The following is a 115,343-nucleotide window of genomic DNA, read 5'->3' as shown; positions in this document are numbered from 1 at the left end:
GGACCATATTCTATTTCATAATTTGAACCTCCTGATGGATTAAAAGCAAACAAGGCACTTGTGGTAGTATTGGCGGCTACATTTGAAAATAAATTATAGGGTCTAGAACAGGCAACCGTTTTACCTAATCGAGTTACAGGTCTGAAATTTGAAGCTGCTATTGTTGTCGGTGCTACAGTAGATGCTGCAGCAGACATAGCTCCTTTAAGCCCACCTACTAGGGTGTTATTACAATAAGCTACGTTTGCAGTTGTTGAAACAGTTCCTAAATTTTGATAATCAAAGGCAACATAAATAGCTCCTCCAGTATAAGTGAAAGCACTACCACCACTAAAATTGTAATTAATTTCTCCAGCAGAATTTGGAACTACTAAAGAAGAGTTACTTGCGGTTGTCATTCCGGTAATAGCAGTTGCCCAAGTCGTACTTTTGTTGTTTGCAGTATCTGTCGTGTTTTGTAAATAGATTACACAATTTCCAGTTGTTGCGATGTCTTGAGCCACTTGATAGGTGAATCCTAAACCAGTAATTACATCTCCATTAGTAAAACCTCCAGCAGTCATTTCTGCTGCAGTAATTAACCATACGCTTCTGCAAACGTTTCTTAATCCTTGTGGTGCTCTTCCATTTGCAGAAGTAGCTACGCCATCAACAACCGCATAATGATCAACTTGAGCTGAAAGCTCAAATATGCTCAATAATAAAACTAAAATAAGAGTAATTTTTTTCATGTTTTTTTGTTTTTTGAGATAATTGAAAGCAAATTTAGACAAATCAATTTATTTTTCTCTAACTATTGATAAATATTTATTTAAATTGATTAAAACTGGCTATTATACCTATAAAGTTGTTAATTTCTTTAATTCAGCAATGGTTTCAATTGGATTTTCCGATTTGAAAACAAAATTCCCAGCTACCAAAACATCTGCTCCAAATTGTTTTAGTTGTTTTGCGTTTTTGTTAGTTACACCACCATCAATTTCAATTAAAGTAGAAGCATTTTTTCTAATAATAAGTTCTTTTAATTTTTCAATTTTAGCATAGGTATTTTCAATAAATGATTGACCTCCAAATCCTGGATTTACACTCATTAAACATACCAAATCAATATCGTTAATTATGTCTTCGAGTAAATCAATATTAGTATGCGGATTCAAAGCTACCCCAGCTTTCATCCCTTCAGCTTTTATAGCTTGTAAAGTTCTATGCAAATGAGTGCAAGCTTCGTAGTGAACGGTTAAGATATTGGAACCTAATGCTGCAAAAGTTTTTATAAATCGGTCAGGATCGACAATCATTAAATGAACATCAATTGTTTTTTTTGCATGTTTTGTAATCGCTTCTAAAACGGGCATTCCGAAAGAAATATTCGGAACAAAAACACCATCCATAATATCAATATGAAACCAATCTGCGTCAGAGTTATTAATCATTTCAATGTCGCGTTGCAGGTTGGCAAAATCGGCTGCAAGAACAGATGGTGCAATAAGTGTATTTTTCATTGTTAGTGTTGTTTACTTCGACAGTTCGGTCAAAATGACCACGTGTGTACAAAATTAGTTTTTTAACCGCAAAGTTCGCAAGGTTTTTAAGCGAAGTTCGCAAAGAAATATAGCGTTGAATATTATTATGCTATTGCGTGAAGGATTGAGCCTTTGTTTGAGCTCTTTTTAGTTGTGTAATAACTAAAAAAGCGAGTAGCGAAAGCCTGACCCGACTCGCCGGGGCACGCCCTAATTTAAATTGATTGGAGAATCTGAAACAAGTTCTATGAGAATCTGAAACAAGTTCCATGAGAATCTGAAACAAGTTCCATGAGAATCTGAAACAAGTTCCATGAGAATCTGAAACAAGTTCCATGAGAATCTGAAACAAGTTCAGATTAAAAAAATAAAACTCCGGAAACTCGATCCGCCATGGCGGAGAACAGACTGGAGTTTTATTTGCCGTGCAAAAAATAAAACTCCGGTAATCAGCCGGAGTTTCAATCATCAATCAAAAAACGAACAGTTAATCAGACTGTTGTTATTGTGAAATCCCAATTTTTATCCTGAAACATCAGGACCAAATTCCAAAGTTGGAATTTGTTATTTTTCTATTGGAATTTTAAACTTACCCAAGGTAAGTTTTTAATATTTTACTTCTAGAAGTATGTTTTAATCTGCGGATTGCTTTTTCTTTAATTTGACGAACACGTTCACGAGTTAAATCAAAAGTCTCTCCAATTTCTTCTAATGTCATTGGATGTTGATCGCCTAAACCAAAATACAAACGAACTACGTCGGCTTCTCGTGGTGTTAAGGTTTCTAAAGAACGTTCGATTTCAGTACGAAGTGATTCGTGAATTAGTTCTCTATCCGGATTTGGAGATTCACCTGAACGTAAAACGTCATATAGGTTAGAGTCTTCTCCTTCTACAAGCGGCGCATCCATTGATAAATGACGACCGGAGTTTTTCATAGACTCTTTTACATCATTCACGGTCATGTCTAATTCTTTTGCAATTTCTTCGGCAGATGGAGGTCTTTCGTTAGATTGCTCTAACAAGGCATACATCTTATTGATTTTATTAATAGAACCAATTTTGTTTAATGGTAAACGAACAATACGAGACTGTTCTGCTAAAGCTTGAAGAATAGATTGACGAATCCACCAAACAGCATACGATATAAATTTGAAACCACGCGTTTCATCAAAACGTTGAGCGGCTTTAATCAAACCTAAATTTCCTTCGTTAATCAAATCGGGAAGTGTTAACCCTTGATTTTGATATTGTTTTGCAACAGAAACTACGAAACGTAAATTGGCTTTTGTCAATTTTTCTAGCGCTCTCTGGTCTCCAGCTTTAATCTTTTGTGCCAACTCTACTTCTTCGTCAGCTGTAATTAAGTCGACTTTTCCAATTTCTTGTAGGTACTTGTCTAGGGAAGCAGTTTCACGGTTCGTTACCTGCTTGGTGATTTTGAGCTGTCTCATGTATTTTGTCTCCTTTACTTTAAAGTGTTCAGGTGATTATACGTTGCATTTTAAGTAAAAGTTACAAAAAATAGAAAAAAGTTAAAAACCACCTCAAAAATCACTTTTTATATAACAAAAGAGTAAAAAAAAAGAGATTGTCTAAAAACCACTAATTAACATTATCATAGTAGTGAAAAAAAATATAATTAATCCTCTAAAAAATCCTCTACATTTTTACTATTCCACTGGCCTAAAAATTTATAGGGAATAAATCTTGCAAACAGCTCTTCTTTATACCATTTAAGCTCTCTTGTAAGACGAACAACCTCTTTATGTTTTTCATTTTTGTAGGCATAATCAATCATTTCGGCTTGCGTTTTCCAAATGCTTAAAGTAGCTTGTTGTATTAAAGGCCATTCGCCAACACCAATTGAAAGTACTAATCCATCGTAATCTTCTAAACTTTTACTCACTTGACCCACTTTTCTCCAAAAAGAAATCAATTTTGAAATCCGAATACTTGCCCTTGTTAAAACCATAACTGGCTTGTCTACAGCCAAAGTGGCATGAGTAATAAAAGGTTGTTTTCCATCCCATTTTCCGTGTGCTTCTGCCGCGTGTGCAAAAACGGTGAATGATTCAGCGCTTCTAGATTTATAGTTGTAAAAAAATGAATTTTTTTCAAAAAAATTGGTAGCATTTATTTCAGATTCCCAAATGCACAATAAGGCATAAGTGCCAAAATTTGGTTTTGAACTAAAACCATTTTCAGCACCTGAACCTAACAGTTTGTAGAACACTAATCCTTCAATATTTTTGAAATGAGCGTGGCCTAGTTGCATTTGCGAAAAAGCCCAAAGTTTATTGGAAAAAGATTCCAATTTAAAAAAAGTACAAGTGGTAATTTGGCTCATGAATTGGTGTTATTTATTGAATGAATTTATGATCGTAAATCAGCTTATTTTTTTTCAACCACCAAGATTTGGATACCCATTGGAAAAATTTTTTCAAATGCAAAAATAGGAGAAGTAACTACTTTTAAAAGAACAAGCATCCAAAAATGATTAGACATGCTCCCCGACCAATTAATCCCTTTTCTTTCCATTCGACCAAGCCACCATAGGGTAAACGTATCAAGGGTTCCGTATCGCAAATGTGTTGCAATTTCCCATTTGTCTTTTTGAAACAAAAGGTCAAAACTTTTTTTAGATACTAATGAAATGTGCCGTGGACTATGCCAACCTTGCCAATTTGATTTTTGAATTTTTGCACTAATGCTTTTATAATCGGGTACTTCAATAATTAATTTCCCTCCGTGTTGAAGACAATTATAGAGTGTTGCAATGGTTTGACTCGGGTTGTAATCGTGCTCTAAATAATGCCACATCGTAATTACATCAAATTGTTTATCAGTTACATAATCTTCAATCGCAACTTTTTTAAGTTCTAAGTTAGGATAGTTTTTACCCTTCCAGCCTGAATCTGAAAAATCAATTCCAGTGCAATTTACTTTTAAGTTTTGTTGCAGCGATTCTAAAAAACTTGGATTACCACATCCTACATCAAGAACAGTAATGTTAGGATTGTTTTTTTTAAGATATTTCTTTACAAAATTAACACGGTTTAAATCTAATTTTTTTTGACTGTTAGCTACAAATGAACTGTACTTTCCCCACGCTGATGGACCTTTATACGGTAAGTAATTATCAGTATAATAATGATCTAATCTTTCCTGCGTTACGGGATTTGTTAAAAATACGGCTTCGCAATTATTGCAAATGTTAAAAATATAAACCTCATTATTTGGCTCATGCATCAATGCATTTGTGGAGACGTAAAAAGAGCTATCGGTGTTTTTACAAATTGGACATTTTGCTGTATTTGTTTGTTTCATTTGATAATTTATATTTAAGAACGCTAATGAAAAACCTACACGATTAGCAAAAGTAAATACGCAAAAATAAAGTAAAGCGAAAAATAATTATTGCTGCACTTTGCAATTACGCGTAAAGATTTTTAGACTGTTTTAAAGCAGCTTGAATATATTTTTTCTTGATAATTAACATACCAAAACTTTCTCCACCTTCTTTTCCCGTGTTTTTGTGATGCATTTTGTGTGCACGACGCAACGCTAAAACATATACATTTTTTGTTTTAGTAAACACTTTAAAGCGCTGGTGAATGATGAGGTCATGTACAAAAAAATAAGCTAGACCATAAAGTAAAATACCAAAACCAACCCAAGTGTACCAAGCAAATTGGTGCATCATTCCAAACATTATGAGTAACCAACTTGGCACAGCATAAATGATAAAAAACAAATCATTTCGCTCAAACCAACTTTTGTGGTCTTTTTTGTGGTGATCAGCATGAAAATACCACATAAAGCCATGCATGATGTATTTGTGATTTGCCCAAGCAGAAAATTCGGTTAGTATAAAAGTGACTAAAACAATGCTACAATTAATTATTATTTCCATGTTAGATAAATATAAATAAAGAGGTGAAGAATATAATTTGTAAAATCAATATTATTAATGAAACAGAACGATTACCTTTTATAATTGTGGGATAAAAAAAGTAAGATGTAAAAAAAGCAACTCCAATCCAACCCAAATAATTATGTAAACTAGGTAATCCACCTTCAAATTGCCAAAAATCAAGTTTTGGTGCCACTTGTTCAATAAGTAAATCAATACCTGTAACAAGTAAAGCAGCCACAACCAACACCGTTATTTTGTTCACAAAGATACTACTTACTATTCTGATTCCAGCACAAATAAGGATTGCCCAATTGATAGAAATGATCAGTGGAACATCTATTAATTTAAGACCTAATCCATTCCCGTAAGAATATCTACCAAAAATTAACCCAGTTTTTACGCCAATTACTTCAATAAAATAAGCTAAAAAGGCGACAGAAAAAAAGGCAATTATGAATTTTTTGTCAGCTACTGGACTGTGAATTAAAAAAACAAAACAAGTAAGTAATAAAGTATAAGGTGTAAAAGGACTAAAAAAAGGTGGATTAACTACAAATCCAATTGAGCCAGAAATATATACTAGGATTAAGAAATATAAGAAATAGGATTTGTATTTTTTTATCATTTCTTTTCTCTTTCTACTATGATTTGACTGGCAATTTTTGCACTAAAAAGGCACAACGGAATACCTCCGCCAGGATGCACACTTCCTCCTACAAGAAATAAATTTTTAATGCTTGACGAAAAATTAGCATGTCGTAAAAATGCGGCAAATTTATTGTTGCTAGAGTTTCCGTAGAGTGATCCGCCAAAAGAAGAAGTTTGGTTTTCTATATCAATTGGACTTAGTGTGCTTTCTGAAATGATATGTTTTTCAATATCGGTTTTCAACATCGCATTAATTTTGTCAACAACATTCTTTCTAAGAGCTGCTGCATAATTGATACTTTCGTTTTTATTATGCGGGACATTAACCATTACAAACCAGTTTTCACAACCTTCTGGTGCATCAGCCTTACAATATTTTGAAGTAATATTAATGTAAATCGTAGGATCTTCAGTTGGAAATTGTTTTGAAAATAAATAATCAAATTCCTTTTTATAATCATCACTAAACAAAATATTGTGCAGTCCTAATGCTACAAATTCTTTGTTTATTCCCCAATAAAAAACATAAGCACTACTAGATTTTTCTTGTTGAATTAGTTTTTTGGGAGTAAAAGATTTTGGTAATAAATACTTGTAAAGTACGTGAATATCTACATCACTTGCCACAATATCAAAAGGGTAACTGATCCCATTACTTTTTATTGCGGATATGCGGTTATTAGATCCGACATCTAATGTTTCAACGACAGTATTATAGTTGATTGTCACATTGGCTTCTTCTGCTAGTTTAACCAAATGTGTTGTAATTTGATGCATGCCATTCTTAGGTAAATAAGCCCCAAGATTAAACTCTAAATGCGAAATCATATTGATTATGGCAGGAGCTTTGTAGGGATTAGAACCGTTGTAGGTTGCAAATCGATTAAATAGTTGTACCGTTTTTGGATTGGCAAAAGTTTTTTCATTTTTATTATTCATTGTACTGAATAAACCTAAGAATGGGGAAAACAATATACCTTTTACTGTTTTGAGATTTATAAAATTCCTCAGCTGATGCAGCGATTGTTTTAAAAACAAATCTTCGGTAGTTTTAAAATAAAAGGCATTGCGCTTGATGTGTTTTAAAACAGTTGCTTTTTTTTCATTTAATTTTAAGTGAACTTCCTCAGCAAAATCTTCTAAATTAGCGGATGCTTTTAGTTGCGTTCCATCTGGATAAAAATAGTTGGTTATCACGTCTAATTTCTGGTATTCAAAATTGTGAGCACTTCCTTGTAAAGTGGTTAACTCATCAATTAACGAAGGCATTGTAAATAATGATGGGCCTTTATCAAATCGAAATCCTTCCATTTTAAGTTCACTCAATTTACCGCCTGGATAACTATTTTTTTCAAAAATGGTTACCTTAAACCCTTGATTGGCTAGTCGAATTGATAATGCAAGACCTCCAATTCCAGCTCCAATTATACCAACGGTTTTTGTCATTTTTACGAATTATATTAGTGACGTAAAATTAATTTTTTATAGAAGGTTACTAGTATAACAAAAGTTAAAAAAATCCTATAAATAAAAACCAACCAAGCAAATAAAAATTAAAACTATATACTTACATTAAGTTAAAACCCCAACTCAAATTATTGAATTGGGGTTTCCATTATTATCTGCAAAAAATATTATTTTCTATCATCACGTCTTTCAGGAAGTGGGCCACGGTCTTCTCTCGCAGAAGCATTTTCATCTCTTGGAGGTCTTGGTAAAAGTGCTTTTCTTATATTATGGAAAAATATGGAATTCAATTCCACATTTTTCCATAATTATACTATATTTGCACTATGATTCAAAGAGCAGCACAACATAAATTAACACAACTAGGAGACACATTTAAAGCAATAGCAGTCATTGGCCCTAGACAATCAGGAAAAACTACTTTAGTCAAAGTAACATTTCCAGAAAAACCCTATTTATCTCTAGAAAATCCCGATACCAGAAATTTTGCGTTGGAAGACCCTAGAGGATTTTTGCAAAATCTTCCAAACGGAGCTATTTTAGACGAAGTGCAACGAACCCCATTGCTATTTTCATACTTGCAAGAAATTTTGGATAATAGTAATCAAAAAGGGTTGTTTATACTAACAGGGTCAAATAATTTTTTGTTACAAGAAAGTATTTCGCAATCACTGGCAGGAAGAGTTGGTTATTTAAACTTACTCCCTTTTTCGGTAAAGGAATTACTGTCAGAAAATTTACTACCAGAAACGGATGAGGAAGTAATGTTAAATGGTTTTTATCCGCCAATTTATGACCAAAGAATTAGTTCATTAGATTGGGTGCCAAATTATATCAAAACGTATATTGAACGAGATGTTCGTCAAATTAAAAATGTTTCAGATTTGTTGATTTTTGAGAAGTTCATGAGCGTTTTAGCAGGTAGAACAAGTCAGGAGTTGAATTTAACTTCCATTAGCAATGAAGTTGGTGTCGATTTAAAAACGGTTCAATCTTGGATCGGAATATTAGAAAGTAGTTTTATTATTTACTTATTAAAACCTCATTTTCAGAATTATAATAAGACCATAGTTAAAAGACCAAAAGTATATTTTTATGACACTGGCTTAGTTTGTTCTTTTTTAAGAATTTCAACTATTTCACAATTAGAAAATCACCCTTTGAAAGGTGCTATTTTTGAAACAATGGTTGTTATTGAAATGGTCAAAAAATATACAAATCAAGGAATAAATCCTCCTCTTTTTTACTGGAGGGATAAAACAGGTCATGAAATTGATCTTATAATAGATAAAGGAAATTTACTTACTCCGATAGAGATAAAATCGAGTAAAACAATTAATTCTGATTTTTTTAAGAATTTAAAATACTGGAATCATTTGAGCAAAATGAACAAAGCCGTTTTAATTTATTCCGGTATTCAAGAACAAAATCGCAGCGATGGAACCTTAATAACAAACTGGAAAAACATTTCAAATTTAGATTTTTAATAAATCAAAAACCCCAACTTAAATCAATTAAGTTGGGGTTTCTTTTATAATCTGCAAAAAAAATTATTTTCTGTCATCACGTCTTTCAGGACGTGGACCTCTATCTTCTCTCGCAGGAGCATTTTCATCTCTTGGAGGTCTTGGTAAAAGTGCTTTTCTTGATACTTAATTGTAAAAATAAAGTTCCTCTTCCACAAAACTTGAGTTATTGTTTAAATTAACTTGAGTTCTAATTTTGTTTGTTATGTAATTTAAGTTGTTAAAAGTGGTTTGATATGTAGTAGATGTGTTGCTATTTGTAACATTTTCGATAAGTGGATAATAATTACAATAAAAATTTATATTATTGAGAGATAGGTTTCTAAGAGTTAAATTATTCATTTCTAATATAGATTTTAAAATGTTAGCAGGCATAGGATTAGTATAAAAATTATAATTTAAATTTAAGTTGGGACTTTCTACATTTTGGAATGAAAGTGGTTTAAAATTATCAAAAGTTATGGTATGTTCATTGGTGCTATTTGGAGCAAATGTTTGTTTGAATAATAAACCATTGGGATGGTAATGAAATTTACTTAAAAAAAAAGTTGGAGAGTTTGGTTCGTTTAAAAATGTAGTTGTAACAGAAACACTGTTGTCATTTGAATTATAAGTGTACGTTTTAAAGTTGTTACTTGGTAGAATATCTCTTCTTTCAATTAATCGTCCAAGAGCATCATAAGTAACATTTTGTTGATAGGTTAATATGTTACTGTTGTCAAATGTTTGATAAGAAGTATCGTTGCCGTTGGTGGTAATAACGTTTCTACTAATCCATTGATCCAAATGATTGAATGTGGTATCTGCTATTACTTGATTATTCAGATAATATTCTATTCGCTTAGTATTATTTTCAGGAGTAAGAGAAAAGGTCTTTAAAGTAATTTTTTTTATCAAATTCGTTTGATCTTGTGTTGCATTTGAAGATGCATCTGAATCGCAGCCTATTATCAGTAAAGCAAAAGATATGATGATGAAAATTAATTTCTTTTTCATGATATAGATATTTTTGTTTGTAAAAATTAGATTAAGTTTTTTGAAAAGGTTGCGTTAAATATACAAAAAAAACCCCAATTCAAATTAATGAATCGGGGTTTCTATATAGTTAACAAATATTATTTTCTGTCATCACGTCTTTCAGGACGTGGACCTCTATCTTCTCTCGCAGGAGCATTTTCATCTCTTGGAGGTCTTGGTAAAAGTGCTTTTCTAGACACTTTTTCTTTTCTTGTTTTAGGGTCAATACCTAAATATTTCACTTGAAAAACATCGCCCATGTTAACCACATCAGTAACGTTTTCTGTTCTTTCCCAAGCCAATTCCGATACGTGCAGTAATACTTCGTTTCCTGGAGCTGAAGTATATTCTACTACCGCACCAAAATCAAGCATTTTAATTACTTTCACTTCATAAGCTTCGCCCACTTGTGGTTTGAAAATGATAGAGTCAATTTTAGCTAAAACAGCTGCAATTCCATCTGGATCAGTACCTAAGATTTCAACAACACCTTGTTCGTCAACTTCATTTATAACAATAGTGGTTCCAGTAGCTTTTTGTAATTCTTGAATTACTTTTCCTCCAGGTCCAATCAACGCACCAATGAAAGCACCCGGAATGGTTCTCATAATGATTTTAGGCGCATGAACTTTTACATCAGCTCTTGGTTGTACCAATGTTTCAGTTAATTTTCCTAAGATATGCAAACGTCCATCACGAGCTTGAGCCAAAGCTTGCTCCATGATTTCATATTTCAATCCATCGATTTTGATGTCCATTTGACAAGCCGTAATTCCTTCTGAGGTTCCGGTTACTTTAAAATCCATATCTCCTAAGTGATCTTCATCACCTAAAATATCCGAAAGAACGGCAAAACGTTCCCCATCAGTAATTAATCCCATTGCGATTCCTGAAACCGGACGAATCATTTGAACTCCGGCATCCATTAATGCTAATGTACCAGCACAAACAGTTGCCATTGAAGATGAACCGTTAGATTCTAATACTTCAGACACCACACGGATTGTATAAGGACAATCTGCAGGAATCATATTTTTCAATGCACGTTGTGCCAAGTTTCCGTGACCCACTTCTCTTCTTGAAGTTCCTCTTAACGGACGCGCTTCTCCTGTTGAAAATGGTGGGAAATTATAATGTAAATAGAATTTTTCTTCTCCTTGTTCAGATGGTGAATCAATTTGGTTAGCTTCTCTAGATGTTCCTAAAGTGGCAGTAGCCAACGCTTGAGTTTCACCACGTGTAAACAATGCTGAACCGTGAACCGATGGTAAGTAATCTACTTCACACCAAATTGGTCTGATTTCAGTGGTTTTTCTTCCGTCCAAACGGGTTCCTAAATCTAAGGTTACGTTACGAACCGCTTCTTTATTGACTTTGTAGAAATATTTCCCAACTAAATCACCATTTTCAGCTAATTCTTCTTCGGTAAACAACGCTTTTACTTCTTCTTTTACGTTGGCAAATGCTTCGCCTCTTTCTTGTTTAGCGGAACCTTTGCTTGCAATAGCGTAAATTTTATCATAAGCCGCTGCTTTTACTTTGGCATAAATAGCTTCGTCTTCTCTTTCTTGTTCGTAGGTTCTTGTTTCTTTTTTTCCAAAAGCAACTGCCAATCTTTCTTGAGCAGCAATTTGTACTTTAATATGTTCGTGAGCAAATTTAATGGCTTCTACCATTTCTTTTTCTGAAATCTCTTTCATTTCTCCTTCTACCATCGCGATAGAATCTGTTGAAGCTCCAATCATCATATCAATATCAGATAATTCTAATTGTGCGCGACTTGGATTGATAATGAATTTCCCATCAATTCTCCCCACTCTAGCTTCAGAAATTAATGTTTCAAAAGGAATATCAGATAATGCTAAAGCGGCCGAAGCGGCTAATCCTGCTAACGCATCGGGCATAACATTTTCATCGTGCGACATCAATTGTATCATCACCTGAACTTCTGCATGATAATCACTCGGGAAAAGCGGACGTAATACACGGTCAACTAGTCTCATGGTGAGCACTTCGTTGTCACTAGGACGCGCTTCTCTTTTGAAGAAACCACCAGGAAAACGTCCTGCTGCTGCAAATTTTTCGCGGTAATCTACCGTCAACGGCAGAAAGTCGATACCTGGACTTGCTTTTCTTGCGGATACTACTGTTCCTAAAATAACAGTATTTCCAATTCTAACTACTACAGATCCGTCAGCTTGTTTGGCTAATCGTCCTGTCTCGATTGTGATGTTTCTGCCATCACCTAAATCGATTTTTTCTACAAATAATTGTGGAATCATAAATTTTCCTTTTTTTAATTTTTACATTGGTTCCTGCCTGTCGACAGAGTAGTTGTGTTGTAGTAGTAGTTGTTTGTAATCCAATGAAAAACCGAAACTTTTCTTCTTTTTAACCTAAAAAAAAGAGGCGCGTGGGCACCTCTTTGTATTGATTATTTTCTAATATTCAATTCTTTGATAATCTCACGATATCTGTTAATCTCTTTTTTCTTCAAGTAATCCAAAAGACTTCTTCTTTTACCTACCAAAAGTACTAACGAACGCTCCGTATTATAATCGTGACGATTTTTTTTCAAGTGCTCTGTTAAGTGTGAAATTCTGTGTGTGAACAATGCAATTTGTCCTTCGGCAGATCCTGTATTCTCTGCTTTTCCTCCGTGTTTAGCGAAGATTTCTGCTTTAACTTCTTTAGTTAAGTACATGCTAATATTATTTTAAATGATTATTATGTATGAAATAGGTTTTTCCTAATTCGTGTGCAAAGGTAACATTTAATTTTTAAATTCCAATCTTTTTCCCGTAACTTCAGGATCAAATTCCTAATTGATTACAAGAAATTTAAATACAATGTTGTGATTTGGGATTTTGACTTTTGGAATTTGATTAGAATAATTTGGCAACTTCCTGATTTACAAATTCTAAAAAACGTTCATCGGCTTCGGTGAACGGGTCAAGCACATGGCTATCAATATCAATTTGACCAATATTTTCTCCATTAACAAAAAGCGGCACAACGATTTCTGATTTTACTGTAAAGCTACAGGCAATGTAATTATCTTGGGCTGAAACATCGGGAACCACAAAATTTTGATTGGAAACAGCCACTTGTCCGCATATTCCCTTTCCGAACGGAATTAAAGTGTGGTCAGTTTCAGCACCAACATAGGGTCCAAGATGCAACGTTTTGTTTTCGTGATTAGCAAAATAAAACCCAACCCAATTGTAATAATCCACATGGTCCGTCAAGAACTGGCAAAGCAATTTTAATTTGACATCTCGTTCTAAATTTGCTTCAGAAAGAATAGTGATGACTTGAGATTTTAAGTTTTCAAAATTCATATTCAATTTTTTTACAAAAGTAAGGACTGCACTTTTTTTATTTTATATAAATTTGTTAAAAATTAGCTCTTGAAAAATTTGCTCCTTCAATACAAACCTTTTTTACTTTTTCTCGGAAAATTTATTGCCAGCTATTTGATTTTGACCATCCTTTATCAAAACTATTTGAATACGTTTGATGCCAAGAATGCTGAAGTTGATTCATTTACTCAAATTGTTGCCAATCAATCTGCAACTGTTTTGTCTTGGTTTGATTCGCAGTCCTATACCATGCCACATCTCAAGGAACCAAGTGTGAAATTATTTTATAAAGGCAAATACATTTCGCGAATTATTGAAGGTTGTAATGCCATCAGTGTTATCATTTTATTCATTGCGTTCGTTATTGCATTTACTGGAAAATTCAAAAACACTATTTTTTTTATACTATGCGGGAGTATTCTGATTCACATTTTGAATATTGGTCGGATTGCACTTTTGTGTGTCGCGCTATACAATTTTCCACAGTATGAGCATGTACTGCATGGCGTTATTTTTCCTTTGATGATTTATGGAATTGTTTTCTTATTATGGGTTTTTTGGGTTAATAAATATTCTAATCATGCTAAAGCTACTACTAAAAAATAAAGAAAAGTTCTTTTGGTCATTGTTTTTAATTCTGCTTTTAGTTTTGATAAGAGCTTTTGAAGAAACATTATTCTACGATCCGTTTTTGAATTATTATAAAAGTGAGTATTCTCATTTACCTTTTCCACAATTCAATATTTTCAAATTGTTTTTTAGTTTGGGAATGCGGTTTTACCTTAATTCTGTGATTTCTTTGTTGCTGTTGTACGTGATTTTTAAAGATACCAAAATTATTAAATTTTCTATTTTGGTTTATATGATTTTGGGTTCGGTTTTAATGATAAGTTTCATTTTTGTCCTCACTTTTTTTGGAGAAGAGCATAAAATGACCTTATTTTATGTCAGAAGATTTATTATTCAACCTATTTTCATCCTTCTTTTCATCCCAGGTTTTTATTACCAAAAACAAATCAAAAAGTAAGCTATATTTCCTAACTTTACTAAAATTCTAGAAACGGAAACTTAATACACCTTACCATGAAAATTGTAAAACATTCAGGTAATATTGTTGATTTTAATAGAGAAAAACTCAAAAGTTCTTTGCTTAAATCAGGAGCAAATAAGAATATAGTTGACGAACTTTTACAAACTTTAGAAAATCAAATCTATGAAGGTATTTCCACAAAAAAAATTTACAAATTAGCTTTTGCTTTACTAAAAAAATCATCTAACTCACACGCAGCTCGATATAATTTGCGTGCTGCAATTCAGTTGCTTGGACCTGCAGGTTTCTTTTTCGAAAAATTCATAGCCAGATTATTTGTTTCTGAGGGTTATTTAGCTCAAACAAATCTTTTTTTGTCAGGTAAATGCGTAGGTCATGAAGTAGATGTTGTCATCAAGAAAAATGATTATATAGAAATGGTAGAATGCAAATTTCATTCAGGTAAAGATGCCAATTCTGATGTGAAAGTACCTTTGTATATCCTTTCACGATTTAATGATTTGAAAGACAGAAGCCATAAAATCTATTCTAAAAAAGATGTAATTTCAGCATGTTGGATTGTAACAAACAATCGGTTTACATCTGATGCTATTGCTTTTGCTAAATGTTCTGGTTTACAATTACTGAGCTGGGATTATCCTGAAAAGTTCAGTTTGAGAAAAAAAATTGATGACCAACAATTGTATCCAATTACATGTTTAACCACATTAACCATAGCAGAAAAAGACAAACTAATGGTGTTAGATATAATTTTGGCAAAAGAAATTCTTGAAAATTTGGAAATTCTTGAAAGGATAGGGATAAGCCCTAACCGAATAAAAAATGTTTTAAAAGAAGCTTCCGAGCTTTGTAAATTCATATAAAAAATGAAAATTAAATTTTTAGGTGGAGCAGGAACAGTTACAGGTTCAAAAACTTTGGTAGAAAGTAATGGTGTTCGAATTCTGATTGATTGCGGACAGTTTCAAGGAATTAAACCCTTGCGTGAACTCAATTGGGAACCACTTCCAATTTTACCCGATACTATTGATTTTGTTTTGTTAACTCATGGTCATTTAGACCACTGCGGTTGGTTACCACGACTGGTAAATCAAGGTTTTAAAGGTAAAATATACTGTACGAGTCCAACAGCAGCTATTACCAAACTAATTTTATTAGATAGTGCCAAAATACAAGAGGAAGAAGCCGAACGAGCAAATAAAGAACATTTTTCAAAGCATGACGTGGCAGAACCGCTTTATAATATTGAACAAGCAGAAGAAGTTTTCCCTTTATTTAGAGTAATAAAACCAGATGATGAAATTGTTTTAGATGCTGAAATTTCAGCTCGATTTTTTAATGCAGGACATATTATTGGAGCTTGTTCAATTGAATTGAAGTTAGAAAATAAGACCTTGGTTTTTTCAGGAGATATTGGTCGCGATGATGATGTGCTGATGTACTCGCTAATAAAACCCAAGAAAGCAGATTATATTTTTTTAGAAAGTACCTATGGCAATCGAATTCATCCTGATGAAGATGTGAAATTATTATTGGAAACCTATGTCAACAACACTTTTCAAATAGGTGGAACTGTTATCATTCCTAGCTTTGCAGTAGAAAGAGCACAAGTGATCATGTATTTGCTTTTGCAATTGAAAAAAGAAGATAGAATTCCAGATATTCCCTATGTTATTGATACGCCAATGGGAATAAGTGTATTGGATATTTTTATTAATAATAGAAAGTGGCATAAACTTTCTGAAAGTGATTGTATTGCAATGTGTAAGATGTTTACCATGAATTCCGATTATCAAGAAACGATAAACACCATTTTTGACAAACAACCTAAAGTAGTCATTGCCGCTAGTGGAATGATTACTGGAGGAAGAGTTTTGAGTTACTTAGAACATTATATCGGTTTGCCCGAAACAACAGTAATACTTGTTGGTTACCAAGCAGAAGGAACTCGGGGTAGAAAATTACTCGAAGGTGCAACTGAATTGAAAATTTACGGAAAGTATTATCCCGTTTTAGCAAAAATTCTTGAAATCGAAGGACTTTCTGCACATGGTGATCAAAATGATTTACTTAATTGGTTATCGGAGTTGGAAAACAAACCTAAAAAAGTATTTTTAGTGCATGGTGAAAACCAACCAGCCGATGAACTGCGAATCAAAATTCAAGAAAAATTTGGTTACGATTGTTCTGTTCCATTAATGGGACAAGAGATTGAAATCTAAAGTTTTAATACGATTTTAAGTTTTAGGTATATGAATATTAGTACCTTTGCATTATGAAAATAAAAAAGCATATTAGTATTTTAATCGCTTTACTGGTATTGGTTTCCAATTCTGGATTGGCGTTTACCATACATTATTGTGAAGGGAAAATAGCTTCAGTTTCTTCTGTTTTTTCTAAAGAAGAAGAATGCGAAACGCGTTTAGTAGAAGAAGAATCCTGCTGTGCAAAACCTCAGACCACTCATAAAGACTGTTGTTCCGATAAAAAAGTTAACCTAAAAAACAAAACCGAGAAAATAATAATAAAAACTATTTCGCTTGATTTTGAACCCGCCTTTTTCTCAGCTTATAAAAACCAAACATTAGCTGTTGTTGAAGCTCAGTGTTTTTCAAAAGAAACAACAACATTTTATTGTGAGTCCAATGCTCCACCACGATATAAACTCTACTGTCAATTTACTTTTTACTCCTGATTTAAACTGAATTTTTTTCAGTTTCTCTAACTTTTAGAGAAATTTAATTTTTAAAATTAAATTTAAATCAATTTCAATGAAACATATAATGTTATCTTTAACCTTGTTGTTTACTATTGTTACTTTTTCTCAAGAAACTCCAAAAACAGATACCTTGAAAACAGTAACAGTAGAAGGCAAACGAAAAGGACTAAAAAAGTCACTATCGGGAACTGCTAACACTACATTAGTAACTAGTAAAGAATTACTCAAAGCAGCTTGCTGTAATTTGGCCGAAAGTTTTGAAACCAATCCGTCCATCGATGTCAATTTTTCGGATGCTTTGACAGGAACCAAACAAATAAAAATGCTTGGGCTTACTAGTCCATACATCATGATTACTGAAGAAAACATACCTTCAGTTCGTGGTGCATCACAAGCTTATGGATTATCTTTTACACCGGGCACATGGGTAGAAAGTATCCAAATTACCAAAGGAGCAGGCAGTGTTGTGAATGGTTACGAAAGTATTTCGGGGCAAATAAATACGGAACTAATTAAGCCTTGTGATGACATTCCTTTTTTCTTAAATTTTTATGGCTCTACCGATAGTCGATATGAGCTAAATACCCATTTCAATAAAAAAATTTCAGACAAGTGGGCAACCAGCTTATTTGTTCATGGTAATACACGTGTTGGTAAAAACGACATGAACGACGATATGTTTTTGGATAATCCATTAGGGAAACAAATCAATATTGCAAATCGTTGGCATTATTCTAATCCTGAGACAGGTTGGGTTTCGTTTATGAATCTTCGCTATATGAACGATGAGAAGCAAACGGGCGAAATTCATTTTGATCCTGATAGAGATAAGTTAACAACTAATCATTGGGGTTCAGAAATTAATTCAGAGCGATTGGATTTTACTTCAAAAGTGGGTTATGTTTTTAAAGACATGCCGTATCAAAGTATTGGTTTTCAAAATGCTTTTACGAGTCACAATCAGCAATCGTATTTTGGGTTAAACCAATATGACATCAAGCAACAAAGTTTTTATTCGAACCTGATTTTCAATTCGATAATTAGCAACACGATGCATAAATTTGCAACAGGATTGAATTTCACTTATGATAAATATGCTGAATTTGTAAACCTTTCTGATGTTAGTCGAATTGACAATTCGGTTGGTGGTTTTTTTGAGTATACCTATGATGATTCTGATAAGTTCAGTTATATTTTAGGCGGAAGACTAGATTATCACAATAGGTTAGGGGTATTTTTTACACCAAGATTGCATGTGAAATACAATCCGTGGGAAAAATCAGTTATTCGATTTTCGGCTGGTAGAGGAAAACGTGCCGCCAATATTTTTGCCGAAAATCAAAATCTTTTTGCGAGTTCTAGAGTTTTTTCTTTTTTGGATACCAATGGAAAAATCTATGGTTTAAACCCAGAGATAGCTTGGAATTATGGAGTGAGTTTTACACAAAATTTCTTGCTATTTGGTAAAAGTGCCGATGTAGGATTTGATTTTTACCGAACCGATTTTCAAAATCAAGCTGTTGTGGATGTTATGAATTCGCCGCAACAGGTTTTGTTTTATGATTTAAAAGGAAAATCATTTGCCAATAGTTTTCAATTGGATTTCAATCTGGAAATTATCAAACATTTGAATTTGAGAACGGCTTATAAGTATTATGACATTTCGACCGATTATCTTTCGGGAAGTTTTCAGAGGCCTTTGCAAGCGAAACATCGTTTTTTTGGTAACATAGAATATGAAACTCATATTGTAGAAAAAGGTAAACAATGGAAGTTTGATTATACATTCAATTGGCTTGGAAAACAGCAGTTACCCTATACAGCAAGTAATCCAGAACAAGATAGATTGCCCGAGTTTTCACCATCATTTGCTGTAATGAATGCGCAAATTACTAGAACTTTTTCGAGTACTTTTGAAATGTATATTGGTGGTGAAAATATTGGCAACTATCGACAAGACAAAGCTATTTTAGGTGCAGATAATCCTTTTGGTTCCAATTTTGATACATCGATAATATATGCGCCCATTTTTGGACAGATGTATTATGCGGGATTGCGATTTAAAATAAAATAAGAAACAATATCAATAACAATATCAATAACAATATCAATAACAATATCAATAACAATATCAATAAAAAATAAAAAAATGAAATCAAAGATTATTACGTCCGTTCGCCAAAATGGCTCGGGTCACGAACACAAAAAAAACAATTTTAAAATTGTGAGTAAAAATTCAATTTTAGGAATGATGTTATTTTTATTCGCCTTTTCAATACAAGCTCAAGACACCCGAGGCGGAGCCGAACTGAGCGTAGCTAAAAAGAATAAAAATGCCAAATACACTTTTGAAGTAAATGGCAACTGTGACCAATGTCAAAAACGAATTCAGAAAGCGGCTTTTTCTGTTAGTGGTGTAAAATCAGCAACTTGGAATATTGAAACACACCAAATGGCTGTGATTATTAATGAAGAAAAATGTTCAGTGATGGATGTTAAAAAAGCCATTGCCAATGTAGGTCATGATACTGAAGAAGTCAAAACCACTCAAGAGATATATGACAATCTTCATGGCTGTTGTAAATATGAAAGAAAATAATTTCCTACTTACAAAATAACGTTTTAGGAGTTTTTTTATTGTTATTTTTGTCAAAAACATTCAATGAAAAAGCTGTTCCTTGCTGGTTGTCTTTTGTGTATTTCCATTTTGTATTCCCAAGATTTCAAACAAGATCAAAGAATCTGGATGGCATATACCGGTTTTTTAAAGGTGTCTAATCATTGGAGTTGTCAAGTTGAAGCTCAATTCAGGATGGATAATCAATTGCAGCAAAATCAACAAAACCTATTTAGAATTGGAGCTATATATGATATTTCTTCATCAAAACATCTTGCCACTGGTTATGCTTTGGTAAATACTTTTAACAACTCATTAGGTGATTATTTTAAAGAAAATAGACTATGGGAACAGTTTCAATATTACAAAAAATGGCATAATGAAAAAAATGTAATGTTACATCGATTCCGTTTGGAACAGCGATGGGTTGAACAACTAGCTATCGCGGATAATAATGTTATAAATAGTGACACCAATTATCAAAATAGACTGCGTTATTTGAACAGAAACTTATTCCATTTATACCATTTTAAAAGAACCGATAATGAGATGTATATAGTTTTACAAGATGAAATTTTTTTTACGTTGGGAGATAATAATATAAACAGGAACTTTATAGATCAAAACAGATTTTTTGTAGGACTTGGATTGAATTTTAATAATACTACTAGATTAGAAGTTGGCTATTTAAATCATTATGTTACTTCGTCTATCGCTAATGATTTTATGAATCATACAATTTCCTTTTCAGTACTACAAAATTTGGTTTTATAAACAATATTACTTCTTACCTAATTATCCCAAAAAATTTGATTAATTTCACGCTCGATTTTCACACAAAATATTTTTCTACATGAATGATTTTGATTGGTTGCAATTGTTAAACCCTGAGTTTTATATAACAATGTCTATTGCAGGCGTGAAAGTTGGCCTTTGGATAGTACTGTTTATAGTGTTTGCTGAAACTGGATTATTTGCAGGTTTCTTTTTGCCGGGTGATAGTTTACTTTTTTTGGCAGGAATTTATAGTCGCAGTTTGGTAGAGAATTTTACTTTTATCGAAAGCGATTTGGTTAATGTGGTTTTATTGTCAATACTAGTTGCAGTTGCTGGAATTTTAGGAAATATGGTAGGTTATTGGTTTGGAGCAAAGAGTGGTTATTATTTATATAAAAAAGAGGATAGTTTTTGGTTTAAGAAAAAATACTTAATACAATCGAAAGATTTCTTTGAAAGATTTGGTGGAAAAGCGATAATATTTGCTCGTTTTTTGCCTATTGTGAGAACATTTGCACCCATTGTTGCCGGCATTGTTACTATGGATAAAAAGAAGTTTATGTTTTATAATATAGTAAGTTCTTTTCTTTGGTCGTTTATTCTAATATTCTCAGGACATTATTTGTATGGCATGTTTTTGGAAAAATACGACATCGATTTAAAGCATCACATCGAAAAAATTGTCATCGGGATTATTTTTATTTCTACTTTCCCAGTCTTTTTGAAAATGATTAAGAAACATCCGAAAGAAGAATAAATAAACTATAATCGAGACTTTTATTTATTTTAACTCGACTATTTTTTCTTCGTGAAATAAGTTGCCTTCACCATCCATTCCTTCAATGATTATTTTGGATTTATCTTTATTGTAATCAATAACATCAAATTTAAAATCACCATTTTCATTAGATGATATTCTTGAAGACCAACCTAGAATAGCAAAGTTGTTAAATCCAATACTTTGGGGATTAAGATACTCTTCGTTTTTAAAAGTGCCATTATCTGTAAATGCTTCTTTTAGAAAAAAAGAATTTGGGTTTAGCTTGCTAAAGTATCCTTTTTTTGGTTTTTTGGTGTAAATCTTAATTATTCCTGCATTATTGTTCATACTTGCGACAATGGCTCGAGAGTCGATAAATATTTCATCGATTTCAATCATTTGCATAAATCCCAGCTCATCATAAGAGGAGAATAATTGGCGGTCGTTAATATAAACCAATGGTGTTGGATTGGGTAAGTTTAGTGAAGTTTTTTGTCTTGAACTAATACTTACTTTACCCTGATTTCGCGACACTACAAACCCATTATATTCAATAAAATTTAGCAAGCTATTTGTTGTATATTTTTCATCAATTTTATAACCTCTTAACATGGTATTGGATAGTATATTACCATAAGTAAGGTCTGATATTTTCTTGCTTTTTAAAACCACTTCTTTAAGATTAATTATTTTACCTTCCAATTTTGGAAGATCTAGGTCAGAAAGTGATTCATATTTAAGAGTTTCATTACAGTTTTCTAACATATTGCCGGTAAATAGTTTGTTGTAAGCTCTTTTTCTATTTATTATCTGCGGTATTAATTTTTGAGGAATATTTTCAAAATTTGGTAGCTTCTGCAAAGACAAATCAACTAAAGTAGAATCTGTTAAAAGTAAATTTTCAAACTGATATTCTCCTTGTTCTGAAACGTCAGAAGTTGACATTATTAGGTCTTTATTGGTTACCAATTTTACTTTGTGAAATGTTTTATTTTTAATTGAAGGGTCTATTTTACCTTTTAAATTAATTCCAATGTCAAAACTATAATTTGATTTGGGAGGATTTGACTTTAAATAATCCCAATTGTATTTTGATTTTTCTTCATTTAATAAAACCAAATCCAATTCATATAATTTCAATCTGTTTTGGGAATTTAGATAGTAAGATGCATTTTTAAGTGAATTATTTAAATAGGGATTAATGGTTATACCTGCAATGATAGAATTGTTTCCATCAATACTTTTTGTGTCTTCTGGTAAAACGGAAATACTCATAATTGAGTTTGGATATTTTGAATAGCCAATTAAACTTATTTTATCTTCATTTCTTCTGTTTTTAAGCACATTAAACTCATTTTTAGTTGGTTTGCTAATGTAAATTAATCGCTCTCCCCATTGTTTTAAATCACTGTCGATTATTCTAATCGTATTAATCCCTGTTTGTAAATCGCTATTTTTTACAATGAAAGTTTGTTCCAATTCATTAGAAATAAACGTAAAAGGGTAAACGATTAGCTTTTGATCTTGATGTATAACCAAGCTTATTTTTTTTGATTGAAAGGCATCATAACTTGTTTGGTTTGTTTTAATTTTAACTGCGACACTATTCTCTAATGAAAATGAATTTATTTCTACTGAAATCCCAATTAAATCTGGTTTAGGAAGTGTTTTCTCTATGGTTTTAGTATCATAGTTAAGTACTACTTTTATATCATTGTTTGATGGAATTATATCAAATTTACCAAAACCAAATTTATTTAATTTTATTGTTTTTATGACTTCTCCAATACTATTTTGGATACTTGCCTCTATATTTTCTGGTGAATTTCCGTTACAATCTTTAACTTGAACTCCAATTGTGTTAGAAATACCGCTAATTAAACTTTTACCTTCTGGATTTAGAAAAATTTGTAGAGATTCTGTATTTATTTCTTTATAGTTCTTTATTCCTTCGGTTGGATTTATTACTGTAACTTTTGTGATAGTGGATTCGTTTTCACTAAAATTATTCATCCAGTTGGTATACACTTGAATAAAGTAATTACCTGATGCTAATTTGGAATTCAGTTTTATTTTACCTGCGAAAGTTCCATTACTTGCATATATTAGTTTTTCTGATATCTGCTTGCCATTTTCATCTAATAACATTACAAAAACGTTGGTGGTAAAATAGGGTTTGTTAGTCTTTCTATTTATGACATACCCTTGATACCAAATGGACTCATTGTTTAGAAACGTAGTTTTGTCTAAATGAAGGTGAATGGCTTCTCTTTCTAAATCAAAAAAATTGTATAAAATAGATTCGATTTTAGCGAGATTTTCATCCGTGTCGATTTGAGAAAAAAGAGAATTAGACACTAAAATAAAAAACAAAAAGAAAAAATAATTTAGCTGTTTCATCAAAAATAAAATTTATCGAATTTATAAAAATTTAGTTACAAAACAAACAAAAAAAAGTCTCGAGAATTCGAGACGTTTTTATATTAAAATCATGGTAAATTACATCATCCCCGGCATTCCACCGCCCATCGGCATTCCGCCACCAGCGTTTTCTTCTTTTATTTCTACCAATGCACATTCGGTTGTTAAAATCATTCCTGAAACCGAAGCTGCATTTTCTAGTGCAACACGAGTTACTTTTTTAGGATCAATAATTCCGGCTTTAAGCATATCAACATATTCATCGGTTTTGGCATTGTAACCGAAATTTCCTTTTCCTTCCGATACTTTTGCTACAACCACAGAACCTTCTAAACCAGCATTTTCAACAATTGTTCTCAAAGGAGACTCTACTGCACGAGATACAATTTGAATTCCGGTGGCTTCATCTGCATTTTCTGATTTTAAGCTAGTTAATACATTTTTTGCTCTTAGAAGAGCAACTCCACCACCAGCAACAATTCCTTCTTCAACTGCAGCACGAGTAGCATGAAGCGCATCATCGACACGGTCTTTTTTCTCTTTCATTTCAACTTCAGAAGCAGCACCAACATAAAGTACGGCAACACCTCCAGCTAACTTAGCCAAACGCTCTTGCAATTTTTCTTTGTCATAGTCAGATGTGGTAGTCTCCATTTGACCTTTGATTTGGTTCACACGATTTTTAATCATATCAGCATTTCCGGCACCATTTACCAAAGTGGTGTTGTCTTTGTCAATAGTTACTTTTTCAGCAGTACCTAACATTTCTAATGTAGTGTTTTCTAGAGTATAACCGCTTTCTTCAGCTATAACAGTTCCTCCAGTTAAGATGGCTATGTCTTCTAACATTGCTTTTCTTCGGTCTCCAAAGCCAGGTGCTTTTACAGCTGCAATTTTCAACGCACCGCGTAACTTGTTTACGACTAAAGTTGACAGCGCTTCGCCATCAACATCTTCAGCAATAATTAATAATGGTTTTCCTGATTGGGCGACTGGTTCTAGTATTGGCAAAAGTTCTTTCAAAGAAGATACTTTTTTGTCATATAAAAGAATATAAGGTCTTTCTAATTCTACTTCCATTTTTTCAGGATTGGTTACGAAATAGGGAGAAAGATAACCTCTGTCGAATTGCATTCCTTCTACAACATCTACATAAGTATCAGTTCCCTTGGCTTCTTCCACAGTGATGACACCTTCTTTACCCACTTTTCCAAAAGCCGTTGCAATCAAATCACCAATAACTTCATCATTATTCGCCGAAATAGAAGCAATTTGTTTTATTTTTTCAGAATCGCTTCCAACAACTTGAGCCTGTTTTGCCAAATCGGCAACGATAGCTTCCACAGCTTTGTCAATTCCACGTTTTAAATCCATTGGATTAGCTCCAGCCGCTACGTTTTTCAAACCTTCTTTTACAATAGCCTGAGCTAAAACAGTTGCAGTCGTAGTTCCATCACCAGCTAAATCATTGGTTTTAGAAGCGACTTCTTTTACCATTTGAGCACCCATATTTTCTAGTGGGTCTTTTAATTCTATTTCTTTGGCAACCGTAACACCGTCTTTGGTAACTGTTGGGCCACCAAATGATTTTCCAATGATTACATTACGTCCTTTTGGTCCAAGGGTTACTTTTACTGCATTTGCTAATGCATCAACGCCTCGTTTTAATCCGTCACGTGCTTCAATATCAAATTTTATATCTTTTGCCATTTTAATTTTATTTTTTTTAAATTTTAGTCTTAATACTTAATTCTCAAATCTTAATACTGCTTAAATTATCGCAAGAATATCGTCTTCACGCATGATTAGATAATCTTTTCCGTTGAATTTTAAATCGGTTCCCGAATATTTTCCATAAAGAACAGTATCGCCTATTTTTACGGTTAATGGTTCGTCTTTCTTCCCATTTCCAATGGCGACAACAGTTCCTTTTTGTGGTTTTTCTTTTGCCGTATCTGGAATAATTATTCCAGAGGCTGTTTGAGTTTCTGCAGCGGCAGGCTCAATAATTACTCTGTCCGAAAGAGGTTTAATATTTAATGCCATAATAATAGAGTTAATTTTTAATTTGTTTAATTAGTGCCTTTCAGAAATTGTGCCAAGAGCTAAAACTGACATTTTTCCTAAAAAAAATGCCAGCATGTCAGTGCTGGCATTATGTTTACTGTATATAAATTATTTTTTTGGAGTCTCCATTGGTTTTGCTGGAGTAGTTGTAGTTGGTTTTGCAGGTGCTAAGGCTTCTTTCTCATCAATAATTTTAGAATCAGAGCCACCCATCATTCCAGGAAAACTCAAGCTTGATAATAAAATCAATATAATTAATATACTTGCTAATGTCCAAGTGCTTTTATCTAAAAAGTCAGTCGTTTTTTGAACGCCACCCATTTGTGTTGAACCACCTAATGTAGATGATAAACCTCCACCTTTAGGGTTTTGTACCATGATTACTATGATCAATAGGAAACAAACTATTGTTATCAGTACTAAAAAAATTGTAAAATTAGTCATTGTTATAAATTGTTATTTTGTTGCATTATTTTAATATCCGAAATTCGGTCTGCAAAGAAACTACTTTTTTCTGGATATTTCAAAATTAATATTTCATATGCTTGAATTGCTTTAGAATATTTTTTTTGTTCTAAATAAACTCGTGCTAAAGTCTCGGTCATCAAGTGGGAAGTATCTTCTGTAAAAGTTTCTATTACTGGAACTGCAGCATCTTTTGCAATTGGAGTTATTTTAGGATTGTTTTCGATGAATTTGTCAATTAAATCTAGATTTCTTTTCTTCTCCGTATCAATAGATGGTTTGATTTGCTGCGCCTGTTCGCTATCGCTCGAGTATTCTCTAATTATTGGTTTTAAACGCGATAATTGTAGCCATTCTTGAAAGGAATGTTTTTCGTTTCTAGAAAATTCCAAAGGTTTCCCTATAGCCAATTTTTCTTTTGCTTTTTGTTCTTCGGTTGTAGTTGCTTCTTTTATAGAAGTAATAATGGATTGTTCTAATGCATTTACAACAGTCTGTTTGGCTTTCACAATAAGATGTTCACTGCCAACCACATTCATGTTCATTAATTCTTCAAGCTTTTTTTCGTATAATCCTTTTTGAACAGCAACAAAGGAATCCGAAGTAATGAAATCAAATAAAACACTTCTGTCGGTAGTATAAGCAGCAGAAACTTTTAGGGCATAATTATAAGTATAACTATCCTGATTGTATAAATGTTTTAACTTTAGTACCCGCGCACTTTGAAAATAGGGGAACGCTTCTAAAACACTATCTAATGTTTCAGCATATCTATTATTAATAGCATCTGGTTTGTTAAGTAAGTATGTATAATCTGTTAGGTTCAAATTTATTTTTATTTCTGGTTTCAAGTTTTTTCAGTGACTGCTTAGTGCGACTGGCAACTTTTTTACCATTTAGCTAATGATTCATTAAAAATATCTTGAGTTATACGCTCAAATATTTCATCAATATATCCGTTAAGTGTTGATCCAACGGGTAATTCAGTACCTTGATAATCTCTAAAAAAAGAAAAACGTTTTTCAAAATTATCGGCTTCTTTATTTTTATTTGTAAATCGAACCATTACGGCTATTGTGAGTCTACTTTCTGCAGCGGTTTGCGCTGCTGTAGCTTGCATTGGTGTAATTCTATAATCTACAATTTCACCTTCGTATAACAAATCTCCATTAGAATTGGTCAAATTCAAATTGGTTTGATTTTGAATAATTTCCTGAAGCTTATTGGTAAATGTTCTTTCAATTCCGGGCTCTACTATATCAGCAGTATTTTGAAAATAATTAACTTGAAACGTCTTAGCGTCAATTTTACCAGTGCCTGTAAAATTATATACGCTGCAACCGTTAATAGTAGTGGCTAGTATTAAAAAGGAAAATAATTTTAGAAACTTCATGCAAACAATTAAAGACTGCTAAAGTAATTCTTTATTTTGAATTAAGGAAGTAGATTATTGATAGTAATAATCAGCAAAAGAGTAAAATTCAACAAAGTTATTATTGCTGTCTAAAACCTCGATGCCAACTTGTAAATGTTTACCTTCAACATCAGTAATTGCACCATGATTATAGAAAAAAGAATCAGTTGTTCCTTTGTCGTAACCGTTTGCCATGTCTTTAGAGGCTTGACAGTCAATAAAAAAGCTTGGATCTGTTAGTGATTTCACTCTTGCTACTGCTAAAACAGCATTATAAATTGGATTAGCACCAAGCATAGCATCAAATCGGAAATTTTTAACTAAATCAGTTGAGTTGTTGTTTACTTTTTCAAATGAAGTCATATTGCCATTAGAATACGTCATATGATATTGACCTGCATTTGAACCCGTACGGATAAAGTTAAGGGCTAATTTATCTGAATTTACTTGGCAACTAATAGTAAAACCGCTTCCGTAATTATAATTGTAAGTTTGAGTAGCTGCATTAAATGTATAAGGTAAACCATTAATGGTTTTAATGTTATCATCTACATTATAGGTTATTATATCAGTTTCTGATACTAAACCATTTGTATATTTTACATCTCTAACAACTCTATTTTTATTGTCATAAACAAACTCTTCAACAATGGTTCCGTCAGCTAGTGTAATAGTAGTCAATAGATTATTGTTAATATTCCAATGTTTTTCATTGGTACTATTCTTGTAAAAAACGACTTTTTCAATCTTTTTTAAAGTGGAGGAACTATCTGTATCATTACTACAAGATAGAAAAGTAATAGCAATCGTCAATAAGAAAAAAATATTTTTCATAGTTAGTAAGTTTGGGATTCTAAACGTAACAAGTCTGAACGCAATGAAAAAATTTATAGGTCATATTGCTTAATTTTTCGATAAAGTGTTCTTTCCGAGATTCCTAATTCATCTGCGGCAGCTTTTCTTTTGCCTTTATGACGTTCTAATGATTTTTTGATAAGCTCAATTTCGCGGTGTTCTAACTTTAAAGTTTCTTCTTCTTCTTCTATGGTTTCAGCCATTAAATAATTTGTATTGTCATCATCATCAAATTCCTCTTGTTCTATTTCATTTTGTTGTGAAATACTGTTTGTTCTTGATTCGTCTTCAAAGTTAGAGACCGACTCTTCCTTTTGACCAAAAACTTTTTGAATTAAATTTTTGTTCATTTCCTGTACTTTTGAGCTTCCGTTTTGCATTAATTCTAACGTCAATTTTTTCAAATCATGCAAATCACTTTTCATGTCAAAAAGTACTTTGTAAAGAATGTCCCTTTCGGTAGAAAAATCATTTTCAGATTTCTTTCCACTAATTACTGATGGTAAGTTGGAGCCTTCAGTAGGGAGATAGGATTGAACTGTCGCTAACGATATATCGCGATTAGTTTCTAAAACAGATATTTGTTCGGCAAAATTTCTAAGTTGACGAATATTGCCACTCCAGCGGTATTTTTGGATAAATTGAACGGCTTCATCGCTTAATTTAACAGCAGGCATTTTATATTTATGAGCAAAATCAGACGCAAATTTTCTGAATAATAAATGGATGTCATCTTTTCTATCGCGTAATGATGGTAATGGAATATCAACGGTACTCAATCGATAATACAAATCTTCACGGAACTTTCCTTTTTCGATAGCATCAAACATATTTACATTAGTGGCCGCAACAATTCGAACATTCGTTTTTTGAACCTGAGAAGAACCTACTTTTAAAAACTCACCATTTTCTAAAACTCGAAGTAAGCGTACTTGAGTTGTTAAAGGTAATTCGCCCACTTCATCCAAGAAAATTGTTCCTCCATCAGCCACTTCAAAATACCCTTGGCGCTCAGCATTAGCTCCGGTAAAGGAACCTTTTTCATGTCCGAAAAGCTCACTGTCAATAGTTCCTTCTGGAATAGCGCCACAGTTTACGGCAATATATTTTCCATGTTTTCTATGGGAAAGCGCATGGATAATTCTTGGAATACTTTCTTTACCAACGCCACTTTCGCCCACGACCAATACTGAAATATCAGTAGGAGCAACCTGCATCGCTTTTTCTATCGCTCGATTGAGCTTTGAATCATTTCCAATAATCTCGAAACGTTGTTTTATACTTTGAACGGTTTCCATTTAAAAAAGTTTAAAGTTTAAGGTTTAAAGTTTAAGGTTTAAAAGTTTCTCCGATCTCGATATCATTGCTTCGCCAGCCTGCCTGTCGGCAGAAAGGTTCGAGCATAGCTCTCGTGTTTGATAAAGGAAGAATCTCACAAACCATTATTTTAAACTCTTTTTTATATTTATTGAATTAAATAATTCTTTTATTTCGTTGTATTGATTGTCTTTTAAGTCGGTTTTAATTATCGGAAGAGCTGTGTTCTTTTTTTGATAAATTAAAAACCATTTTTTTGTTTCCTTAATTTGATATGTTTCATTCCAAAAATTCTCAATTTTAAAAGTTTCGCCTTCCTGAATATAGGATTTTGTGTTGAATGTAATGGTTTGTAATTTAAAATTTTTTTGTTTGAAAGAATATTTTTCTTCATTGTTGAAAGTTTTCTGAAAAAAATAATTATCCATAAAGAAATAATTACAAACAAAGCAAAAAAATCACCCAAATCGTATTTTTCTTCAATTGTCGCTGTGTTTACTAATGTAGTAAGCTTGGTCATTAAAATTAAAATAATGAAAGCTAAAGGAAAATATTTAACAAAGGGTAAATTAACTAAAAGGTACTTTGAAACTTTCATTAAATTTTCAATGTTTGGTTTGTATTTAATTTCAATATTTTTTTCCATCTTTTATAACAAAATTAATTTGTGAAAATTTGTGTAATTAGTGGCTTTGTTAATTCATCTCACTAAACCCAACAGCTTCACCAATTAAGGTTCCGCTGGTGCAGTTGATAATTTTTACATTCACAAAATCTCCAATTTTATAATGTGCTTTTGGGAAAACCACCATAAAACTTTGTGAATTCCGTCCTGATAAATCGTTCTCTGATTTTTTTGAAACTTTTTCCACTAAAACTTCTACAGTTTTGCCTACAAATTCTTTGGTTCTAATTCCGCTGTGAATGCGCTGTAGGTCAACAATTTCTTGAAGTCTTCGAAACTTAGTTTCTTCTAAAACATCATCCTTCATTTTTCTACCTGCTAGTGTTCCAGGCCTTTCAGAGTAAGCGTACATATAGCCAAAACCATATTTTACATAGTCCATTAAAGCCAAAGTATCTTGATGATCTTCCTCGGTTTCGGTTGGAAATCCTGCAATGATATCTTGAGTAATGGAACTTTCAGGAAGAATCGTTTTAATCTTATCGATCAGCATCATATATTCAGCTCTAGTATGCAAACGATTCATCTCTTTAAGAATTCTGTCACTGCCGCTTTGGACGGGTAAATGAACATGTTTGCAGATGTTTGGATATTTTGCTATCACATACAACACGCTTTCGTGCATATCTTGTGGATTAGATGTCGAAAAACGAATACGCATTTTTGGAAATTGGATTGCGACCATTTCAAGTAATTGGTCAAAATCTACTGCGGTAGCTTTTTGCATTTCGGAAGCTTTTTCGAAATCTTTTTTTAATCCACCACCATACCATAAATAGCTATCCACATTTTGTCCTAAAAGGGTAACTTCTTTAAAACCCTTGTTCCATAAATCTTGAATTTCTCCGATAATACTTTGTGGTTCCCGACTGCGTTCTCGACCACGTGTGAAAGGCACTACGCAAAACGTGCACATATTATCACAACCACGAGTGATCGACACTAAAGCGGTTACGCCATTACTCATCAAACGCACAGGTGAAATATCTCCGTAAGTTTCTTCTTTAGATAATATTACGTTGATAGCATCTCTGCCGTCTTCGACTTCTTTCAATAAATTGGGTAAATCTTTATAAGCATCGGGACCGACAACCATGTCGACGATTTTTTCTTCTTCAAGGAATTTTTCTTTAAGACGTTCGGCCATACAACCCAAAACACCGACTTTCATATTCGGGTTTACTTCACGTTTAACAGCATTGTATTTCTCAAGTCGTTTTCTTACGGTTTGTTCAGCTTTGTCTCTTATAGAGCAGGTATTTACCAATACTAAGTCGGCTTCTTCTAGAATTGCGGTAGTATTATAACCTTCACGGGTCATAATAGAAGCCACGATTTCGCTATCCGAAAAATTCATCGCACAACCATAGCTTTCTATGAATAGTTTTTTGGTGTTTTCTGGTTTGTTTTGTAAAACAAGACTAGTACCTTGTTTTTGCTCGTCAATTTCCTTTTCCATATTCCAAATTTGTCATTCCGATTTATCGGAATCTCAACTACACATTAGTATTAATCCCAATTTATCGGAATCACGAAAACAAAGATAATACTAAAATTCAAAATCTGACAAGATGGCAGTTTATGTTTAATAAAAGATTTGATTTTATAATTCCAATCTCATAAAAGGCTGAGGTAGTAGCGTTATTTTAATATTTAAATCTATCAATATTTATTGTTTTGTCTAAAGGCTTCTCGTTTTCTATACAATCATATAAATCAATTGCCATAGCTGGAGCAAGCATAACTCCGCGCGTTCCAAGACCATTTAAAATATGAATATTTTTGTACATGAAATGTGTACCTAATAAAGGCCGACGGTCTTTTACTGTTGGTCTCACACCTGCAAAATGTTCTACAATATCAAAATCACAATTTAAAATTTCTTTAATTCGGTTGATCAGTTCTTGCTTTCCTTCTTTTGTTGGTATACTTGTTTTATCATCCCAGTGGTATGTGGCGCCAACTTTATAAAAATTATTTCCCAACGGTATAATGAAAACGCTTGTATTGACAATTACATCCAAATTCAAATCAGGCGCTTTAATGATAAATAATTCGCCTTTGGTTCCGTCAAGAGGTAAATTTTTAAAGAATGGGTTAGAATGCATTCCAAATCCTTCTGCAAAGACAATGTGTTTTGCTCTAAGGTTTGCGTATTCAATATGAGTGTCAAAAATTTGTAAATCAGTATAGTCAAATGTATTTTCATCTAACCAATTATTGTTTTTCAAATAGTTATGGTAATTTTGAAGTAACACAACAGTATCCACGTAACCAGAGTGTAATACTTCACCATAACCAAACGGAGCGTCAATTCCGTTATATTTAGTATGAATAATTTTTGTAGATAAAAACGGAGATATTTTGGGTTTGTCGGATGCTGAAAACCAATTATTTTGTTCTTCTACAGAGAAGAATTTTCTGTAGATTGGAATTTTATAATCCAGTTTGATGGCAAGTTTTTGTTCAATCTCCCTATAAAATTGATCAGCTAATTCCAATTGAGATTTCGCATTCCAAACTTCGCTAAATCTTTTTAGAATTACTGGATTGTATAAACCACCAGCTATTTGTGTTGAATTTTGCGAATGATTATCAAAAACTTTAAATGACTTTCCATTTTGCAAAAGTGTTTCTGCATAGGCAATTCCGGCCAATCCTGATCCAACAATAATATAATCGAGCATACCTGTAAATTAAAAAACTCTCACCTAAAAGATGAGAGTTTTATAGTGTTTTATGAAATATCTTTTAATAATTCCACATGTCTGATTCAAAGCTACGAATCTTTTCTTTGATTCTTTCAGATTCTAAAAGCTGATTCTGTGAATTGTCTTTCATGTATTGTTGAATTTCACGGTCACCGTATACGTTTTCCTCTTTATAAATCTCACCGTTAAATCTTCGGGAGTTTAATAAGTGGTCAAAGGTGATAGGCATCGCAGAGTTTTTATCATTAAAGGCCTTCGACTCATGCAAAATTTCTCTAACTGCTGGGAAGTATACCCAAAACAAATCAATAACATCGGCATTATCATTACCTGCATCTCTTGCCTCTGGAGTAACTGGGCACAAAGCAATGAGTCTGTACTTTAGTTCTCCTTGACGTTTATCAAAATACCAGTAACCCTTTATTTTATAACCAGAAATATAACTTGCATCTAATTCTTTTTTGTTTATAAACTGCGGATCTAATACTTTTTTCCCCGATTTGTAATCATCGTAATAATTATTAATTTCATCTTTTCCAGCATCAATTGTATCAATGTATGTGAAAGAAGACTCCATATCCTTGAATGTCTTTTTAGCATTGAAATAATCATCTACGTATACTTCAGTAATCTTACCATTTTTGATATTTTTTACTAATACATCGAATAAGGCTCTTCTTTCTTTTCCAACAAAATTAGTATCGATAGGATAGTACAAAGGAAAATTAATTCTCTCGTCAATATCAATAAACTCCCAAATAGTTTTACCCATTAACACATCTCTGTCGAGAACATAACCATACGATAATGGCTTATCATTGTCAGAAATTATTTGAGCAGATGTTTTCTTTCCAATCTCATCTGGAGTTTTGGAATTCAACAAGTTTGTCTGAGCAAAAGTTGAAGCACTCATTGCTACTGCAAAAACTACTGAAAAAAGATTTTTAATTTTCATAATCGTATACTTTAAGTTATTTAAGTAGGTTTCTTTTTTTCAACTTAAATTATTATTGAATTTCGTAAATAACTGGTGCTGCTGTCTTGATGTCAAGTGCTGCTGAGCTTCCAACAATTTTTGATTTAATGTCAAAAATAGATATTTGGTCACCTTTAGAAGCCCTTTGCAATGCAGCTTTACATTGCGCATTAACTCTATTTCCTGAAACGACTACTGCCGCTTGTCCAGGTACTTTAAAGCTAAATTTGGTCACTTCAAAATTTAAGTCGTACAAGAAATCCTGTAATACAGCAGAAATTTGAGAAACTTCTAAACGTGATTTAGCACCTTTAACTATTCCGACTTGACCGGCTATTGCACCAGCTGGCGCAGGAATATTTTTAATACGGAACACTTTTTTATCAGAAACAGATTTACCATCAGCCATTTTTCCTGTAGCAGTAATGACTACTTCAGTACCGGAACCAGGATTCAAATTATACTTTCCTTTACCTGCAGAAGTTAATCCAGAAGCCGAAGCTGTTACATCACTTTCAGGGATACCTGCAAATGAAATTGTCATAGGGTTTGGTAAACCTCTGTATACTACGTTCATTTTATCTGCAGAAATGTTAGCAGAATTTGGCCGTGGGACTACAACGTATTTACCTTCAAATTTCAATGGGACTGGTTTTCCATCTTCCATAAATGAGAATGTACCATTAATGGTTTTTTCTCCAACACCACCAGCAGTCATCGATATTACCGCTTGACCATTTTCAATTTTACCGGGTCCAGAAAAACTAGTTGGAACCGTATTTGCATCATATTTTCCTAATACAACTTTACCTTTCACCGTTTCACCTTCAAAGAATACGTTTTTATCTAAAATTACCATAGCTTGGAAGTTTTTCAATGATGCTGCTTGAGCAATTGTATTACCGATTAATGCATTGAAGATATCTTGTTCTGTTTGCTGAACATCATTTTGCATACTTGTTAATTTTGCAATCGATGCTACCGCAGGGAAGCCTTCGAAATGATATGATAAGTACTTTTTTGAAACACCCTCTTTATCTTTAACATTGGCTAAATTAAATTTACTTTTAACATTGTTGATGATTGGCTGATATTTAACATCATTACCAAAGACAGCGATAACATCTTTTTTGTATTTTTCAATCTTAGCGATAATTTCGTCTCCTTTTTTAGAATATTTATCACCTTCAAACCAGTTTTCATCAATGAATCCACCTTTGTCCATTGCTTCATACGGCAATTTTCCGGTTTTTTCATCTCTTTCAAATTCTTTAGAAACATCTGCTTTCAAAGTACCTAAAAAAGTGTAAAGCTCTTTAGAGATTTTTTGAACTTCAACCGCTTTGTCTAAAGGTGCTTTAAAACGTACCGGCTCATCTTCGGCTTTTTGTTCTAAAGTTCCTAACAAACTTTTATTATAATCTTCTGAAAATTTATTTACGCTTTCAAATTTTTCGTTCATCAAACCAAAAGCGGTTAATACTTCTTTTGACATGTTTAATGCCAACATTGCGATGAAAACCAGGTACATCAGGTTAATCATCTTCTGTCTAGGGGTTAATTTTCCTCCTGCCATTTTTTCTAATTAGTTTAAATTATTATTTTGTTAAAATAGATAGTTATAAAACTAATTATCCTTTGTTACTCATTGCAGAAAGCATTCCACCATATACATTGTTTAATGTAGAAAGGTTAGAAGTTAAACTTTGCATTTGATCTTTTAATTTTAGGTTGTTTTCAGCAACTTCATTATTAATTTGCGTATTTCTTTCAGCACTTTGTAGTTGTGCTTGGTATAGACCATTTAAAGCTTCCATTTGAGTTGCAGCTTTACCCATTTCTTCAGCATATTTCTTTTGACCTGCCATTGCATCAACAGTAGGAGAAATTGATTTTGCAGCACCTTCAAAGTTTTTGATGCTATTTCCTAAGCTCGCCATTAATTCACCATCAATTTTAGCTTCTTTCAACATAGCATCTAATTTTTGAGATAATAAACCTTGTGCGTCTTTTGGATCTTCTTTTTTATCTTTTGCTTTCGCCTCACCTCCAGCTAATTCTGGATAGACAAGTGACCAATCTAGTTCATTATCTACTGGGTCAAAAGCAGACAGACCAAAGATTAACGCTTCCACTCCAAGTCCGATAATTAACATCTCACTTGCTCCAGTCCAGTGTTGTATTTTAAATAATGCTCCGATAATTACAACTGCCGCTCCCATACCGTAAGCGAAATTCATTACTTTTTTACTTAATAATGCCATGATAATAATAATTTTTAGTTAGTTAAGTTAATATATTCAAGTTAGTTTAATTTATTTTTTAGGTGCGCCATTTTTAGTGACCTTTGTTCCCATATAGTCTTGAACAGTACGGAAACCAATATAACTTCTGGCTGAATCTGCGTATTCATAATCTCTTGTGCCTACTTGTAAGAAATAGGAAACATCTTTCCAGGAGCCTCCACGAACCGACTTTCTCATATTTTTTATATCGGAAACGTAAGGATTTATTGAAGAAACATATTCATATGCTGCTGCGTCATAAGATGAATCAGTCCATTCAGCTACGTTACCCGACATGTTGTATAAATTATAGCCATTTGGCTCATATGATTTCGCTTCTACAGTATATAAAGCTTGATCTGCAGCATAATCTCCTCTATTTGGTTTGAAGTTTGCTAAGAAACATCCTCTATCATTTTTGGCATAGGGACCTCCCCAAGGAAATGTAGCTGATTCTAAACCGCCTCTTGCTGCATATTCCCATTCTGATTCAATTGGAAGACGGAAAGTATTAATAAGATCACGCCCTTTTTTCTTTGATTTTATATAAGAATTTTTGTTTAAAGTTCTCCAAGCACAAAAAGCTTTAGCTTGTTTCCAGCTTACCCCAACAACAGGATATTGTGCATACGCTTGATGCCAAAAATAATCATTGTGCATTGGCTCATTATAAGAATATGCAAAGTCTTTAATCCAAACGGTAGTATCAGGATAAACAGCTTGTTGTTCGGTTCTGATAAAAGAACTTCTTTTTCCAACTTTAGCTTTCGCAGCCGCTTGAATATCCATCCAAGAATATCTAAATTTTAATTTTTTTACATCAATAGTTCTTAAACCATTATAGGATTCTGCAATTGGTAAATACATAGTATCCATAACTTCAGTATAATACTCGTCTGGATATTTTTTAGCATCTTTTATAAGTTTGATTTTTTTATTCAATCTTCTTCCTGCATATTGATCATCATCAGTTCCCACGCTATAATAATTCTCATACATGTATTTATCATACGGAGTCATTTTAGCAGGATCGGCATCATTGAAAGCAAAATCTCCAATGCTTCCCCCTTTGCCACCACCTTTACCGCCTTTACCAGTAGAAGTTTGTCCAACTTCATCTGCAAGAATCGCTAAACGAACTCTAATTGTAGAGTCTTTTACCCATTCTATAAATTGTCGGTACTCACTGTTAGTAATTTCCGTTTCATCCATATAAAATGATCTTACGGTAACCGTTTTTGTTGGTGAATCTTGCATATTTGCAGGGTCATCATCAGATTTACCCATAATGAATGCTCCACCTGGAATTAAAGTCATTCCAAATGGCTTTTCTGGATGCCATTTTTTTCCTTTAACTCCTACCAATTCACCTTTATCGCTAGATCCACCACAACTGGTTAATAAAGCTAAAAATGACGCAAATGTTATGAACTTCTTCATATGTATATTTTGGGGTTATTTTTATAAAATTTTAGGTCGTAAACCTATTTATTATTTTTCAAAAAAGCAATTAATTACTATTAAATTTATTTGCAAAATCTTTCAATATCTAAATTCACAATTCAAAAATAGAATTAATGTTTTTAAAAAAAAAATATTTTATCGATAAAATGCATTTTTTAACGATAAAACGCTTTTTTAAACGAATTTTATAAGTATTTTACTATATTTATTTTAAACAATATCTTTAAATACTATTTTTTCGCTGAGCTTTCCACCAACGTTCTGGTATTTCATTATTACAGGCAGCTAAATATTCTTCATGAGAACAAGGTAGTAACGTATTTTTTTTCAGTTTATTGTGTTGACCAGCAAAAAAATTTATTTCTATCCACCATCTTCCCGTTTTATTACTTTTATAAAATATTAATTCTTCCGTTTCTAAAGGGACGATATATTTTAAATAGTTTTCTTTAGTGCTAAAAGGATATTCATTGGATCGGTAATTCACACCTTCAATAAAATACCAAATTATTTGTGCAACAAGAACTGACTCTTCTTTTCTAGCATTATGATTGAAAATTCCAAAAGAACTAACCTTGTCACTTATTCCAGAGTATCTAGATAAACTACATATTTCTTTTCCATCAAAACCATTTGGGGTAAAAGCAATTAAATTTCCTGAATACGATGAAGTAACGGCATTCAAATCAATACTAACAATATCTGCATCACGAAATGTTGGCTCAGCTAGTTCAATATTGTTACAAATATCTCCTAATCTGTAGGCGTCAAAATATAATTTCTCTATTAAATCTATTTCTTCTTGCGAGTTAAAGTAAGTTTGGTATCCAATATTACTAAAATTAAAAAGGTTGTTTGGTTCCTCTAAAATAATTTTGGACAAATATGATTTTGCTGAAATACCATCCTCTTGTTTACCAAAGTCAAACTTACTATCTATAGATACCAAATTGACCATCTGTTCTAGATTGTCATAAGCTCTATAGAGTGGATAAGTCAAATCTTGAGAACCCCCAATAATAATTGGAATAATTCCTTTTTTTATAAGCTTTGAAGCGACTTTCTGTAAAGCGAAAAAAGTATCTTCTATAGTGTTTCCGGGTAAAATATCTCCTAAATCGCCAATAGAACTTTGCCAGTTTCCTGGAAACAAATTATATAATTCTTTTCTAATCGCATCTAGGTTGATTTCTTCATCTAAATAATTTACAGCACCACGGTTTTCTAATACTCCAATAATTGCAATTTTTAATTTATTAATGTCTGGAAAATCTTTATCCGTATGAAAAGCAACTTTACTTCCTAAATGTTGAGATGAAAGTTCGTTTATATATTGAATAATTTTGTGATCAACGGGTGATAGAAAATCAAATTCCATAGTTTATTTCTTTTTAGCGGGAGCTTTTTTGGTTGCAGTTTTAGATCCGCTTCGTTCCGTTCTGCCTTTGGTCTTTTCTGGAGTTTTCTTGGCAATCATTTCTTTAACTTCCTCTAAAGTCAATTTAGAAGCATCGATATCTTTATTTAATTCGATTTTGATTTTACCTTTTGTGATTTCTGATTTTCCCCACCGGGCTTTTTGAACTAAAATCCCTTCTGATTCCCAATTATGAATTACTTTATCAATATTTTTTTGAAGTTTATCTTCAATAATTGTTTCAATTTCTTGTTGGGATAAATTATTAAAGTTGTATTTAGTACTTACATTAATAAAAATACCATTCCATTTTAGAAAAGGTCCAAATCTTCCCGTACCTTTTTGAACACCTTCTCCTTTGTAAACGGCAACTGGAGCATCAGCAGAAACTTTTTCATCAATTAAAACTTTTGCTCTTTCTAAATCTACATCTAATGGTTCTTCTCCTTTTGGTAAAGAAACAAATACTTTTCCAAATTTAATGAAAGGGCCAAAACGGCCTAAACTTACTTCAACTTCTTCACCTTTATACGTTCCTAAAACTTTTGGAAGTAAAAATAAATTCAATGCCTCTTCAAGACTAATGTTACCTATGTTTTGTTCTGGTCGTAAACTTGCAAATTTCTTTTCATCATCATCAGCTTCTCCAATTTGAGCTACTGGACCAAACTTTCCTAAACGAACTAATACTTGTTTTCCAGTTTTTGGATCTTTACCCAATATTCGTTCACCACTTTCTCTTTCTGCTGTGTCCTGAACTTGAACGACATTTGGGTGAAACTTATCATAAAACTCTTGCATCATTTTTGCCCAATCAATATTTCCTTCAGCAATTTCATCAAAGTCTTGCTCTACTTTAGCTGTAAAGTTATAATCTAATATCGCTGAAAAGTTTTTAACCAAAAAGTCATTTACAATGGTTCCAATATCAGTAGGCACTAATTTTCCTTTATCTGAGCCTGTATTTTCTTTTAGAATCTGTTGCGCTACCTTATTGTCTTTGAGCATAAGCTGGGTATACTTTCTTTCTACACCTTCTAAATTTCCTTTTTCAACATAGGTTCTAGCAATAATAGTTGAAATAGTTGGCGCATATGTCGAAGGCCTACCAATTCCTAGTTCTTCTAATTTCTTTACTAATGAAGCTTCGGTATATCTTGATGATGGTCGTGTGTACCTTTCCGTTGCAGTAATGAAATTATTTTGTAATTTTTCATTCACTTTTAAAGCAGGTAACATTCCTTCTTGTTCTTCATCATCGTCATCATTACCTTCTAGGTATACTTTTAAAAAACCTTCAAACTTAATAACTTCGCCCGAAGCTTGGAAAACTTCTGAATGATTATTGGCTTCAATTTTTACACTAGTTCTTTCTAATTCGGCATCGCTCATTTGTGATGCCAAAGTTCTTTTCCAAATCAAATCGTATAAACGTGCTTGGTCTCTTTCAATAGTAACACTATGTCGCGACATATCTGTTGGTCGAATGGCCTCGTGAGCTTCTTGTGCACCTTTACTCTTTGTATTGAATGTTCGTGGTTTTGAATAGGACGCACCGTATGATTTTGTTATCTCTGCCTGAGCTGCCTCTGAAGCTTCTTTTGAAAGATTTACACTGTCGGTTCTCATATACGTAATCAACCCAGCTTCATATAATCTTTGAGCGATTTGCATCGTTATTCCAACAGGTAAATATAACTTACGTGCTGCTTCTTGCTGCAACGTTGATGTTGTAAAAGGTGCCGCAGGCGATTTCTTAGTTGGTTTGGTTTCTAAATCGGCAACCTTATATATGGAACCAATATTTTTATTTAAAAAGTCTTCTGCTTCTTTTTGGGTTGCGAAGTTTTTGGGTAATTTGGCTTTAACAATTTTTCCAGCTTCGTTTGTGAATTCAGCAGTAACCGAATAGGATGCTACCGCTTTGAATTCTTGTATTTCTCTTTCTCGCTCTACTATTAATCTAACGGATACGGATTGTACACGACCGGCAGATAGTCCACCTTTCACTTTTTTCCATAAAACGGGGGAAAGTTCATAGCCCACTAATCGGTCTAAAACTCTCCGAGCTTGTTGTGCATTCACTAAATTATAATCAATCTCTCTCGGATTATCGATGGCTTTTAGGATGGCATTTTTTGTAATTTCGTGAAAAACAATACGTTTGGTTTTGCTTTTGTCTAATTTTAATTCTTCGGCTAAGTGCCAGGAAATGGCTTCTCCTTCTCGGTCCTCATCGGAAGCTAACCAAACCATTTCGGCGTTTTTAGCAAGTCCTTTTAGTTTGGAAACCAACGCTTTTTTATCGGATGAAACTTCGTATTTTGGCTTAAAACCGTTGAGCACATCAACTCCAATTTCTTTAGATGGCAAGTCGGCAATATGGCCATAGCTCGATTCTACTTGGTAGTCAGCACCCAAAAACTTTTCAATGGTTTTTGCCTTTGCTGGTGACTCAACGATAACTAAATTCTTTGCCATGTTCCTATTGTTTATGTTGGCAAAAGTAAACGTTTTTTTTAAATTTCAATTTTAAGACTAAAATTTAGCTTTGTTAAATTCTTGGAAGAAGTTATTTCTTAGCCACGTCTTTGTTATAACTCACAAACATATTGATGTAGATGTTTCTAGACAATCGTGCGGTTATAGGCATTAAAACAACCAAAGCTAAAATGATTGTTATCATAGATTGATTCAATTTCAATCCGATAATAACTTTTGAAATGATAAAAGCGGCTATTCCAATACCAACGGTCAATCCGTAGCTTACATACATAGCACCATAAAAGAAAGAAGGCTCTATTTGATAATGCAAGCCACAGTGACTGCAATTATCGTGCATTTTGTAGATATTTTTAATATTGTACGGATTTTTATCTACATACATACTTTCTTCTTGGCATCGTGGACAAGTTCCTGTTAAAATACTATTTAGTTTGGATCCTTTTTTTAACATTTGCAAAAATTTTAATTTTATTCCGTTCGGTCTTATGACTTCAGGTCTACAAAGGTAAACCCAAAGGAAGGTTTTAATATTAATATACTATTCTTTTTTCCTTATGTTGAATATACACAATTTATCGGTTTCTTTTGGCGGCACTTATCTTTTTGAAGAGGTAACTTTTAGATTGGGTTCTGGAGATAGAGTAGGACTTGTCGGAAAAAATGGAGCAGGAAAATCAACGATGCTAAAAATTTTAGCAGGCGATTTCAAACCAGATTCCGGTCAAATAGCAACCGAGAAGGAAGTCAAAATGGGTTTCCTTCGTCAGGATATTGATTTCGAACAAGGAAGAACGGTACTTGATGAAGCCTATGAAGCCTTTACTGAAATAAAAGCGGTTGAAAAAAAGCTTGAAAGCATTAATCACCAATTGGTATCAAGAACCGATTATGAAAGCGAGGCCTACAGCCAAATAATCGAAGATTTATCGGATTACACCCATCGTTTTGAATTGCTTGGCGGCTATAACTATGTAGGCGATACCGAGAAAATATTATTAGGGCTAGGTTTTAAAAGAGAAGATTTCAACAACCAAACGGATACTTTTTCGGGCGGATGGAGAATGCGTATTGAGTTGGCTAAATTATTATTGCAGTCGAATGATATTTTATTGCTCGATGAGCCAACGAATCACTTAGATATAGAAAGTATCATTTGGCTGGAAGGATTTCTTAGAAACTTTCCCGGCGTCGTGGTAATCGTATCTCACGATAAAATGTTTTTGGATAATGTAACCAACAGAACTATTGAAATCTCTTTGGGTAAAGCCTATGATTATAACAAACCGTATTCTCAATATTTAATTTTACGTGAAGAAATTCGCGAAAAGCAATTGGCTACACAAAAAAATCAAGCAAAGAAAATTGAGGAAACCGAAAAGCTAATCGAAAAATTCCGAGCCAAAGCATCCAAAGCATCTATGGCACAATCGCTTATTAAAAAGCTGGATAAAGTAGAGCGCATTGAAGTGGATGAAGATGATACATCCGTAATGAATATTTCGTTTCCGGTATCGCAAGTTCCAGGACGAGTAGTTATAGAAGCGGAACATGTAACCAAAGCCTACGGCGATAAAACGATTTTAAAAGACATTTCGCTTTTAGTAGAACGAGGTTCTAAAATCGCTTTCGTAGGTCAGAACGGTCAAGGGAAATCTACCTTTATGAAAGCCATTGTCAATGAATTCAAATACCAAGGTTCAATAAAATTAGGACACAATGTGCAGTTGGGCTATTTTGCTCAAAATCAGGCAGAATATTTAGATGGTGAAATTACCTTATTAGAAACCATGACCAATGCCGCAACCGATACCAATCGTTCTAAAGTTAGAGATATGTTGGGTTCCTTTTTGTTTCGCGGTGACGATGTTGAGAAAAAAGTAAAAGTACTTTCGGGTGGCGAACGCAATCGTTTGGCCTTGTGTAAATTATTGCTTCAGCCCATTAACGTTTTGGTAATGGATGAGCCAACGAATCACTTGGATATCAAATCGAAAAATGTGTTGAAAGCCGCCTTGAAAAAATATGAAGGAACGTTGCTGTTGGTTTCTCACGACAGGGATTTTCTTCAGGGAATGTCGAATATCGTATATGAATTCAAAGACCAAAAGATCAAAGAATATCTAGGCGATATCAACTTTTTCCTCGAACAACGCAATATGGAAAACATGCGCGAAATTGAAAAGAAAAGCCCCCTAACCCCCGAAGGGGGAACAAATAAAGTGGAAACAAAATCGACTTCAAAAAACATTTCCTACGAGGACCAAAAGAAAAGCAAGTCATTGCAAAACCGTTTGAGCAAAATAGAAAGCCAAATCAAGCAATTGGAAATTGACATTCAAAATGACGATAAAGAATTGGCTTCCAATTATGACAAACACATCGAAAACGCTAGTTTCTTTATGGCTTACAACAAGAAGAAAAAGGAATTGGATAAATTACTTGAAGATTGGGAATTGGTACAAGGTGAAATAGAAACACTTTAGCGTTTTACTACTATGAAAAATTTACATCTTATTATTTCAGTTTTAATTGTAATTCCAGTAGGTTGTATTTATGGTTTTCAACCTAATCTACTTTTTGATGTGAACCTGAATACAACTGACGAAGCCAATATCTTCAAAGCCATCATGGGATTGTATCTAAGTTTTGCTGTTCTTTGGTCACTCGGAATTTTGAATCCTAGTTTGTGGAAAGTTGCCACAGTTTCTAATATAATTTTTATGTTAGGTTTAGCATTTGGGCGAATAATTTCTCTTTTTTGTGATGGTTTTCCAAGTCATGTTTTTATAATTGGAACTATCGGAGAGATGATTTTAGGTTTTTATGGTTGCTATATTTTACAGAGAGAAAAAGAAATGTAGTAGCATCAATATTGCATAAGACTTTATATTTATTTAAACGGATGACGTTGTTGCCATACTAAAGTGGGTTCTAATTTTGGAAAGATGTTTGCCATTACTTTATTCACATATTTATTGGTGTGATAAATAAATCCGGACATTACAATTGGTTCTGCTCCAATAGAACTCTTGATTTCTAAAGCCGTTCTTCCGAAGATTATTTTTTTGAACTGATTTTCGATGCCAAATTTGGTCATGTTATACAGCATATTTAAATAGAGCATTTTTTCTTTTTGAATCTGTTCATCATAACCCAAGAAATAGGTTTCTAAAACAGAACCATTTAAAAGTAAGGTATGAAATCCAACCAATTCGTTTTCTATATAATAACCAACCAAAATAAATTTAGAACCGCATTGCTTTTTAAAAGAAGAGAAATGGTTTTTAGCTAAAAAAAATGTATTGAACGGTGCGTTCTTGGCTACATGAAAATACAATTCATAAATTCGGTTCTCTTGTGAAATGATTTCCTCTAAAGACAATTCTCGGGTTTCAATGCCTTCAACCTTTTTATGAGCACGTTTGTATTGGTCGCGGTATTTTTTAGTAAGTGCTTCTATATAATCGCTATTGGTTTTCCACCGATTTTGCAATTCGAAAATCATATTCGGCTGCGTATTGAACTCATATAATAATGAGAAGGTAGATTTTCTTAGTTCAGTTGCCGATTCCTGATAAAAGTCTTTAAAAGAAACAATTTGTATTTTAACATCTTGTTTTTTAAAATAACTGACAATCTCAGCGGCACAATTATTTAGAATTTCTGCAATAGTTATAGCGTTTATTTCCTTATTGAACGAATAGCCGTTTTGTCCTGTAATCATATTATTGCCTACAAACAAAGCGTGTGAAGCAAAGTTTTTAAAAATAAAATTCCGAATATAGGTCTTGATACATTGATCTCGTTCTCCAAATGATTCTACTTTATTTAAATCAAGATATTGCGCAAGTGCTACACCAATAAGTGTTTCTTTTTCAAAAATACCAATATAAAAACACTGCATGTTTGTGGGTGCCGATTCTTCTAAAACTTTTAAATAATGACTTTGTAAAAAAACATTCTTATGCGCCACTTCATCCCATGACTTGTGAAGTTTTGCAATAGAAGTGTAAATTTGATAGGTAGTTGTTTCCAATAGATAAAAAAATCGCTCCACAAATGTAGAGCGATTCGTATTTAAAAAAATGTTAATTATTGCATCATACAGATGATGCCACCCATAATCGTCATTGATACAATCCAGTAACCACTGCTTATTAATACATATGTAAAACTTCTTCTTTCATACAATGCTCCCACTCCAGTAACTGGAAGAATAAAAAACAAACCCGTCATAAATCCGTGTAAAGCTCCATGTTTAAAAGATCGGAAAGCAGTTCCATAATCAGCCATAAAAGCGGCATAGGAAGGTTTGGCAATAGATGGATCTCCACCAACCATCCCTAATGCTCCAAATTGATGGATGACAAGCATTTGCAATATAAAAGAGATAAAAAAGGCATAAATTATTGAAAGGCCAAATATCATTATCATATTAGATCCTTTCATTTTTTCTTCAGTCATTCCGGATTCTTTCATCCAAACAGTTCCAAATACTTTTGGATTATACCAAATAAATCCGACAACTACTGTTGACAAAGCCGCAAGTAATAATGCTAAAAAGTTTACATTCATAATGGTAATTTTATTGGTTAGAGTATCAAAAGTAAAAAATATTATTTAAATGAACTTTTTACCAGTCTTTTATAAATTTTAATAGGAAAAAAATAAGTATTTGTAAGATAAATATATAAAAAATATAACTAAAAATGCATTTCGTCGATTATTTTTGTTTTTAAACGGATGTTTATCTAGTTTTACGTCGTCATAAACATCAAACCTTAAATGATATGAAAACAATTTTTACCTACGTAACACTTCTTTTAGTAACAGCTTCAAGCTTTGCTGAAATTTCTTCAGCTGAAAAAAACGCTTTAGTCAAATTGAACAAAGCGACTAAAGGTTCACAATGGATTAACAAATGGGATTTAAAATCACCAGTAACTACATGGTTTGGTGTTGAAATCCAAAACGATAAAGTGGTATCACTAAAATTGGTTAATAATAATCTTAATGGTGAATTACCCAAAGAAATAGGCGATTTAACTTCATTACAAGTTTTGAACCTTTTTAGAAACAATATTACAGGTGTTTTACCAAGTACTATTGGTAATTTAAAAAACTTGACGAAATTGAATATTGCATTCAACCAAGTATCTGGTGCATTGCCAGAATCTTTGGGAAATGCTTCACAATTGAAATCAATAGAAATGCATATGAACCGTTTAACAGGCCAGTTGCCTGTAGCTGTTGGAACCTTATCTAACTTAGAAACCTTGTCTTTATTTAATAATGAAATCGAAGGTCAAATTCCAGTTTCTTACTACCAATTAAAATCGTTAAAAGTTTTATTGTTAAACAGTAACAAACTTGTTGGAAAACTAGATAAAGAAATATCTAATCTTTCTTCATTAGAGACCTTAAGTTTGTTTGAAAATAAAATGGATGGACAAGTTCCTTTTGATTTAGAGAAGTTAGGAAATTTGAAAGAAATGAATATTTCATATAATATGTTTAACGGATTGGTTTCTAAAAACTTATCCAAATTAGATACTCTTAATATGACTATGGTAAATGAGCAAGGTGTAGCAACAACGTTAAAAGTAAGTATCGATAAAAACTCAGCCTTTGCAGCTGATGAATAAGTCTTCGTGTTTTGTGTTTATATAATTGAATTTTGTTAGGTGAAAAAGGTCTTGAGAAATCAAGACCTTTTTTGTATTCTAAACAAATTAATTATTCAGCAGCCACTAACTTAGACGTACTTCTATAAATATAGTCATTATAAATATGTCTTCTGGCAAATCGGCTTGGTGACTCTGCATTAACCATTTTGATGTATATAGGTCTCAAAACACCAAAGTATTCAAAGGCACTTCCATCTAAGAAAGTGATGTACAACACTCCTTTTTCATAATAAAAATCAGCAATATTGGTGCTTGATGTGATTCTGGTATATTCCGCTTTGTCTTTTTCTAAAGTTTCTGGAGCAATACTCACCAAGAAATGATAAGCAGCAATTATCTCTGTGCTTTTCTCTTCGGCAGCCACACGTTCCACTTCATCCTGAATGGTATCCGGATGAATATCTTTCATGCAGTTTCTGTAAATTGTCTTTAACTCTTTTAAGGTAGCTGTTTTTGTTACTCCAAGTAACGCTCTATATTCGATGATTTTTTTTGTATTCATTTTACTGGACTATAACCGCTTAGGGTTTTTAAATTTTACTTCGTACAATTCGACCTAGCGGTCTCGGGCCGTGCAAAAGTAGTTCTTTACTTTAGATATATAAGCAGTCAATAGAAAATAACTTGTATTTTCCTTGACTTATTAGATTTTCGTTGTATATTTGCACTCGAACAGCGCGGGATAGAGCAGTAGGCAGCTCGTCGGGCTCATAACCCGAAGGTCACAGGTTCGAGTCCTGTTCCCGCTACTAAATAAACTAAAAACCGAAAACGCTTGTTGAGTTTTCGGTTTTTTTATTCTCATTACTATGGAACACAAAGCAGGCTTCGTCAATATTATCGGAAATCCAAATGTTGGAAAATCAACTTTGATGAATGCGTTTGTTGGCGAGCGTTTGTCTATTATTACTTCTAAGGCGCAAACGACGCGTCACCGAATACTTGGTATCGTAAACGGCGATGATTTTCAAGTGATTCTATCTGACACACCCGGAATTATAAAACCAGCGTATGAAATGCAAAAATCGATGATGGATTTTGTAAAATCGGCTTTTGAAGATGCTGATGTGTTGATTTATATGGTAGAGATAGGCGAGAAGGAACTTAAAGATGAAGACTTTTTTAATAAAATCATTCATTCTAAAATTCCAGTATTACTATTATTGAATAAAATTGACAAGTCTAACCAAGAACAATTAGAAGAGCAAATTGATTTGTGGAAAAACAAAGTTCCCAACGCAGAAATTTATCCTATTTCGGCTTTAGAAAACTTTAATGTAAAAGAAGTTTTTGCTCGCATTTTAGAATTGCTTCCAGTTTCCCCTCCTTATTATCCAAAAGATGCTTTGACTGATAAGCCAGAACGTTTTTTTGTAAATGAAACCATCCGTGAAAAAATATTATTAAATTACGATAAGGAAATTCCATACGCCGTAGAAATAGAAACAGAAGAATTTATAGAAGATGAAAATATCATCCGCATTCGTTCTGTGATTATGGTGGAACGCGATACGCAAAAGGGAATCATCATCGGTCACAAAGGTGGTGCTTTGAAAAATGTCGGAATGCAATCGAGAGCCGATTTAGAGAAATTCTTCGGCAAACAAATCCATATTGAGTTATACGTAAAAGTAAACAAAGACTGGAGAAGTAATGCGTTTCAGTTGAGACGCTTTGGATATAACCAGAAATAGAGGCAAGAAGTAAGTCTTTTGACTAACCAACTATTTTATTGAATTCCCTTTCCAGTTCCTCCATTTGCCCATAACCATTTGCCCGAGTTTGTATTCCAATAAAATACAATAAGACCCAACATACAATCATTGATGCAATTACTAAAAGGTTACTTTTTACAGATTGATGAAGCGACCAATTGGAATAGGCAAACATGGAAAAAACCAAAAATACCCCGGCTATAACAAAGTGTAAAAACACGAAGAAGGTCCATAGGGTTTGAGCTGGTCCAAACAAACCTCTTATGTGAGTAGCGTTTTTTTCGTTTCCTTCTTTTTCTTCTAATTCAATAGATAAATGAGGTGACCAATAGTGTTGCTTTTCTCCCTGAATGGTAAACTGAATGTGATTGGGTCTTATTTTTATTAAAAACCCAGGCGGTACCTGCTTGGCATAATCAACAAACTTCTGTCTAACCAAATCAATATTTTCATCGATATCTTTATAAAACCGTGGTCTTAATCGTATGTCATTGTTTGTTTCCATGTTACATGAAGGTTTGAAATTACACACTAAGTTAGGAAAAATATTGATAATGTTCTCTTTAATACTACCTTTGCACCGCCCAAGGCCAGAATGGCCGAACAGAACTAAGTTAAATTTAAAAATAGCATGAACAATATAGTAGCCATAGTAGGAAGACCAAACGTAGGGAAATCTACTTTTTTTAATCGATTGATTAAAAGAAGGGAAGCTATTGTAGACTCGGTTAGTGGTGTAACGCGCGATAGAAATTATGGAAAAAGTGAGTGGAACGGAAAAGAGTTTTCGGTAATTGATACCGGTGGTTACATTAAAGGTTCGGATGATATTTTTGAAAGTGAAATCCGTCGTCAGGTCGAATTGGCTATAGATGAAGCCGATGCTATTATTTTTGTGGTTGATGTAGAAGAAGGGATTACACCAATGGACGCGGAGGTTGCCAAATTACTTCGAAAAGTGACCAAACCCATTTTATTAGCGGTAAACAAAGTGGATAATGCGATGCGCGAAAAAGACGCTATTGAATTTTATAATTTAGGTTTAGGTAACTATTTTACTATTGCCAGTATAAGCGGAAGTGGAACAGGAGAATTGCTAGATGAATTAGTAAAAGTGTTACCCGAATTGCCCGAGGCAACAGAGGAAGAAGCTGCTTTACCACGGTTTTGTGTGGTAGGTCGTCCCAATGCTGGAAAATCATCTTTTATCAATGCTTTAATAGGGGAAGACCGATACATCGTAACCGATATTGCAGGAACAACACGAGATGCAATTGATACCAAATACAACCGTTTTGGGTTTGAATTTAACTTGGTAGATACGGCCGGAATTCGACGTAAAGCAAAAGTAAAAGAAGATTTAGAATTCTATTCTGTAATGCGTTCCGTGCGCGCTATTGAGCATTCGGACGTAATTATTTTATTGATTGATGCAACGCGTGGCTTTGAAGGTCAAGATCAAAGTATCTTTTGGCTTGCCGAAAAGAACCGAAAAGGCGTAGTAATTTTAGTTAACAAATGGGATTTGGTCGAAAAAGATACCATGTCAACCCGTGATTATGAAGCCAAAATTCGTGAAGAATTAAAACCATTTACCGATGTGCCTATTATGTTTGTCTCGGCCTTAACCAAACAACGTTTACTGAAAGCTTTAGAAACGACGGTACAGGTTTTTGAAAATAGAAAACAACGCATTCAAACGTCAAAATTCAACGATTTTATGTTGAAGTTGATAGAAGCCTATCCACCACCTGCATTGAAAGGAAAATATGTAAAGATTAAATACTGCATGCAGTTGCCAACACCAACGCCACAGTTCGTGTTTTTTGCCAACTTACCGCAATATGTTCAGGAAGCCTATAAGCGTTTCTTAGAAAATAAAATCCGTGAAAACTGGGATTTTTCTGGTGTTCCGATTGATATTTATATTAGAGAGAAATAATAAATAAAGCTCGGTCAATTTGACCGAGCTTTTTGTTTGTATAAAGAAATATTTACCAACCTCCTCCAGAACCTCCTCCAGAAAATCCACCACCACCAAATCCGCCACCAAATCCGCCACCGCCAGAACTTCCGCCGCCAAATCCACCACCACCAAAACCGCCGCTACTTCGACCTAAGCTACTCAGTAAGATGATGTCTGCCAAGTCAAAACCACCACCGCGATTACCTGAATTTCCACCACCATTTTTCTTGTTATTAGCAATGATAATGATGATGACAATTATAATAACAAGTAGCGGGAAAAAAGGGAATTCACCGTCTTTTTTATTTTTTTTTCGCTCGCCTTTGTATTTGCCTTTAAAAACATCAAATAAAGCATCGGCACCTTTGTCTAAACCTTTGTAATAACTTCCAGCTTTAAATTCGGGGATGATAATGTTTCGGGTAATTTCGCCACCAATTCCAGCAGTTAATCGGTCTTCTAATCCATAACCAGGTGAAATCCAAATTTTACGTTCCTTTTGGGCTACTAATATAAAAACACCGTTGTCTTCTTTGGCTTGACCAATGCCCCATTCTTGTGCCCATTTGGGAGTTAAAATACCAATATCTTCTCCATTTATAGTAGGTACAGTGGCCACAACAATTTGGGTAGAAGTAGAGTCCGAATACCGAATTAGTTTTTCTTCTAATTGGGTTTTCTCCTCAGCACTTAAAAGATTGGCATAATCATAAACCGAAGTCTGAAAATCAGGTTTTTTAGGAATATCAAATTGAGCAAAAGTGGGTAAAAAACTAAATAAGGTAACGAATACCCATAGGGTTTTTAAAACTCCTTTGGAATTTGGAACTTTAATATTTGAAATTTTCATAGTTTATCCTTTTGATATTTCGTTCGAAAGTTCATTGGTATCGTCACTTTGATAAGGAAAGTGTTTTTTCAACTGTTCTCCAGCTCTTAAAACTCCCTCAATCAAACCTTGCTTGAAATTACCGTTTTTAAAATGCGATAGCATAATATCTTTGGTACAGTCCCAAAAATCAGATGCTACTTTTTCATTAATTCCTTTGTCACCATAAATAGCAAATTGTTTACTTTTTACAGCAACATAAATAATTACGCCATTTCGTTCTTGAGTATTATCCATTTGAAGTTGATGAAAAACCTCCACAGCTCTTTCAACTGGTTCCATTGGAGTTTGGTTCTCATCTTCGCTCTTATGGCTCGATCCTTTTTCTATGTGCACTCTAATTTCGCCAGAAGTATTTTTTTCGGCTACACCGATAGCAGCAACAATAGCTTGTTCCTCTTCTTGGGTTAAAAAATCTTCTACTTTAGACATTTGATATCTTGTTTAAACACAGATTTCACAAATTACCACCGAATAAAATTTGTGAAAATTCATGAAATCTGTGTTAGATTTTTTTTAGAATTTTACTTCAACAGGTTTTTCAGCACCTTCTACTGCTTGGAAATACGCTTTTTCTTTGAAGCCAAACAGTCCGGCAAATAGTGAATTTGGGAACGTTTTAATATGCGTGTTATAAGGTTTAACCGCTTCGTTAAAACGAGTTCTGGCTGTTAAAATTTGATTTTCGGTGCTTGCCAATTCATCTTGTAATTTCAAGAAATTAGCATTGGCTTTCAAATCAGGATAACGCTCTACAGAAACTAATAGTTTTGATAATGAAGAAGAAACTCCAGATTGTGCTGAATTAAACGCTGCCAATTGTTCTGGTGTAATATTCGTTGGGTCTACAGTTACAGCAGTAGCTTTCGCTCTGGCTTCAATTACAGCAGTCAAGGTACTTTTTTCAAAATCAGCTGCACCTTTTACCGTGTTTACTAAGTTGCCAATCAAATCATTTCTTCTTTGATAAGAAGTGTTGACATTTCCCCAAGCTTCGTTGATAGTTTGTTCGTAACCAACGGCTGTATTATTAATTCCTTTAACCCAGCTGTAAATTCCGAAAATAACAACTGCTCCAATAATCCAAGGTAAAAATTTTTTAAAATCCATGTTTGTTTAATTTAAAGTTTAATTTATTTATAATTGATTTTTAATATTCAATAATTGTGCCTTAATCGTTTCTAGTTTGCTAATAATTTCAAACTTGTCTAGTGTTTTCTTTTGACCTTCTTTCAAGTGCGTTTTAGCACCATCAAGCGTAAAACCTCGTTCTTTAACCAAATGATAAATCAATTGCAAGTTTTTAACATCTTCGGGAGTGAACATTCTATTGCCTTTTGCATTTTTCTTGGGTTTCAGAATATCAAATTCTTTATCCCAAAAACGAATAAGTGATGTATTCACATTAAATGCTTTAGAAACTTCACCAATGCTGTAATATCTCTTGCCTTCTTTTAATTCTATGTGCATATTATATTTTTTTATTCATTCAAAAATCAAAATTCTTCAATCTTGAATCGTTAATCAAGCGATTGATTTTCTTGATTTGCCACTTTAGAAATTGCAATATATTCCGCTGCCGAAATATTGCCGTAATAAAAATTTATGGGGTTAACTACTTTGCCGTCTTTGTGAACCTCATAATGCAAATGTGGTGCTTCACTTCTCCCTGTACTTCCCACGTAACCAATCACATCTCCTCGTTTTACTCGTTGCCCTGAGCGGCATTTGTACTTACTTAAATGACCATACAAGGTTTCATAGCCAAAACCATGGCGCAACACGATGTGATTTCCATAGCCAGAAGCGGTATTATCTGCACGAGCCACAACACCATCACCAGTAGCAAAAATAGGCGTTCCTGTTTTAGCTGTAAAATCCATGCCTTCATGCATTTTTCTAACTTTCGTAAACGGGTCACTTCGATAGCCAAAACCAGAAGCAATCCGTTTTAACTGTTCGTTTTTTACGGGTTGTATCGCCGGAATGGCAGCTAAAAGGTTGTTTTTTTCTTTAGCCAATTTCAAAATCTCATCCAACGATTTCGATTGTATCGCCAATTCTTTCGAAATGATATCCACGCGTTTCGAAGTATTTATCACTAACTCTGAATTATTAAATCCTTCCAATTCTTTATATCGGTTTACACCACCAAAACCAGCTTTGCGCTGCTCCGTTGGAATGGGCGATGTGTTGAAATAAGCTCTGTAAATATTGTTGTCTCTATCAGCAACATCGTTCAAGACTTCATCCACTTGATCCATCTTTTTGTTTAAAATAGCATAACGTAACTTCATCGTTTCAATTTCTCGCGCTTGTAAACGGTCTTTTGGAGTGTCTAAAAGCGAAGTGTTTAATAAAGCCACAAAACATAAAAAACCAAATAAGGCGGAAGCAAGTAAAAACAAACCTATATATCCTAACTTTTTAGACAGTTTTGGCTTAATTTTTCGGTAAGCCAAACTTTCGGTATCGAAATAATACTTTACTTTCTTCGCCATTTTTTATTTTATGCTATTTTTGTGCTTGTTTAAGAAAACAATGGTTATACGAACAAATTTAACAAATGTTTCAGTCAAACCCTAAATTTTAATCTGAACTTGTTTCAGATTCTTTTTAGGAGCGGAACTTTTAGCTATTTTATTCAACCATGTTCCCGCTTTTCGTTACAATCTTTTTAAGGATTGATTTGTCTTCGTGAACGAAGACCAATCCTAAAAAAGGATTTTCACTGCAATCGGGGCTAATCAAGAAGCCATGTTTTTTAAATCTAAGAACACGAGCGTCAGCGAACTGGCGATGCAATCTAAAGATCTAATACTCTAAAATGAAATCACAAGACATTCGTAAACAGTTTTTACAATTCTTCGAATCCAAAGGACATTTAATCGTTCCATCCGCACCAATCGTTCTAAAAGACGATCCAACCCTAATGTTTAATAACTCAGGAATGGCGCAATTCAAAGAATACTTCTTAGGCAACGGAACTCCAAAAAGCCCACGAATAGCCGATACGCAAAAATGTCTTCGTGTTTCAGGAAAACACAACGATTTAGAAGATGTAGGTTTTGACACCTATCATCACACCATGTTCGAGATGTTAGGTAATTGGTCTTTTGGTGATCCTGCCCGTCCGGCAGACGGGTATTTCAAAAAAGAAGCTTTAGATTGGGCTTGGGAATTCCTAACGGAAGTACTTAAATTGGACAAAGACCGTTTATACGTCTCCGTTTTTGAAGGTAATCCTGCTGAAAATGTGCCATTCGATCAAGAATCATTTGATATTTGGAAAAAATATGTTCCCGAAGATAGAATTATTCTAGGCAACAAAAAAGACAACTTTTGGGAAATGGGCGATCAAGGTCCGTGCGGTCCGTGTTCCGAAATCCATATCGATTTAAGAACCGAGGTAGAAAGAGCTACAGTTTCAGGAAGAAGTCTAGTCAATGCCGACCATCCTCAAGTAGTAGAAATTTGGAATAACGTTTTCATGGAATTCAACCGAAAAGCGGATGGCTCTTTAGAAAAATTACCAGCAAAACACGTTGATACCGGAATGGGATTTGAGCGTTTGTGCATGGCGATACAAGGAAAAACGTCTAATTACGACACCGACGTTTTCACACCGCTTATTGAAAAAGTAGAACAAATCACTGGATTTAAATATGTTCCGAACACTGTCACTCCGAGCGCAGTCGAGGAGAAAACCAACATCGCCATTCGTGTTATTGTCGATCACGTTCGTGCCGTTGCTTTTGCTATTGCTGATGGACAATTGCCTTCCAATACCGGTGCAGGTTATGTAATTCGAAGAATTTTGCGTCGCGCTATTCGTTATGGCTTTACATTCCTAAACACCAAAGAACCTTTTATCTATAAACTGGTAGAAGTGTTGGCAGTACAAATGGGTGAATTTTTCCCCGAGATAAAATCACAACAGCAATTGGTGACCAATGTCATCCGTGAGGAGGAAGCGTCGTTTTTGAGAACTCTAGAACAAGGACTAATCCTATTAGAAAATATAATCACAAATGCAACCGAAAAAGTTATTTCGGGCAAACGCGCTTTTATACTTTACGACACTTATGGGTTTCCCATAGATTTAACCAGTTTAATTCTCCGCGAAAGAGGGTTAGAGCTTGATGAAGCCGAGTTTGAAATCGAATTGCAAATACAAAAAGAACGCTCTCGTGCTGCTTCAAAAGTTAAAGCTGGCGATTGGCAAATTTTGATTGATGATCCCGAAGTCGAATTTTTAGGTTATGATTATACCGAAGCCAATGTTAAAATTACACGGTATCGAAAAGTAGAAAGCGCAAAAGAGGGCGAAATCTATCAATTGGTTTTTAATATGACACCATTTTATCCCGAAGGCGGAGGACAAATTGGCGATACTGGAGTGCTTGAAGCAGCAAACGGAGATGTGATTTACATCATCGATACCAAAAAAGAGAATAACCTAATCATTCATTTTACAAAAGAGCTGCCTACAAATTTGTCCGAAATTTTCAAAGTAATTGTCGGTCCAGACCGAAGACGAAAATCGGCGGCTAATCACTCGGCAACTCATTTAATGCATTTGGGGTTGCGAACTATTTTAGGAACTCATGTGGAACAAAAAGGATCATTGGTAAACCCAAATTACCTGCGTTTCGACTTTTCTCATTTTGCCAAAGTTACCGACGAGGAAATTCGCAAAGTAGAACATTTTGTCAATACCCGAATTGAAGCGCAACTGCAATTAGTAGAACACAGAAGTATTCCTATTCAACAGGCAATGGCGCAAGGTGCGATGGCATTGTTTGGGGAAAAATATGGAGAAAACGTTCGTATGATTGAGTTTGGCGAGAGCAAAGAATTGTGTGGTGGTATTCATGTGAAGAATACTGCTGATATTTGGCATTTCAAAATCATTTCAGAAGGCGCAGTAGCTGCCGGAATTCGACGTATCGAAGCCATTACGGGTGATGCTGTAAAAGCCTATTTCTCTCAACAAGAAACCGATTTAGAGGCGATAAAAGAAACACTGAAAAATCCACAGGATACTTTAAAAGCTGTTGTTGCATTACAAGATGAAAATGCCAAGCTAAAGAAACAAATGGAGCAATTATTAAAAGAAAAAGCAAAAGGATTAAAAAACGAATTAGCTTCACAATTACAAGACATTAACGGAATTAAATTTTTAGCAACTCAAGTTGATTTGAGTCCGGAAGGTGCCAAAGACCTGGCTTATGAATTGGGAACTTTAGGAACTAATATTTTCTTAGTTTTGGCTACCGCCAATGAAGACAAACCCATGTTAAGTTGCTATATTTCCAAAGAACTAGTAGCTGAAAAAAATCTAAATGCTGGCACCGTAGTTCGCGAATTGGGGAAATACATTCAAGGCAGCGGAGGCGGACAACCCTTCTTTGCTACGGCTGGAGGAAAAAATGTAGCGGGAATTAAAGAAGCTTTGGAGAAAGCTGTTGATTTTGTAAAAGGTTAAATTGTCATTCCCGTGAAGCCCGGAATGGCAAATAGAATGTTGTGTTTTATTCTTTTTTACGTTCCCCAATCTGCTGGCGCCACATGGCATAATACAAACCTTTTTCTGCCAACAGCGCTTCATGCCTGCCTTGTTCAATTATTTTTCCTTGTTCCAATACGAAAATCATATCGGCATGCATTACGGTAGATAAACGGTGCGCAATTAAGACTGTGATTCTGTTTTTGTCTGAAATGTTTCTGATGGTAGCATTGATTTCTTCCTCGGTAATCGAATCCAACGCTGAAGTTGCTTCATCAAATATCAATAAGTTCGGATTTCTCAATAGGGCTCGAGCGATGGATAAACGTTGTTTTTCACCACCAGACACTTTAATTCCACCTTCGCCAATGGTCGAATTTAGACCGTCTTCGGCACGCGCTAATAAATTATCACAACTGGCTTTATGTAATACTTCCAATAGTTCTTCATCAGTAGCTGAGGGTTTTACAAACAATAAATTTTCTCTAATGGTTCCCGAAAATAATTGGGCATCCTGAGTTACGAATCCGAGTTGCTTTCTCAAATCCAATAAGTCAATTTCAGACGAATCCATTGAGTTGTATTTTACATGGCCAATTGCTGGCGGATACAATCCTACTAAAAGTTTTACCAAAGTCGTTTTGCCTGCTCCTGATGGCCCAACAAAGGCAACTGTTTCGCCTTGCTTAATATCAAAAGTAATATTTTCTACCGCAGGGTGTTTGGCGGTTTTATGTTTGAAACTCACATTAGAAAATTGCAACGCTTGGATAGCGCCTACATGCTTGGCATCTTTTGGACGGTGTTCTTTGGGAGCGCTCAATAATTCTTTGAAATTTTCCATAGAAACTTTGGTTTCATTCAACGCAATAATAAACGAACCAAGTTCTTGCAACGGACCAAAAATAAAGAAGGTAAAAAACACCATGGTCAATAAATCGCCAACCAAAATTTTTCCGCCAAACAAAAAGTAATACAACGAAAAAACAACACAGGTTCTCATAAAATGAACCGTGGTACCTTGTATAAAACTCAAGCTTCTGATAAATCGAATTTTTTGTAACTCGAGTTGTAGAATTTTCAGCGTATTTAAATTCAAACGTTTCTCCTCCTGATACGTCAATCCCAAACTTTTCACTAGTTCTATATTCCGTAAACTTTCAGTGGTCGAACCTGCCAAAGCATTGGTTTGTGTGACAATTGTTCGGGAAACGATTTTGATTTTTTTACCCAAATAGGAACTAATAAGCGCAATAATCGGAGCCGTAATCAAAAAGATAATCGAGATTCTATAATCGATTCTTGAAACATACGCAATCACAAAAATAAACCCAATCACCGTTTGAAATATCAATGAAATAGAAAGTGTAATCAGCTTTTCGGAATCAGAGCGTACTTTAGTTAACTTACTCAATGTCTCACCACTGCGTTGGTCTTCAAATTCTTCATAAGGCAAATCGAGCGATTTTTTGATTCCGTCGGTATACATTTCAGCACCCGTTCGCTGAATAACGATATTGGTAAAATAATCCTGAAAGTTTTTGGTAATTCGCGATATCATAGCTGCTCCAAGTGATAAACCAAGCCAAAAAGCTACTGATTTGATAAAACCGATTTCATTGCCTTTGTATTTGGCAATGCCCACACCACAATCTTGCATTAGTTTTCCGGTAATTACCGAATCACTTAAACTAAAGCAAATGTTTGTTGCTGCCATTAAAAGCGACAAAAACAAGAGCAATTTATGTTTTTTGAGATATATATATAATAGTTTCATTGTGTATAAAATTTGAAAAGCAAAAGTAGAAAATAAATAGTGAGTCAGCAGTAGTTAAAATGGTACTACTTTATAAGTGTATAGAGAAGTATGGTTTGAAATCATTTTGTATTTTTGGAAAATGAACTTTACGACCAAAATACCAATTTCAAGATATCAAAATCCAATTGATTATTCTTCCAAGATAACCTCAATTGGTTCTTGTTTTGCAGAAAATATAGGTGAGAAATTCCAATATTTTAAATTCCAAATAACAACAAATCCGTTTGGGATAATTTTTAATCCTGTTTCTATTGAAAACCTTATTTCAAGAGCAGTCAATAAGCAACAGTTTACAGAAAACGATATTTTCTATCACAACAATGTATGGCATTGCTTCGAAGTGCATTCCCAGTTAAGTCATCCCGATAGAAAAATTTTCCTTGATGGACTAAATCAAATTTTAAATGATTTTCATCTTCAAATTTTCAAGTCAACACATTTTCAAATTACATACGGAACGTCGTGGGTTTACCGAAACAAATTATCAAATAGCATTGTAGCCAATTGTCATAAAGTACCGCAAAATCAATTTGAAAAAGAAATTCTATCCGCAGAAATTATTGAGAAATCTATAAAGAATACTGTTGATTTAATTCAGAAAGTCAACCCGAATTGTCATTTCATTTTCACTATTTCGCCAGTGCGTCACATCAAAGACGGTTTTGCTCAAAACCAGCGCAGCAAAGCGCATCTGATTTCAGGGTTGCACAACTCGAAACTCGAAACTCGCAACTCGAATTACTTCCCTTCCTACGAAATCATGATGGATGAATTGCGCGATTATCGTTTTTACGCCGATGACCTATTACATCCAAGTCAAATGGCTATCGATTATATTTGGCAACGCTTTTCCGAAACTACCATTTCTGCCGAAAGTCATTCGATTATGCAAGAAGTTGACAACATTCAAAAAGGATTAGCCCATCGACCATTTAATCCTGATTCGGCAAGTCATCGGGAGTTTAGTAAAAATTTAATAAAAAAAATGAATACTTTAGCATCTAAATTTCCAAAAATTCAATTATAAAATGTCACAACAAACTAATTCGAAAGTTGGCTTTTTTGGAGCCGTTATAGAATTTAGAAAATGGGTTGTATTGCTCTTGATTGCTTTGGTGCTTTTTTTTGGGTATAACTTTTTTAAATCACGCAATCACGAATCTACTATTGAATACAATACCAATTTAATAGAAAAGCAAATCAAAAATGTTGGAAAATTAGTGGTTACCGAAGGACATTTTGCTGAGGTTTTGACTTATAAAGACCAACAAAAATATTTGATGGATTTCATTTCATTTGAGAAAAAAGCACTTATTATTATCAATGCCGATGTTACGGTTGCCTTTGATTTAAGTAAAATAAAATATGATATTGACGAAAAAAACAAAACAATTACTATTCTAAATATTCCCAAAGAAGAAATAAAAATTAACCCAACAATAAAGTTTTACGATATTGAGCAAAGTACTCTAAACCAATTTGATGGAGATGATTACAACAAAATTGACAAAACAGTTAGAGAAAATTTAGCAAAAAAAATTGAAAAATCATCTTTAAAGTTTAATGCCCAAAATCGTTTGATTAGTGAGCTTTCAAAAATATTAATTCTAACCAATACTATGGGATGGAAGTTAGAATATAAAAATGCAGTTATTGAAAACGATACCGATTTGAAAATTAATTTAAAAGTATAAAGCTATAACAATCAGTTAATTATTTTTCATTTAATAGCTATAGCTTACTTTCTAAACTCTGCCAACCACCACCATTTATCACTTCGATGCCATTCTCTTTAAGAATAGAAGCGGCCTGTGCACTTCTCATACCTGAGCGACAGCAAACAATTACTGGTTTTTCTAGTTTTTTTATTTCAGAAATTTTTGCAGCAATGGTATCCAAAGGTATATTTTTTGACCCTTTGATATGACCACCTTGAAATTCTCCACGAGATCTAACATCAATAATCACAGCTCCTTTGTTTGTAAATTCTTTTATGTTTTTTGATTTACTGACCAAACCTAACATGCTCAATATTCCCATAGTTTTTAAATTATTTAAATTTCTCTATTCTGTGTTCGTTATAAAACGTTTTCATTGCAAAACTAAAACATTCTAAAACACATTTATGTAACATAAGTTACCCAACTAAAAATATTCTATATATTTGAATTAATGAAACCTATCGACCGAAAAACCGAAATCATAAACGTGGCAGCAAAGCTTTTCAAAGAGAAAGGTTACAGCGCCGTAACCATGCGCGATATTGCTCAAGCCATGGATATAAAGGCGGCTAGTTTGTACAATCACATCAAATCCAAACAGGAAATCTTGGTTTTAATCATTATCGAAATTGCCGAAGAATTTACAAAAACCATGAACCAAGTCGTCAATTCTAGCGAAACCACCATTAAAAAAATAGAAAAAATCATTCAATTACATATCGATATTACCTTGCGCGATGCCAATGCATTGGCGTGTTTGAACAACGATTGGATGCATTTGGCCGATGCCGAATTGACTTATTTTATCAAAATGCGCGAAGACTATGAAGAGAACTTCCGAACTATCATCCAAAAAGGAATCGCCGATGGTGAAATCAAAAATCTAAATTTGGAAGTGATTATTTTCTCCACTCTTTCCACACTACGAGCACTATATCTTTGGTACGGTAAGAAAAAAAGCCCCGACCCAACTGTCCTGAAATCCAATATGATTCAGGTTTTGTTAAACGGAATTGTAATGGATTAATTCTTTGATAATCAACAAGTATAAAATTTTCAAACGTTGTAGTGACTTTTAAATAAATATTCCTTAATTTTGCATAGTAAACTAACAATTGTTAGTTTTATCGTAAATCAGATTTATGGCAAAATTCCACAGTATTAAAGTCGCAGATATTTATAAAACAACCAAAGATTGTTCGGTGATTACCTTCGATATTCCTACCGATTTGCAGCAAGAATTCCAATTCATTCAAGGACAACATGTAACGGTAAGAGCAAATATAGATGGCAAAGAAGAAAGACGATCCTATTCGTTATGCTCTAGCCCTATGGAAAAAAAATGGCAGGTTGCTGTAAAAAAAATCAACGAAGGTGTTTTTTCTACTTTCGTAAATGACACATTAAAAAAAGGCGATTCACTCGATGTAATTCCACCACACGGAACTTTCCACACAGCTCTCAATCCCGTACAAGCCAAAAACTATATCGCTTTTGCCGCTGGGAGCGGAATAACGCCAATACTTTCTATCATCAAAACACATTTGGCCACCGAACCCAAAAGCACTTTTAAACTGTTTTATCTCAACCGAACCGTAAAATCAATTATCTTTAAAGAGGAAATTGAGCAACTCAAAAATAAATATTTCGGACGTTTTGAAATCTTTCATTTTTTAAGTAAAGAACACCGAAGCATTGCCCTTTTGAACGGAAGATTTACCAAAGAAAAACTCCAAATCTTAACCGATAAAATTATCGATATTCCATCTACAGACGACTGTTTCATCTGCGGACCGGAAGAAATGATATTCTTGTTGCGTGACGAATTAACAGCCGCCGGATTGCCAGCAGCAAAAATACATTTCGAGCTGTTCAACACCGGAATATCAGAAGAAGACAAACAAAGAATAAGCAAAATAGTAGAGAAAAAAGTCGAAGGCACAGAAGTTACCCTCATCGACGGCGGAAAGGAATTCCACTTCGTTATGGATGAAGCTTTCGACAATATTCTCGACAGCGCCATAGCCGCGGGAGCCGATTTACCATTCGCCTGCAAAGGTGGCGTTTGTGGCACCTGCCGATGTAAAATCCTAGAAGGTACCGCCGAAATGAAAGTGAATTATGCACTCGATGCCAGCGAAGTGGCAAAAAATTACACGCTAAGCTGCCAAGCCGTACCCACGTCAAAAAAGATTGTAGTCGATTTTGGTGCTTAATAAGGATTTTTGCTGATGAATATCAGTAGCTAATCCCGCTATCCGCTATATCTTTTGTTTCGTTTTGAGAACGAGTCAAAAGGATGCCGCTACTACCTGCCTGCCTGTAGGCAGGTCGGGGCTAAAAAAAATAAAAATACAATATAACGCAACACTAAATAGAAGAGTATGTCAGAGAAGAAAATACAAAGTTTAGAAGAACAATTCGATGCCCGCATCGCGCGCGACGAAAAAATTGAGCCCAAAGATTGGATGCCCGAAAAATATCGTCAAACTCACATTCGTCAAATATCGCAACACGCACATTCCGAAATTGTAGGCATGCTGCCCGAAGGAAACTGGATAACACGCGCTCCTACGTTAAAAAGAAAAGTAGCATTATTAGCCAAAATCCAAGATGAAGCAGGTCACGGTTTGTACTTATACAGCGCTTGCGAAACCTTAGGCATTTCACGCGAGGAATTGTATGAGCAACTACATTCGGGTAAAGCTAAATATTCTAGCATATTCAATTATCCAACATTAACTTGGGCCGATATGGGCGCGATTGGTTGGTTGGTAGATGGTGCCGCAATTATCAATCAAGTGCCTTTGTGTGCAACCTCTTTCGGACCTTATGCCCGTGCCATGGTGCGTGTATGCAAAGAAGAAAGTTTTCATCAACGTCAAGGGTTTCAAATTATGATGACACTGGCCGAAGGAACTCCAGAACAAAAAGCAATGGCACAAGACGCATTGAATCGTTGGTGGTTTCCTTCCTTAATGATGTTGGGCCCCACAGATGCTGCTTCCGTTCACACCGAACAATCCATGAAATGGAAATTAAAGCGCAAAACCAATGACGAACTCCGTCAACAATTTGTAGATCAAACCGTACCTCAAGCCGACATGATTGGCTTAACCATTCCAGATCCAACCTTGAAATATAACAATGAAACCAAACATTACGAATTTGGTGATTTAGATTGGGATGAGTTTTGGCAAGTAGTAAATGGACATGGTCCGTGCAATAAAGAACGAATCTCAGCACGCAAAAATGCTTGGGATAAAGGAAAATGGGTGCGTGATGCCGCGATGGCTTTCGCCGAAAAACAAACGAATAAGGAAGTAAAGGAAGCAATATAAATTAGTTCACAGTTTTCAGTTTTCAGACTGCCAACTGCGACTGCAACTAAAAACTATAAGAGTATGAAAAATTGGCCACTTTGGGAAGTATTTATTAGAAGTAAAAACGGATTAGAACACCGTCACTGCGGTTCACTACATGCTAGTGATGCCACTATGGCTCTGGAAAATGCCCGCGATGTATACACTCGTAGAATGGAAGGCGTAAGTATTTGGGTAGTTCCATCGGCGCAAATTACAGCATCAAATCCAGACGACAGCGCTGAACTTTTCGAACCTGCAAAGGACAAAGCCTACCGCCATCCCACGTTCTATGAACTGCCGGATGAATTAAAACACATGTAGAATTTGAAATGAGTTTTACTTAAATGACATTAACTGTCTTATGTGGTTTAAACTTAATTTTTCTTAATTTTAATGGTTTAAAAAACAAAAAATGAACAACAATTTAATTCAATACATATACGGAATTGCAGATAATTCTCTTATTCTAGGACAACGTCTCGGCGAACTTTGCGGTCACGGACCAAGCTTAGAAACCGATATTGCAATGACCAATATTTCTCTCGACTTACTTGGTCAGGTGCGAAGTTATTATCAATATGCAGCCAAATTACTAGACGGAGATGCAAACGAAGATACCATCGCTTTTTTGCGTTTGGAAAGAGAATACAAAAATGTTTTATTAGTGGAACAACCTAATACCGATTTTGCTTATTCCATCACAAGACAATTTTTGTTTGATATTTTTCACTTGGCGCTATTAGAAGAATTACAAAATAGTAAAGACGAAACATTGTCTGCCATAGCTAAAAAAAGCATCAAAGAAGTTTTGTATCACACCAGATTTTCTTCCGATTGGATTAGAAGATTAGGCGACGGAACCGAAGAAAGTCATAAAAGAATTCAAACCGCTATCAATGATTTATGGATTTTTACCGATGAGTTATTCCATCAAACCGAAGCAGATAAAGCAATAGTAGCCGATGGAATTGGAGTTGATGTAACACGCTTAAAAGCAAATTATTTCAATAAAGTAAACAAAATTTTAGAAGAAGCAACGCTTCAAATGCCAACAATAGAATACTTTCAAAAAGGAGGAAAACAAGGAATTCATAGCGAACATATGGGTTATATTTTAACAGAAATGCAATACATGCAACGTACCTATCCAAATATGAATTGGTAGAAATAAATAGCTTTGCGCCTTAGCGTCTTAGCGAAAAAAAATATTATTATTGCGAACTTAGCGTAAAAATCTTGCGCTTTGCGCTTAAACAAATGACAGAAACAACAGAACATATCGACCAAAAACTCTTCGAAATACTAGAAACAGTATCCGATCCTGAAATTCCAGTCTTGTCAATTATGGAAATGGGTGTGGTGCGTTCGGCAAAAATAGTAAACGGTATAGTTGAGATCGAAATTACGCCAACCTACAGCGGTTGCCCCGCGATGGATGTAATTGGTGACGATATAAAATCAGCATTCAAACAAAAAGGATACGAAGCCAAAGTAGATTTAATCCTTTCACCGGCTTGGACCACCGATTGGATTACACCCAAAGGAAGAGCAGCGCTAGAACATTACGGAATTGCTTCCCCACTGTCAGCAGAGGCAGATGCAGCAGCATTATTGGGAAATAAAAAAGTAGTAAAGTGTCCACAATGCGGATCATTGAATACAAAATTAGTAAGTCAGTTTGGGTCAACAGCCTGCAAAGCATTGTTTCAATGTGAAGATTGTTTGGAGCCATTTGACTATTTCAAATGTTTAAAATAAATTACAGCGAAAACGGGAATCTTTTCAATTTAAAAAATTATAAAGAAATGAAAAATTGCAATTTATGATAGTCTTTGCGACTCTTTGACTTTGCGAGAAATAGAACCTTAATTTAATGGTTAAAAAAAATAAATAAGATATGAGCAACAAATCAATTGAGTTAAAAATTGAAAACAGCGTGGCGTGGATTTATCTAAATCGTCCCGAAGTTTTTAACAGTTTCAATCGAGAAATGGCTTTGTCATTGCAAACGGCGTTAGATAATTGTAAAAATGATACCAATGTTCGCGCAATAATAATCACCGGTAACGGCAAAGCATTTTGTGCCGGACAGGACTTGAAGGAAGTCACCACACCCGAGTTAAACCCTGGCTTCCGAAAAATTCTGGAAGAACATTATAATCCCATAATTAAAAAAATAAGAACTATTGAAAAGCCAATAGTAGCAGCAGTTAACGGAGTTGCTGCCGGTGCTGGTGCAAATATTGCCTTAGCATGTGATATAGTAGTAGCTACAGAGCATGCCAGTTTTATTCAAGCTTTTAGCAAAATTGGATTGATTCCCGACAGTGCTGGAACGTTCTTTTTACCAAGAATAATTGGTTTTCAAAAAGCATCTGCTTTGATGATGTTGGGGGATAAAGTCGCTGCAGAGGAAGCACTTCAAATGGGACTGATTTATAAAATTTTTCCAGCATCATTTTTCCAAGAAGAAGTACTGACTTTAGCAATAACTTTGGCCAAAATGCCAACAAAAGCTATAGGTTTAACCAAAAGATTATTAAATCAATCGATGAATAATAATTTGGAACAACAATTGGCTTTAGAAAGCGATTTACAAATAGAAGCAAGTTCATCATTTGATTATAATGAAGGTGTAACAGCATTCGTAGAAAAAAGGACACCAGAGTTCAAAGGGAATTGATTAACGATTAACGAATTTTGACTGTTGACCCGAGAGCTATGCTCAAACTGGCGAAGGATTTTTCAATTAAAAGTAAGTATATGAAACCAATAAATTTAGAAGATAGATTAATTCAGTTTGCAGTTGATGTAATTATAATGTGTAAGAAAATTGATAAATCTTTTGCTTCTGAACATATAGCAAAACAACTAATTCGTTCTGCAACTTCTTCTGCTTTAAATTATGGAGAAGCTAGAAGTGGAGAATCAACAAATGATTTTCTTCACAAAATGAAAATTTGTTTAAAGGAATTGAGATAAAGTTTTATCAATATGAAAATTCAAAAAGGAGCTGAATTGGTTACCGATATTGATTCATTAAATATGTTGTTAAAAGAAAATGATGAGCTAATTTCAATTTTGTTGCAAGTGTAAAAACGGCTTCTTCAAAAAAATAGATGTGTATTTTAAAATGGACGAAAAAAATCAAAAATCAGCACCCGAGAGCTTTGCTCGAACTGGCGAAGCAATCGTTAATCAGCAATCGTTAATGAAAATCGCAATAATCGGTTCAGGAACAATGGGAAGTGGCATCGCACAAGTAGCCGCATCAGCAGGTTGTGAAGTAAAAATTTACGACACCAATCTCGATGCGCTTGCCAAAAGCAAATCCAATCTCGAAAATACGCTGTCTAAATTAGTAGAAAAAACTAAAATAGACGAGCACGAAAAATCCAGAATCGAAAATAACATTTCCTATGCACACACATTAGGAGAATTATCTCACTCCGATATAGTAATCGAAGCCATAGTTGAAAATCTGGATATTAAGAGAAATTTGTTTTCGGAACTCGAGAATTATGTTTCTCCCGAAACCACTTTAGCAACCAATACGTCATCGTTATCAATCGCTTCCATAGCAGCATCTTGTAAAAAACCAGAGCGTGTCATCGGAATTCATTTTTTTAATCCCGCACCCTTAATGCAATTAGTGGAAATTATTCCAGCCGTGCAAACGAGCGAAGCCACTCTGAAAACGACCATACAAACCATAACCAATTGGAAAAAAATTGCTGCAGTTGTAAAAGACACACCCGGATTTATTGTGAATCGTGTGGCTCGACCATATTACAGCGAAAGCTTACGAATATATGAAGAAGGCGTAGCCGATTTTGCTACGATTGACTGGAGTTTAAAAACCATTGGAGGGTTCCGAATGGGACCGTTCGAACTTATGGATTTTATAGGAAACGATGTCAATTATGCGGTGACCGAAAGCGTGTTTACTGCATTTTATTTCGATACGAGATTTAAACCGTCATTCACACAAAAGCGTTTGACAGAAGCGGGTTTCTTTGGTAAAAAATCGGGCAAAGGGTATTATGATTACAATCAACAAGCTGACACCTCGGGCGCCGTCGAGAGGCCAACAGAAGATTTATCCTTGGCACAAACCATATTCAATCGTGTAATTGTTATGTTAATCAACGAAGCTGCTGATGCTTTGTTTTTTAATATAGCTTCTGCAAAAGACATCGATAATGCCATGACCAAAGGAGTAAATTATCCCAAAGGATTATTGTCTTGGGCAGACGAATTAGGAATACAATGGTGCGTAGAAAAATTAGATAGTTTATATAGCGAATACCACGAAGACCGTTACCGGTGTAGCGTTCTATTAAGAAGAATGGCAAAAGAAAACAAAACTTTTTTCGACCTATGATACCCAAGGAAATTGTAAATAAAATGTTCCAAAACGACTCCTTCAGCCAATGGCTTGGCATCACCATAGAGTCAATAGAAGAAGGAACATGTACACTCTCTATGACCATTCGAAAAGAAATGCTCAACGGTTTTGCCATCGCACACGGTGGAATTACCTATTCGCTTGCCGATAGCGCTTTGGCTTTTGCTTCTAATTCGCACGGCCGACAATCAGTAAGCATAGACACATCCATTAATCATTTTGAAACCTTGAAAGAAGGTGATAAAATACTGGCAGTAGCCAAACAAGAAGCATTAAAAAATAAATTTGGATTTTACACAATCGAAATAAAAAAAGAAAATACAGTGGTTGCTTTATTCAAAGGTACTGTTTTCAGAAGCGATAAAGAATGGGAAGAATAATAAACAATTGATAATAAACAATTGATAAATCAGTAATAAGAAAGAATAATCAATTGTAAATTAGCCATCATCAATAATAGAAATGGAAGCATACATTATAGACGGAGTCCGTACTCCTATCGGAAGTTACCAAGGCACTTTATCAACGGTTCGTCCCGATGATTTAGGCGCTTTAGTAATCAAAACCATAGTTGAAAAAAACCCAAACATTCCCAAAGAGGCCTACGATGATGTCATCATGGGTTGTGCCAATCAGGCTGGTGAAGATAACCGTAACGTAGCCAGAATGTCATTGCTGCTAGCTGGTTTGCCATACACCGTTCCTGGTGAAACCGTAAACCGTTTATGCAGTTCGGGTTTGTCAGCAATAATTCACGCGAATCGCGCCATCAAAGCGGGAGACGGACATGTATTTATTGCAGGAGGAATCGAAAACATGACCCGTGGACCCTTAGTGGTTTCCAAACCATCTGTTGCTTTCGGTACGGATAGTAAAATGTATGATAGTAGTTTCGGTTGGCGTTTTATCAATCCTGAAATGCATATCATGTATGGAACCGATGCCATGGGAGATACCGCAGAAAACTTAGCAGAAAAATACAATATCTCACGCGAAGATCAAGATGCTTTTGCTTTGAATAGTCAAATGAAAGCAACTGCAGCACAAACTTCAGGAAGATTATCCAAAGAAATAGTGGCTGTGGAAATTCCGCAACGAAAAGGCGACCCAATTCAATTTTATAAAGACGAATTCATCAAACCAAATACAACATCGGAAGGATTGTCCAAATTACGCCCGGCTTTCAAAAAAGACGGAAGCGTAACCGCAGGAAATGCATCAGGATTAAATGATGGCGCTGCCGCTACAATAATTGCATCGGAAGAAGCGGTAAAAAAATATAATTTAAAGCCATTAGCACGAATCGTAAGTTCATCCGTTGTAGGGGTAGAACCCAGAATTATGGGAATAGGTCCAGTAGAAGCCACAAATAAAGCGCTTGAAAAAGCCGGTTTATCTTTAGACCAAATCGATTTTATTGAATTAAACGAAGCATTTGCCGCACAAGCTTTGGCTTGTATTCGTGCATGGGGAATTGCAGATAATGACCCAAGATTAAATCCAAATGGTGGCGCAATAGCAATCGGTCATCCATTGGGTGTAACAGGTGCAAGAATTGCCTATTCAGCAGCATTAGAATTGCAACTAACAGGAAAAAGATATGCATTAATCACAATGTGCATCGGTGTTGGACAAGGATATGCAGCAATAATAGAACGCGTAGTTGAATAGCCGTTGGCTTTAGCCAATGGAAAATAATTTGTGAAAATTTGTGCAATTCGTGGTAAAAAAAATCTTCGAATTTGTAGCAAAAAAATATAGAGTATGAACAAAACACAACATTACGTACAAGGAAAATGGACATCAGCAACTGGAGAAGGAAAACCTTCTTTTGATGCAGTGACAGGCGAATTCATTGCAGAAACGTCAGTCGAAGGATTGGATATTCCAGCTATTTTGCACTACGGAAGAACTAAAGGCGGTGAACAACTTCGCAAAATGACCTTTCAAGAACGTGGGAATAGGATTAAAAGTTTGGCGATGTATTTAACCAAACGCAAAGAACAATTCTATGAAATTAGTTACCGAACTGGCGCTACGCGTGTCGATTCGTGGATTGACATTGAAGGAGGTTTTGGCAATTTATTTGCCAATGCGTCGCTGCGAAAATTATTTCCAAACCAACCGTATCACGTAGAAGGAGACCCGATTGATTTGTCGAAAGGCGGTCGATTTATGGCGCATCATATTTTAGTCCCGAAAAAAGGAGTGGCAATTCATATCAACGCTTTTAATTTTCCAATTTGGGGAATGCTAGAAAAATGTGCTGTCAACTGGATGGCGGGAATGCCGGCTGTTGTGTTGCCAGCCCCCGTAACTGCCTATCTAACAGAAGCGGTAGTAAGAGAAATTATCGACTCCAATATTTTGCCAGAAGGTGCTTTACAATTGATTTGTGGTACGGCCAAAAACATTTTTGATACGGTCGAAAGTCAGGATGTGATTACGTTTACAGGATCGGCAGCCACAGGAAGATTGTTGAAATCACATCCAAGAATTATTCAGGAATCGGTTCCGTTTACAATGGAAGCGGATAGTTTGAATGCTTCTATATTGGGCGAAGACGCAGTTCCAGGCACACCAGAATTCGATTTATTCATCAATCAAGCTCGTAGCGAAATTACGGTGAAAGCGGGTCAAAAATGTACAGCTATACGTAGAATGATTGTTCCGGAAAACCTGATGGATGACGTTCAAATGGCATTGGGAAAATCATTGGATAAAGTTTCGATTGGAGACCCAAGATTGAAAGAAGTACGTATGGGCGCTTTGGTAAGTAAAGACCAAGTGAATGTACTAAAAGGACGCGTTCAAGAATTATCAAAATCGGCCAAAATAGTATATGGTGATTTTGAAAAAATTACATTGATTGGTGCCGATGATAAAGGGGCATTTGTGAGTCCGATTTTACTTCGCGAAGACAATCCGTTTGCCAATCTTGCCGTTCACGAAACGGAAGCTTTTGGACCAGTTTCTACAATTATGCCCTACAAAAATTTAGACGAAGCTATCGAGTTGGCACAAATGGGGAAAGGCTCGTTAGTGTCTTCTATTGTAACTAATTCAGACGAAATTGCAAAAGACTATGTCATTAATGCCGCTTCACACCATGGAAGAATTTTGGTTTTGAACAGAGAAAACGCCAAGCAAAGCACCGGTCACGGTTCACCTCTACCCTTATTGGTTCACGGTGGTCCAGGTCGTGCGGGTGGAGGCGAAGAAATGGGTGGCGTTCGCGGAATCAAACATTATATGCAGCGATGCGCTATTCAAGGTTCGCCAACCACACTAACAGAAATCACAGGCATTTATCAGCCGAATTCCAAATACAAAGAAACGACACTGCATCCGTTTCAGTACCACTGGGAAGACATCCAACCAGGCATGTCACTGCGCACACACAATAGAACCGTTACGGATACTGATATCATCAATTTTGCCAATGTAACTTGGGATCATTTCTATGCACATACCGATATTACTTCGCTTGAGGGAAGTATTTTCAAAAAACGAACGGCTCACGGTTACTTCATTTTAGCAGCTGCAGCAGGTTTGTTCGTCTATCCAAATAAAGGTCCGGTGGCAGCCAATTACGGACTAGAAGAATGTCGATTTTTACGTCCAATTTACCACAACGATACGGTTTATGTGCGTTTAACGTGCAAACAAAAAATCGATAGAGATGTCGCATCAGCCGAACATCCTAGCGGTATTGTAAAATGGTTTGTAGAAGTTTTTGACACCGAAAACGAATTGGTAGCCGTAGCCACAATTCTAACCATGGTTCAGAAAAAACAAGAAGTTTTCTTAGAAATGACCGATGATAGGATAGCAGAATGTATCAATAAACTAACCGAAAACACCAAACCAAGTTGGGGAATTTTGACACCACAGCATTTGTTAGAACATTTGGAGCAAGGTTATAAAATTATGTCGGGTGAAATTCAGGATTTTGAAATCGCAACCCCCGAAAAGATTTTGGAAAAAGTGCATAATTCATTGTATAATTACGATAAATTTCCAAAAGGGAGTGCTTTTCCAACCATGAAAAAAGGCGAATTGGAAGATTTGCTTCATCCCGATTTTGCAACAGCAAAAGCGAAGTTTTTTGAAGCAAGAGAAGCTTATAAAACCTTTTTCAAAGAAAATCCAGAAGCCATTTTAAAGAATTTGGTTTTCGGAGAATTAAACAAATATGAATCGTATTTATTAGAACGAAAACATTTAAATCATCACTTTGAACAATTTAATATTTTGTAGAATAATAATTTGGAGCTAATCCTGCTATTCGTTGCAATCTTTTCTTTTTTTTAAGAAAAAAGAAAAGGATTTCCACTACTATCAGGGCTAGAATTTTAGAATAAATGGAAAATCAGCCTAAATCAGTTAAATCTGTGCAATCCGTGGCAAAAAAACTTAATGAAACTTAATTTCTTAATGGTTTAAAAACTTTAAACTTTAAACAAAAATGAACGCATACGTAAATCAAGAAATACTAAACAACATCGCCACCATCGAGTTTTTTCATCCAGAAAAGAATTCTTTGCCTAGCCATATTTTAGCACAATTGGTAGAAACAATTAACAGTGTTGGTAATAATGATGTAGTAAAAGTCATTATTCTCAAAAGCGGTGGTGACAAAACCTTTTGTGCTGGGGCTAGTTTTCAAGAACTAATTTCCATCAACGACGCCGCAACCGGAAAAATATTTTTCTCTGGCTTTGCCAACGTAATCAATGCCATGCGAAAATGTCCAAAGTTTATCATCGGACGTATTCAGGGGAAAACCGTTGGTGGTGGAGTAGGAATAGCAGCTGCAACCGATTATTGCATGGCAACACAATTTGCCGCTATAAAATTATCCGAATTAAACGTCGGAATCGGACCATTTGTAGTGTCACCAGCTATCGAAAGAAAAATGGGGGTTTCCGCGATGTCACAAATTGCCATAGACGCCAATACGTTTTATGAAGCAACTTGGGCAAGAGAAAAAGGTTTGTATGCAAGTGTATTCGAAAGTATAGAAGAAATGGACGAAGCCGTTCAAAAATTTGCTGAACATTTATGCACCTACAATCCCGAAGCCATGCTCGAAATGAAAAAAATATTTTGGCGAGGCACTGAAGATTGGGACAATTTATTAGCCGAAAGAGCCGCAATAAGTGGAAGATTAGTATTGTCTGATTTTACAAAAGAAACGTTGAAGAAATTTAAATAAAAAGAGAATAGAAAAAAGAGAATAGAATAGAGACAAAATAAAAAGTCTATTCTCTATATTCTTTCATCTATATTCTAAAAAGGAAAAATGATATACGAATTCAAAGGGTTCATCCCAGTCATCCATGAAAGTAGTTTCATCCATCCGCAAGCCGCGGTAACGGGTAACGTGATTATTGGAAAAAATGTTTACGTTGGTCCAGGTGCCGCCATTCGAGGCGATTGGGGCGAAATCATTATTGAAGATGGTTGTAATGTTCAGGAAAATTGCACCATTCACATGTTTCCAGGAAAGTCAATGGTGCTGAAAGCCGGAGCGCATATTGGTCATGGTTCGATTATTCACGGAGCCAATATTGGTGCGAATTGCCTTGTAGGAATGAACGCCGTAATTATGGATGACGTGAATGTGGGTGATGAATGCATCATAGGAGCATTAAGTTTCATAAAAGCCGGAACGGAAATTCCAAACCGAAAAATGGTAGTTGGAAATCCGGCAACAATCATAAAAGACGTTTCCGATGAAATGATCGATTGGAAAACCAAAGGAACAGCATTATATCAACAATTGCCAAAAGAGTGTTACGACACATTAAAAGCTGTTGAACCTTTGCGAGAAATTCCAAAAGACAGACCAACTCAAGAAGCGTTTTACAAAACATTAGAAGAATTTAAGAAAGAGTGATCAGTATTCAGTGATTAGTTGGCAGTATAATGCTTAACTGAACACTCAATTCTGAACACTGAACACTAAAAAAATGAGTATAATCGAGTTTAAAATGCCCAAAATGGGCGAAAGTATAACCGAAGCAACTATCATTTCCTGGTTGAAATCAGTAGGCGATTACGTAGAAGCAGACGAAACTATTATTGAAGTCGCTACCGACAAAGTAGACAATGATGTGCCGTCACCAGTATCAGGTATCATAACCGAAATTCATTTTCAGAAAGATGACGTGGTTGAGGTTGGAACTGTTTTGGCCTTGATAGATTCAAGTCAGGTTTCAGATGGCAGTCAGCAGATTTTAACGAAAGTAGAAAATAGTCAAGAAATTAGTAAGAAAGCAGAAGTCATTTCAAATACAAAACCCGAAACCCACAACCCGAAACCCGCAACTCACAATTCGGATGCTTTCATTTCGCCTTTAATAATCTCAATTGCCCAAAAAGAAAATCTTTCCATAGAAGAACTGCAATCCATTCCGGGTTCAGGAGCTGAGGGAAGATTACAGAAAAGAGATGTTTTCAATTATTTAAAGAACCGTAAATATCCTTTGAAAAGCAACCCGATACCCGAAACTCGAAACTCGCAATCTTCTTCGTATCCTAAACCCAAAATCAATTTTGTTGAAGGAAAAGACCATATCGTTGAAATGGACAGAATGCGAAAAATGATTGCAGATCACATGGTATACTCCAAACAAACGTCGCCACACGTGACGTCCTACATTGAAGTTGATGTCACGAATTTGGTCAATTGGAGAGACGAAAACAAAGATAAATTTCAACAGAAATACAACGAAAAATTAACCTTTACTCCAGTTTTTATTCTGGCTGTAGCCAAAGCCATTCAGGATTTTCCGATGATTAATGTTTCAGTAGATGAAAAAAACATCATTGTTCATAAAGACATTAATATCGGAATGGCAACCGCTTTACCAAGTGGGAACTTAATTGTTCCGGTGGTGAAAAATGCCAATGAAAAAGAGTTGGGGGCCATAGCAAAAGAAGTCAATTATTTAGCTGAAGCTTCCCGAAATAATAAACTAAAACTAGAAGAAATTCAAGGAAGTACATTTACGATTTCCAATGTAGGAACCTTTGGAAGCTTAATGGGAACGCCTATTATCAACCAACCCGAAGTCGCGATTTTAGCACTCGGAATTATTAAAAAACGTCCAGAAGTAATTACAACTTCCAAAGGCGATGAAATTGCTATTCGCAGTATGATGTTTCTTTCTTTATCCTTTGACCATCGTGTGGTTGATGGATTTTTAGGAGGATCTTTTTTGCGAAAAGTAGGCGATTATTTAGAACAATTTAGCTCCTTAACCCCCGAAGGGAATATTTAAACCAAAACTATTTTTAGTATGCAAGATATTATGTCAACATCTATTAAAATAACAAAAGTAGCGCAATCAAAAGCGAGTGAAGTTGATTTTCACAACATCATAATGGGAACCCGATTTTCAGACCATATGTTCGTTTGTGATTATCAAAACGGCGAATGGCAAAATCCAAGAATTGAGCCATTAGCTTTAATCCCGACACATCCTGCAGCTATGGCATTGCACTATGGTCAGGCAATTTTTGAAGGAATGAAGGCCACCTTGGGAAAAGACGGAACACCCTTATTATTCCGTCCTAATGAGAATGCCAAACGAATGAATTTTAGTGCAAACCGAATGGGAATGCCTTTGTTTCCGGAAGATTTATTTGTTGAAGCGTTAAAACAATTCGTGGCATTAGAAAAAGAATGGATTCCCACACAGGAAGGCAGCGCTTTGTATTTGCGCCCGTTTATGTATGCCGATGAACCATTTATCGGAATGCGTGCGGCAACTAGTTTTAAGTTTATTATTATGGCTTCACCCGCTGGACCTTTCTTTCATAAAAAAATTAAATTATATGCCGAGAAAAAATACGTTCGCGCCGTAAATGGTGGAACAGGAGAAGCAAAAGCTGCCGGAAATTATGCTGGAGCAATTCGCCCTACAGAATATGCAAAAAAAGCAGGATACGACCAAGTGTTGTGGTTAGATGCTCAACATTTTGATTATATTCAGGAAGTTGGGACGATGAATATTTTTTTCAAAATAGGAGGTAAGTTCATTACCCCAAGTTTAACGGGTTCTATTTTATCTGGAATAACTCGAATGAGTGTAATTGATTTATTACGAAGCAAAGGGTTTGAAGTAACCGAGAGACCAATCTCTATTACTGAAATAATTGAAGCGTATCAAAACGGAACTTTAGAAGAAGCATTCGGAACAGGAACAGCTGTTGGAATTGCCATGATTGAAGAAATAGGAAACAATGATTTAGCTATTGTATTTCCATCAGAAAACCCAGTTTCAGTAATGGTCAACAATACCTTGAATGCCATAAAAGTTCAAGATATAAAAGATGAATTCGGTTGGATTGTTGAAGCAAAGTAAATTATTGAATATTCAACCCAGTCAGAGTTTTAAACTCTGACAGGGTTTACTATAATAAATATGTTAGATAAAAAAATACTCGAAAAAGCATTTTCAACAATGGCCACTGCCAAGGCGATGACCAATTTGTATGAAGATAATTTTAAAATAGTTTCCAAATACGTTCATGCCACTTCACGCGGGCATGAAGCCATTCAGATTGCAATGGCAATGCAGTTGTTACCACAAGATTACGTTTTTCCATACTATCGTGATGATGCGATGCTATTGGGAATAGGGATGCAACCTTATGATTTGATGTTGCAATTGATGGCAAAAAAGGACGACCCATTTTCAGGGGGTCGAACCTACTATTGTCACCCGAGTTTGAAAGATGTTGACAAACCTAAAATTCCGCACCAATCTTCTGCCACTGGCATGCAAGCCATTCCGGCAACGGGAGCTGCAATGGGATTTTGGTATAAAGAAAATATAGGAATTCAAGATGTTAATCAAGAGAAACCATTAGTTGTTTGTTCGCTGGGAGATGCTTCGGTGACCGAAGGTGAAGTTGCCGAAGCACTTCAAATGGCGGCTTTAAAACAATTACCAATAGTATATTTAGTTCAGGATAACGGTTGGGATATTTCGGCAAATGCAGCTGAAACCCGAGCTCAAAATGCGTTTGAATACGCAAAAGGATTTCACGGAATCGAAGCGATTTCTATCGACGGAGCTAATTTTACGGAAAGTTATTTAGCGGTACAAAAAGTAGTGAAAACCATTCGTGAAGAACGTCGCCCGTTTTTGATTCATGCTAAAGTGCCGCTATTGAATCATCATACATCGGGAGTTCGAATGGAATGGTATCGTGATGATTTGGAAGAAGCGCAATCGCGTGATCCGTTTCCGGTTTTGGTAAAACAAATGTTGGAAGCTGGATTTACCAATGAAGAAATTCAAAATATTGAGACTTCCGCTTTCGCAGAAGTGCAAGCTGATTTCGATAAAGCACAACTAGCCGAAGATCCAAAACCCGAAGATTTATTTACGCACGATTTTGCACCAACACCAATTACAGAGGAGGTAGGCGAACGAAATCCGGAGCGTGAAGATAAAGTAGTGATGGTGGATTGTGCACTATTTGCTGTCGAAGAATTAATGAATAAACACCCAGAATGTTTGTTATACGGTCAAGACGTAGGCGGAAGATTGGGTGGTGTTTTCAGAGAAGCTGCAACCTTAGCGCAAAAATTCGGAGACGAACGCGTTTTTAACACACCCATTCAAGAAGCGTTTATTGTGGGTTCAACGGTAGGAATGTCGGCTGTTGGCTTAAAACCAATTGTCGAGGTACAGTTTGCCGATTACATTTGGCCAGCACTGAATCAATTGTTTACCGAAGTAAGCCGCTCGTGTTATTTAACGAATGGAAAATGGCCGGTGAGTATGATTTTGCGTGTGCCGATTGGTGCTTATGGAAGTGGCGGACCCTATCATTCCTCTTCGGTGGAAAGTGTGTTGACGAATATTCGAGGAATAAAAATTGCTTATCCAAGCAACGGAGCCGATTTAAAAGGATTACTAAAAGCAGCGTATTACGACCCGAATCCAGTGGTCATTTTGGAGCATAAAGGATTGTATTGGAGTAAAGTAAAAGGCACTGATGCTGCCAGAGTAAACGAACCAAGTGAAGATTACATCTTGCCTTTTGGAAAAGCGAATATCGTTCAAGAGATTTGGGAACAAGAAACCAATGAAACGATTACCGTAATTACCTACGGAATGGGCGTGCATTGGGCATTGAATGCGTCTGCAGGGATGAAAAATCAAGTGGAAATTATCGATTTGCGAACCTTGTATCCATTAGACGAAGAGGCTATTTTTAAATCGGTTAAAAAAGCCAAAAAATGTTTGGTAGTCACCGAAGAACCAACGAATAATTCGTTTGCTCGAAGTTTGGCGGGATTAATTCAAGAAAAATGTTTCAAATACCTCGATGCGCCAGTAATGGTAATTGGTTCGGAGAATATGCCTGCGATTCCGTTGAATAGTACATTGGAGTTTACGATGATTCCAAATGCGGATAAAGTGAGATTGAAGATGGAGGAATTGTTGGAGTATTAGTTGACCGTTGTCGGTTGTCAGTTTTGAGTTGTCCTGCCGAGCTAGTTTAAACTTAGCTTAGAGGAAGTTCGAGGTATTCTGACCACCAAAAACTGACTATTAATTACTTTTTTTAGGAGCATGTTCCAGCTGTCCACTATATCTTTTTATCTCGTTTTAAGAACGAGATAAAAAGGATGCCGTTCCCATCTGGGCTAAAAAAAACCGCAACTCTCGTAACGGTTCTATTTTTATCTGCCTACTAAGTACTGAACACTTGTCTGCCGACAGGGAGACTGATTACTTCTTCTGCGGTGGATATTGCGCCAAAATTTTGGTAACAAACTCTTTAATAAGTGCATCTTTTTTATTTGTGTCCTTAGTTAAAACACCTATTCCTTCACCTTGCCAAATTAATTCTTTCTTCTTGGCATCGATGATGTCAATGTATAAGGTTCCTTCAACATATCTTGTAACAGAAGTATTTCCTCCCCACATCCATGGATCCCAACCCCAACCCCAGCCATATCCCCAACCCATATTGAATTGGTTTACATCGACTTGCTCTCTTTCTTTGGTAAAAAAGTTAATCAGTAAATCGGGTGTTTCACTTTTAGCGAAACCTTTTGCGGATAAAGCATCATCAATTGAATTTAAAATTCTTTTTTTGTCTAAATCTGAAATTTCAACTTTGTCAATTCCAGCTTTGTAAAAAGCAAAGGTTTTATAGGAAGTAAAATCTACTTTTTTATCATAATCTGAGTAAACTTTTACAGCACTACAAGAGCAAAGTAGCACTACGAAAAACGAAAAAAATACAAACTTTTTCATGGTTATAATTATTGGTTACAATAAAGCATCATCAACTATAGTAGGGATGGTTACTTTCAATAAAGGTTGCGTCTCCATTGCTCTTTTTATAGCAAAAATAGCGCCTTCGTTTCGTGCCCAACTTCTTCTAGAAATTCCGTTGTTCACATCCCAGAAAAGCATTGATTCTAAGTGTTTTGACGCTGCTGTAGAACCATCAAGAACCATACCAAATCCGCCATTAATTACTTCGCCCCAACCCACGCCACCGCCATTGTGTATCGAAACCCAAGTGGCACCACGGAAGCTATCACCTATGACATTTTGTATGGCCATGTCGGCAGTAAAACGAGAACCGTCATAAATATTTGAGGTTTCTCTGTAAGGCGAATCAGTTCCCGAAACATCGTGATGATCACGACCTAAAATGACGTAGCCAATTTCACCACGTGCAATGGCTTGGTTGAAAGCTTCAGCTATTTTTATTCTACCTTCGGAATCGGCATACAAAATTCTAGCTTGTGAACCAACCACTAATTTATTTTCTTGTGCGCCTTTAATCCACTGAATGTTATCGGCCATTTGTTGCTGGATTTCGGATGGAGAATTTTTCATCATTTCTTCAAGAACTTCGCAGGCGATGGCATCAGTTTTTGCTAAATCTTCTGGTTTTCCAGAGGCACAAACCCAACGGAATGGCCCAAAACCGTAATCGAAACACATGGGTCCCATAATGTCTTGAACGTAACTGTTGTATTTGAAATCGATATGATTTTCAGCAAAAACATCGGCTCCAGCACGAGAAGCTTCGAGTAAAAAGGCATTTCCATAATCGAAGAAATACGTTCCTTTTTCGGTATGTTTGTTGATGGCTGCCGCATGACGACGCAGTGTTTTTTGAACTTCTTCTTTGAATTTATCCGGATTGTTCGCCATTAAATCATTTGACTCTTCAAAAGTAAATCCCATTGGATAATAACCGCCAGCCCACGGATTGTGTAATGAAGTTTGATCGGAACCCAAATCGATATGCACATTTTCTTCGTCGAAACGTTCCCAAACATCCACTACATTTCCTAGATAAGCTATAGAGACCACTTCATTGTTTTCTAATGCTTTTTTAACTCTTGGAACTAGTTGGTCAATGTTTTCAATTACTTCATTAATCCAACCTTGTGAGTGACGAATATGTGTAATTTTCGGATTAACTTCAGCGCAAACGGTTATACACCCTGCAATATTTCCGGCTTTCGGTTGTGCGCCACTCATTCCGCCTAAACCAGAAGTAACGAATAAACCGCCTCGTGGAGATTTTTTTATTTTTCTAAATCCGTTGAGTACCGTGATGGTGGTTCCGTGAACGATACCTTGTGGACCAATATACATATAACTTCCTGCGGTCATTTGGCCGTATTGGGAGACACCTAAGGCATTCATTTTTTCCCAATCGTCGGGTTTGGAATAATTGGGGATAACCATTCCGTTGGTAATCACTACTCTTGGCGCTGCTGCGTGTGATGGAAATAATCCCATAGGATGACCCGAATACATGGCTAAGGTTTGCTCGTCGGTCATTTCGGCTAGATATTTCATGGTTAATCGGTATTGTGCCCAGTTTTGAAATACAGCGCCATTACCGCCATAGGTAATCAATTCGTGTGGATGTTGCGCCACCGCATAATCCAAGTTATTTTGAATCATGAGCATGATGGCTTTGGCCTGTTCGCACTTTCCTGGATATTCGGAAATGGGTCGGGCATACATCTTATAATCGGGGCGAAAACGATACATATAGATCCGTCCGTATTGTTCTAATTCTTCTTTGAATTCTGACAAAAGAGTTGTATGATGATGAGGTTCAAAATAACGCAATGCATTTTTTAGGGCTAACTTTTTTTCTTCCTCCGATAGAATTTCTTTTCGTTTTGGAGCATGGTTGATTTCTGCTTCATACGGTTTTGGATTTGGGAGAACGGATGGAATTCCTTGTGCTATTTGTTCTTGAAATGTCATGTTTTGAGATGCTAATTATTTGAGTTGCTAAGGTACTGAGTTTTTTGTTTTTGCGTTAGGGATTGCAGTGTAAATCCTTTTTGAGGATTGGTCTTCGTTAGAAGGCAAATCATCGAAAAGATTGCAACGGAAAGCCCGACCCTTGTGGTAACGCCCCACTATTTTTTTAGCGTTCCTGTTTTTTTATCAAATCCGTAGGGGCAATGGCGGCAGCCACTTTTGCAACAATACCCGCGTTTTAAATGATATTTCTCTGTAAAACAGCGGTAGCCTTCGGGAGTAATATAATAATCTTCGCCTTCTTTTAAATTATTTGGGTCTAATGCTTCATTCATAACCGTAAAATTAGCAACTTTGCCCGATATGATAGTGATTGTTTTTAAATATTTAACACCGCGCGGATTTCGAGGATTGACGTTTTTTCCGTTTGTTTTTATTTTGAATAAAGAGGACAAACTGAATCAAGTTTTTATGAATCATGAAAATATACATTTGAGACAACAGCTGGAGTTGTTGATTTTGCCTTTTTATGTTTGGTATTTTTTGGAGTTTATGATTCGATTTGTACATTATAAAGATAGGAAAATGGCATATCGAAATATTTCTTTTGAGCAAGAAGCTTATGAGAATGAAAACGACCCAAACTATTTAAAGTCGAGGTCTTTTTGGAATTTTTTACATTATGTTTAGATTATTTTTACTCGCTGGGTGTAATTCGTTTTTGAGGATAATTTTTTGTCAGTTTGATTTTCTCTCGTCCCGAGACTTCGGGATCGGGAATTAAATCGTATCGAGAATCGTTTTAAATAATTGCACCACCAAGGTTTATTATATTTCTATTGGTCGAGCTAATTTTTCGGTTACAGAAGCTTCTTTATCATTTTTGGGTTTATTGCAATAAATTTTTGTACCATCTTACTACAAACTTTGTGGTGTATCTTCGATAAATTTGCTCCTTTGTTGCATTGAAAATGAGTCAGATATAAAAAAAAATTGTATTTTTGAAAATTAAAAGAATGTTTTATGAAGTCTACTCTATTTATTTTTTGCGCTCTATTTTCTTTAAACTCGCTTTTTGGTCAACTTTATGTAAGCAATAATAGCTATGTGTATAATAAAGGAACTGTCGTTTATGCTAAAGGAAATCTAGAGCTTAATGGAGCCAACAGTAATTTTTACCTCAGAAATGAAGGTCAATTTGTGCAAGGAACAACTGGTACTTCTTCAAATACGGGGGTAGGCAAGTTGTCAGTTTTTCAAGAAGGGACTGTTAATAATTATGCCTACAATTATTGGTGTTCACCTGTTGGAAATGCCTCTGCAACAATAGGGAATGAAGATTTTGGTATTACCATGTTAAACGTACCAACTACAAACATTGCAAGTACACCTGCAACCATTTCAAGTGCAACGTACGAAGGATCATCGGGAGCTGGAGCTTTAACAATAGCATCCTATTGGATATTTAGATTTTTGGCACAAGCAAATTATAGTAATTGGGTTCAGTCAGCAGCTGCTACAGATATTCAAGCAGGTCAAGGATTTACTATGAAAGGCACGAGTGGCACCGACGCTACTAATGTAGGCGAGACAACTACAAATAATCCAGGAAGTGCTCAACGCTATGATTTTAGAGGAAAACCGAATGACGGAACTATTACAGTAGGTGTTGCTGCTGATAATTTTACCTTAACGGGTAATCCATATCCATCGGCATTGCATGTAAACGCCTTTTTGTTAGACCCTACAAATACAGATTGTACAGGTAATGCCTATTATTGGGAACAAGATAAAACGGTGAATTCCCATCTTTTACTTGCCTACAGAGGAGGTTATGGAACGTATTCACCTTTAGGATTATTATCAAATGGGATTTATGTTCCTGCTTTTTTTAGTAGTTATAATATAGACGGAACTATAAATGTTACAGGGTCATCATCTGGTCTTGTTATAGAAAGAAAATATGCTCCTATAGGTCAAGGGTTTATGATAAAAGGGAGAGCTACAGGATCACCAGTTTCGGTAACTCTTAGAAACGCACATAGAGACTATTATAAAGAAGTTGGCACACTTTCACAATTTGAAAGAGTATCAAATGTTTTAAATGAAGATCAACCCACTGGAATAAATTCTACTTCTCATATTAGATTGAACACCATAATTAATAATGCAAATACAAGACAATTGGCATTAGCATTTTTGCCAAATGCTACAGACGGAGTGGATAGAGGTATAGATGCTATGAGTCCAGATAGTGATTTGACTAATGATGTGTATTTCTTTCTAGACAGTGAAAAATATGTTATCGAAGGAGTTAATTTTGATGTAGAAAAAAGAATTCCACTTGGTGTAAATGTTTCGGGAAATTCAACTTTTAAATTTAGTTTAGTTCAGGTTGTCAATTTTAATGAAGATCAAGAAGTTTATTTGTTTGATGCTTTTGATGGTTCCTACCATAATTTGATACAAGGTGATTATGAAGTTTCACTTCCAACAGGAATATATAATAATCGCTTTGAAATTACTTTTAAAAATGAAGCGCTATCTATTTCAAATCCAATTAAAGAAAATATAATTGTTGTTCAAAATAATGCAAGTCAGCAACTAGTAATTTCTAATCCAACTATGATGGAAATAAAATCCGTTACACTTTATGATATAACTGGAAAATTATTATTTAATAAAACAAAATTAGATGTAAAAGACAGCTATGAATTTTCTACAGCCTCATTAAGTGAAGCGGTTTATTTAGTCAAGATACAATCTGGTAACGGACAAAGTTTTAGTCAAAAAATCATAGTTTCTTCAAAATAAAAACTTTAAAAGCGATTTATAATCGCTTTTTTTATGCGAAATGATTTTCATAAACTACTTTTGAAAAATGGATTTTTCGGAAAGCGGTAATCAAAAAATTAATATTGAAAATAGTACCATCGCGCTCTATATAAAGCGAGAGGATTTATTGCACCCCTATATTTCTGGAAATAAGTTCAGAAAACTAAAATACAATTTGGTTCAAGCAAAAAAAGAAAACAAAAATACCTTACTGACTTTTGGAGGTGCTTTTTCCAATCATATTTTGGCTGTTGCAGCAGCGGGAAATTCAAATGGGTTTAAAACGATTGGAATTATTCGTGGAGAAGAGTTAGTAGACAAAGTCAATGATAATCCTACTTTAAAAAGAGCACAAGATTTCGGAATGGATTTTGAGTTCGTAACAAGGGAAAGTTATCGCGAAAAGGAAAGCCTAAATTTTAAGGAACGTATTAAACAAAAATTTGGTGATGTTTATATTATTCCAGAAGGTGGAACCAACAATTTGGCTGTTAAAGGATGTGAAGAAATTCTAACTTCAAAAGATGAAAAGTTTGATTATATATGCTGTGCTGTAGGAACAGGAGGTACAATTTCAGGCATAATAAATTGTTCAAAAAGTAGTCAACAAGTTTTAGGTTTCCCTTCGTTAAAGGGTGATTTTTTAAGAGAAGATATTCGTAGATTTGTAACGAAATCCAATTGGGAATTAATTACAGCATATCATTTTGAAGGTTATGGTAAAGTTTCTGAAGAATTGATAAAATTCATTAATGAGTTTTATCAGAAGTATACAATTCCATTAGATCCAATATATACGGGTAAAATGGTTTTTGGCGTTTTCGATTTGATTAATAAAAATTATTTTGCCGATAATTCAAAAATTCTAATGATTCACACAGGTGGTTTACAGGGAGTTGCTGGAATGAATAAATTTTTAAAACAAAAAAATCAATTAGAAATAAATAGCAATGATTAAAAAATTCATCTTAATTATACTTGTAGTTTTTGTGGCGTCATGTAACGCAAACCATGCCGTTGTTAAAACAACAAAACCGGATCCAAGAAAAACAGAAAGTCAAGTTGTTCAAAGGGTTCGTAAGCCAATTTACAGACCTGCAACTAAGGATAACCCGATAGCGAATACTCAAAAAGACTCGCCTACAGTTAAAACTTTTTCTAACGCAACTGAAGTCTTAGAAGCAACTACAAGGGTAAAAGTAACCACTCAAATGGTTTTAGCATATATAGATAAATATAAAAGTGTAGCTAAAGAAAACATGACTAGAACCGGAATTCCAGCCAGTATTACGCTAGGTCAAGCTATTTTAGAATCGGGTGCGGGAACAGGTCCTTTGAGCGTTCAGGCGAACAATCATTTTGGAATTAAATGCCATAAAGAATGGACAGGTTCAAGTATTAAATATACAGATGATGAAGAAAATGAATGTTTCAGAAAATATGATGATCCAAGTCAATCGTTTAAAGACCACTCTTATTTTTTAACTAGCAGACCAAGATATGCGGAGTTATTCGAATTTCAAAAGGATGATTACCGAAGTTGGGCTTATGGATTGAAGGCTGCGGGTTATGCAACAGACAAACAATATCCTGATAAACTTATTGGTTTGATTGAAAAATATCAGTTAAGCAAATTTGATGCTGAAGTTTTAGGAAAGGAATTTGTACCAATAACAACAATAATAAGTAAGCCAATTACTTATGAAGATAATATTCAAAAATATACGGTTGTTAAAGGCGATTCATTGTATTCCATTTCTAAGAAATTTAATATTTCAATCGATGAATTGAAGAGAAAAAATAATTTAGTCGACAATACCCTTTCTCTAGGACAAAGCATTATTGTCAAATAATTCAAAAATAAATATTACAATTAGTTTATGATATATCAAAGAAGCAGTCAGCTTTTTGCTGAGGCCGAAAAAGTAATTCCTGGTGGAGTAAACTCTCCAGTTCGTGCGTTTAAAGGAGTTGGAGGCACTCCTATTTTTGCCAAAAGTGCTAAAGGAGCCTATCTATATGATGAAGATGACAATCGATTTATAGATTACATTAATTCTTGGGGCCCCATGATTTTAGGTCACGCTTTTCAACCTGTTGTTGATGCAATTATTGAAAAGGCAAAAAAAGGAACTTCATTTGGTATGCCAACTGAGTTAGAAACAAAAATTGCTAAACTAGCGGTTTCAATGGTTCCGAATATTGATAAGATTCGTTTTGTAAATTCGGGAACTGAAGCGTGTATGAGTGCCATTCGTTTGGCTAGAGGTTATACTAAAAGAGATAAAATAATAAAATTTGCAGGGTGTTATCATGGTCATTCCGATTCATTCTTAATTCAAGCGGGTAGTGGCGCCAGTACTTTTGGCACACCAAATTCCCCAGGTGTTACCCAAGGAACAGCTAAAGATACACTTCTTGCTGCTTATAATGATTTAGAAAGTGTAAAAGCACTATTTGAAGCAAATAGAAATGAAATTGCTGCTATTATTATTGAACCAGTAGCAGGGAATATGGGTTGCGTGCCTCCAAAAGAGGGTTTTTTACAATCACTAAGACAGGTTTGTGACGAATACAATTCATTATTGATTTTTGATGAAGTGATGACCGGATTTCGTTTAGCAAAAGGTGGAGTTCAGGAATTATATGATGTAAAAGCGGATATTGTTTGTTTTGGTAAAGTTATAGGAGGTGGTTTGCCTGTTGGGGCTTTTGCCGCACGACATGAAATCATGAATTATTTATCACCACTTGGGCCAGTATATCAGGCGGGAACCTTGTCTGGCAATCCATTAGCAATGGCAGCGGGTTATGCGATGTTAGAAGCTTTAAATAAGGATGCAGAGGTTTTTAAACGATTGGAAGGAAAAACGAACTATTTGCACCAGGGAATCCACAAGGTTTTAACCGATAATAATATTGTTTTTACCATTAACAGCGTAGGTTCGATGATTTCTGTTCATTTTGACGCCAGTCCTGTAGTTGATTTTAATACAGCAAAAAACGGAGATAATGAAACGTTTAAAAAGTTCTTTCACGGCTTGTTAAATGAAGGAGTATATATTGCGCCATCCGCTTATGAAACGTGGTTTATTACCGATGCTTTGACATATGAAGATCTCGACTTTACAATCAATGCTATTCATAAAGTTTCTAAAATACTATAAACAAAAAAGTCCCGATTTAATCAGGACTTTTTTGTTTATAAAAAAAACCTAGTTTATTAATTTTTTTAATAACTCAGGATTTTTCTCTAATTTTTCCATTTGATTTCCATCCAAAGTACCTCTGATTTTTGCTTCAATAACTCTAGATAATTCTGTTCTTCTTTCTTGTTCTAAATTTTTGTCTTCAAGAATAGTGAATTTTTGTTCAAACAGTTTTGCGAAATTTTCATTCATTGTTTTGTCTAAACCAAGATATTCAGATAATTCGGCGGCTTGTTTAATGCCTTTTTCAGTAGAATTTAAACCCACATAACCACTTTTATCTTGAGCGTTGGCATTAATAGAAAATACAAGTAGTAGTGTTAAAGCAGCAATTAATTTTTTCATTTTTTAAAGATTTAATAGAATATTATTTTCAAAACTAAATTATTTTGATGAAAACTCAAAATTTATTCGTGTTAAGTTTCAGTAATTTATTTTAAATCTTTATTTTCTCTCCGCTCCATCATTCTTTGTTTCATCTTTTCTTTTTTCTCTTCAAGGTTTTTCTCCCATTTGACATATTGATCTGGAGTTAATATTTTTTTATACTCTGTACTTATAGCCGCTTGCTCTTTTTCTAAATTCGCTCTCATTTCTGTTCTTTGTCTTTCTTTGTCGGCTTTTAGTTCCGCTTTAAGATCTTCTCTTTTTTGAGTTTGTTTAGTAACTAAAACTCGAACTTCAGTAGCTTGCTTTTCATTAAGATTCAACTCTTTGGTCATTCTTTTTACTTGAATATCTACCTTTTCTTCCGAAGTTAAACTTTCTTTTCCTGCTCTTCTTCCTTGTTTTTCTTGTGCAAAAACTGTTATTCCAACAACTAACAATGCAACTAAAAATAATTTTTTCATAATTTCTATATTTAAATTAATTGCCGTTTGGACAATCGTATAGTAGAATGGTTTAATTCAAAACTAAATTTTAATTCCTAATGAATTGTATCAATTTAAAATAACCGTTTTATTTTCGCCATCAACCATAACTTTAGTTAATCCATGTTTCGATAGACCTTTCATTGCAGCATCCCATTTTTTACCGCTTAAAGTTGATTTATCCTTTAATTGTGATAAAGGTTGATTGTTTTCAATTTTCAGCAAACCGATAATTACTTTTTCATCATCAGTCAATTCCAACTGCTTTTTCTCCGGTCTCATTTGCGGGAAAAATAACACCTCTTGAATTGATGGATTGTTTGTTAAAAACATAATTAATCTATCCATTCCAATTCCTAATCCAGAAGTTGGAGGCATTCCATATTCTAATGCTCTTAAGAAATCTTCATCAATAATGCCATTGGCTTCATCATCACCTTTTTCTGCCAAAGCCATTTGTACTTCAAATCGTTCTCTTTGATCTATTGGGTCATTCAATTCTGAATAAGCATTCGCAATTTCTTTACCACAAACCATCAATTCGAAGCGTTCGGTCAATTCTGGATTGTTTCTATGCTCTTTACATAAAGGTGACATTTCTTTTGGGTAATCGGTGATAAAAGTGGGTTGAATAAAATTCCCCTCACATTTAGCGCCAAAAATTTCATCAATCAGTTTTCCTTTGCCCATCGTTTCATCAACTTCAATATGCATGGATTTAGCTGCTTCAAAAAGTTCTTTTTCCGTTTTTCCAGAAATATCAAAACCGGTGAATTGTTTGATGGCATCTGTCATTGTAATTCGAGCATACGGTGCTTTGAAGTTTATTTTGTGTTCCCCAAAAGTAGCTTCTGTGGTTCCGTTTACTTCTTTAGCACAATACTCCAATAGATTTTCGGTCATCTCCATCATCCAGTTGTAGTCTTTATAGGCCACATAAATTTCCATTGCGGTAAATTCGGGATTATGGGTTCTATCCATTCCTTCGTTTCTGAAGTTTTTGGAGAATTCATATACGCCATCAAATCCGCCAACGATTAATCTCTTCAGATACAATTCGTTTGCAATTCGCATGTATAATGGAATATCCAAACTATTATGATGCGTTATAAACGGTCGAGCAGCGGCGCCACCTGGAATTGCTTGTAATACCGGAGTTTCAACTTCCATATACCCCGCTTTATTAAAGAATGTTCTCATCGCTGTGAACAATTTTGTTCTTTTTACAAAAACATCTTTCACATGAGGATTTACCACTAAATCTACATAACGCATTCGATAGCGCAATTCGGCATCATTAAAAGCATCATGTACTTTGCCTTCTTCATCCGTTTTTGGCAAGGGTAACGGGCGTAAAGTTTTACTCAAGAACGTAAAATGATCCACACGAATACATTGGGCACCAACTTGAGTTGTAAACAATTCACCTTCAATTCCAATAAAATCGCCTAAATCGGTTAATTTTTTAAACACCTGATTATACAACGATTTATCTTCGCCAGTGCAAAGCATGTCTCGGTTTAAATACAATTGCATTCTGCCTTCGCTATCTTGCAATTCAGCAAAACAAGCTTTTCCTTGGTCTCTAACACTCATCAAACGACCGGCAACAATAACCTTTTTGCCTTCTTCAAAATTTTCTTTAATCTGCTTTGAGGTATGGTTTACTGGAAATAAATCAGCAGGATATGGGTTGATACCAAGTTCGCGTAGGGCGTTCAGTTTTTCTCTTCTAATGATTTCTTGTTCTGAAAGTTGCATTTTATGTGTGTTTAAGCGCGCAAAGATAGGGATAATTTGAAAATGTTTCAATTTGAATATTTGATAATGATTTTGATGGTTTGAAGCGAATGGTTTGTGCTTTTTTGCAATCGACATTCCCGCTTTTCGCTATATCTTTTTGTTTTGAGAACCCTGAGAACAGTCAAAGGACATTGCTAAAAACAAAAAGGATGTCGCTGCAATCGGGGCTAAAGACAAACGTCGAGATTATTGGTAAACTTTGTAACTTTGCGCTTTGCAATTATAAAATGAATAAAAAAATTCAACTTCACGATTTAGGGAACAATGATTTTAAGAAGACTTGGGATTATCAAGAACAATTATTCAAACAAATTGTAGATATAAAAATTCAGAATAGGAGGGAAGATTCATTTCTTGAGACTCCAAATTATTTTTTGTTTGTAGAGCATCCACATGTATATACTCTTGGAAAAAGCGGTGATTTATCCAATTTATTATTATCCGAAAAACAGTTAGAGGCTAAAGGCGCTACTTTTTATAAGATAAATCGTGGTGGCGATATTACGTATCATGGTCCGGGGCAAATTGTCGGCTATCCAATCTTAGATTTAGAAAATTTCTTTACCGACATCCATAAATATTTGCGTTTTCTAGAAGAAGTGATCATATTAACTCTAGCAGAATACGCTATTATAGGTACAAGAAGCGAAGGCGAAACAGGCGTTTGGCTTGATGTTGGGACACCATTTGCGCGAAAGATTTGTGCCATGGGTGTTCGTGCCAGTCGTTGGGTAACCATGCATGGATTTGCGTTGAATGTAAATGCGAACTTAGGTTATTTTGACAACATAATACCTTGTGGGATTAAAGGTAAATCGGTGACTTCAATGCATGTGGAGCTAGGGAAAGAGGTCGATGAGCAAGAAGTAAAAGAAAAAATAGCCAAACATTTTTCAATACTTTTCGATGCTATTTTTATTTAAGAACGCTATAATTTTTGTATCCTGAGCGTCAACCAGTCGGTTGACAGTCAGTCAAAGGGCAACTTCAATTGTTCTGGCAATAGCCTAAAACTCATTCGATGGTATTTTGTGGTCCCATATTTCCGAATTGCTTCTCGGTGCTCTATTGTTGGGTAACCTTTATTTTTTTTCCAATTATACATCGGAAATTCCTCGTGAATTGTATTCATATAGTCATCTCGGTACGTTTTTGCTAATACCGATGCGGCTGCAATACTCATAAATTTACTATCGCCTTTTATAATTGTTGAAAAGGGAATATCATTAATCGGTTTAAATCGGTTTCCATCAACTATAATATAAGAAGGTAAAGGATTTAGTTTGACGATACATGCCTGCATCGCTTTTATGGAGGCATTTAAAATATTTATTTCATCGATAATTTTAGGTTCAATATGCGTTACCGAAAAGGAAACAGCTATATCTTCAATTAAAGGTTTTAGTTTTTCTCTTATTTTTTCAGAAAGTTGTTTGGAATCGTTAAGCAACTTCATTTCAAAACCATCTGGCAAAACAATAGCGGCTGCTGTAACTGGGCCGGCAAGACACCCTCGACCCGCTTCATCAGTACCGCATTCTATGTCAAAATCTGAAAATTTGAATTGTAGCATTTAAAATATTTTTATAAAAATATAAAAAATGACACAACTCTGTAAACATAATCGTATCATTATTAAGACGTAGCATTTACCTGTACAAACATTTAACAGTATTTGAAAATAATATTTAGTGTTAATATTTGGTTAATTAATAAATAATTAAGAAGTTTGCAGAATAACTAACTCAAATAAAATTAATATGAGATCGAAGTTCAAATGGATTTTTACGCTATTGCTAGCGTTATCAATGCAGTTTTCGTTTGCACAAGAGAAAACTGTAACAGGTGTTGTTTCAGATAAGTCTGGACCGCTACCAGGTGCTAATGTTGTTGTTAAGGGTACCAATCGTTCTGCGCAAGCGGATTTTGATGGTAAATTTTCAATTAAAGCAAAACAGGGCGAAGTTCTTGTGATTTCTTTTGTTGGAATGTCTGACACTTCAATTACAGTTGGTGCAGCAAACACAGTAAATGTAAAATTACAAGACGGAGTAAAACTTGATGAAGTGGTAGTTCAAGGTTATGGTAGAACGGTATCAAAACCTAGACAAATCGGAGCAGTACAGACCGTTACTTCAAAAACGGTCGCTAATAGACCAAACGTTAACGTGCTTCAGTCTTTACAAGGGCAATTAGCAGGTACAAACATTGCTTTAGGTTCCGGTCAGCCAGGAACTAACAAAATTGATGTCATCATTAGAGGGGAAAGTTCACTTAATGCAAGTACTGATCCTTTATACGTTATTGACGGTATTCCTTTGACGCAAGCTTTCTTTAGAAATTTAAACCCTAATGATATCGAAAGTGTAACCGTATTAAAAGATGCTTCTGCTACGGCTATTTATGGTAATAGAGGTTCAAATGGTGTAATATTAATAAGTACTAAAAAAGCTGGTTATGATGAATCAATGTCAATAAGCTATTCTTCTTCTTATGGTACTGCTGAATTTAGAGGCGATAATTATAATTTAGTGAATGCCAAACAGCATCTAAGATTGCAGCAAATATTTGGTGATGGTCCAGGTTTTGATGGTTCTGCACCTACTAATAATGTTACAGGTGATCCTATGTTTTTTGTAGATCCAGATAATATTGATGCATTCACTACAAATACTAATTGGAAAGATGAGTTTTTCAGAATTGGAACTACTCAAAGTCATGATTTAAGCATCTCTTCCGGAGGTAAAAACATGTCTAATTTTACTTCTGTAGGGTATTTTGACCAACAAGGTATTGTACCAACTACTGCTTTTAAAAGATTTTCTATAAGAAGTAACTTTACGGGTAAATCCAATAATGACAAATTTAACTATGGTTTAAATATTGGTTTGACCTATTCAAGAAGAAATCAATTAGAGCAAGAAACAAGAGGCGGAATTAATAATAACGTTCTTCAAAATCCTCTTCAAGGATATCTTTCTTCTGCAGCATACTACAGTCCGTCTACTTATGTAAGTGGCCAACAATTATTTGATGAATATGGTGCTCCGTCGTTAGACATTGTTCCGTTCATGCTTTTAGATTTATTTCAGCCCAAACACGCTCCAAGTTTTTTCGATGAGTATAAAACATTGTTAGCGGCTAACATGAGTTATAAATTGACTAAAGATTTAACGTATTCTGTAACTGCAGGTGCTGATTATACTGAAGACAAGAGAACATTTGCTATCGGTCCAGAAGCCTATCTTTCTATTGTTAGAGCCGTAGGTGCAGGTCAACCATTTCATGGTTTAGAAAATCAAAGAAGTCAAAGAGAATTTATGTTCAATTTTGTGAACAGACTTAACTATAAAAGAGTATTTGCTGAAAAACATACTGTAGATATTTCAGGCTATACAGAGTATTTAAAAGCGCACAGAAGAACTTTCGGATTTCAACAAATTGGTTTAAATCCATTAACTTGGGAGCCTGGAGCAGGAACTGGATACATTCCGTGGAATACTACTTTGCCAATTTCATATCTTCCGACAGTAGGTGCTCAGGCTGGTGCTGGTTTGCCAAATGGTGATGTTGAAGCTGGAACTTTTTCGTATTTTGGAACTTTAGATTACGATTATGATACCAGATTTGGTTTTGCAGGTACCTTAAGACGCGATGCATCTTACCGATTTGTTGATGATTACAAATGGGGAACTTTTTGGTCTGTTGCTGGTAGATGGAACATCTCCAGAGAAAATTTCATTAAGAAAATATCTTGGATTAAAGACTTAAAATTAAGAGCGTCTTACGGGACAACGGGTAATCAGAACGTATTAGCTAGAGGTGAAGATGAGAATACAAGTACAATTTTTCTTGCCTCACAAGCTACAAGAGATTTGAATAGTCTTCAACAAGGATACCCTAACTCTACATCATTCGGAGTTTCAGCTTATGCTAATACAGATTTGAGATGGGAAACTACAGCTCAGACTAATATTGGTATTGATTTTAATATTCAAGGCAGGCTTACAGGTTCATTTGATTGGTATAATAAATTAACTACTGATTTGTATCAATCTATTCCAATTTCAGCAGCTAATGGTATTAGAAATATTAATGGAAACACAGGTGCTCTAAGAAATCAAGGGTATGAATTGTCTTTGCGTTATGACGTATTAAAAGATACCAAGCTTAAATTTTCAGTTTTTGCTAATGGTGCCTTCAACGATAATGAGATTGCTAGTTTAGGTACTTTAGATACGGGTACCGGTTTTATTAGACTTGGGACAGATTTTGCTCAGCAAATAGGACAAACTGCGAATCAATATTATACAGTTCCTTATTTAGGAGTTAATCCTTCAAATGGTAATTTACTTTTCTTAGACATCAACAATAATCCTACAGAAGCACCTACAGATGCTGATAGAAGAACTACTAATAAAAATTATCTTCCTAGATATCAAGGCGGATTTGGTTTCAATTCATCGTATGAAGGGTTTTTCCTAGATGCTTCTTTTGTATATTCTAAAGATTTTTACAAGTTCGACAGTGACTACACTGGCTTGATGGATATAAGAAATGTGAATCCTTTCCCAGTTTCTACTGATTTATTTAATGCATGGACACCCACAAATACAAGCTCAAATATTCCGTCATTGTTTGCAACAAATATAGATGCTGGAGATATATCTGACAGATTCCTTCGTGATGCTTCATTCATACGTTTAAGAAATATTAGTTTTGGTTATGATGTACCGGCTAAATTCTTGAAGCAAACCTTTATTAAAGGGTGTCGTTTCAGAATTCAAGGTGAAAACATCTTAACTTGGACGAAATGGAAAGGTTTTGATCCTGAAACTTTTACAACAAGCGGAACTGGTTATTTCCCAACTCCCAAGGTGTATACTTTTGGTGTAGATATTAATTTTTAATTAAAAATAAAATGAAAAAAAGAATAGTATTTTTAAGTCTTTTTGCTTTGTTGTTTTCATGTAATGATGCAACAGATATTACGCAAAAAGGAGAAATAAACGATGCAAGGTTGTTTACAAACGTTGACAATATGCAATTGTTTTTAAATGAGACTTACGACAGGTTTAATCCTGAAACAGATATCATAGTTTCTTCTCAATTAAGTGATGAAGTAGCTATTGGTGGTGCATTAACGGTAAATGACACACAGCGTTTCTTCGTTTTAACCACAAGTGGTGAAGCTGATGCAATTTGGGCAAATCATTATACTTTAATTAATTATTGTAATCGAGTAATAAGAGGAGGTACCTTCTTTACACCGCCTGCTGGTGATGTTGTACAATACAATTCTATATTAGCTCAAGCAAGAGCTCTGAGAGCATTTGCTCATTTTCAATTGATGGTCTATTTCTCAGAAGATCTTAGCAATGATAATGCACTTGGAGTGATGTTGGTTGATAAAGTCCCTGTAATAAGCGAGGATATCCCTAGAGCTACCAATGGTGATTTGTTTACTTTTATAGAAGATGATTTAGCTTTTGCTGAAGCTAATTTGGGAACTCCGTTAGCCGGAACCACTCCAGTTACTGCTGCAAATTCTTATAAATATGTAAATCAAAATTTTATAAGTGCCTTTAGAGCACGTATGTATTTGTATAGAAAAGATTATGCACAAGCATTAACATATGCTGATTTAGTGATTGGTGCAAGACCATTGTCTACATGTACATTTGCTTTAACTGGTGCTACGGCTGCATATCCGCTTACATCTGCAGTAATTCCACCAGTAGGACCAGCAGCAGGTTCCACAACTATAAATAATAATCCTACTCCAGCTACCCTCGCTAACTCGGTGCAGAGAGCATTGTATTCTATAGACCAATGGACATCTGCTGGGGCTCCAACCTACAGAAAAATGTGGGTTGATACAGATCAGGGAGAATTATTATTTGCTATAGAAAGACCTAACAATAAAACTAATTTTAGTAGCCGATATAACACGAATGGATCTTATCTAACGGGTGCTGTTCTTTATGATATGGGTAGAAATTTATTTAATCTTTATACGCAACCTCTAGGTGGTGGTGCAGAAGATTTCAGAAGATGGTCGTTTGTAGATCGTTCATCAACTATTTCTGCTACTCCAGCAACAGCTACAAGAATTGGTGAACAAATCGTTATTGATAAGTATCCTGGTAAAACGGGAGCACATACCGCTAACGATGTAAAATTGTTTCGTGCTTCTGAAATCTATTTTATTAAAGCGGAATGTTTGGTTAGAAACGGTGATTTAACGGGTGCAGCTGCCTTAATTCAGCAAGTAAGACAGGCGCGTAACTATATTATAGGTGCGACGGTTCCTACGCCTTCTTATGCTAATGCTACTGCTGCATTTGCTGATATTTTGTTAGAAAGAAGAAAAGAATTGGCTTTTGAAGGTCACAGATATATTGACTTGAAACGTTTAGGAGCTGATGCTGGTGCAACAGGAACAGATAGAGATGCTACAGATGGAGCAAATTCTAATGCTACAAGTCCTCTTAACATTCTTTTAGGAGATTACAGATTTACATTACCTATTCCTCAAGCAGAAATTAATATAAATCCATTAACTCAGAATCCAGGATATGTTAATTAATGTAAACATTACTTAATAAATTATTAAAAAACCTCTCATTTCGAGAGGTTTTTTTTATATTTGAAATTAAAAATTTATCGCTATGAAATATATATTATTTTTCTTGTTTTTTACTTCTATACTTTTTTCCCAAACACAAAAAGAACGTGATTTCATTATTAAACAATCTAATCCTCAAGAAGTAGCAGTTTTAAACGAAATTTTAAAAGACAATTATTTTAGAAACCAAACTGAAATACGTGCTTATTTATTAAAAAATCCAAATACGAAGAACCCTACAGCTATTCAAAGAATAATTGATGGTGTTCCAATTTATTATCAAGAAGATAATAATGCACTTTGTGCCCAAACATTAAGAGCCAATGCTTTGTATCCTTCAGGAACTTTAGGATTGTCAGTAACAGGACAAGGTATTACTATTGGAATTTGGGACGGTGGAAGAGTTCGTGAGACCCATGTTGAGTTTGGTAGTGGTCGTCTTACACTTGGTGATGCAGCTACAACGTTGTCTACTCATGCTACCCATGTACTTGGTACTATGATTGCTTCGGGTGTTAGTATATCAAGAAGAGGACTAGCTTATCAAGCATCAGCCATAGCTCATGATTTTGGGAATGATACTAATGAAGTTTTTAACTTTGCCAGTCAAGGTTTTTTAATGTCAAATCATTCTTATGGAAATATTGCTGCCAACTTAGGTGAAAGTTCCTTTGGTGCTTATAATTCTCAATCTAGAGAAGCTGACAATTTAATGTACACATTTCCTTTTTATCAAATGGTAAAGTCTGCAGGAAATGATAGAAATTCAACTACTTTAAGCCAAGTAGCACTAAAAGGAGGTTATGATTTACTTACGGGTGTAGGAAATGCTAAAAATGTGATTACAGTTGCAGCTGTTGAAGGCTTTATGACAAATACAATGGATAATTCTTTAGTGATGTCTGATTTCAGTAATTTTGGTCCTACAGATGACGGAAGGATAAAGCCTGATTTGTCATCAAAAGGTATCGCTGTATCTTCAACAATATCTGTATCAGATTTTGGATATTCTGAATTGCAAGGTACTTCAATGGCTTCTCCTGGAGTCACAGGATTAATTGCACTTTTGCAAAAACATTATAATAATCTAAATCCGGGTACTTTTATGAGATCAGCTACCGTAAGAGCACTATTGTTTCAATCTGCTCGTGAAGCTGGTGATTTTCTTGGCCCTGATTATAGATTTGGTTGGGGTGTACCAGACGGAACCGCAGCCGCTCGTATTATTTCGACTAAAAATACTTCTACTATTCTTGAAGAAAATACTTTAAATGACCAGCAAGTATATACTAAAAACATAACAATTAATTCGGTTCAAGATATTAATATTGCTATCGCTTGGACCGATCGTGTAGGAGTTGCCAACGGTAATGGTGAAATTGACGATCGTACGCCTAGATTAATAAACAATTTAGATCTAAAGATTCTAAAAGACGGTACAACTTATTATCCTTGGAAATTAGATCCTGATACTCCTGAAAATGCAGCAACCAATACTACGGATAATGATGTTGATAATAGTGAAAGAGTAAACATATATGCTGCTCAACCTGGAGTATATACCATTCAAGTTACTCATAAAGGATCATTAGTAGGCGGTTTACAGGATTTTTCATTGGCAGGAAGCGCAAGCGGAACTGGTCTAGGTTTGAATTCACGTGATTTTGATAACAACGTATTTATCTACCCAAATCCAGCCAATACTATTTTAAACTTTCAAACTAAAAATGACATTACAATCGATACAGTATCAGTTACGGATGTATCTGGTAAACAAATTTTTAAATCTACAAATACAATAGATAATGCAATCGATGTTTCTCATCTTTCTTCGGGAGTTTATTTTGTAACGTTTACATCAGATTCAAATTCAGTTACTAAGAAGTTTATAAAAGAATAAATTTTTCAACATATTATATAAAACCATCCGTTTTAACGGATGGTTTTTTTATGATTTTATTACAAATAGTTTTGTGTATTTTTGTTTCGAAATATTTTATAATGAAATACCTAGTAACGCTATTCTTTTTATTGTTTTTTGCAGTTGGTTTTTCTCAAGTTAAAAACGAAGGGAAATCTCTTGAGAATCAAGAGTCAAAAGATGTTCCGAAAAAACAACCCAAAGCAACCATTGATCAATACCGAATTATTACACTACAAAAAGATACGACTTATGTCGACACTTCTTTAACCATAAAAAAAGAATACGAATTCAATTATTTGCGCAAAGATATTTATGGACTTTTGCCTTTCGCCAACGAAGGACAAACCTATACGGTTTTAGATTTTGGATTGCAGCATTTCAAATCATTCCCCGAAATTGGTTTTTCAGGAAAGCAATTTAATCATTTAGGAGTAGACGATATCAACTATTATTCAGTAGCAACTCCAGTTACCGAGTTGTATTTCAAAACCGTTATGGAGCAAGGGCAATGTGTAGATGCATTTATAACAGTAAATACCTCCGAACGATTTAATATATCGATTGCTTATAAAGGATTACGATCTTTGGGAAAATACATAAATCAACTTTCGAGCACAGGAAATTTTAGATTTACCTCAAGCTACAATACGTTGAACAAAAGATACTATTTGAACCTCCATTTTACGGGACAAGATTTTTTAAACGGAGAAAATGGTGGTATTACAACTGTTGAGGATTTTGAAAACGGAGACGATGCTTTTGCTAACCGTGCCCGATTAGAAGTATTTCTAAAAGACGCCAAAAGCTTTATGAAAAGTAAAAGAATTTTCTTTGACCACAATTTTAGAATTAACGGTAAAAAAGGCAATAACAATCTTTTTATCACGCATCAATTTAACTACGAAAACAAATTATTTGAATACAATCAAAAAACAGTACAATCAACTGTTGGGAATGCCATCATAGACCGTTTTGGAGATTCCTATGTGTCTTCCAACATCAATGATCAAATACGTTATAACCGAATGTATAACAAAGTAGGCGCAATTTACGAAAATGCAACGCTGGGTAAATTTCAGTTTTTTGCCGAAGATTTTCGATATAATTATTACTATAATCGAATTTTAATTTTAGATTCAGGGGTTATTCCAAGTGCTTTAAATGATGAAATCAATACTGTTGGGGGCCAGTACGATTACAGAAAGAATAAGTGGAACGGAACGTTTTCCTATTCCAATTCCATTTCTAATCAACCCATGTCAAACTTTGATGCTAAACTGAATTATAAACTGAATGATAAAAATGAATTTGTTTTTCAATATCAAATGATCAATAAAATTCCAGACCAGATTTATAATTTACACCAAAGTAGTTTCATTGATTATAATTGGTTTAACGATTTTAAGAACGAAAAGATTAACAATATCGAAGCAACTGCCAAAACGCAATGGTTTGACGCTTCACTACAAGTAAGCTCCATAAGAGATCATTTGTATTTTAGTAACGATGCGACCGATCCACTGCAACAAATAATTTCACCAAAACAATACGACAAAACCATCAATTACCTATCCGTAAAAGTCAGTCGCGAGTTTAAATGGTGGAAATTAGCGTTAGACAACACGGTACTTTATCAACAGGTAGATCAGGAGGAAGCTATTCTAAATGTTCCGCAGTTCGTTACTAGAAATTCATTGTATTTTACAAATTATTTTTTCAAAAAAGCATTGTACCTTCAAACTGGATTCGTGTTTAATTATTTCACCAAATATTATATCAACGATTATAACCCGGTTACGGTGGAAGCCTTTGTTCAAAATGAAAGAAAGGTTGGTGATTTCCCAATGATAGATTTCTTCGTTAATGCGCGAATTCGTCAAACCAGAATCTTCTTTAAATTAGAACATTTGAATTCTAGAATAACCGGAAATAATTTTTATACAGCACCCAATTATCCCTATCGCGATTTTATGATTCGGTTTGGGTTAGTGTGGAATTTCTTTCAATAGTTTTTTCTTGGGCGTGAAAACGCGCTGTCCACTATATCTTTTCTCTCGTTTTAAGAACGAGACAAAAGGATGCCGTTCCCATCACGCACGCATACGTTTTCGAATTAACGTTCTCCAAACTTGCAAACCTTCTTTTTATCAATATCTTTGTAACCAATAATAAAAAGACGAGGTAACAGCTACTCAGTCACTAAGCTACACAATAAAAAAGACGAATGACATACGCAGAAAACATATTAGGAACTATCGGAAACACACCCTTAGTCAAAATTAACAAAGTGGTAGAAGGAATTGATGCCTTGGTTTTAGCCAAAGTAGAAACCTTCAATCCAGGAAATTCTACCAAAGACCGAATGGCTCTTAAAATGGTAGAAGATGCCGAAGCCGACGGAAGATTACAACCAGGAGGAACCATTATCGAAGGTACCTCTGGAAATACCGGAATGGGATTGGCTCTTGCTGCTATTGTTAAAGGTTACAAATGTATTTTTGTGATTACCGACAAACAGTCCAAGGAAAAAATGGATATTCTTCGTGCCGTTGGTGCTAAAGTTATTGTTTGCCCTACCGATGTCGAACCTACAGATCCACGTTCTTATTATTCCGTTTCTAAAAGATTAGGTACCGAAATTCCCAATTCTTGGTATGTAAATCAATATGATAATCCATCAAACGCCATTGCCCATTACCAACAAACGGGTCCAGAAATTTGGGAACAAACCGACGGAAAAGTGACTCATTTTGTAGTTGGGGTTGGAACGGGTGGCACTATTTCGGGTATCGGAAAATATTTAAAAGAAAAAAATCCAAACATCAAAGTATGGGGAATTGACACCTACGGTTCGGTATTTAAAAAATACCACGAAACCGGAATTTTTGATGAGAACGAAATCTATTCTTATATCACGGAAGGAATTGGAGAAGATATTTTACCAAAAAATGTTGACTTTTCAGTAATTGATGGTTTTACCAAAGTAACCGATAAAGATGCTGCGGTGTATACCCGAAAAATTGCTTTAGAAGAAGGAATTTTTGTGGGTAACTCTGCCGGCGCCTGTGTCAAAGGATTGCACCAACTGAAAGAACATTTCAAGAAAGATGATGTTGTAGTAGTGTTGTTCCATGATTCAGGAAGTCGTTACGTTGGAAAAATGTTCAATGACGATTGGATGCGTGAAAGAGGCTTTCTGGATGAAGAAATCACCAAAGCCGAAGACGTAATTAAAGACCACAAAGACAAACCATTGGTAGTGGTGCGTACCGAAGAATTAGTTTCACATGCCATTGAAAGATTGAAAAAATATAAAATTTCTCAGATTCCAGTTATTGACACAACTGGTTTTGTTGGGAGTTTAGATGAAACGGATTTATTCAGAAGTTATGTAGAAGATAAAAACATAGCCGAAAAACCAATACGTGAAATTATGGGCAAACCGTATCCAATCGTAAATGCTAATGCACCAATTGATGAAGTTTCTAGATTATTCAATAGAGACAATCAAGCCGTTTTAGTTGATTTAGGAAATGGTAAATACCATATTATCACTAAACACGATATTATTGGTTCGATAAAATAATTATTCATAACTCCCGCTCCTTCGGAGAGGCTTATTCCCCAATCAAAACTCCCGACACATTCCAAGCGCTAAAACTAGTACTTTCGGGCAAACCTTGCGGAATTTTTATTTGTAGGGTATGAATTCCTGCTTCTAAGTCACCTAAATCAATGAAAATAGGATTCGTTACCGTTCCGGGACACCAATTGGATCGACTGTAATCGGATGATGATAATCCGTTTGGAAAATTGCCCGATGCCGGATTTGACAAACGATACGAGCCACAATCTTGTCGCCATGGCGTGAAACTAAACACTTCTTTTCGGTCAAGAAGAATTGTATTTTTTTTAGGCACAAACTCATCGCCATTTTCCCAACCTCCATGACCAGTTGTAATATAGCGGAGTTTACAATTTTTCATTGGTTTGTCTAATTGAAAAGTGACTTCCAAACCTTTATCGGAATTGAACATCGTTCCATATTCTTGTCCCGCCATTTCCATAATGTTATTGGTACAAAAAAGAGGTACTACTTGCGATGCAATCGCTTTGCTTTCTTCTTCAGTATGAATGGTAATATTGGCCGATACTTTATGTCCGCCTTTATCATAATTGCCAATATTTATGCCAATCCAAACCTCCTGATTAGTAAGTAAACTTCTCAAATCTGAAACATCTTGTCGGTACAACACATTTTCAGCCCAAATTTTATCTTTAAGTTGTAACGTGTTGTATTGCTTTACACCAAAAGGAGTGAAGAAACGCATTAATTCTACTAAAGGGGAATAGGTTGCATTAACAACCATGCCTTGATACTCTTTACCGTTTCCGTTGTTGTAAATCGGTAACGTTTTGACTCCATTTCGCATTCCATCTAAAAATGAAATCGGTTTATCCGTTGGGATAATAAAAAAAGAACCTGTTCGGTCATAAGCATCGCCATTGGATTGTTCGGTAACATCTACAAAAATCTGACTCCCGACTTTTATTTCAGGGATTTTTATTTTTCGAACAGCAATCGTTCCGTTGGCAAAACAAAGAATACTATCGCTGGACTTTGAAGCATCCGAAAAGTTAATAATTTGATCTTTAAAAACAGAAATTGTAGTAAAACGACTTTTCCAAAGCAAATCTTTATAGGTCAGCATATCTATTGATTTAGATAAATCCGGTTTTGTCGGAAACAGTTTTATTTCCTCAACTTTAGTGGCCTTAATGACAAAATTTCCATTCCGAACCATTTCTATAACTAACCCCAGATTCTGCCCCAAAATAGTGGGCGCTCCTTTTACTTTTAATTCATCAGTATACCAGAGTTCTATAGTGTTTGAATTGATAATAGTTTTAGCTTTTTTGCAATGATAGCCCAAAATCTTTTGGGTATCACTTAGATATTCAAAAGTTTGCTTTCCGAGTGAAATGCTGTCTTTAGAATGGATGGTTTTAGTCGCATTCAAATTAGCTACTTGATTAAAGGAATTTGTTTTTCTATCGATAATAGTAGTCTCATTTGGAAAATCAGCTTTTCCGTTAAAAATATTTTGCGAACCTATCTGAGTGATATCAGATCTGGTAAAAACTACAATCGGATCTTGATTTTCTATCAAACTTCCATTCGAACTCTTCAGATAAGTGATTTTATAGTTTTGGGAAAATGAAATTCCGTAAACCATCATAAAAATTAAAAAAGGTAATTTTTTCATTACAAAAAATTTGAATATAAAAGTAATTTTCTTACTTTAGATAAAAATTTAACTCACATGAAAGAAGAATTTCTTCATTATGTATGGCAATATAAGAAGTTTGACTTTTCAAACCTAACAACTGTTGCGGGAGAATCACTAACGGTATACAATTTTGGCAACTATTTGCAACAAACAGGTCCTGATTTTTTTAATGCTCAGATTCGTATTGGGAATCAAAAGTGGGCGGGAAATATTGAAATTCATATCAAATCTTCTGATTGGTATTTGCATCATCATGAGAAAGATAGTAATTATGATAATGTAATTCTTCATGTGGTTTGGGAACATGATGCACCCGTATTTAGAAAAGACAATTCAGAAATTCCTGTTTTGGAACTAAAACATTTTGTAACTAATGATGTACTGCGCAATTATCAAGAATTAACCTCAGCGAAAACTTGGATTTATTGTGAAAATCAAATTAATGCTGTCGATGCATTTGTTCTACAAAATTGGCAAGAGCGTTTGTTTTTTGAACGTTTAGAACGAAAAGAAGTTTTTATTAAACAACTTTTACAGGAAACACAAAATGATTGGGAAGCGGTATTATTTTGTATGTTGGCAAAGAATTTTGGTTTAAATACCAACGGAGAAACTTTTTTGAAAATTGCCAAATCGATTCCGTTTTCCATTATTAGAAAAGAACGTGATCAGGTAGAAAATTTAGAAAGCTTATTTTTTGGAAGAGCAAATGTATTGCCATCAGAATGTCAAGACCGCTACACAAAGGATTTAGAAAAAAGATTTGACTATAACCTTCAGAAATATCAATTACAAAAAGTAATTATAGAACCTGTTCAATTTTTTAAGCATCGCCCCGATAATTTTCCAACAATACGTTTAGCGCAATTGGCGATGTTATACCATAAAGAACAAAATTTATTTTCAAAAGTAATTATAATCCAAACACTAAAAGAACTTTACCAATTGTTTACCATTACAATTACTGAATATTGGCAAACCCATTATCAATTTGATAAAATTAGCCCAAAAAAGAAAAAGCAATTTTCAAAGTCATTTATAGATTTGTTAGTGATCAATACCATTATTCCAATTCAGTTTGCTTATGCCAAAAGTCAAGGGAAAGAAGTTTCGGAAACGTTGTTAAATTTACTAAAAGAAGTAGCTGCCGAGAAAAATGTTATTATTGATAAGTTTTCCAGTTTTGGAATCAAAGCAAAAAATGCTTTTGAAACACAATCGCTATTAGAACTTAAAAATGAATATTGTAATCATGGTAAATGTTTGCAATGTGCTGTTGGAATTCAACTTTTAAAAGAGTAACTTTAAATTTTTAATTCAAAAAAATGACACCCGTAATACAATTAAAATATTTCTTCGAAAAACATGGCTTTCATGTCTCCTCTCGTCTCGCTGACAGACTGGGAATGCGCGCTTCTGATGTTCGTTTATTTTTTATTTACATCACTTTTGTAACGGCTGGATTATGGTTTGGGGTTTATTTAACCATAGCTTTTTGGATTAAATTGAAAGATTTAATTCGGGGCAAAAGAACCTCCGTTTTTGATTTATAAGCGCTATGAATACCAACAATTCAGTTATACGTTCTGTCTTGAGTTATTCGAAAAGTCAACGAATTGGTATCATTTTGTTTTTTCTGATTATTGTTTTGGCTCAAGGAATTTACTATTTCTATAATTTTTCAGATGGTAAACTTAACAATAATGAAAAGGATACATGGTTGGCCAATCAAAGTACAGTTGATAGCATAAAACTTAGTAATATAAACTACAAACCAACACTATATCCGTTTAATCCAAATTTCATCACCGATTTTAAAGGATATAAATTAGGAATGTCTGTAGATGAAATTGATAGACTTCTTGCTTTTCGTAAACAAAATAAATTTGTAAATTCTGCTCAAGAGTTTCAAGCGGTGACTAAAGTGTCGGATTCTTTGTTAAAAGCTATTTCTCCTTATTTCAAATTTCCCGATTGGGTGCAGAGTAAAAAAAATAGTTACCAACCTTATGAAAATAAAAATGAATCTAAAGTTGAAAAAGTAATTGTTCTTGACATCAATCAGGCCAATAAAGAAGATTTGATGAAAATTTATGGCATAGGCGATAAAATTTCGGACAGAATTTTAGAACAAAAACAAAAATATGGCGCTTTCGTTTCTATGGAGCAAATGAATGACATTTGGGGTTTATCACCAGAAGTTATCGAAAAATTGAAAGGGTCATTTGAGGTAAAATCGGTTACTAATGCTAAAAAGATTAATATCAATACAGCATCCGTCAAAGAGTTAGCTCAATTTCCTTTTTTCAGATATGCTTTAGCCAAAGATATTGTCATTTACCGAAGTATGAACGGCGATATAAAGACCGAAGATTTGTCAAAAATTAAAGGATTCCCTATTGATAAGATTAAGATAATTGCCTTATATTTGGAATTCTAAAAAAAATAAGAAAAAAAATTGCCTGCTTATATGAATTCAACCTATTTTACAGAAGAACACGAGTTGTTTAGAAAGAGTTTCCAAGATTTTTTGCAAAAAGAAGTAGTGCCACACATTGAAAAATGGGAAAAAACAGGTACTATAGAACGCTTTATTTGGGAGAAGTTTGGTGAAATGGGGTTTTTTGGGATTGCCTATCCCGAAGCTTATGGTGGAATGAATTTGGATTTGTTTTATACCGTGGTGTTCTTAGAAGAACTTCAAAAAATTAAATCTTCAGGTTTTGCCGCAGCCATGTGGGCGCATGCCTATTTAGCCATGACGCATCTCAATGCTGAAGGCGATGAGCGAATCAAACGAGACTATTTAGCACCAAGTATTGCTGGAAAAAAAATTGGAGCATTGTGTATTTCGGAACCATTTGGAGGAAGCGATGTGGCTGGTATGAAAACTACGGCTATTAAAAATGGGAATAAATACAGTATTAACGGCTCAAAAACATTCATAACCAATGGTGTTTATGCCGATTACTACATTGTAGCCGCAAAAACAAGTCCCGAACTAGGAAATAAAGGAATTAGTATTTTTTTAATGGATACTAATCTAAAAGGTGTTTCTGCAACGAAGTTAGACAAATTAGGTTGGAGAGCTTCGGACACTGCTGAAATTGCTTTTGATAATGTTGAAATTCCGGAAGAAAATTTAATGGGCGAAGCAGGTAAAGGTTTTCCATACATCATGCAACATTTTGCTTTAGAACGATTAATCATGGCAATTAATGCGCATGCTAGAGCCGAATATGCGATAGACTATACTATTGAGTATATGTCACAACGTGAAGCTTTTGGTACCACCATCAACAAGTTTCAAGCATTACGACATACCATGGTGGATCACGCAACGGAAGTAGAACATTGTAAGATATTCAATTATGCTGCAGTTGCCCGATTAAACAAAGGTGAATATGTAGTTAAAGAAGCTACTATGGCGAAACTAAAATCAACTAAAGTAGCGGATGAAGCCATTTATAGCTGTTTGCAAATGCTGGGCGGTTACGGTTATATGGAAGAATATCCTTTGGCACGTTTGTTACGCGATAGTAGATTGGGACCAATAGGTGGTGGAACATCTGAAATTCTCAGAGAGATTTTGTCTAAAATGATTATTGATAAGCAGAACTATCAGCCGGCGGTTAAATAAAGGTTTTAATTAAGTAGCTATTCCAGCTATTCGCTTTTATCTTTTTTCAAAAACTGTGTTTTTCTATATAAAAAAAGGAGCTAGGTCGCTCTTTTTTTATATGAAAAATCTACCGTTTTTAATAAAAAGGATAACCGCTTCTATCTGGGCTAGGACAATCAATATCAAATAGAAAAGCCAATTAAAATGATGTGCTATCCCCGGAGGGAATACCAATAGTAATGGAACTATTTTTTTCATAGTTTGTTATTATTATTGATTTTGCTATTGCTATTGCTATTGACATTGATTTTGCTATTGCTATTGCTATTGACATTGAATTTGATATTGCTATTGCTATTGACATTGAATTTGATATTGACATTGCTATTGACATTGAATTTGATATTGCTATTGCTATTGACATTGAATTTGATATTGACATTGAATTTGTTATTGTAGTTGTCTTTTTTAATCATCAATCAACAACCTGTCTGCCGACAGGCAGGTCAACAATCCTTTATTCTTTTATAAACTTTCCCTTCCAATTACCATAAGTAGTAGTAAGCGAAACAAAATAAATTCCCGCTTGCAAGTTGCTTACATCCATACTATTGATTTCATCCGCTTTTTGATGTACGACTATTTGCCCAAGTGAGTTAGCTATGGTAACACCAGTTACATTCACTTCAATATTATCAGGAAGTTTTATATTTAAAACATCTTTAGTGGGATTTGGGTATAGTTTTATGGCTTTTTCTAGAGCTGCAACAGTATTTGTGCCTAGGCAGTTTATGGTTAAATTCAAAACCATCGTTGTGGTTGTGCCGCATTCGTTGGTCATTAGACAAGTATATGCGCCTGCATCGCTAGCAGTAAGATTGGTAAGGTTTAGGATACCGGTGGTTTGCCCGCTTACAGCAACATTATTTTTTTGCCATTGATAGCTGGTGGCATTGGTGTTTTGAATGTCATAGGTGAAGTTACCACCTACACACGCATCAAAAGTAGTAACATCAAAAAAATGATAGGATGGTTTACGGCATATTTCGATGAGGTTTTGCGTTGAAGCTTGGTTTCCAAAATCGCTGTAAGTGAGGGCGTCTGGGAATTGCAAAGAATTGGTATTGATGTTAAATTTGAAGAGACCTGTATTAGCAAGATTTCCTGCAAATTCTCCAGTACTTAATTTTATTATATTATTTGGTAAATTTCTAAAAGTTAAAAAATCGGCAAGTTTTGCCATGCTATTGGTAGTGGGGTTGTATTCAAAAATGGTACCTGCTTTGTTTAATATACCCGATGTAAAAGGGGATCTATAATTGTCGCCTCCATTTTCGCAAACACCTATAAGATTACCGTTATCTCCAAGCACAAAAGATTTAGGTAGAAATCCTAATCCGTTAGTAGCATCAAAAAGATATTTATTTGTTAAGGTATTCGTTTGGATATTAAATTCAACTAGTGCACCAACTACATAACTGGTGTCAGGAGGTATAATCTGATCTGCCATTGTAGTAAAAAAAATTTTATTGGGAAGTGCTTCAATTAATATGCCCTCTGAACCTACACCTGGATCACCATTACAATTAAAAGTTGCTACTCTTTGAGCAGTGTTTGTGGTTGTATTTATTCTAATAACACTGCCTAGATTGGGTTGATTAGCACCTGGACCAGTACACGGGAAAGAATTGTCAGATATGGCATATACAAAACCATTGGAAGCTTTGATTAAATCGCTATATATACCTCCCATGGCTACAAACGAATAGGTATGTGTTAGCGTTGTAACTGTTTCGGTAGCGAGGTCATAAACAAAAAACCCCCCACCAAGATTACCTCCATACAATTTTCCAGGAATAGGCTCGATTAAACCAGATGTAGGGCATGCTTGCGATAAGAATGTGCCATCAAAAAAATGTACCACTCTGTAGGTGTCAAAAATTAAATCGTATTCATAAAGCACACCGTTACCATCTTCTCCAGTTGGACTATTACTGGCAATGCCACCGAAAGGTGTAGTTCCATAAAGCTTACCGTTACTGGCTAAAAATAGTTTACCATTGGGTAATTTTCCAGTAGGAAAGTTGAATTGATGAATGGTAACCGCATTTTCTCCATTGATGTCAAACTTGACGATGTTGCCTTGAACCTGAGCCAAACTTGGTTGTCGTGTTGTACCCCAAAGTTCTTTTTGTGCGTATAAGCCCCCGAGCCCCCAAAGGGGGAATATAAAAAGAAACGTAATTATATTTTTCATATATTTTATGTTAAATTCAAAAACAATTAAAAATAAGAAAGTTTAGGCACATTGCGCCTAAACTTTCAATATTTTACTTATAATTATTTAATAATAATTTGTCTGGCTTCTTGTTTGCCATCAACACGCAGTACTACAAAGTAGGTGCCACTTTGCAATCCTTCTTTTTCAATTTTGTTGTCTCCGTTGTGTAATTTGTACGTTTGGATTTCATTGCCTGAAAAGTCGGTTAATGTGGCACTAGCGCTTTCATTAAAACCTGCAACCTTAATAGTAAAGTTACCATTATTAGGGTTTGGTGAAATAATTACATTTTTAATTTCGCCTTTTATCGGATTGTTAGCTAGTCTTTGCGTAAGCGACCCGACTGTACTGGCACAAACTTGTATTGGGCCAGGTAAATTGGCGCATACAGATGTTATAGCTAAACCACCTGAACCCGAAATACTTAAAACATTATTGGTACCACCGCCAATGCTGGTTACGGAAACATTTCCTGATGTAGCAGTATAAGTGGTAAATACTTGGTTAGGAGCAACGCCTGTCCCTATAACCCAGGAGGTTACTGCGCCACAAGCACCATTAACTAAGTATTGGTCGGGAAATCCACCTCCAGGAAAATTAGTTGATACTGCAATATAATTTATTGTTTTTGTAGTAGTGGCACTATTACATCCATTAGTGCCAATTACTTTTACGCTAAGTGTTACCGAGTTAGTACCCACAGCACTATTGAATATAAAACTAGGGTTTGCTATGTTATTAGCTCCAGAAATAGTTACACCTGCAGGTAATGGTGTCCAGTCGTAAGTGGCACCACTAATTGGTGTAACTCCAACGGTAGTAATTGCAGTCGCACTTCTTGCTACGCAATTTGGTGTACCCACACTAAAGATTGGTGTTGCAGGTTTAACGTTAATTGTATAAGAAACAGAAGTAGTATTACAGGATGCTGTTCCAGATGTTGCAATCAGAGAGAAGGAACCCCCTGCAGTTCCTGAAGTATTTACCGTAACAGTTGACGAAGTTGCATTTTGAAGAGTGATACCCGTTAAAGAATTAGGTGATAAATTTTCAATTGACCATACAATACTGTTGGATGTGGAAGGGCTTAACGTAAAACTGTTTCCATTAGAAGTACTGGAAATACAGTTGGTTATAGATCCTGTAGGGATAACAGTCAATGGGGCTGTAAAACTTCGGTTGATTTGATACGTAAAAACGGTCGGAACACAAGCACTGCTTGTAATAGTCATTACCAAATCTCCAGGATTATTGTTTGGCGTGTTTATTGTAAGCGAAGTGTTTGTTGTACCAATAATAGGAGGGTTAATTGTCCAACCTGTAGTTGATGATGTCCAGACGTAAGTATTCGATGTGTTTGGATACACAATTGTGAAGGAAGAAACTCCTGTAGGGTGACAAGATGGAGGGGCAACAATATACTGTGGAGCACGAGGAGTGCCTATAATTGATTTGGATACACAAGTTGTGTGTGAAACATAGGCTACATTTCCATCCCAATCATTAGCTCTTCCATAGCAGCATTGGAGTGTAAACGAAGAAACATTTTCACCAGTTTTTATTGTTATGGAACTGTTGTCAGGAGAATTGTAAAGCAAAGTACAGCCATCTGGCAATCCGCTCCAATAATAGGAGTCAAAACCAATTTCATCAGTTGGGTTATCACTGGCTATTGGGTCAACAGAGAATGTATAAGTGGTATTAGGGAGTACACAGTCAGAGCCAAGTATAGGTGGAACAAGATTTTTTTCTTTATCGTTTTTATAGCGTTTATAAACATCAAACTTTATCTTTTCTAAGCATCGTCTATCATAATACGTAACCACTATTCTACCTTTACTTCTTGCCCAACGAGGATCTAAATTGGATTGTGAAGCCGATGGCATTTCGCCCAAACGCAGCTTTTTGTTGTACGATTGAATGTTTACTGGATTGATAGCTCCTGTTAGCTGCAGTGCTTCGTTATAGGATGTTTCGGTTTGTAAAGATAAATCGCCAAGCAATTCCCATTGAATAAGTTCATAATCATTTGAAGCATAATAAAAATTTCCTTCACTTTCAGGAAAATCAAACGGGTCGGGCATAACCACAATACCGCCATTTCCCACTGCACCTCCAAATCCAGTGCTGGCGCCAAGACCTGTTCCTGCAACTACCACTTCACACATGGGAGGGACTTTTATAACAGGTTGCGCAAAAGTAGTAATAGTTTTAAGTAAACATACCATCATGAGGAGGTATAACCTTATATGTGTTGTTTTCATTGTTTTTAGTTTATTTAATGGATTAAAATAAGAAGTAAACTACTTATTTCTAATTAAATGGTTAGTTATTGTTAGTAGCTTTTTTTAAGTCTATAACAGACCTTTCTTAAAAAGAAGTGCTTTTTCTATTGTAGTTTTTATTGCTATTGATATTGTAATTGCTAGTGTAGTTTTTTTTAAATCATCAATCAAAAACCTGTCTGCCGACAGGCAGGTCTTTAATTTGTTACTCCTTCACAAACTTTCCTTTCCAATCTCCATAATTAGTAGTAAGATTGATAAAGTAGATGCCACTTTGTAAATGGCTTACATCGAGAGTAGTTACACCTTGCGTTTTTTGTTCTAGCACGATTTGTCCAAGTGAATTAGCAATGGTAACACCCGTTACATTTACTTCAATATTTTCAGGAAGTTGTATGTTTAGACTATTTTTGGTTGGATTAGGATAAAGTTTTATGGCTTTATCAAGTTGTGCAACGGTGTTGGTACCTAAACAATTCACGGTCAAGTTTAACGCCATGGTGTTGGTAGTACCACATTCGTTGGTCATGACACAAGTATAAGCTCCTGCATCGCTGGCAGTAAGATTGGTAAGGTTTAAGACTCCTGTTGTTTGTCCAGTTACCGCTACATTGTTTTTTAACCATTGATAACTTGTAGCATTGGTGTTTTGAATGTCATAAGTAAACGTCCCACCGATACAACTATCAAAGTTGGTAACAATTATTTCTTGGTATGCAGGTTTGCGACAAATTTCGATGAGGTTTGCTGCATTATATAAATTTATATTACTGCTTGTATAATTAGGTATTGTAATGGTGTTGGTATCTGAACTCCACCTAAACAAACCGCCACTAGGTATAGTTCCTACAAAGGCACCTAAACTTGTTCTCATTAATGAGGTTGGATAACTGACGTAGTTATTTAAATTGGTAGGGCTATTAAAACTATTCAGCCCAAAATATTGTTTCACTTCGAGCACGCTGGTTGCAGGAATATATTCATAAAGCGTGCCCCGAAAATCGGTTGGGTTAGTACTAGTGTTGCCCGGTGGTATACCACCTTCTTGGCACAAACCATAAAGTTTGCCGTTGTCGCCTTGGACTAAATTAAGGGGATAAACACCATGAAGTGAATAATCAAAATCTATTTTTGTAGTAAAAACATTGGTATTTAAATTAAATTGAAATATCGTTCCTCCTCGTAAAAATGGATTTGTCATCGTGTGTATTCCTCCCGAAAGGTTCGTTCCAAGTAGTATGCCGGGACTAATTTCTACTAATTTAGTGGGAGCTGTACCATTATTACCACTACAGCTATAAGTAAAAAGAGTGGTTGTTAAATTGGTAGCTAAATTATATCTAAAAATTGTTCCTTGAGCGGGTTCATTAGCTATGGTGCTTGAACAATTACCTCCCCATGAAGTGCCATAAATAAATCCGTTAGAAGCAATCATCAACTCGTCATAAATATTATTGATAGGAATAAAATTGGAAAAAGTTATATTCTGAGTTACAAAATCATATCTAAAAATACGATTTGCAGTTGCACCAATTAGTATTCCGGGTGTTGGTTCTATTACTCCTATATAGGGATTGTAACCCTCATCAATACTATTTAAATCAAAATAATGTAAAACCGAGTATTTATTGAAAATCAAATCATATTCAAATAAAACCCCTCCTGAAGCATTTGAGCTTCCAGCACCAGGAATCCCACCTTCTTTAGCAGTACCATATAATTTTCCGTTACTGGCAAGAAATAATTTCCCTACAGGCGTAGAACCATCTATACCGTCAAATTCGTAAACAATAGCAGGATTTTCGCCATTAATGTCATATTGGGTTATATTGCCGTAGTAGGGTGGGGTTAAACCTGTATTACCAGTATTTACGCCAATTAATGTTTTTTGAGCATAGCCGCCAATCCCTATAAGAGGGAATAGTACTAGTAGTGTAATTATTTTTTTCATAATTGTTGTACTTTAATCAATGATAAACAGCGCTATAAAAATAAGGAAGTTTTGGAGCTATACTCCAAAACTTCCTATTTAATTATGAATAATTATTTAATAATAATTTGTCTGGCTTCTTGTTTGCCATCAACACGCAGTACTACAAAGTAGGTGCCACTTTGCAATCCTTCTTTTTCAATTTTATTGTCTCCGTTGTGTAATTTGTACGTTTGGATTTCATTGCCTGAAAAGTCGGTTAATGTGGCACTAGCGCTTTCATTAAAACCTGCAACCTTAATAGTAAAGTTACCATTATTAGGGTTTGGTGAAA

Annotated in this window: 104 protein-coding genes and 1 tRNA gene (1 of these 105 running past the window's edge); 50 read left to right on the top strand and 55 right to left on the bottom strand. The window is 34.8% G+C overall.

Going from position 1 to position 115,343, the window contains the following annotated elements:
• From ACIQ2L_RS00525 to crtD, 8 genes are all read right to left on the bottom strand, one after another.
• On the bottom strand, positions 1–731 hold the 5' end (the start) of the coding sequence (locus tag ACIQ2L_RS00525) for a T9SS type A sorting domain-containing protein (protein WP_396155387.1). It extends 943 nt beyond the left edge of the window; only the first 731 of its 1,674 coding nucleotides appear in the window; the start codon lies at positions 729–731; the stop codon falls past the left edge of the window.
• 108 nt (positions 732–839) lie between these two features.
• A complete protein-coding gene (rpe, locus tag ACIQ2L_RS00520) occupies positions 840–1,502 on the bottom strand; it encodes a ribulose-phosphate 3-epimerase (RefSeq protein ID WP_396155385.1) in 663 nt (220 codons plus the stop codon).
• 610 nt (positions 1,503–2,112) lie between these two features.
• The gene (locus ACIQ2L_RS00515) at positions 2,113–2,976 is read right to left on the bottom strand and encodes an RNA polymerase sigma factor RpoD/SigA (RefSeq protein ID WP_026707723.1); all 864 of its coding nucleotides are present in this window, start codon (positions 2,974–2,976) and stop codon (positions 2,113–2,115) included.
• A gap of 188 nt (positions 2,977–3,164) precedes the next feature.
• The gene (locus tag ACIQ2L_RS00510) at positions 3,165–3,872 is read right to left on the bottom strand and encodes a DUF3291 domain-containing protein (RefSeq protein ID WP_396155383.1); all 708 of its coding nucleotides are present in this window, start codon (positions 3,870–3,872) and stop codon (positions 3,165–3,167) included.
• A gap of 44 nt (positions 3,873–3,916) precedes the next feature.
• Entirely contained in the window at positions 3,917–4,852 is a 936-nt protein-coding gene (locus ACIQ2L_RS00505; RefSeq protein WP_396155381.1) for a class I SAM-dependent methyltransferase, read from the bottom strand.
• Between the two features lie 106 nt (positions 4,853–4,958).
• Positions 4,959–5,438 (bottom strand): carotene hydroxylase, encoded by a 480-nt coding sequence (locus ACIQ2L_RS00500; protein ID WP_396155379.1) that lies wholly within the window; start codon positions 5,436–5,438, stop codon positions 4,959–4,961.
• 1 nt (position 5,439) lies between these two features.
• A complete protein-coding gene (locus tag ACIQ2L_RS00495) occupies positions 5,440–6,066 on the bottom strand; it encodes a carotenoid biosynthesis protein (RefSeq protein WP_396155377.1) in 627 nt (208 codons plus the stop codon).
• Complete coding sequence (crtD, locus tag ACIQ2L_RS00490; protein WP_396155375.1) at positions 6,063–7,535, bottom strand: 1-hydroxycarotenoid 3,4-desaturase CrtD; 1,473 nt, start codon at positions 7,533–7,535, stop codon at positions 6,063–6,065. Before crtD ends, ACIQ2L_RS00495 begins: the two co-directional genes overlap by 4 nt.
• Before the next feature lie 347 nt (positions 7,536–7,882).
• Here crtD and ACIQ2L_RS00485 point away from each other — a divergent pair, with 347 nt between their 5' ends.
• Complete coding sequence (locus tag ACIQ2L_RS00485; protein WP_396155373.1) at positions 7,883–9,043, top strand: ATP-binding protein; 1,161 nt, start codon at positions 7,883–7,885, stop codon at positions 9,041–9,043.
• 165 nt (positions 9,044–9,208) lie between these two features.
• Here ACIQ2L_RS00485 and ACIQ2L_RS00480 read toward each other — a convergent pair whose 3' ends face one another.
• From ACIQ2L_RS00480 to ACIQ2L_RS00465, 4 genes are all read right to left on the bottom strand, one after another.
• Positions 9,209–10,078 carry an RHS repeat domain-containing protein gene (locus tag ACIQ2L_RS00480; protein WP_396155371.1) on the bottom strand — a complete coding sequence of 290 codons (870 nt, stop codon included), beginning with the start codon at positions 10,076–10,078 and terminating at the stop codon, positions 9,209–9,211.
• A 119-nt stretch (positions 10,079–10,197) separates the two neighbouring features.
• Complete coding sequence (locus ACIQ2L_RS00475) at positions 10,198–12,381, bottom strand: polyribonucleotide nucleotidyltransferase (protein ID WP_396155369.1); 2,184 nt, start codon at positions 12,379–12,381, stop codon at positions 10,198–10,200.
• Between the two features lie 152 nt (positions 12,382–12,533).
• A complete protein-coding gene (rpsO, locus tag ACIQ2L_RS00470; protein ID WP_396155367.1) occupies positions 12,534–12,803 on the bottom strand; it encodes a 30S ribosomal protein S15 in 270 nt (89 codons plus the stop codon).
• Between the two features lie 181 nt (positions 12,804–12,984).
• Positions 12,985–13,440, bottom strand: coding sequence for a GAF domain-containing protein (locus ACIQ2L_RS00465; RefSeq protein WP_396155365.1), 456 nt, complete (start codon positions 13,438–13,440; stop codon positions 12,985–12,987).
• 69 nt (positions 13,441–13,509) lie between these two features.
• Between ACIQ2L_RS00465 and xrtF the strand changes: the two genes are divergently transcribed.
• The 9 genes from xrtF (at position 13,510) to ACIQ2L_RS00420 (ending at position 21,382) form a co-directional block, all read left to right on the top strand.
• A complete protein-coding gene (gene xrtF / locus ACIQ2L_RS00460) occupies positions 13,510–14,067 on the top strand; it encodes an exosortase family protein XrtF (protein ID WP_396155364.1) in 558 nt (185 codons plus the stop codon).
• The gene (locus ACIQ2L_RS00455) at positions 14,042–14,488 is read left to right on the top strand and encodes an exosortase F system-associated membrane protein (protein ID WP_396155362.1); all 447 of its coding nucleotides are present in this window, start codon (positions 14,042–14,044) and stop codon (positions 14,486–14,488) included. Before xrtF ends, ACIQ2L_RS00455 begins: the two co-directional genes overlap by 26 nt.
• Positions 14,489–14,544: 56 nt before the next feature.
• The gene (locus tag ACIQ2L_RS00450) at positions 14,545–15,375 is read left to right on the top strand and encodes an ATP cone domain-containing protein (RefSeq protein WP_396155360.1); all 831 of its coding nucleotides are present in this window, start codon (positions 14,545–14,547) and stop codon (positions 15,373–15,375) included.
• Between the two features lie 3 nt (positions 15,376–15,378).
• Positions 15,379–16,734 (top strand): MBL fold metallo-hydrolase RNA specificity domain-containing protein, encoded by a 1,356-nt coding sequence (locus ACIQ2L_RS00445; RefSeq protein ID WP_396155358.1) that lies wholly within the window; start codon positions 15,379–15,381, stop codon positions 16,732–16,734.
• A 53-nt stretch (positions 16,735–16,787) separates the two neighbouring features.
• Complete coding sequence (locus ACIQ2L_RS00440; protein WP_396155356.1) at positions 16,788–17,207, top strand: HYC_CC_PP family protein; 420 nt, start codon at positions 16,788–16,790, stop codon at positions 17,205–17,207.
• Positions 17,208–17,295: 88 nt separating this feature from the next.
• A complete protein-coding gene (locus ACIQ2L_RS00435) occupies positions 17,296–19,305 on the top strand; it encodes a TonB-dependent receptor plug domain-containing protein (RefSeq protein WP_396155962.1) in 2,010 nt (669 codons plus the stop codon).
• 75 nt (positions 19,306–19,380) lie between these two features.
• The gene (locus ACIQ2L_RS00430; protein WP_396155354.1) at positions 19,381–19,830 is read left to right on the top strand and encodes a heavy-metal-associated domain-containing protein; all 450 of its coding nucleotides are present in this window, start codon (positions 19,381–19,383) and stop codon (positions 19,828–19,830) included.
• Between the two features lie 63 nt (positions 19,831–19,893).
• Entirely contained in the window at positions 19,894–20,622 is a 729-nt protein-coding gene (locus ACIQ2L_RS00425) for a DUF2490 domain-containing protein (RefSeq protein ID WP_396155352.1), read from the top strand.
• Positions 20,623–20,701: 79 nt separating this feature from the next.
• Entirely contained in the window at positions 20,702–21,382 is a 681-nt protein-coding gene (locus ACIQ2L_RS00420; RefSeq protein WP_396155350.1) for a DedA family protein, read from the top strand.
• A gap of 24 nt (positions 21,383–21,406) precedes the next feature.
• On the opposite strand, the gene ACIQ2L_RS00415 is transcribed toward ACIQ2L_RS00420, so the two are convergent.
• From ACIQ2L_RS00415 to ACIQ2L_RS00325, 19 genes are all read right to left on the bottom strand, one after another.
• Positions 21,407–23,785, bottom strand: coding sequence for a hypothetical protein (locus ACIQ2L_RS00415; RefSeq protein ID WP_396155348.1), 2,379 nt, complete (start codon positions 23,783–23,785; stop codon positions 21,407–21,409).
• A gap of 99 nt (positions 23,786–23,884) precedes the next feature.
• Complete coding sequence (gene groL, locus ACIQ2L_RS00410) at positions 23,885–25,516, bottom strand: chaperonin GroEL (protein ID WP_396155346.1); 1,632 nt, start codon at positions 25,514–25,516, stop codon at positions 23,885–23,887.
• Between the two features lie 60 nt (positions 25,517–25,576).
• The gene (groES, locus tag ACIQ2L_RS00405; RefSeq protein ID WP_396155344.1) at positions 25,577–25,852 is read right to left on the bottom strand and encodes a co-chaperone GroES; all 276 of its coding nucleotides are present in this window, start codon (positions 25,850–25,852) and stop codon (positions 25,577–25,579) included.
• A 129-nt stretch (positions 25,853–25,981) separates the two neighbouring features.
• Entirely contained in the window at positions 25,982–26,317 is a 336-nt protein-coding gene (gene secG / locus ACIQ2L_RS00400) for a preprotein translocase subunit SecG (protein WP_396155342.1), read from the bottom strand.
• A gap of 2 nt (positions 26,318–26,319) precedes the next feature.
• Positions 26,320–27,189, bottom strand: coding sequence for a tetratricopeptide repeat protein (locus ACIQ2L_RS00395; RefSeq protein ID WP_396155340.1), 870 nt, complete (start codon positions 27,187–27,189; stop codon positions 26,320–26,322).
• Positions 27,190–27,227: 38 nt separating this feature from the next.
• Positions 27,228–27,731: an LptE family protein gene (locus ACIQ2L_RS00390; protein ID WP_396155338.1), complete on the bottom strand. Its 504-nt coding sequence runs from the start codon at positions 27,729–27,731 to the stop codon at positions 27,228–27,230.
• A gap of 54 nt (positions 27,732–27,785) precedes the next feature.
• Positions 27,786–28,586 carry a hypothetical protein gene (locus ACIQ2L_RS00385; protein ID WP_396155335.1) on the bottom strand — a complete coding sequence of 267 codons (801 nt, stop codon included), beginning with the start codon at positions 28,584–28,586 and terminating at the stop codon, positions 27,786–27,788.
• A 53-nt stretch (positions 28,587–28,639) separates the two neighbouring features.
• Positions 28,640–29,905, bottom strand: coding sequence for a sigma-54 interaction domain-containing protein (locus ACIQ2L_RS00380; RefSeq protein ID WP_396155333.1), 1,266 nt, complete (start codon positions 29,903–29,905; stop codon positions 28,640–28,642).
• Between the two features lie 144 nt (positions 29,906–30,049).
• On the bottom strand, positions 30,050–30,193 hold the full coding sequence (locus ACIQ2L_RS00375; protein ID WP_396155960.1) for a YcxB family protein: 144 nt from the start codon (positions 30,191–30,193) through the stop codon (positions 30,050–30,052).
• Entirely contained in the window at positions 30,166–30,570 is a 405-nt protein-coding gene (locus ACIQ2L_RS00370) for a hypothetical protein (RefSeq protein WP_396155973.1), read from the bottom strand. Before ACIQ2L_RS00370 ends, ACIQ2L_RS00375 begins: the two co-directional genes overlap by 28 nt.
• A gap of 49 nt (positions 30,571–30,619) precedes the next feature.
• Positions 30,620–32,068, bottom strand: coding sequence for a tRNA (N6-isopentenyl adenosine(37)-C2)-methylthiotransferase MiaB (miaB, locus tag ACIQ2L_RS00365; protein ID WP_396155331.1), 1,449 nt, complete (start codon positions 32,066–32,068; stop codon positions 30,620–30,622).
• Positions 32,069–32,255: 187 nt separating this feature from the next.
• Positions 32,256–33,296, bottom strand: coding sequence for an NAD(P)/FAD-dependent oxidoreductase (locus ACIQ2L_RS00360; protein ID WP_396155329.1), 1,041 nt, complete (start codon positions 33,294–33,296; stop codon positions 32,256–32,258).
• A 64-nt stretch (positions 33,297–33,360) separates the two neighbouring features.
• Complete coding sequence (gene gldN, locus ACIQ2L_RS00355; RefSeq protein ID WP_396155327.1) at positions 33,361–34,275, bottom strand: gliding motility protein GldN; 915 nt, start codon at positions 34,273–34,275, stop codon at positions 33,361–33,363.
• 52 nt (positions 34,276–34,327) lie between these two features.
• On the bottom strand, positions 34,328–35,872 hold the full coding sequence (gene gldM / locus ACIQ2L_RS00350) for a gliding motility protein GldM (protein WP_396155325.1): 1,545 nt from the start codon (positions 35,870–35,872) through the stop codon (positions 34,328–34,330).
• Between the two features lie 55 nt (positions 35,873–35,927).
• Positions 35,928–36,560, bottom strand: coding sequence for a gliding motility protein GldL (gene gldL / locus ACIQ2L_RS00345; protein WP_396155323.1), 633 nt, complete (start codon positions 36,558–36,560; stop codon positions 35,928–35,930).
• A 51-nt stretch (positions 36,561–36,611) separates the two neighbouring features.
• Complete coding sequence (gene gldK, locus ACIQ2L_RS00340) at positions 36,612–38,021, bottom strand: gliding motility lipoprotein GldK (protein WP_396155321.1); 1,410 nt, start codon at positions 38,019–38,021, stop codon at positions 36,612–36,614.
• A 247-nt stretch (positions 38,022–38,268) separates the two neighbouring features.
• Positions 38,269–39,423, bottom strand: a complete 1,155-nt coding sequence (locus ACIQ2L_RS00335) for a formimidoylglutamase (protein ID WP_396155319.1) — start codon at positions 39,421–39,423, stop codon at positions 38,269–38,271.
• Between the two features lie 3 nt (positions 39,424–39,426).
• Positions 39,427–41,943: a type I DNA topoisomerase gene (gene topA, locus ACIQ2L_RS00330; RefSeq protein WP_396155317.1), complete on the bottom strand. Its 2,517-nt coding sequence runs from the start codon at positions 41,941–41,943 to the stop codon at positions 39,427–39,429.
• A gap of 91 nt (positions 41,944–42,034) precedes the next feature.
• Complete coding sequence (locus ACIQ2L_RS00325; protein WP_396155316.1) at positions 42,035–42,418, bottom strand: DUF983 domain-containing protein; 384 nt, start codon at positions 42,416–42,418, stop codon at positions 42,035–42,037.
• Between the two features lie 103 nt (positions 42,419–42,521).
• On the opposite strand from ACIQ2L_RS00325, the gene ACIQ2L_RS00320 reads away from it, so the two are divergent.
• Positions 42,522–44,450: an ABC-F family ATP-binding cassette domain-containing protein gene (locus ACIQ2L_RS00320; protein ID WP_396155315.1), complete on the top strand. Its 1,929-nt coding sequence runs from the start codon at positions 42,522–42,524 to the stop codon at positions 44,448–44,450.
• Positions 44,451–44,462: 12 nt separating this feature from the next.
• Positions 44,463–44,828 (top strand): DUF4345 domain-containing protein, encoded by a 366-nt coding sequence (locus ACIQ2L_RS00315; RefSeq protein ID WP_396155313.1) that lies wholly within the window; start codon positions 44,463–44,465, stop codon positions 44,826–44,828.
• A 29-nt stretch (positions 44,829–44,857) separates the two neighbouring features.
• On the opposite strand, the gene ACIQ2L_RS00310 is transcribed toward ACIQ2L_RS00315, so the two are convergent.
• Together ACIQ2L_RS00310 and ACIQ2L_RS00305 are read right to left on the bottom strand one after the other, a co-directional pair.
• Positions 44,858–46,003 carry an 8-amino-7-oxononanoate synthase gene (locus ACIQ2L_RS00310; RefSeq protein WP_396155311.1) on the bottom strand — a complete coding sequence of 382 codons (1,146 nt, stop codon included), beginning with the start codon at positions 46,001–46,003 and terminating at the stop codon, positions 44,858–44,860.
• Between the two features lie 56 nt (positions 46,004–46,059).
• A complete protein-coding gene (locus ACIQ2L_RS00305; RefSeq protein WP_396155309.1) occupies positions 46,060–46,542 on the bottom strand; it encodes a DUF1761 domain-containing protein in 483 nt (160 codons plus the stop codon).
• A 215-nt stretch (positions 46,543–46,757) separates the two neighbouring features.
• Between ACIQ2L_RS00305 and ACIQ2L_RS00300 the strand changes: the two genes are divergently transcribed.
• On the top strand, positions 46,758–47,612 hold the full coding sequence (locus ACIQ2L_RS00300; RefSeq protein WP_396155307.1) for a Two component regulator three Y domain protein: 855 nt from the start codon (positions 46,758–46,760) through the stop codon (positions 47,610–47,612).
• A 91-nt stretch (positions 47,613–47,703) separates the two neighbouring features.
• Here the strand turns inward: ACIQ2L_RS00300 and ACIQ2L_RS00295 are convergent, their stop codons facing one another.
• Positions 47,704–48,156 (bottom strand): KTSC domain-containing protein, encoded by a 453-nt coding sequence (locus tag ACIQ2L_RS00295; protein ID WP_396155305.1) that lies wholly within the window; start codon positions 48,154–48,156, stop codon positions 47,704–47,706.
• 174 nt (positions 48,157–48,330) lie between these two features.
• On the opposite strand from ACIQ2L_RS00295, the gene ACIQ2L_RS00290 reads away from it, so the two are divergent.
• A tRNA-Met gene (locus tag ACIQ2L_RS00290) sits at positions 48,331–48,403 on the top strand.
• 60 nt (positions 48,404–48,463) lie between these two features.
• Positions 48,464–49,348 carry a GTPase Era gene (gene era / locus ACIQ2L_RS00285; protein ID WP_396155303.1) on the top strand — a complete coding sequence of 295 codons (885 nt, stop codon included), beginning with the start codon at positions 48,464–48,466 and terminating at the stop codon, positions 49,346–49,348.
• Between the two features lie 22 nt (positions 49,349–49,370).
• Here the strand turns inward: era and ACIQ2L_RS00280 are convergent, their stop codons facing one another.
• The gene (locus ACIQ2L_RS00280) at positions 49,371–49,874 is read right to left on the bottom strand and encodes a hypothetical protein (protein WP_396155302.1); all 504 of its coding nucleotides are present in this window, start codon (positions 49,872–49,874) and stop codon (positions 49,371–49,373) included.
• A 126-nt stretch (positions 49,875–50,000) separates the two neighbouring features.
• Here ACIQ2L_RS00280 and der point away from each other — a divergent pair, with 126 nt between their 5' ends.
• A complete protein-coding gene (gene der / locus ACIQ2L_RS00275) occupies positions 50,001–51,311 on the top strand; it encodes a ribosome biogenesis GTPase Der (protein WP_396155300.1) in 1,311 nt (436 codons plus the stop codon).
• 52 nt (positions 51,312–51,363) lie between these two features.
• Here the strand turns inward: der and ACIQ2L_RS00270 are convergent, their stop codons facing one another.
• The 5 genes from ACIQ2L_RS00270 to ACIQ2L_RS00250 all read right to left on the bottom strand — a co-directional run bounded on the left by ACIQ2L_RS00270 (position 51,364) and on the right by ACIQ2L_RS00250 (position 54,725).
• Positions 51,364–52,185 (bottom strand): TPM domain-containing protein, encoded by an 822-nt coding sequence (locus tag ACIQ2L_RS00270; RefSeq protein WP_396155298.1) that lies wholly within the window; start codon positions 52,183–52,185, stop codon positions 51,364–51,366.
• Between the two features lie 3 nt (positions 52,186–52,188).
• Positions 52,189–52,656 carry a TPM domain-containing protein gene (locus ACIQ2L_RS00265; RefSeq protein ID WP_396155297.1) on the bottom strand — a complete coding sequence of 156 codons (468 nt, stop codon included), beginning with the start codon at positions 52,654–52,656 and terminating at the stop codon, positions 52,189–52,191.
• An 84-nt stretch (positions 52,657–52,740) separates the two neighbouring features.
• Positions 52,741–53,334: a LemA family protein gene (locus tag ACIQ2L_RS00260; protein WP_396155295.1), complete on the bottom strand. Its 594-nt coding sequence runs from the start codon at positions 53,332–53,334 to the stop codon at positions 52,741–52,743.
• Between the two features lie 27 nt (positions 53,335–53,361).
• Positions 53,362–53,694: a MerR family transcriptional regulator gene (locus ACIQ2L_RS00255; protein ID WP_396155293.1), complete on the bottom strand. Its 333-nt coding sequence runs from the start codon at positions 53,692–53,694 to the stop codon at positions 53,362–53,364.
• 50 nt (positions 53,695–53,744) lie between these two features.
• The gene (locus tag ACIQ2L_RS00250; protein WP_396155291.1) at positions 53,745–54,725 is read right to left on the bottom strand and encodes a peptidoglycan DD-metalloendopeptidase family protein; all 981 of its coding nucleotides are present in this window, start codon (positions 54,723–54,725) and stop codon (positions 53,745–53,747) included.
• Positions 54,726–55,051: 326 nt separating this feature from the next.
• Between ACIQ2L_RS00250 and alaS the strand changes: the two genes are divergently transcribed.
• Complete coding sequence (gene alaS, locus ACIQ2L_RS00245) at positions 55,052–57,712, top strand: alanine--tRNA ligase (protein WP_396155290.1); 2,661 nt, start codon at positions 55,052–55,054, stop codon at positions 57,710–57,712.
• A 46-nt stretch (positions 57,713–57,758) separates the two neighbouring features.
• Here alaS and ACIQ2L_RS00240 read toward each other — a convergent pair whose 3' ends face one another.
• Positions 57,759–59,510, bottom strand: coding sequence for an ABC transporter ATP-binding protein (locus ACIQ2L_RS00240; protein ID WP_396155288.1), 1,752 nt, complete (start codon positions 59,508–59,510; stop codon positions 57,759–57,761).
• 121 nt (positions 59,511–59,631) lie between these two features.
• Between ACIQ2L_RS00240 and ACIQ2L_RS00235 the strand changes: the two genes are divergently transcribed.
• Together ACIQ2L_RS00235 and ACIQ2L_RS00230 are read left to right on the top strand one after the other, a co-directional pair.
• Positions 59,632–60,579 (top strand): GSCFA domain-containing protein, encoded by a 948-nt coding sequence (locus tag ACIQ2L_RS00235; protein ID WP_396155286.1) that lies wholly within the window; start codon positions 59,632–59,634, stop codon positions 60,577–60,579.
• A 1-nt stretch (position 60,580) separates the two neighbouring features.
• Positions 60,581–61,246, top strand: coding sequence for a DUF4230 domain-containing protein (locus tag ACIQ2L_RS00230; protein WP_396155284.1), 666 nt, complete (start codon positions 60,581–60,583; stop codon positions 61,244–61,246).
• A gap of 37 nt (positions 61,247–61,283) precedes the next feature.
• Here ACIQ2L_RS00230 and ACIQ2L_RS00225 read toward each other — a convergent pair whose 3' ends face one another.
• Complete coding sequence (locus ACIQ2L_RS00225) at positions 61,284–61,592, bottom strand: rhodanese-like domain-containing protein (RefSeq protein ID WP_396155282.1); 309 nt, start codon at positions 61,590–61,592, stop codon at positions 61,284–61,286.
• Positions 61,593–61,724: 132 nt separating this feature from the next.
• On the opposite strand from ACIQ2L_RS00225, the gene ACIQ2L_RS00220 reads away from it, so the two are divergent.
• The 17 genes from ACIQ2L_RS00220 to ACIQ2L_RS00140 all read left to right on the top strand — a co-directional run bounded on the left by ACIQ2L_RS00220 (position 61,725) and on the right by ACIQ2L_RS00140 (position 79,527).
• Positions 61,725–62,300, top strand: coding sequence for a TetR/AcrR family transcriptional regulator (locus tag ACIQ2L_RS00220; protein ID WP_396155280.1), 576 nt, complete (start codon positions 61,725–61,727; stop codon positions 62,298–62,300).
• Positions 62,301–62,415: 115 nt separating this feature from the next.
• Positions 62,416–63,489: a 1,2-phenylacetyl-CoA epoxidase subunit PaaE gene (gene paaE / locus ACIQ2L_RS00215; RefSeq protein ID WP_396155278.1), complete on the top strand. Its 1,074-nt coding sequence runs from the start codon at positions 62,416–62,418 to the stop codon at positions 63,487–63,489.
• 168 nt (positions 63,490–63,657) lie between these two features.
• Positions 63,658–64,614: a 1,2-phenylacetyl-CoA epoxidase subunit PaaA gene (gene paaA, locus ACIQ2L_RS00210; protein ID WP_396155277.1), complete on the top strand. Its 957-nt coding sequence runs from the start codon at positions 63,658–63,660 to the stop codon at positions 64,612–64,614.
• A 63-nt stretch (positions 64,615–64,677) separates the two neighbouring features.
• Positions 64,678–64,959 (top strand): 1,2-phenylacetyl-CoA epoxidase subunit PaaB, encoded by a 282-nt coding sequence (gene paaB, locus ACIQ2L_RS00205; protein WP_298120377.1) that lies wholly within the window; start codon positions 64,678–64,680, stop codon positions 64,957–64,959.
• A gap of 91 nt (positions 64,960–65,050) precedes the next feature.
• Complete coding sequence (paaC, locus tag ACIQ2L_RS00200; RefSeq protein WP_396155275.1) at positions 65,051–65,803, top strand: 1,2-phenylacetyl-CoA epoxidase subunit PaaC; 753 nt, start codon at positions 65,051–65,053, stop codon at positions 65,801–65,803.
• 92 nt (positions 65,804–65,895) lie between these two features.
• Positions 65,896–66,396: a 1,2-phenylacetyl-CoA epoxidase subunit PaaD gene (gene paaD, locus ACIQ2L_RS00195; protein ID WP_396155273.1), complete on the top strand. Its 501-nt coding sequence runs from the start codon at positions 65,896–65,898 to the stop codon at positions 66,394–66,396.
• Positions 66,397–66,535: 139 nt separating this feature from the next.
• The gene (locus ACIQ2L_RS00190) at positions 66,536–67,321 is read left to right on the top strand and encodes an enoyl-CoA hydratase-related protein (protein ID WP_396155271.1); all 786 of its coding nucleotides are present in this window, start codon (positions 66,536–66,538) and stop codon (positions 67,319–67,321) included.
• An 80-nt stretch (positions 67,322–67,401) separates the two neighbouring features.
• Positions 67,402–67,620 carry a four helix bundle protein gene (locus tag ACIQ2L_RS00185; protein WP_396155269.1) on the top strand — a complete coding sequence of 73 codons (219 nt, stop codon included), beginning with the start codon at positions 67,402–67,404 and terminating at the stop codon, positions 67,618–67,620.
• A gap of 229 nt (positions 67,621–67,849) precedes the next feature.
• A complete protein-coding gene (locus ACIQ2L_RS00180; RefSeq protein ID WP_396155958.1) occupies positions 67,850–69,022 on the top strand; it encodes a 3-hydroxyacyl-CoA dehydrogenase NAD-binding domain-containing protein in 1,173 nt (390 codons plus the stop codon).
• Positions 69,019–69,426 (top strand): hotdog fold thioesterase, encoded by a 408-nt coding sequence (locus ACIQ2L_RS00175; RefSeq protein WP_396155267.1) that lies wholly within the window; start codon positions 69,019–69,021, stop codon positions 69,424–69,426. The genes ACIQ2L_RS00180 and ACIQ2L_RS00175 overlap by 4 nt, the downstream gene beginning before the upstream one ends.
• 82 nt (positions 69,427–69,508) lie before the next feature.
• A complete protein-coding gene (gene pcaF / locus ACIQ2L_RS00170; RefSeq protein ID WP_396155265.1) occupies positions 69,509–70,717 on the top strand; it encodes a 3-oxoadipyl-CoA thiolase in 1,209 nt (402 codons plus the stop codon).
• Between the two features lie 93 nt (positions 70,718–70,810).
• Entirely contained in the window at positions 70,811–73,306 is a 2,496-nt protein-coding gene (paaZ, locus tag ACIQ2L_RS00165) for a phenylacetic acid degradation bifunctional protein PaaZ (RefSeq protein ID WP_396155264.1), read from the top strand.
• Positions 73,307–73,514: 208 nt separating this feature from the next.
• Positions 73,515–74,264: an enoyl-CoA hydratase/isomerase family protein gene (locus ACIQ2L_RS00160; protein ID WP_396155262.1), complete on the top strand. Its 750-nt coding sequence runs from the start codon at positions 73,515–73,517 to the stop codon at positions 74,262–74,264.
• 87 nt (positions 74,265–74,351) lie between these two features.
• Positions 74,352–74,948 carry a transferase hexapeptide repeat family protein gene (locus ACIQ2L_RS00155; protein ID WP_396155261.1) on the top strand — a complete coding sequence of 199 codons (597 nt, stop codon included), beginning with the start codon at positions 74,352–74,354 and terminating at the stop codon, positions 74,946–74,948.
• A 73-nt stretch (positions 74,949–75,021) separates the two neighbouring features.
• Positions 75,022–76,335 (top strand): dihydrolipoamide acetyltransferase family protein, encoded by a 1,314-nt coding sequence (locus tag ACIQ2L_RS00150; protein WP_396155260.1) that lies wholly within the window; start codon positions 75,022–75,024, stop codon positions 76,333–76,335.
• Between the two features lie 18 nt (positions 76,336–76,353).
• The gene (locus ACIQ2L_RS00145) at positions 76,354–77,421 is read left to right on the top strand and encodes a branched-chain amino acid aminotransferase (RefSeq protein ID WP_396155259.1); all 1,068 of its coding nucleotides are present in this window, start codon (positions 76,354–76,356) and stop codon (positions 77,419–77,421) included.
• Positions 77,422–77,481: 60 nt separating this feature from the next.
• Positions 77,482–79,527 (top strand): thiamine pyrophosphate-dependent enzyme, encoded by a 2,046-nt coding sequence (locus ACIQ2L_RS00140; RefSeq protein WP_396155257.1) that lies wholly within the window; start codon positions 77,482–77,484, stop codon positions 79,525–79,527.
• A gap of 279 nt (positions 79,528–79,806) precedes the next feature.
• On the opposite strand, the gene ACIQ2L_RS00135 is transcribed toward ACIQ2L_RS00140, so the two are convergent.
• The 3 genes from ACIQ2L_RS00135 to ACIQ2L_RS00125 form a co-directional block, all read right to left on the bottom strand.
• Entirely contained in the window at positions 79,807–80,337 is a 531-nt protein-coding gene (locus ACIQ2L_RS00135; RefSeq protein ID WP_396155255.1) for a DUF4136 domain-containing protein, read from the bottom strand.
• 15 nt (positions 80,338–80,352) lie between these two features.
• Positions 80,353–82,329 carry a urocanate hydratase gene (locus ACIQ2L_RS00130; protein WP_396155253.1) on the bottom strand — a complete coding sequence of 659 codons (1,977 nt, stop codon included), beginning with the start codon at positions 82,327–82,329 and terminating at the stop codon, positions 80,353–80,355.
• 158 nt (positions 82,330–82,487) lie between these two features.
• Positions 82,488–82,664: a DUF5522 domain-containing protein gene (locus ACIQ2L_RS00125; RefSeq protein WP_396155252.1), complete on the bottom strand. Its 177-nt coding sequence runs from the start codon at positions 82,662–82,664 to the stop codon at positions 82,488–82,490.
• A gap of 688 nt (positions 82,665–83,352) precedes the next feature.
• Between ACIQ2L_RS00125 and ACIQ2L_RS00120 the strand changes: the two genes are divergently transcribed.
• From ACIQ2L_RS00120 to hemL, 4 genes are all read left to right on the top strand, one after another.
• A complete protein-coding gene (locus tag ACIQ2L_RS00120; RefSeq protein ID WP_396155250.1) occupies positions 83,353–85,143 on the top strand; it encodes a T9SS type A sorting domain-containing protein in 1,791 nt (596 codons plus the stop codon).
• 67 nt (positions 85,144–85,210) lie between these two features.
• Positions 85,211–86,122: a 1-aminocyclopropane-1-carboxylate deaminase/D-cysteine desulfhydrase gene (locus ACIQ2L_RS00115; RefSeq protein WP_396155248.1), complete on the top strand. Its 912-nt coding sequence runs from the start codon at positions 85,211–85,213 to the stop codon at positions 86,120–86,122.
• Complete coding sequence (locus ACIQ2L_RS00110; protein ID WP_396155246.1) at positions 86,115–87,017, top strand: glucosaminidase domain-containing protein; 903 nt, start codon at positions 86,115–86,117, stop codon at positions 87,015–87,017. The genes ACIQ2L_RS00115 and ACIQ2L_RS00110 overlap by 8 nt, the downstream gene beginning before the upstream one ends.
• Positions 87,018–87,044: 27 nt before the next feature.
• Positions 87,045–88,331, top strand: coding sequence for a glutamate-1-semialdehyde 2,1-aminomutase (gene hemL, locus ACIQ2L_RS00105; protein WP_396155244.1), 1,287 nt, complete (start codon positions 87,045–87,047; stop codon positions 88,329–88,331).
• 48 nt (positions 88,332–88,379) lie between these two features.
• Here the strand turns inward: hemL and ACIQ2L_RS00100 are convergent, their stop codons facing one another.
• The 3 genes from ACIQ2L_RS00100 to lysS all read right to left on the bottom strand — a co-directional run bounded on the left by ACIQ2L_RS00100 (position 88,380) and on the right by lysS (position 91,006).
• The gene (locus ACIQ2L_RS00100) at positions 88,380–88,718 is read right to left on the bottom strand and encodes a hypothetical protein (RefSeq protein WP_396155241.1); all 339 of its coding nucleotides are present in this window, start codon (positions 88,716–88,718) and stop codon (positions 88,380–88,382) included.
• Between the two features lie 86 nt (positions 88,719–88,804).
• On the bottom strand, positions 88,805–89,224 hold the full coding sequence (locus ACIQ2L_RS00095) for a hypothetical protein (protein WP_396155239.1): 420 nt from the start codon (positions 89,222–89,224) through the stop codon (positions 88,805–88,807).
• A 90-nt stretch (positions 89,225–89,314) separates the two neighbouring features.
• Entirely contained in the window at positions 89,315–91,006 is a 1,692-nt protein-coding gene (gene lysS, locus ACIQ2L_RS00090) for a lysine--tRNA ligase (RefSeq protein ID WP_396155238.1), read from the bottom strand.
• 269 nt (positions 91,007–91,275) lie between these two features.
• Between lysS and lipB the strand changes: the two genes are divergently transcribed.
• Positions 91,276–91,971 carry a lipoyl(octanoyl) transferase LipB gene (gene lipB, locus ACIQ2L_RS00085; RefSeq protein ID WP_396155236.1) on the top strand — a complete coding sequence of 232 codons (696 nt, stop codon included), beginning with the start codon at positions 91,276–91,278 and terminating at the stop codon, positions 91,969–91,971.
• A gap of 47 nt (positions 91,972–92,018) precedes the next feature.
• On the opposite strand, the gene ACIQ2L_RS00080 is transcribed toward lipB, so the two are convergent.
• Positions 92,019–92,621, bottom strand: coding sequence for a ribonuclease HII (locus ACIQ2L_RS00080; RefSeq protein WP_396155234.1), 603 nt, complete (start codon positions 92,619–92,621; stop codon positions 92,019–92,021).
• 187 nt (positions 92,622–92,808) lie between these two features.
• Between ACIQ2L_RS00080 and ACIQ2L_RS00075 the strand changes: the two genes are divergently transcribed.
• From ACIQ2L_RS00075 to ACIQ2L_RS00055, 5 genes are all read left to right on the top strand, one after another.
• Positions 92,809–95,958, top strand: coding sequence for a SusC/RagA family TonB-linked outer membrane protein (locus ACIQ2L_RS00075; RefSeq protein ID WP_396155232.1), 3,150 nt, complete (start codon positions 92,809–92,811; stop codon positions 95,956–95,958).
• Positions 95,959–95,969: 11 nt separating this feature from the next.
• Complete coding sequence (locus tag ACIQ2L_RS00070; RefSeq protein WP_396155231.1) at positions 95,970–97,637, top strand: RagB/SusD family nutrient uptake outer membrane protein; 1,668 nt, start codon at positions 95,970–95,972, stop codon at positions 97,635–97,637.
• Positions 97,638–97,719: 82 nt separating this feature from the next.
• Positions 97,720–99,576 carry a S8 family peptidase gene (locus tag ACIQ2L_RS00065; RefSeq protein WP_396155229.1) on the top strand — a complete coding sequence of 619 codons (1,857 nt, stop codon included), beginning with the start codon at positions 97,720–97,722 and terminating at the stop codon, positions 99,574–99,576.
• A 101-nt stretch (positions 99,577–99,677) separates the two neighbouring features.
• Complete coding sequence (locus tag ACIQ2L_RS00060; protein WP_396155227.1) at positions 99,678–101,609, top strand: putative porin; 1,932 nt, start codon at positions 99,678–99,680, stop codon at positions 101,607–101,609.
• Positions 101,610–101,824: 215 nt separating this feature from the next.
• Positions 101,825–103,186, top strand: a complete 1,362-nt coding sequence (locus tag ACIQ2L_RS00055) for a pyridoxal-phosphate dependent enzyme (protein ID WP_396155225.1) — start codon at positions 101,825–101,827, stop codon at positions 103,184–103,186.
• Positions 103,187–103,217: 31 nt separating this feature from the next.
• Here the strand turns inward: ACIQ2L_RS00055 and ACIQ2L_RS00050 are convergent, their stop codons facing one another.
• Positions 103,218–104,867 (bottom strand): PNGase F N-terminal domain-containing protein, encoded by a 1,650-nt coding sequence (locus ACIQ2L_RS00050; RefSeq protein ID WP_396155223.1) that lies wholly within the window; start codon positions 104,865–104,867, stop codon positions 103,218–103,220.
• A 57-nt stretch (positions 104,868–104,924) separates the two neighbouring features.
• Between ACIQ2L_RS00050 and ACIQ2L_RS00045 the strand changes: the two genes are divergently transcribed.
• The 4 genes from ACIQ2L_RS00045 to ACIQ2L_RS00030 are packed head-to-tail and all read left to right on the top strand — an operon-like array spanning position 104,925 to position 108,531.
• Positions 104,925–106,193, top strand: a complete 1,269-nt coding sequence (locus tag ACIQ2L_RS00045) for a DUF2851 family protein (RefSeq protein WP_396155221.1) — start codon at positions 104,925–104,927, stop codon at positions 106,191–106,193.
• Between the two features lie 23 nt (positions 106,194–106,216).
• A complete protein-coding gene (locus tag ACIQ2L_RS00040) occupies positions 106,217–106,444 on the top strand; it encodes a PspC domain-containing protein (protein ID WP_396155219.1) in 228 nt (75 codons plus the stop codon).
• Positions 106,445–106,449: 5 nt separating this feature from the next.
• Positions 106,450–107,331 (top strand): helix-hairpin-helix domain-containing protein, encoded by an 882-nt coding sequence (locus ACIQ2L_RS00035; protein WP_396155218.1) that lies wholly within the window; start codon positions 106,450–106,452, stop codon positions 107,329–107,331.
• Positions 107,332–107,361: 30 nt separating this feature from the next.
• Positions 107,362–108,531, top strand: coding sequence for an acyl-CoA dehydrogenase family protein (locus ACIQ2L_RS00030; protein ID WP_396155216.1), 1,170 nt, complete (start codon positions 107,362–107,364; stop codon positions 108,529–108,531).
• A gap of 181 nt (positions 108,532–108,712) precedes the next feature.
• On the opposite strand, the gene ACIQ2L_RS00025 is transcribed toward ACIQ2L_RS00030, so the two are convergent.
• The 5 genes from ACIQ2L_RS00025 to ACIQ2L_RS00005 form a co-directional block, all read right to left on the bottom strand.
• A complete protein-coding gene (locus ACIQ2L_RS00025) occupies positions 108,713–108,937 on the bottom strand; it encodes a hypothetical protein (protein WP_396155214.1) in 225 nt (74 codons plus the stop codon).
• Between the two features lie 93 nt (positions 108,938–109,030).
• On the bottom strand, positions 109,031–110,770 hold the full coding sequence (locus ACIQ2L_RS00020) for a T9SS type A sorting domain-containing protein (RefSeq protein ID WP_396155212.1): 1,740 nt from the start codon (positions 110,768–110,770) through the stop codon (positions 109,031–109,033).
• 83 nt (positions 110,771–110,853) lie between these two features.
• Positions 110,854–113,058, bottom strand: a complete 2,205-nt coding sequence (locus tag ACIQ2L_RS00015; protein ID WP_396155210.1) for a T9SS type A sorting domain-containing protein — start codon at positions 113,056–113,058, stop codon at positions 110,854–110,856.
• 226 nt (positions 113,059–113,284) lie between these two features.
• Complete coding sequence (locus tag ACIQ2L_RS00010) at positions 113,285–115,030, bottom strand: T9SS type A sorting domain-containing protein (RefSeq protein ID WP_396155208.1); 1,746 nt, start codon at positions 115,028–115,030, stop codon at positions 113,285–113,287.
• Positions 115,031–115,122: 92 nt separating this feature from the next.
• The coding region (locus ACIQ2L_RS00005) for a T9SS type A sorting domain-containing protein (RefSeq protein ID WP_396155206.1) at positions 115,123–115,343 on the bottom strand (221 nt) is incomplete at its 5' end.

This window comes from Flavobacterium sp., from assembly GCF_044369455.1.
Taxonomy (GTDB): domain Bacteria; phylum Bacteroidota; class Bacteroidia; order Flavobacteriales; family Flavobacteriaceae; genus Flavobacterium.
Note: the sequence above shows the minus strand (reverse complement) of the source record. Positions and strands in the feature narration are given on the sequence as shown.

Bases quoted from the DNA above. Each gene is read 5' to 3' on its own strand.
- ACIQ2L_RS00500 (WP_396155379.1), bottom strand. From the start codon at position 5,438: ATGGAAATAATAATTAATTGTAGCATTGTTTTAGTCACTTTTATACTA.
- ACIQ2L_RS00325 (WP_396155316.1), bottom strand. From the start codon at position 42,418: ATGTTAAAAAAAGGATCCAAACTAAATAGTATTTTAACAGGAACTTGT.
- ACIQ2L_RS00185 (WP_396155269.1), top strand. From the start codon at position 67,402: ATGAAACCAATAAATTTAGAAGATAGATTAATTCAGTTTGCAGTTGAT.
- rpe (WP_396155385.1), bottom strand. From the start codon at position 1,502: ATGAAAAATACACTTATTGCACCATCTGTTCTTGCAGCCGATTTTGCC.
- topA (WP_396155317.1), bottom strand. From the start codon at position 41,943: ATGGCAAAGAATTTAGTTATCGTTGAGTCACCAGCAAAGGCAAAAACC.
- ACIQ2L_RS00135 (WP_396155255.1), bottom strand. From the start codon at position 80,337: ATGAAAAAGTTTGTATTTTTTTCGTTTTTCGTAGTGCTACTTTGCTCT.
- ACIQ2L_RS00450 (WP_396155360.1), top strand. From the start codon at position 14,545: ATGAAAATTGTAAAACATTCAGGTAATATTGTTGATTTTAATAGAGAA.
- ACIQ2L_RS00295 (WP_396155305.1), bottom strand. From the start codon at position 48,156: ATGAATACAAAAAAAATCATCGAATATAGAGCGTTACTTGGAGTAACA.
- miaB (WP_396155331.1), bottom strand. From the start codon at position 32,068: ATGGAAAAGGAAATTGACGAGCAAAAACAAGGTACTAGTCTTGTTTTA.
- gldL (WP_396155323.1), bottom strand. From the start codon at position 36,560: ATGGCATTATTAAGTAAAAAAGTAATGAATTTCGCTTACGGTATGGGA.
- ACIQ2L_RS00445 (WP_396155358.1), top strand. From the start codon at position 15,379: ATGAAAATTAAATTTTTAGGTGGAGCAGGAACAGTTACAGGTTCAAAA.
- ACIQ2L_RS00030 (WP_396155216.1), top strand. From the start codon at position 107,362: ATGAATTCAACCTATTTTACAGAAGAACACGAGTTGTTTAGAAAGAGT.
- ACIQ2L_RS00100 (WP_396155241.1), bottom strand. From the start codon at position 88,718: ATGAAAAAATTAATTGCTGCTTTAACACTACTACTTGTATTTTCTATT.
- ACIQ2L_RS00465 (WP_396155365.1), bottom strand. From the start codon at position 13,440: ATGAATTTTGAAAACTTAAAATCTCAAGTCATCACTATTCTTTCTGAA.
- ACIQ2L_RS00010 (WP_396155208.1), bottom strand. From the start codon at position 115,030: ATGAAAAAAATAATTACACTACTAGTACTATTCCCTCTTATAGGGATT.
- ACIQ2L_RS00475 (WP_396155369.1), bottom strand. From the start codon at position 12,381: ATGATTCCACAATTATTTGTAGAAAAAATCGATTTAGGTGATGGCAGA.
- ACIQ2L_RS00110 (WP_396155246.1), top strand. From the start codon at position 86,115: ATGATTAAAAAATTCATCTTAATTATACTTGTAGTTTTTGTGGCGTCA.
- ACIQ2L_RS00120 (WP_396155250.1), top strand. From the start codon at position 83,353: ATGAAGTCTACTCTATTTATTTTTTGCGCTCTATTTTCTTTAAACTCG.
- gldK (WP_396155321.1), bottom strand. From the start codon at position 38,021: ATGAAGAAGTTCATAACATTTGCGTCATTTTTAGCTTTATTAACCAGT.
- ACIQ2L_RS00510 (WP_396155383.1), bottom strand. From the start codon at position 3,872: ATGAGCCAAATTACCACTTGTACTTTTTTTAAATTGGAATCTTTTTCC.
- ACIQ2L_RS00150 (WP_396155260.1), top strand. From the start codon at position 75,022: ATGAGTATAATCGAGTTTAAAATGCCCAAAATGGGCGAAAGTATAACC.
- paaB (WP_298120377.1), top strand. From the start codon at position 64,678: ATGAAAAATTGGCCACTTTGGGAAGTATTTATTAGAAGTAAAAACGGA.
- ACIQ2L_RS00435 (WP_396155962.1), top strand. From the start codon at position 17,296: ATGTTATCTTTAACCTTGTTGTTTACTATTGTTACTTTTTCTCAAGAA.
- ACIQ2L_RS00050 (WP_396155223.1), bottom strand. From the start codon at position 104,867: ATGAAAAAATTACCTTTTTTAATTTTTATGATGGTTTACGGAATTTCA.
- ACIQ2L_RS00075 (WP_396155232.1), top strand. From the start codon at position 92,809: ATGAGATCGAAGTTCAAATGGATTTTTACGCTATTGCTAGCGTTATCA.
- ACIQ2L_RS00175 (WP_396155267.1), top strand. From the start codon at position 69,019: ATGATACCCAAGGAAATTGTAAATAAAATGTTCCAAAACGACTCCTTC.
- paaC (WP_396155275.1), top strand. From the start codon at position 65,051: ATGAACAACAATTTAATTCAATACATATACGGAATTGCAGATAATTCT.
- ACIQ2L_RS00270 (WP_396155298.1), bottom strand. From the start codon at position 52,185: ATGAAAATTTCAAATATTAAAGTTCCAAATTCCAAAGGAGTTTTAAAA.
- ACIQ2L_RS00425 (WP_396155352.1), top strand. From the start codon at position 19,894: ATGAAAAAGCTGTTCCTTGCTGGTTGTCTTTTGTGTATTTCCATTTTG.
- ACIQ2L_RS00140 (WP_396155257.1), top strand. From the start codon at position 77,482: ATGTTAGATAAAAAAATACTCGAAAAAGCATTTTCAACAATGGCCACT.
- ACIQ2L_RS00070 (WP_396155231.1), top strand. From the start codon at position 95,970: ATGAAAAAAAGAATAGTATTTTTAAGTCTTTTTGCTTTGTTGTTTTCA.
- ACIQ2L_RS00040 (WP_396155219.1), top strand. From the start codon at position 106,217: ATGACACCCGTAATACAATTAAAATATTTCTTCGAAAAACATGGCTTT.
- ACIQ2L_RS00485 (WP_396155373.1), top strand. From the start codon at position 7,883: ATGATTCAAAGAGCAGCACAACATAAATTAACACAACTAGGAGACACA.
- ACIQ2L_RS00265 (WP_396155297.1), bottom strand. From the start codon at position 52,656: ATGTCTAAAGTAGAAGATTTTTTAACCCAAGAAGAGGAACAAGCTATT.
- gldM (WP_396155325.1), bottom strand. From the start codon at position 35,872: ATGGCAGGAGGAAAATTAACCCCTAGACAGAAGATGATTAACCTGATG.
- ACIQ2L_RS00025 (WP_396155214.1), bottom strand. From the start codon at position 108,937: ATGTCAATAGCAATAGCAATATCAAATTCAATGTCAATAGCAATGTCA.
- ACIQ2L_RS00305 (WP_396155309.1), bottom strand. From the start codon at position 46,542: ATGAATGTAAACTTTTTAGCATTATTACTTGCGGCTTTGTCAACAGTA.
- ACIQ2L_RS00155 (WP_396155261.1), top strand. From the start codon at position 74,352: ATGATATACGAATTCAAAGGGTTCATCCCAGTCATCCATGAAAGTAGT.
- ACIQ2L_RS00280 (WP_396155302.1), bottom strand. From the start codon at position 49,874: ATGGAAACAAACAATGACATACGATTAAGACCACGGTTTTATAAAGAT.
- ACIQ2L_RS00515 (WP_026707723.1), bottom strand. From the start codon at position 2,976: ATGAGACAGCTCAAAATCACCAAGCAGGTAACGAACCGTGAAACTGCT.
- groES (WP_396155344.1), bottom strand. From the start codon at position 25,852: ATGGCATTAAATATTAAACCTCTTTCGGACAGAGTAATTATTGAGCCT.
- ACIQ2L_RS00420 (WP_396155350.1), top strand. From the start codon at position 20,702: ATGAATGATTTTGATTGGTTGCAATTGTTAAACCCTGAGTTTTATATA.
- ACIQ2L_RS00115 (WP_396155248.1), top strand. From the start codon at position 85,211: ATGGATTTTTCGGAAAGCGGTAATCAAAAAATTAATATTGAAAATAGT.
- gldN (WP_396155327.1), bottom strand. From the start codon at position 34,275: ATGAAAATTAAAAATCTTTTTTCAGTAGTTTTTGCAGTAGCAATGAGT.
- ACIQ2L_RS00230 (WP_396155284.1), top strand. From the start codon at position 60,581: ATGTCACAACAAACTAATTCGAAAGTTGGCTTTTTTGGAGCCGTTATA.
- ACIQ2L_RS00260 (WP_396155295.1), bottom strand. From the start codon at position 53,334: ATGGATTTTAAAAAATTTTTACCTTGGATTATTGGAGCAGTTGTTATT.
- ACIQ2L_RS00315 (WP_396155313.1), top strand. From the start codon at position 44,463: ATGAAAAATTTACATCTTATTATTTCAGTTTTAATTGTAATTCCAGTA.
- hemL (WP_396155244.1), top strand. From the start codon at position 87,045: ATGATATATCAAAGAAGCAGTCAGCTTTTTGCTGAGGCCGAAAAAGTA.
- alaS (WP_396155290.1), top strand. From the start codon at position 55,052: ATGAAATCACAAGACATTCGTAAACAGTTTTTACAATTCTTCGAATCC.
- ACIQ2L_RS00125 (WP_396155252.1), bottom strand. From the start codon at position 82,664: ATGAATGAAGCATTAGACCCAAATAATTTAAAAGAAGGCGAAGATTAT.
- ACIQ2L_RS00370 (WP_396155973.1), bottom strand. From the start codon at position 30,570: ATGGAAAAAAATATTGAAATTAAATACAAACCAAACATTGAAAATTTA.
- ACIQ2L_RS00235 (WP_396155286.1), top strand. From the start codon at position 59,632: ATGAACTTTACGACCAAAATACCAATTTCAAGATATCAAAATCCAATT.
- ACIQ2L_RS00380 (WP_396155333.1), bottom strand. From the start codon at position 29,905: ATGGAAACCGTTCAAAGTATAAAACAACGTTTCGAGATTATTGGAAAT.
- ACIQ2L_RS00180 (WP_396155958.1), top strand. From the start codon at position 67,850: ATGAAAATCGCAATAATCGGTTCAGGAACAATGGGAAGTGGCATCGCA.
- ACIQ2L_RS00255 (WP_396155293.1), bottom strand. From the start codon at position 53,694: ATGCACATAGAATTAAAAGAAGGCAAGAGATATTACAGCATTGGTGAA.
- paaD (WP_396155273.1), top strand. From the start codon at position 65,896: ATGACAGAAACAACAGAACATATCGACCAAAAACTCTTCGAAATACTA.
- groL (WP_396155346.1), bottom strand. From the start codon at position 25,516: ATGGCAAAAGATATAAAATTTGATATTGAAGCACGTGACGGATTAAAA.
- secG (WP_396155342.1), bottom strand. From the start codon at position 26,317: ATGACTAATTTTACAATTTTTTTAGTACTGATAACAATAGTTTGTTTC.
- ACIQ2L_RS00360 (WP_396155329.1), bottom strand. From the start codon at position 33,296: ATGCTCGATTATATTATTGTTGGATCAGGATTGGCCGGAATTGCCTAT.
- ACIQ2L_RS00220 (WP_396155280.1), top strand. From the start codon at position 61,725: ATGAAACCTATCGACCGAAAAACCGAAATCATAAACGTGGCAGCAAAG.
- paaZ (WP_396155264.1), top strand. From the start codon at position 70,811: ATGAACAAAACACAACATTACGTACAAGGAAAATGGACATCAGCAACT.
- ACIQ2L_RS00505 (WP_396155381.1), bottom strand. From the start codon at position 4,852: ATGAAACAAACAAATACAGCAAAATGTCCAATTTGTAAAAACACCGAT.
- ACIQ2L_RS00020 (WP_396155212.1), bottom strand. From the start codon at position 110,770: ATGAAAAATATAATTACGTTTCTTTTTATATTCCCCCTTTGGGGGCTC.
- ACIQ2L_RS00080 (WP_396155234.1), bottom strand. From the start codon at position 92,621: ATGCTACAATTCAAATTTTCAGATTTTGACATAGAATGCGGTACTGAT.
- ACIQ2L_RS00440 (WP_396155356.1), top strand. From the start codon at position 16,788: ATGAAAATAAAAAAGCATATTAGTATTTTAATCGCTTTACTGGTATTG.
- ACIQ2L_RS00035 (WP_396155218.1), top strand. From the start codon at position 106,450: ATGAATACCAACAATTCAGTTATACGTTCTGTCTTGAGTTATTCGAAA.
- ACIQ2L_RS00390 (WP_396155338.1), bottom strand. From the start codon at position 27,731: ATGAAGTTTCTAAAATTATTTTCCTTTTTAATACTAGCCACTACTATT.
- ACIQ2L_RS00130 (WP_396155253.1), bottom strand. From the start codon at position 82,329: ATGACATTTCAAGAACAAATAGCACAAGGAATTCCATCCGTTCTCCCA.
- ACIQ2L_RS00415 (WP_396155348.1), bottom strand. From the start codon at position 23,785: ATGAAACAGCTAAATTATTTTTTCTTTTTGTTTTTTATTTTAGTGTCT.
- lipB (WP_396155236.1), top strand. From the start codon at position 91,276: ATGAATAAAAAAATTCAACTTCACGATTTAGGGAACAATGATTTTAAG.
- ACIQ2L_RS00065 (WP_396155229.1), top strand. From the start codon at position 97,720: ATGAAATATATATTATTTTTCTTGTTTTTTACTTCTATACTTTTTTCC.
- pcaF (WP_396155265.1), top strand. From the start codon at position 69,509: ATGGAAGCATACATTATAGACGGAGTCCGTACTCCTATCGGAAGTTAC.
- paaE (WP_396155278.1), top strand. From the start codon at position 62,416: ATGGCAAAATTCCACAGTATTAAAGTCGCAGATATTTATAAAACAACC.
- ACIQ2L_RS00320 (WP_396155315.1), top strand. From the start codon at position 42,522: ATGTTGAATATACACAATTTATCGGTTTCTTTTGGCGGCACTTATCTT.
- ACIQ2L_RS00335 (WP_396155319.1), bottom strand. From the start codon at position 39,423: ATGGAATTTGATTTTCTATCACCCGTTGATCACAAAATTATTCAATAT.
- ACIQ2L_RS00240 (WP_396155288.1), bottom strand. From the start codon at position 59,510: ATGAAACTATTATATATATATCTCAAAAAACATAAATTGCTCTTGTTT.
- ACIQ2L_RS00455 (WP_396155362.1), top strand. From the start codon at position 14,042: ATGCTAAAGCTACTACTAAAAAATAAAGAAAAGTTCTTTTGGTCATTG.
- era (WP_396155303.1), top strand. From the start codon at position 48,464: ATGGAACACAAAGCAGGCTTCGTCAATATTATCGGAAATCCAAATGTT.
- ACIQ2L_RS00225 (WP_396155282.1), bottom strand. From the start codon at position 61,592: ATGGGAATATTGAGCATGTTAGGTTTGGTCAGTAAATCAAAAAACATA.
- ACIQ2L_RS00250 (WP_396155291.1), bottom strand. From the start codon at position 54,725: ATGGCGAAGAAAGTAAAGTATTATTTCGATACCGAAAGTTTGGCTTAC.
- ACIQ2L_RS00480 (WP_396155371.1), bottom strand. From the start codon at position 10,078: ATGAAAAAGAAATTAATTTTCATCATCATATCTTTTGCTTTACTGATA.
- crtD (WP_396155375.1), bottom strand. From the start codon at position 7,535: ATGACAAAAACCGTTGGTATAATTGGAGCTGGAATTGGAGGTCTTGCA.
- ACIQ2L_RS00045 (WP_396155221.1), top strand. From the start codon at position 104,925: ATGAAAGAAGAATTTCTTCATTATGTATGGCAATATAAGAAGTTTGAC.
- rpsO (WP_396155367.1), bottom strand. From the start codon at position 12,803: ATGTACTTAACTAAAGAAGTTAAAGCAGAAATCTTCGCTAAACACGGA.
- ACIQ2L_RS00495 (WP_396155377.1), bottom strand. From the start codon at position 6,066: ATGATAAAAAAATACAAATCCTATTTCTTATATTTCTTAATCCTAGTA.
- ACIQ2L_RS00060 (WP_396155227.1), top strand. From the start codon at position 99,678: ATGAAATACCTAGTAACGCTATTCTTTTTATTGTTTTTTGCAGTTGGT.
- ACIQ2L_RS00055 (WP_396155225.1), top strand. From the start codon at position 101,825: ATGACATACGCAGAAAACATATTAGGAACTATCGGAAACACACCCTTA.
- paaA (WP_396155277.1), top strand. From the start codon at position 63,658: ATGTCAGAGAAGAAAATACAAAGTTTAGAAGAACAATTCGATGCCCGC.
- ACIQ2L_RS00300 (WP_396155307.1), top strand. From the start codon at position 46,758: ATGAAAACAATTTTTACCTACGTAACACTTCTTTTAGTAACAGCTTCA.
- ACIQ2L_RS00160 (WP_396155262.1), top strand. From the start codon at position 73,515: ATGAACGCATACGTAAATCAAGAAATACTAAACAACATCGCCACCATC.
- der (WP_396155300.1), top strand. From the start codon at position 50,001: ATGAACAATATAGTAGCCATAGTAGGAAGACCAAACGTAGGGAAATCT.
- ACIQ2L_RS00190 (WP_396155271.1), top strand. From the start codon at position 66,536: ATGAGCAACAAATCAATTGAGTTAAAAATTGAAAACAGCGTGGCGTGG.
- lysS (WP_396155238.1), bottom strand. From the start codon at position 91,006: ATGCAACTTTCAGAACAAGAAATCATTAGAAGAGAAAAACTGAACGCC.
- ACIQ2L_RS00095 (WP_396155239.1), bottom strand. From the start codon at position 89,224: ATGAAAAAATTATTTTTAGTTGCATTGTTAGTTGTTGGAATAACAGTT.
- ACIQ2L_RS00015 (WP_396155210.1), bottom strand. From the start codon at position 113,058: ATGAAAACAACACATATAAGGTTATACCTCCTCATGATGGTATGTTTA.
- ACIQ2L_RS00145 (WP_396155259.1), top strand. From the start codon at position 76,354: ATGCAAGATATTATGTCAACATCTATTAAAATAACAAAAGTAGCGCAA.
- ACIQ2L_RS00385 (WP_396155335.1), bottom strand. From the start codon at position 28,586: ATGAAAAATATTTTTTTCTTATTGACGATTGCTATTACTTTTCTATCT.
- ACIQ2L_RS00430 (WP_396155354.1), top strand. From the start codon at position 19,381: ATGAAATCAAAGATTATTACGTCCGTTCGCCAAAATGGCTCGGGTCAC.